The sequence below is a fragment of the Paraburkholderia kururiensis JCM 10599 = LMG 19447 genome, from assembly GCF_003986935.1.
GTDB lineage: Bacteria > Pseudomonadota > Gammaproteobacteria > Burkholderiales > Burkholderiaceae > Paraburkholderia > Paraburkholderia kururiensis.
Map to the genome: position 1 here is coordinate 1 of NZ_RJZE01000018.1, position 113,832 is coordinate 113,832.

Consider the following 113,832-nt stretch of genomic DNA (forward strand, 5'->3'; position numbering starts at 1 on the left):
CGATGCTTTGATTGAGATGCTGAGACCGGTCAAGCACTAGCCCGTTATGCGCAGCGCCATCATGCCCAATGCTCGACATGTCCGACGGGCTGGTGACCAACTGCGCATAACCGGCAACACCGCATAAGAACGCTTATGTGGTGCACCACATAAGCGCTCCGGCTTCAACTCGCTGGCCGCGAAGGTGCAGACCGTGCTGGAGAAAGATCCATACAGCGGGCACGTGTTTGTGTTCCGGGGCAAGCGGGGTGACCTGCTGAAGTGCCTGTGGTGGTGCGATGGTGGGCTTTGCCTGCTCTCGAAGCGCCTCGAGAAAGGACGCTTCGCGTGGCCACGTGCCGACGGCGGCATCGTTGCGCTCACAACGGCCCAGCTTGCCCTTCTGCTGGAGGGCTTCGACTGGCGCCAGCCAGTCGAGGCAGCGCGCCCGCACAGCGCTTTGTAAACGGCCTTGTCCGTCGTCAACTGTGTGGAGGATTGGCGCCCGTAAACTGTTGCCATGGAACTTCGCGCGACAGCCCTCCCCGACGACATCGACGCCCTGAAAGCGATGGTGCTCGCCCATGCGGCAACGATGCGCGAACGAGATGCAGAAGTAGCGCGGCTCCGGGAGCAGCTCACGTCGCGGGCACTCGAGATCGAGCACCTGAAGCTGACCATCGCAAAGCTGCGCCGCATGCAGTTCGGCAGCAAGTCGGAGAAGCTGGATCGCCAGATCGAACAGCTCGAGCTGCGGCTGGAGGACCTGCAGGCAGACGAAGGCGCCGCCGACACGGTGGCGGCGCCCATCGCGCGACGCCCGCGCCGTGAAGGTGCAGGACGCAAGCCACTGCCAGACCATCTCGAACGTGAGGAGCGAGTCCATTCGCCCGCGCACGAGAGTTGTCCGGATTGCGGTGGGCGGCTCAAGCCACTGGGCGAAGATGTCGCGGAACAGCTCGAGTACGTGCGGGCGCACTTCCGTGTGATCCGCCATCGTCGTCCGAAGCTGGCCTGCGCGTGCTGTGATCGCATCGTTCAGGCAGCCGCACCCAGCCGCCCGGTGGATCGCGGTATCCCGGGGCCGGCACTGCTCTCGCACATCGCGGTATCGAAGTTCGGCTTCCACATTCCGCTGCATCGCCAGGCCGTCATGTACGCGCGGGATGGCGTCGAGATCGACCCCGGCACGATGGGTTACTGGATGGGCAGCGTCACGCAACTGCTCGCGCCGCTGGTCGATGCCGTGCGTTGCCATGCGCTCGCGGGCACCAAGGTCCACGCGGACGACACACCGCTGCCTGTGCTGGCGCCCGGCAACGGTCGCACGAAGACGGGGCGTCTCTGGGTCTACGTGCGTGATGATCGCCCGGGCGGGTGCGCCGAGCCGCCAGCAGTCTGGTTTGCCTACACGCCCGACCGGCGCGGCGAACACCCCCAGCGACATCTCGCGCACTTCACCGGCGTGCTGCAGGCCGACGCGTTTGCGGGCTACGCCGAGCTTTACCGCAGCGGTCGTATCCAGGAGGCGGCCTGCATGGCGCATGCCCGCCGCAAGATCCACGATCTGCATGCTGTTCGTCCCAACGCAGTGACGGAGGAAGCGCTACGCCGGATTGGCATGCTTTACGCCATCGAAGAGCAGATCCGCGGCAAGCCACCCGACGAGCGCCGGCGCGTACGCCAGGCGAAGACTGTGCCACTGCTCGCCGACATGAAGCGGTGGTTCGAGGCAACACTCACGACACTCTCGGCGAAATCGGACACGACCAAAGCGATTCAGTACGCACTGAACCGCTGGCCGGCGCTAGTCTTCTATTGCGACGACGGACGTGCGGAAATCGATAACCTTATCGCCGAGCGGGCGCTGCGTGGCGTCGCCCTGGGTCGCCGCAATTATCTGTTCGCCGGCGCCGACAGCGGCGGTGAACGGGCCGCAGCCATGTACAGCCTGATCGGTACGGCGCGCCTGAATGGCCTCGATCCCGAGGCCTATCTCTCCTACGTGCTGGAGCATATCGCTGATCATCCCGTCACCCGCATCGACGAACTGCTGCCGTGGAACGTGGCACCGTCACTGCCTTCTACCGCTCACGTCGAGCCCATCCGGTAGCATCGCGAACCTCCCTCGTCAACGACTCACGCTACGGTATTGCCTGGGTGCTTACGTTTCGTTTCGGGTTCGACAGGGACATCCTGCACGAGATGGACCGGCTGCATGAAAGCGCGGGCGGCTTCGCATGGCGCGAAACGTTGCAGGACGTGTCGACGTGGGACTCAATACGTGCTCGCCGCGTAGTGGACCGGGCGCTGGGCCTGATCGATGTGGTGAGCGCGGAGGACACGCGGTGCGATGAGGTGGCGCTGTTCGACCCGGAGTTCCAGCAGTGGCACTTCGTGCCGGGGCCAGCTGTCGATGTGCCGTCCACCGGAGACCTGTGACTGCCGCAGGGCGGTGGGCGTGTTACCGGGGCGAACGCTGGTGCCGGCTGGCCGCGTTAAGCATGGCGCTGCCGATGCGCTTCCATGTGACGCGGGCTTCGCTGTCTGCGGGCGTTGCCGCGAGTTGCAGCAGCGCACCGAGCAGTTCTGCCCGATCCCATACCGGCTCACCCGTTCGGCTGTCGAGCAGGCCTGCGAGTACGAGCAGTTCCGCTGGACGGGAGAGTTGGTGCTCGCGATCCACGGGAGGGGCGGCGTTGTTGACGACGTCTTCGGGAGATTTGCGCCGTGCATCTTCCGCAGCCCTTTCGGCACTGGCCAGCGCAGTGAACTCGTGCTCCTCCTCGATGGTACGGTTCACCTTGTCGGCGAGGACCATGAAACGCTTCTGCTGGTCGCTCAGGTTCTTGCGGCCGCGCAGGCCTGCGATGTGATCGGAGAGCCAGAAGTCGGCACGGGCAGCGGGACGTAGAGCAGGAACGGAATCGTCGGCTTTACCGCGTGACTCGTTGCCAGAGGACTGTGGGGAAGATGCCATACGCTTGCTCGGGGCTGGCGGTGAGATGACGGTCGCTATTATTGCGCAGCGAATTTTATCGTGGGGCGGACGACATCACGGTCCGCAAAGGCGTCCCCACGTCGCTAGTTCTATCTCGATCGTGCTCGGTCGCACCACGCACGATGCGACCGGGTATCGGAAATGAGGCCACGCTTGTGGCCTCATGAGTCAGCCTCGAGCAGCGTAAACTCGATCTTCGCTTGCTCCAGCATCCATGCTTCGATTCTATCGTGCCATTCCCTTAGTTCGTCGAGTGTGCGGTGCGTATAGTGCTTTTCCTGAACCGCAGATGGCTTATGGCCTTGAATCTGTGCTACGACGCCGGCGGGAGCGTCCAGCCACTTGGCCGTAGCCAGGCTGGCGAATGAGCGACGAAGACCATGAATGGTCACGTGCGGCAATCCTGCGGCCTCGAGTGCGCGCTTATGCGCGCTACGTGGCTCGGAAATATGCCCGGACTCTGATGTCAAGCTCGCGAATACCCAAGGAGACGGTTCCCACGCCCGGCTTTTCGCGGCTAAAGATTTAGATCGTCGCGTCGACGGTGGTGTTTCGTTGAGCCGCTTTAATTCGCGTAGAAGGCTTCCGAAATAGGGGGCCAGCGGAATAGTTCTGCCTTCTGCTTCAACCTTGTCTTTTAGGTGTAGGCTGCCCCAACGAAAATCTACATCCGACCAGCGCAACATTTCGAGCTCGCCCCGGCGAGGACCGTTCAGCACTAGACCCTGCAAGTAGACCGACTGGATAAACGGCAGCTGACGAACCGCTGCAAACCACGGAGCAAGATGACTGCGTTCAAGACGATCCCTGCGCTCGCCGACGCGTGGCACCGCATCTGTCACGACCTTGGCTGCATACACGTCAGAGGAAACGATGCCGTGGTACGCATCCTGACTGTCGCACCATCGGATGAACGCCCGAAGCATCCTGTATCCGTAGGCAGCGGCAGTAGGGCGGATTTTCGCTTCGATTTCCATCAGATCGGCAACGCGTGCGCGCGTCAGTTGCTCAAGTCGGAGCGGCATTAGCGATGCAAGGACGCCTGCCCGGGTCGTGCCCTTGCCACGCTTCTTTAAATCGCCGCCCGGCGAGGCATACGCCTCATGCTCGTCGATGTAGCGATTAGAGCGTGGCTTCTTCGATTTGGCGGCGATCTTGGTGCGAAGGTAGCGGATGTACTCCTTCCATGCCTCCGAAACCAACACTTCTTTGCGGCGAATTTCCGCTTTCCGCGCTTCACGAGCGGCGTGTTGCTCCGCAGCGTGCTCACGAGGATCGATGCCGCTATCCAGCATCGTTTGCAGGCGGCGAGCCTCTTCTTGAGCCCGGTCTATTGCCCAACTGCGAGGATCGCCGATAGTGATCCGGATGGTTTCCTTGTGAAGCTTGCCTTGGAACACGTAGGCCTTGGCACCTGCTTGGGTCGCTCGTAGGCCCAGTCCAGGCGATTTGCTGTCCCATAAAAACGATTGTGCTTTGCCCTGCTGACACTTGAACTCGTTCACGCGAGCCGCCGTGAAGTTGACCTTTGCCATTGAACGATCTCCGTCTACGTTGCAGGGTTTCATGTAACCACGGTGTAACCCGATTATGCGGAAATCGATCTTCCTCAGTCAACAATCGCTTGAACAAGTTTTGGCTTAAACGTTTGATAATAAAGAGAAAAATAAATGGGAAGTATTTTGATCAATGTGGATCAACTATAGAAACCTCTGATTTGGGATCAGAGGGTCGTAGGTTCGAATCCTATCGCTCCGACCAGCAACACCAAGGGGTTACCCGCCTTCCGGCCGGTAACCCCTTTCTGTTTTGTCCACCTGAATTTCACTGCTCACGAAGAAGCCTTACGCCTTCAGCTTCTTCACTCCCAGCCAATCCAGCACCATGCGTTCATAGGCCGGTTCCGTTCCGCCCGTGCGCATGCGGTGCATGAAGTACTTCTCGAAGCCGATCTTGGCCACGTGCACCCACTTTCCCTCGCTCGACCAGTTGAGGTTGCGCGGCGGAATCTGCGGGAGGGCGACGAAGGCGACGCCCCGGTCGCCGAAGTCGGCGAGGCACACGGCATTCCATGTGGCGCGTGTCGACGGTTCGCGTCCGTCGAGCACCGCGCGGATGTTTTCCGCCGTCGCGCTCACCATCGACTCGATCATGAATCCCGTTTTCGGCACGCCGGTGGGCACGGGCGTGGTCTCGATCGGCGCAATGGCCACGCACACGCCCACGGCGTAGACGTTGGCATACGTGGGATTGCGCTGGAACTCGTCGATCACGACAAAGCCGCGCGGATTGGTGAGCTTCTCGATGCCGGCTACGGCGTCCACGCCCTTGAACGCGGGCAGCATCATGGCGTAGCGGAACGGCAGTTCATGGCTGCGCCGCTCGTGACCCAGGTCGTCGTACTCGGTGACGAACATTTTGTCCGCTTCCACGCGCGTGGTCTTTGCGTTGCAGATCCACTTGATGTCGTGCTCGCGCATGGCCGACTCCAGCATGCCCTTGGAGTCCCCGACGCCGCCCAGGCCGAGGTGCCCGACGTACGGCTCGGCCGTGACGAACGTCATCGGCACGCGGTCGCGGATTTTGCGTCGGCGCAGGTCGGCGTCCATGATCATCGCGTACTCGTACGCCGGGCCGTAACACGACGCGCCCTGGACCGCGCCCACCACGATCGGCCCCGGGTTGGCGACGAACGCGTCCCACTGGCTCGCGGCCTGTTCGGCGTGATCGACATGGCAGATGGACGCCGTATGCCCTTGCGGCCCCAGGCCTTCCACCTCTTCGAACGCCAGTTTCGGACCCGTCGCAATGACGAGGTAGTCGTAAGAGAGCAGCCTGCCGTCCGTCAGTTCGATTTCGTTGCGTTCGGGGTGCACGCGCTTCGCGCCCGAAGCGTCGAAGCCGATGCCTTTGCGATCGAGCACGGGGCGCAGTTCGACGTCGACATCCTCGCGCTTGCGCCATCGCACGGCCACCCACGGATTCGACGGCACGAAATGGAAATGCGTGTCGTCCGAGACGACGGTCACGCGATCGTCGTGACGTGCCGCCTTGCGCATTGCGTAGGCCATCGACAGGCCGCCGAGGCCCGCCCCCAGAATCACGATATGAGCCATGGTGTCTCCTCCTTGGGTGCGCCACGTGGCGCAGGGAATCTCTTTCTGTCGCCCGCCTTCTTCTCCATGGAGCGGTACGGTCAGCGCGATCCGCGCGATGGCTGCGATCAGTGCAGCATCGCGTTGATTTGTGCGAGCTGCTCCTCGTCGAGTTCACCGGCTGCCGCAGCAAGCCGCAGCCGGTTCAGCGCAATCTGATAGCGCGCCGCCGCGAGGTCGCGCCGTGTCGCGAACAACGCCTGCGCCGCGTTGAGGACATCGATCGACGGGCGATCACCTGCCTCGAAGCCCGTGCGGTTCGCGTCCAGCTGCAATTCGGCCGAGTGCAGCGCCTGCGTGAGCGCCGTGACCTGGACCTTCGAACTCTGCAAGCCGAGGAACGCCTGCCGCACCTCGCGCGCAACGGCGACGCGCGCGGCGTCTTCATCCAGCCCCGCGCGGTTGAGGAGCGCTGCGCTTTCTTCTGCCTTCGCGCTGCGCAGGCCGCCCGTGTAGAGCGGAATGGTGACCATGATGCCGACCACGGCGCTGTTGCTGCGCATCGAGCTGTTGCCGCCGTAGCCCGCACCGTTCATGCGATCGCCGATGTACGAGGCGAACGCGTCGACCGTCGTGCCGGCGCCGGGCCGGTAGCGCGACGTCTCCGCCTGCGCGTTGTCCACGCCAAGCCGGCGCAGTTCGATCAGCGGATTGCCGGTCATGGCGCGCGACTGCCAGTCGGCGAAGTCGCCCGCCTGGACGGACTCCAGCGCAGACTTCACGGCCGCCGTGTTGCCGGGGCGGCGCAGCGCCGTGTCGGGATTGCCGGTGAGGTCGCGCAGTTCGGCGCGCTTGAGGTCGAGCGCCGTTTGCGCGGCCAGCATCTGTGCCTCGGCGAGATCGGCGCGCGCCTTGGCGTCGTTGACGTCGGTGATCGCGGCGTCGCCCGCTTCGAAGCGGCCCTGGGCGATGCGGCTCGCCTCGAGCGCCGCTTCGCGCGTGGACTTCAGCGCGGCGACATCGTCTTCGGCGGCGAGCACGGCGAAGTACGCCTGGGCAACCTGGAGCAGCAGCGTTTGCCGCGCGAGCCGCAGCGAGGCGTCGCCCGCGTCCGCTGCATTGTTCATCTGTCGGGCGTCGGCGTTCTTTGCTGCGCTGTAGAGGTTCTCTTTGATGGTCACGGCCCAGCCCGCACCCGTGGCGCCTGCTGCACGCGTATCGAACGCGATGCCGTTGCTCGACCCGAAGCCGCCGCCGGCGAAGTGCGCGCCGGTCGTTTCCTGATCGACGGTTCCGTAGCGTACGTTGCCGGTCGCAAAGACCTGGGGCAGGAAGCCCGCGCGGCCCTGCTTGCGCCGCGTTGCGTCGGCCTGGTTCTGGGCCACGGCGGCGGCATAAACCGGATCGTGCGCGAGCGCATCGTGGGCAGCGGCGAGCAGGTCGGTCTCGGCATGTGCCACTGAACTGACCGCCGCGAGCGCGAGCGCCCATGCAGACAGGCTGAATCTCATGGCAACCACCGTTCGGTACGCGACATCATCGGCCCCCGCGCTTCATGCACCGCCGCGCACGCCGAGCTTGCGCAGGAAGATTTCCATCGGACACCACTGCGTCAAGCCGCTTTGCAGCAGGTTGGCGCCCACGAACACCGTGACCCAGAGCCACCAACTGCTCATGAAAAGCGGACTGGCCGGCGCACCGAGCGCCAGCGTGACGAGGATGACGATGCCCGCGAAGACGCGCGTGATTTGCCAGGAGGTCATGATGGGCTCCTTAGGAGTGGGAAGGAGAGGACGGAGAGGACGACACGGCCGCGAAACGCCGCCGGTACGCCGTGTAGTAGAGCAGCGGGATTACGACGAGCGTGAGCAGCGTCGAGACCAGCACGCCGAAGATGAGCGAGACGGCGAGGCCGTTGAAGATCGGGTCGTCGAGGATGAAGAGCGCGCCGATCATCGCCGCCACCGCCGTAAGCAGAATGGGCTGCGCGCGCGTGGCGGCCGACTGCACGACCGCGTCGCGGAACGGCACGCCGGCCGCCACCTGCAGATTGATGAAGTCCACCAGCAGGATCGAATTGCGCACGATGATGCCGGCGAGCGCGATCATGCCGATCATCGACGTCGCCGTGAACTGCGCGCCGAGCAGCGCGTGCCCCGGCATCACGCCGATGATCGTGAGCGGGATGGGCGCCATGATGATGAGCGGCGTGAGGTACGAGCCGAACTCCGCGACCACGAGCAGATAGATGAGCACGAGGCCCACCGCGTAGGCAATGCCCATGTCGCGGAACGTTTCGTAGGTGACCTGCCATTCGCCGTCCCACTTGATGGAGAAGCCGCGATACGGGTCGTCGGGCTGGCTCACGAACCATTCCCCAAGCGTGCCGCCGCCCGGCACGGGCAGCTTCGCAAGACGGCCGCGCATCTCGAACATGCCGTAGAGCGGACTGTCCACCTTGCCGGCCATGTCGCCCACCACATAGGTAACGGGCAGCAGATCCTTGTGATAGATGGGCTGCTCGATGTGGGTGTCGCGCTGCCGCACCAGTTCAGAGAGCGGTACGAGCTGACCCTCGCTGCCACGCACGGTCAACGCGAGCAGGGCCGAGGCGTCGCCGCCCAGTGTGGCCGGCAACACGAGACGGACCGGCGCGGGGTACTTGCTGCCGTCGCGAACATAGGTGACGTCGTCCCCGGTGAGACCTGTGCGCAGCGTCTGCGCGACGTCCTGCTGCGATACGCCGACGAGGCCCGCCTTGCGCCGGTCGAGTTCGAAGTCGCGCTGGGCCGCGGCCACCACCGTGCTGTCGTCGATATCGACCACGCCCGGCGTCGCGGCGAACACGCCACGCACCGCGTGCGCGACGGCATTGCGCTGCGGCGCGCCTGCGCCGTACACCTCGGCCACGATGGGCGCAAGCACCGGCGGCCCGGGCGGCACTTCCACCACTTTCACGCGCGCACCGTTGCGCTGTGCGATGCGCTCCAGCGCGGGTCGCACCGACGTCGCGATGGCATGGCTTTGCCGGTGGCGCTTCGACTGCTCGACGAGATTGACCTGAATGTCGCCCACGTTGCCGCCCGCGCGCAGGTAGTACTGACGCACGAGTCCGTTGAAGTTGATGGGTGCACTGAGCCCGGCGTAAGCCTGCCAGGTCGCCGTCTCCGGCACCGTGGCGAGGTAGGCGCCCATCTCGTTCAACACGCCGGCGGTCCGTTCGAGCGGCGTGCCCTCGGGCATGTCGACCACCACCTGGAACTCCGATTTGTTGTCGAAGGGCAGCATCTTCAGCACGACGAGCTGAAGCACGGGCAGCACGAGCGACAGCGCAATGGCGCCCGCCACGCCGAGCCACAGCAGCTTGCGGTTGCGCGAGCCGCGCGTTTCGTCGAGAAACGGCGCGAACACGCGGGCAAAGAACGGCTGGAGCTTCGCGCGCAACTTGCCCTGGGCACCTTCGCCGCTAGTGCTGTCTGTGCCGTGATGGCTATGCGCAAGCCACATGCGCGAGAGCCACGGCGTGACGATGAATGCGACGGACAGCGAGATGGCCATGCCCATGCTCGCGTTGATCGGAATGGGGCTCATGTACGGCCCCATCAGGCCCGTGACGAACGCCATGGGAAGCAGCGCTGCAATCACCGTGAGCGTGGCGAGAATGGTGGGGCCGCCCACCTCGTCCACGGCGCGCGGAATCACGGACGCGAGCGGCGCATGAGGCTCCAGTTGCCGGTGGCGATGAATGTTCTCGACGACCACGATCGCGTCGTCCACGAGAATGCCGATGGAGAGAATCAACGCGAACAGCGACACGCGATTCAGCGTGAAGCCCCAGGCCCATGATGCGAAGAGCGTCGCGGTGAGCGTGAGGATCACGGCCACGCCGACCACCGACGCCTCGCGCCAGCCGAGCGCGAAGAGCACGAGCACCACGACCGAGGTGGTGGCGAACGCGAGCTTCTCGATCAGCTTCATTGCCTTCGCGTTGGCCGTGACGCCGTAGTCGCGTGCCACTTCGACTTTCACGTCGGCGGGAATCACGGTGTTGCGCAGCGTGTCGACGCGCTGTAGCACGTTCTTCGCGACCGTGACGGCGTTTTCACCGGCCTTCTTGGTGACCGTGACGGAGACGGCCGGATACTGCGCGGGATGCGCGCCGGCAATGCCTTCCCACACATAGTGTGTCGGGGCGGGCGGACCTTCCACCACGGCCGCCACGTCGGAGACGAAGACGGGATGACCGCTGTGGACCGCGACGATGACGTCGCCCACGTCGCGCGCGTTGTCCAGCACCGGGCCGCTCTCGATGTGGATGCTGCTGTTCTCGCGCACGAGGTCACCCACCGTGGCGCTCGCGTTGGCGGTAACGAGCACGCGCCGCAGGTCGTCTACCGTGACGCCCGCCGCGCGCATGCGGCCGGGATCGAGCAGTACGTTGACGGCACGTTGCGGGCCGCCAAGGGTGGTCACTTCGCGCGTGCCAGGCACACGCTTCAGTTCCGCCTCGATGGAATGGCCCACGCGCTCCAGGTCGTATGCGTTGCCGCCCGGGCGCATGGAGTACAGCGTGAGCACGACGATGGGCACATCGTCGATGCCTTTGGGTTTGATGAGCGGCGGCAGCACGCCGAGGTTTTTCGGCAGCCAGTCCTGGTTGGAGAACACGGTGTCGTAGAGCCGCACGAGCGCTTCCGTGCGCGGCACGCCCACCTTGAACTGCACCGTCAGCACGGCAAGCCCCGGGCGCGACACGGACATGACGTGCTCGATGCCGCTGATCTGCGCGAGCACCTGTTCGGCCGGCCCCGCCACCATGCGCTCCACGTCGCGCGCGCTGGCGCCGGGGAAGGGCACGAGCACGTTCGCCATCGTGACGTTGATCTGCGGCTCTTCTTCGCGCGGCGTCATCACCATCGCGAAGAGACCGAGCAGCAGGGCGACGAGCGCAATGAGCGGCGTGATGCGGTTCTCGAGAAAGAATGCAGCGACGCGGCCGGAAATGCCGAGCTTCGGCGTGTCCATCGTCATGACGTGGCCTCGCCCTTCAATGCTTTGCGGCCGCGAGCGGATCGAGCGCGATGCGCTCGCCGGCCGACAGTCCCGCGAGAATTTCGACCTGGTCGGCGCGCGTTTCGCCGGGGCGCACCTGGCGCAGCGACGCGCTGCCGTCGTTCGCGACGACGTAGACCGCCGTGACTTCGGTGCGACGCACCACGGCGGCAAGCGGGACCATCAGGCGCGGGCGCGGTGAGCCGACGAGGAAATGGGCGCGCGCGAACATGCCGGGGCGGGCCGCATCGCCGGCCGAGGCCGGCAACGCGAGCCGCACCTTGACCGAGTCGCTCAGCGGGTCGGTGACCGGCAGCACCGTGACCGACGCCGCGGTTTGCCAGTGCTGTGCGCCCGGCACGTCGGGCAATTCGATGCGCACCGGCAGATCCGTGCGCAGTGCCGTGGCGCGCGATTGCGGCACGGTCGCGACGGCGCGCAGCGCAGCGGGATCGAAGAGGGCGACGAGCGGCATGCCTGGCATGGCCATCGAACCCAGCTCCACGTCTACGCTCGCAATGGTGGCGGCGTAGGGCGCCGCGATGTTGTGCAGGCTGGGGCCCACAGCGGCGGCACCGGCGTCGGCCTGTCTTGCCGCCGTCATGGAAGACGCCGACTGGTAACGGGCTTTCGCGCGGTCCAGTGCAGCCTGGCTCACGTATTTGCGGTCGAACAGGAATTGCGTGCGTTCCAGCTCGCGTCGTGCGACATCGAGTTCCGCTTGCGCGGCGGCAGCCTGGGCGCGGACCGCCGCCAGTTGCTGGTCGGCCGCGCGCTGGTCGACGGCGAGCAGCTTTTGGCCTGCGCTCACGTGGTCGCCGGCCTTGACGAAGAGCCCCGTGATACGGCCGGAGACCTGGGCGGCGATGTTGGTCTGGCGCGCCGATTCCACGACCGCGTCTGTGACGATCTCGTCTGCAACCGGCGTGGGTTCGACCACGAGCGTGGCCAGTTTTTCGGCGTGAGCAGCCGGCACGGCGATGCCTAGTGCTGCGGCCAGCGCCCACCTCCGCAACCACGGAGCCGCTCCGTGGCGGGGACGGTCTCCTTGCGTCAGAACGCTGCGCTGCGCGGGCAGGGTGCACGTTGCCTGCGCAGGCCTTCCCATTGGTCTCGACGCTTGTTCTTGATGTTCATTGTTCATGGTGTGGCAACCATCGATGATGCAGATGCTGGTTTGCAGCCGATGCGCACACGGGCGCCATCTGCTGCACGTTCAATCTTCGGCCTGCGTTTCCTGCTGCTTTTGACTCACGTCAACGCCGGGTTCGTGTCAGTGCTTTCCCGATACGCTTGCCGTACGCCCGCGCAGCAAGCTTTCCGGCTGACGGTACAATGCCGGCGCACTGCCGCCTGCAAAGGCGCATCGGGCCGAACCCTTGTCAGGGTGGGCGACGGAGCGGGTTGTTGCAGCGATGAAATCGAAGAAGGGCGCCACCCTGGACTCCATCCGGGCGCCTTTCGATATACATAAAACTAATATATATTTTTGTATATTGTTAGTCAATGATGACCGGACGGGACGTCATGAAAAAGATGCCAGCCTCCATACCGACACAGGCGCTCACCGGACTGCGCAAGTCCGCGGCGCAATGCAGTGCGCTTCTCAAGGCCATGGCGCACGAAGACCGTCTGCTGCTTCTTTGCCAGTTGACGGAGGGCGAGTTCAACGTCGGAGAACTCGAAGAGCGGGTTGGTCTGCATCAGCCCAGTCTCTCGCAGCAACTGGGCGTGCTGCGCGAGGAAGGGCTGATCGCGGCGCGACGCGACGGGAAGTACATGTACTACAGCCTCGCCAACCCGGCAGTCGTCTCCATCATGGAAACGCTTGCGGAGTTGTACTGCGGCCGCGCAGCACGCAAAACGGGCGCGGGCTCACGGAGCTAGCCGCGCCGCAGCCGGGCGTTTCGCGCGCATTCACGGCGCTCGACTGGCTCATTCGGGCGGCCCACCCAGCCGGCTTATTTGCCGGTTTACTCGCCGGCTTACTCGCCTGCGGCCTCATGCCGTTATGCCGTCATGCCGGCTCCGCGGCCATGCTCACCAGCCGAGCTCTTCCTGCTGGTTTTCGAACGTGCGAAGCTTGTCGAGCTGCGCTTTGGTCAGCACCGCCTGCATGCGCTTGTGAGCGTCTGCCGACGAGTCGATCATCTTCTGACGGATGCCGTCGATCGCTTTGTACGCGTCGTCGATCGCAGCGGCGTCGCGTTTGGGCGCGTCGTAAAGGTCCCGCAGCTTCGCCTGCTGATCCATCATGCTGCCCATCAGCGCCCAGTGGGTTTTGCGCGTTTCGTCCTGTATCTGGTGGATCTTTCCGCGCTGTTCGTCGGTGAGGTTCAGGCCGCCCGTCCACGCGTCGGACATCATCATTCCCGGGCCCATGCCGTAACCGTAGCCGCGCATCATGCCGCGGCCCGCGCCGTAGCCCATCATGCCGCCGCCATAGCCCGGCCCGGCCCCGCCCATCATGCCGGGCCCCCATCCGTAGCCGCCTCTGCCGCATGGCGTCTGCGGCGTGCCATCCTGTCGCGAGGGGGATTGGGCAAGCGCGCTCGCTCCCAGGCTTGCCGCGACGACGACGCCGGCAAGACAGAGCGCAACGCGTTTCGGGTACGAAGCAGTAGACATGGCCATCTCCATTTGATCGGTCGGCTGCAAGGGCAAAGAGAACATCTGCACCGAGTCTAGAAAGAGAGGCGGTGCGCCCATTGACTCACGTCAACCGGTGTCCGCGCAGGGGGCGTCGAGGCATGCCGGGTTGACCGAAGGATTGACCAAAAAACGGTGAGCCGGGCCGTAGCGCCCGGTGAGCAAACGTGCCGTTTCCCCCTGCCACGCAGGAGACCCCGCATCGCTGCCGGCTTATCCTTGCGCTATGCTTGGCGAATGAGTTCCAGCGCCCATTCGCCCGCCGCACGGCGCCGGGAAGCTGGAGCAGATCTCACCTGACACGCGCGGGGCTCCATGGAAAACATCGGACATGAGACGCCCGAAGGGCAGGGTGCCGTGTTGCCCGTGGACGCGGCGCGCCTCGCGCAGACGGCCGCCAGTCCGCAGGCCCTGCTGCATCTGTTGAGCGTTGTGCTCAACCTCGTTCGCGAGGCGGCCTATCTGATCGACGAGGACGCGCGTTTTCTCTACGTCAACGACGAAGCCTGCCGCTCGCTCGGATACGACCGCGACGAGGCGCTGACCTTGCGCGTCATGGACATCGATCCCGAGTGGACCGACACGCGCTGGCGCGAGGCCTGGGACGAGTTGCGCGCGAAGGGCTCGCTCCTTGTCGAATCGACCCATCGGCGCAAAGACGGTCTGACCGTGCCCGTCGAGATCACGGCGAGTTATTTCGAGCACGGCGGGCGTGCCTACAACCTCGCGCTCGTGCGCGACATCACGGAACGCAGGCGAGCCGAAGGGCTGGCACTGGCGCAGTTCGAACTCGAGGCGCAGTTCCGGCGGCTTGCCGAAAGCACGCCCGACATCATCTGCCGCTACGACCGGCAATGCCGGCTCGTCTACGCGAACCCGGGCCTCGCCGCGATCATCGGCCGGCCCGTGCAGGACATGCTGGGCGCGACGCCCACCGGGCACACCGACGATCCGCAATTTGCCGCATACGAGGCCGCCATTGCGGCCACGCTTGCAACCGGCGAGTCGCGCACGCTCGAACTCGTGTTCGGCGCACACGGGTGCGATCTGCGCTATCACCACGTTCGCATCACCGCGGAGCGCGGGCCGCACGAGGAGATCACGGGCGTGCTCGCGATCGGCCGCGACATCACCGAACGCCGCAACGCGGAAGAGCGGCTCTATGCGAGCGAGCAGGCGTTTCGCGCGCTCGTCGAGCATTCGCCCGATTACATCGCGCGCTACGACCTCGCGTTCCGGCGCGTCTACGCCAACCCGGCGCTGCTTGCGCTGCTCGCGCCCGCCGAGGTTCGTACGAGGGGCGTGGCGGCCATCGAGACGTCGCCCATCACGGACATTCCCGGCTACGTGGACCGGCTGCGGCACGTCGTCGAAACCGGCGCGGAATGGGTGGACGAAGTGCGGTTTCGCAACCGCCAGGGCGAGCTGCGCTGGGGCCATATGCGGATGGTTCCGGAGTTCGCGCCGGACGGACGCGTGGCTACCGTGCTCGCCATCTGCCGCGACATCGATGGACTCAAGCGCAGCGAGGAGCGCTTTCGCACGCTGGCCGAAAACTTCCCCGATCCGCTCGTCCGTTTCGATAGCGAATGCCGTTATCTCTACGTGAACCCGCGCGTGTCCGCGACGAGCGGCGTTTCGCAGGACGCGTTCGTCGGCAGGCGGATCGGCGAGATGAGCGCGGGCGTCAACGGCGTCCAGACGCGCATGCTGGAAGACGGCATTCGCGAAGTGTTCGCCACCGGCGAGGCCCGCGGGCTCGAAACGCACTGGGCCACGAACGGGGTCGGGCGAATCTACGAAGCGCGCCACATTCCCGAAAAGGACGCCGAGGGCAAGGTGGTGAGCGTGCTCACCGTGGCGCGCGACATCACGCCGCTGAGAACGGCCGAACTCGCCGCGCGCGCGAGCGAGGCCGCGTTTCGCACGCTGGCCGAAAACGCGCCGGAGATGATCGTGCGTTACGACCGCAGCGGCCGGCATGCTTACGTGAACCCGCGGTTCGAAGCGGTGTGCGGCGTCGCCGCCGAGGACGCGCTCGGCAAGACACCCGCTGAACTGCCGGGCACGGCGATGCCCGAACTGCCGGCCATCACGATGACGCTCGAAGAGGTCATGGCAAGCGGCGTCGGCACGCGGTTCGACCTCACGTGGCAGCGCGACGGCAAGCCGGTCGGCTGGCACGTGAGCGCCGTGCCCGAGCGCGATGCGGGCGGCGAGATACGCGGGGCGCTCACCATCTGGACCGACATCACGGAACGGTTGCATGCCGAGCATCAGCTGCGCGATTCGTATGCCTTGCTGCAGGAACTCACGTCGCGGCGCGAAACGGCCCGCGAGGAAGAGCGCAAGCGCATTGCCCGCGAGCTGCACGACGAACTGGGACAACACCTGACCGCGTTGCGCATGGGCGTGTCGGCGCTGCGGCTCGAATTTGCGCCGCACCATCCCGTGCTGGCCGAGCGTTGCCAATACCTGCTCGGACTCGCCGACGACACCATCGGCGTGGTGCGCAACGTCGTGGCTTCACTGCGGCCCGCGGCGCTCGACGCGGGCATTGTCGCGGCGCTCGAATGGCTCGCGGCCGAGCTTGCGCGCGATGGCCGCATCCAGTGCCGTCTGCGCGTGCCCGACGACAGCCTCGTTCTCGACGAGGCGCTGGCCGTCGCGCTCTTTCGCATCGTGCAGGAGGCGCTGACGAACGTCGTGCGGCACGCGTCGGCGGAGCAGGTCACGATCTCGCTTGCCCAGGCGAACGACGACTGGGTGCTCGAAGTGCGCGACGACGGGCGCGGCTTCGATTCCACGACCGTGCGCGAGAAGTCGTTCGGCCTTGTCGGCATGCGCGAGCGCGCGCTGATGCTGGGCGGCGAGATCTCGATTGCGAGCGCGCGGGGTTGCGGCACCTCCGTTGCCGTACGCATTCCGATGAATGGCGCACAGCGCATACGGCGCACGGACTGAACGCGTCGCGCGGGTGAGCTGGGGTGGGCATGGCCGGCGTGCGTCGGCTGGCGCCGTTAAACTGACGAAATCGCTTACGTCCTGCCGCAAGCTTTCGTCTTGAATCCTTCTGCCGACCTGATCGTTGCGCGCCCCGAAGGTTTGTATTGTCCGGCGGGCGATTTTTATATCGATCCGTGGCGTCCCGTGGAGCGGGCCGTGATCACTCACGCGCACGCCGATCACGCGCGGGCGGGGCACGGCCGTTACCTTGCGTCGGCGGCCGGTGCCGGCGTGCTGCTCGCGCGACTGCCCGGCATCAGCCTGCAAGCCGTGGCGTATGGCGAGCGGCTCACCCTCAACGGCGTGACGGTATCGCTGCATCCCGCAGGCCACGTGCTCGGCTCGGCCCAGGTGCGGCTCGAACATCGCGGTCGCGTGTGGGTGGTCTCCGGCGACTACAAGCTCGAAGCGGATCCCACCTGCGATGCTTTCGAGCCGGTGCGGTGCGACACCTTCATCACCGAATCCACTTTCGGCCTGCCCGTGTACCGATGGGAACCCGCGCACAGCGTGTTCGAAGGCATCGACTCGTGGTGGCGCCACAACGCGGCGCAGGCGCGCGCGTCGGTGCTGTTCTGCTATTCGTTCGGCAAGGCGCAGCGCATTCTGGCGGGCGTCGATGCCGCCATCGGCCCGATCTTCTGCCACGGCGCGGTCGAGCCGCTCAACCGCGCGTATCGCGCGGCGGGCGTGGCCTTGCCCGAGACGCGGCTCACGGCCGACATGCCGCCGAAGGCGCGCGACGTGTTCAAGGGCGCGCTCATTGTTGCGCCGCCTTCCGCGCAGGGCAGCGCGTGGCTGCGCCGCTTCGGCAATTACGGCGACGCCTTCGCGTCGGGCTGGATGCGGCTGCGCGGCACGCGTCGCCGGCGCGGCGTGGACCGCGGCTTCGTGCTTTCCGATCACGCGGACTGGCCCGGGCTTCTGAGCGCGATTGCCGCGACGAAGGCTGAACGCGTCATCGTCACGCACGGGCATGTCGAGCCGCTCGTGCGCTGGCTGCGCGAGACAGGGCTCGAAGCCGAAGCGTTCGCCACCGAGTACGGCGGCGACGCGGTGGAAGCGGACGCGGCGGCGCAGTCGCTTGATGCCGCGGCGGCGGGTGGATCGCCCGAATCGCCTGCATCGCCCGCATCGCCCGCATCGCTCGAATCGCTCGAATCGCTCGAATCGCTCGAATCGCTCGAATCGCTCGAATCGCTCGCGCGAAAGCAGTCGGCATCGCGGCACGATGCCAACGCCGGCGACCACGCGGAGGACAGCGAACGCGCGGACGCAGGCGAGAACCCGGGCACCGCTGCAGACGCTTCCGGAGACACCCCGTCATGAGGCGTTTCGCTGCGCTCTACGCGGCGCTGGACGCCACCACGTCCACGCGCGACAAGCTCGACGCGCTCATCGCGTACTTCCGCGCGGTGCCGCCCGAAGACGCGGCGTGGGCCTCGTACTTTCTCGCGGGCGGCAAGCCGCGGCAGTCGGTGCCCACGCGTTTGCTTGTCGAGATCGCGCGCGAGCGCGCAGGCTTGCCCGAGTGGCTCTTCGACGAGTCGTACGAGGCCGTGGGCGATCTCGCGGAAACCATCGCGCACATCCTGCCGCCCGCGGCGCGCACGACGGAACTTGGTCTCGCGCAATGGATCGAGGACCGGTTGCTGCTCCTGCGCGGCGCCGCGCCCGAGACGCTGCGCGAGCGGCTCACTGCGTGGTGGGACGAACTGGACTGGGGCGGCCGTTTTCTGCTCATCAAGCTGATTGGCGGCGGCTTCCGGGTGGGCGTGGCGCGGCAGCTCGTGGTGCGTGCGCTGGCCGATGTAGCGGGCGTCGATCACAAGCTCGTCGCCCAGCGCATGGTCGGCTGGACGGATTCGCGTCAGACGCCGGACGCCGCGCGCTATCTGCGTCTCGTCGCCCCCGCGTGGCAGGAGAGCGCCCGCGACGGCGACGCGCAGACCGGACAGCAGCCGTTGCGCGCGGACCTCGCGACGCAGGTGCATGCGGGCGACGCCGGGCTGCCGTATCCGTTCTTTCTCGCGCATCCGTTGCAGGACGAGCCGGCGTCGCTCGGCGCGCGAAGCGACTGGCTCGTGGAATGGAAGTGGGACGGCATTCGTGCGCAACTCGTCAAGCGCGCGGGATGCGTGTGGCTGTGGTCGCGCGGCGAGGACCTGATCACCGACCGCTTTCCCGAGATCGAAGCGCTTGGCCGCGCGCTGCCGGACGGTTACGTGATCGACGGCGAAATCCTCGCGTGGGCGCCCGGCGCCGCCGTGCCGCTGCCGTTCGCGCAACTGCAGCCGCGCATTACGCGCAAGACGCTCACGAAGAAGGTGCTGGCCGACTATCCGGCCACCTTCGTGGCCTACGACCTGCTCGAAGCGCAAGGCGAAGATCTGCGGACCACGCCGCTCGAAGTGCGTCGCGCGCGGCTTGAAAAACTTGGCTCGCCTGGCATGCCGGGCGAGCCTGCGGCCGAGGTTGCCGCGCCGCCGCTGCGTCTGTCGCCGCTCGTCACGGCGGCCGAGGCACCGGACTGGGCCGCGCTCGCCGCGCTGCGCGAAGAAAGCCGCGCGCGCGGCGTGGAAGGCCTGATGCTGAAGGGGCGCGAGTCGCTGTACGGCGTGGGTCGCACGAAGACGGCGGGCGCGTGGTGGAAATGGAAGATCGATCCCTACGCGGTGGATGCAGTGCTGCTCTACGCGCAGCCCGGACACGGCCGGCGCGCGAGCCTCTACACGGACTTCACCTTCGCCGTGTGGGACGAGGCCGGCGGCGTGCGCACGCTGGTGCCCTTCGCCAAGGCCTATTCGGGGCTCACGGATGCAGAGATGCGCGAGGTGGATGCGATCGTGCGCAAGACGACGGTCGAGAAGTTCGGCCCGGTGCGCAGCCTGCGGCCCACGCTCGTGTTCGAAATCGGCTTCGAGGGCATTCAGGCGAGCGGGCGGCACAAGTCGGGCGTGGCCGTGCGCTTTCCGCGCATGCTGCGCTGGCGTACGGACAAAAGCATTGAAGACGCCGATACGCTCGCCATGCTGAGGGGCTTTATCAAGGGCTAGAACATCGCCTGGTGTGTCCCCTTGCGGGCATCGTTACGTGTCCTTTTTGTGCAGGCGGCGCGTTCGCCATTCCTTATCGAAACCTCTTCCCGTTCCTTCTTTGATACTGTATAAATATACAGGTATCGGCGCGCGTTTCGGTATCCGGTTCGCGCGTTCGGCGACGGTTCCGCCTTGCCCGGCTTGTGTCGGGAGGGCGGCGTATCCCCTTTTGAAAGAGCATCAGCACGAATCATGGCTGCAGCACTCCATGCCACGAGCGCTTTGCCGTCCCGGCTGCGCAGCCAGGTATGGCAAGGGGATCAGCTTGCCGGCGCGACGGCGGGCGTCGTGCCGAGCGGGTATGCCGCTCTCGACGCACTGTTGCCCGGCAAGGGCTGGCCAGCCGGCAGCCTGACCGAACTGCTGGTGGAGCACGGCGGCATCGGCGAAATGCGGCTCGTGGCACCGGCGTTGAAGTCCCTCACGGCGCGCGACGGTAAGCACGTCGTGTTCGTGGCGCCGCCCTGGCAGCCCTATGCGTGTGCGCTAAAGGTGTGGGGCATCGCGCTCGAACGGGTGGTCTGGGTACGCGCTCGCGAAGAGGAAGCCCCCTGGGCCGCTGAGCAGGCATTGAAGCAGGAAGGCATGGGCGCCGTACTGGTGTGGCTCGCGAAAGCGCGTCCGGATGCGGTGCGTCGGCTGCAGGTCGTGGCGCAGGATTCGCGCGCGCTCGCTTTTCTCGTGCGGCCGGCGCACGCGCGCAGCCAGTCTTCGGCGGCGCCGCTGCGCATCGCATGCGAGCCGATGCTGCCGCCCGATGCCGAGACCATCGACCGGCATCGCTGGCTTCAGGAAGCGTTGTTGTCGGTGGACGTTTTCAAGCGGCGCGGGCCGCCTCCCGCCCGGCCGCTTTTCGTCACGTTGCCGTTGCAGGCCGGATTGCTGCCACCGCCGCAGTCCCAGTCCGGCCATCAACGTCAATGGCACGAGAGCAATCATGTTGTGGATCGCAGTTACCTTGCCCCTGTTGCCGCTGGAGGCGGTGAAGCCGCCTCTGGCTCTCCCGCGGCAGCCCGAAAACCCGGACGCTCCGCACAGCCGGCATGAGGCCGGCGCCGCGCACGTCGCAAGCGGTGCGGTGGACGGCGCCGCGAACGTGCGCTGCCATGCGCTCGCCGATCATGTGCGCATCCTGATTCCCGATCTGGATGCGCTCCGTCTCGGCGTGCGCGCGGGCAACACGCGCTCGCATGCGCTCGCGCTCGCGCCGCAGATCGTGATGCTCACGCCCGATCCGGCGCGTGAAAAAGCGGCGCTCGAAGCACTGGCGCTGGCGTTGCTCGCCTTTACGCCGAACGTGGCGTTTGCCGAAGGCAATACGCTGCTGCTGGAGGTGGGTGCGGGGCTGCGTCTTTTCGGCGGCCTGCGCGCGCTGCTCTCGCGGGTCGCCTCGACCGTGGGGATGCTGGGGCACACCGCGCGCTTCGCCTGTGCCCCCACGGCGTGGGGCGCATGGCTGCTGGCCGCGGCGTGTGCCGAGCGAGCGGAGAGGGCGGGGCGGCGCTGGCGTGTGGTCAAGCAGGCTACGCTTGCGCGCACGCTCGATACGCTGCCCGTTTCGCTCTTGCCCTTCGCCGCCGAACATGGCGATGTGTTCGAGCAGATCGGCTGCACGACCCTTGCCGATCTGCGCCGGCTGCCGCGCGAGGGCATCGTGCGCCGCTTCGGCGACGGCGTGCTCACGCTGCTTGCGCAGGCCTTCGGCGAGCATCCCGATCCGCGCGAATACTTTCAGGCGCCGGCCTCGTTTCACGCGCAGCTGGAATTGCAGGCGCGAGTCGATAGCGCCGAAGCCTTGCTGTTCGCGGCGCGCCGGCTCGTCGTGCAACTGGCCGGCTGGCTGGGCGCCCATCACGCGGCTTTGCGCAAGTTCGAACTGCGGCTCGAGCACGAACTCGCCTCGCGCCACGCGCCGCGCACGTCGTCGTTGAAGCTCGGCTGGGCGGTGCCGTCGCGCGATGCCGATCACCTGATCTGGCTGCTGCGCGAAAAGCTCAATCAGACGGAGCTGGCCGCGCCGGTGATCGGGCTGAAACTCGTCGCCGACGAAGTGAGCGAGTACGCGGCGCCCACCGGCACGCTCTTTCCCATGCCCGAGGCGTCGGACGAATCCATGGCGCGGCTGATGGAGCGGCTCGGCGCGCGCCTGGGCGCACAGAACGTGCTGCAGCTTTCGGCTCACGAAGACCACCGCCCCGAGCGCGCGATGCAGACCGCCGCTTATCGCGAGCCCGCAGCGGGGCGCCGCAAGCCGGCGCGTGCGAAGAAGCCCGCTGCCCAGCCGACAGGCGATGCGTACCCGCCGCCGCATCAGGCCGTGCTCGATCTGCCCGAGAGCCCGTTGCCCTCGCAGCCGCGTCCGGTGTGGATGCTCGAACGGCCGCTGCGGCTCGTGGTGCGCGACGAGCGTCCGGTCTACCGGCGTCCGTTGAAAACGCTTACGCGCACCGAACGCATCGAGGCAGGGTGGTGGGATGGCGAAGGCGTGGAGCGCGATTACTACGTGGCCGGCGACGATCAGGGCCGCATGTTCTGGGTGTATCGCGAGCGTCTGAGCGGGCAGTGGTTCCTGCAGGGCCTCTTTGGCTGAGCGCCATGTCGAGAGTCGATACAGCGTCCCGTGACGGGAAAGGCGCCGTGCCCCCGATGCCGCAATTGCCGGCGTATGCCGAGCTGCATTGCCTCACCAACTTCACGTTCCTGCGCGGCGCGTCGCGTCCCGGTGAACTCGTCGAGCGGGCCATCCAGTGCGGCTACAGCGCGCTCGCGATTACCGACGAGTGCTCGCTCGCCGGCGTAGTTCGTGCCCACAGCGCGCTCAAAATCATCGAAGCGGAACGCGAGAAGGAACGGAAGGCATGCAGTGAAGGAGAAAAGGAAGCACAACCCGACCCGCCGCTGCATCTGCTGATCGGCAGCGAACTCAATCTCACCGATGAAGCCGGTGCACCGTTCTGCACGCTCGTAGCCATCGCGATGAATCGCGATGGCTACGGCAATCTCTCCGAACTGATCACGCTGGGACGCTCGCGCGCGGCGAAGGGTAGCTATCGGCTGCATCCTGCTGACTTCACCCACCCGCCGCCCGAGCTTGCGCATCTGCGCCATTTGCCCGACTGCGTCCTGCTGCTCGTGCCGCAGCAGGCGGCAACGCTCGCGCAGACGCTGCGCTGCGCGCACTGGCTTGCGGGCATCGCTCCGGACCGCGCCTGGCTCGCGCTCGAACTATGGCAAACCGGCAACGACGAAGTGCGCATCAACGCAATGCGGACCATCGCGCAGCAAAGCGGGCTGCCGCTCGTGGCCGCGGGCGGCGCGTTGATGCATGCGCGTTCGCGCAAGCCGCTGCAGGACACGTTGACGGCCATCGGTCTCGGCCAGCCGCTTGCTCGATGCGGCCACGCGCTCGAACCCAACGCAGAGCGGCATCTGCGTTCGCGGGTGCGGCTCGGTGCGCTGTATCCCGCGGATACGCTCGCCGAAACGCTGCGCGTGGCGAGCCGCTGCACGTTCTCGCTCGACGAATTGGCCTACGAATATCCCGAAGAACTCGTGCCGCCCGGCGAAACGCCGGCCAGCTGGCTGCGCAAGCTCGTGATGGAGGGCGCACGCGCGCGCTGGGCGGGCAGCTTGAGCGAGCGGCAGCGTGATCAGATCGACAAGGAACTCGACCTGATCGCGGACCTGCGCTACGAGAAGTACTTCCTTACCGTGCACGACATCGTGCGTTTCGCGCGCGAGCAGGGCATCTTGTGCCAGGGGCGCGGGTCGGCGGCCAACTCGGTGATCTGCTATTGCCTCTATGTGACCGAGATCGACCCTGTGGACATGAACATGCTGGTCGAGCGGTTCATTTCGCGCGCGCGCAACGAGCCGCCTGACATCGACGTCGACTTCGAGCATCAGCGCCGCGAAGAGGTGATCCAGTACGTCTACGGCAAGTACGGCAGGCGCCGCGCGGCGCTCGCGGCCACGGTGATCTCGTATCGCACGCGCAGCGCGCTGAAGGACGTTGGCAAGGCGCTCGGCCTCGAACCTGCGCTGATCGAACGCATCAGCAGCGCCCAGCAATGGTGGGATGGTCCCGAGGCCGTGGCGCGGTATCTGGCCGAAGCCGGCTTCGATCCCGAGTCGCACGTCACGCAGCATCTGATCCGGCTCACGCGCGAGCTGCGCAATTTTCCGCGCCACCTGTCGCAGCACGTGGGCGGCTTCGTGATTGCGAAAGACAAACTCTCGCGGCTCGTGCCCATCGAGAACGCGGCGATGAAAGACCGCTGCGTGATCGAATGGGACAAGGACGACATCGATGCGCTGAAGCTCTTGAAGGTGGACGTGCTGGCGCTCGGCATGCTCTCGGCGATCCGGCGCGCGCTGGAATTCGTCGCGCTGCGGCGCGGGTTGCCGGCGTATCGCATGCAGGACATCAAGCGCGCCGACCCGGCCGTCTACGAAATGTGCTGCCACGCGGACACGGTGGGCGTGTTCCAGATCGAGTCGCGTGCGCAGCAGAGCATGCTGCCGCGGTTGAGGCCGCGGAAGTACTACGACCTCGTGATTCAGGTGGCGATCGTGCGCCCGGGGCCGATCCAGGGCGGCATGGTGCATCCGTATCTGCGGCGCAGGCAGAAGCTCGAAGCCGTCGAATACGAGAAAGACGATTTGAAGCCGGTGCTCGAACGCACGCTTGGCGTGCCGATCTTCCAGGAGCAGGTGATGCACCTTGCGATGGTCGCAGCCGGCTACAGCGCGGAAGAGGCCGACCGCCTGCGCCGCGCCATGGCGGCGTGGCGGCGCGACGGCGACCTGCGGCCCTATCAGGACGACCTCACGAACCGGATGCTGGCGAGGAAATACACGCGGGAATTCGCGGACCGCATCTGCAAGCAGATCGAGGGCTTCGGCGATTACGGTTTTCCGGAGAGCCACGCGGCGAGCTTCGCGCTGCTCGTCTACGTGAGCGCGTGGCTGAAGCGCTACGAGCCCGCGGCGTTTCTCGCGGGCTTGCTGAACAGCCAGCCGCTCGGCTTCTATTCGCCGTCGCAGCTCGTGCAGGACGCGAAGCGGCACGGCGTGACGGTGCTCGCGCCCGACGTTTCGGTGAGCGACTGGGAATCGGTGCTGGAGGTGCGCGGCCGGCCCGGCGCGCGGTTGGCGGCCGACGAGGCGGCGGCGCGGCGTGCCGATGCGCCTCGCTATGAGCGGTTACTGCGTGCCGTTGCGGTGCCGAAGCACTGTTTTGCTCGCACTGTCCGGCGTGCTGTGAGAGCTTGGGTCAAGCTGCCGGCGCGCGCCTATGGGCGGCGCGGGCCGGCGGTGCGGCTCGGGCTGCGGCTCGTGAAGGGGCTGCCCGAGGAGGCGGCGCATCGCGTGATGGAGGCGCGCCGCGAGGCGCCTTTTACCGACGTCGATGATCTCGCGCGCCGTGCGGCGCTGACGCGGCGAGACCTCCAGGCACTGGCCGCGGCGAATGCGCTCGCAAGCATTGCGGGACACCGGCGTGAGGCGTGGTGGGCCGTCACCGCCCAGCATGCCGTGCCGAAGCTGCTGCGCGACGCGCCGATTGCCGAGGCGCCGCTCGCGTTGCCGCGCGCAACGGAAGGCCGCGAGATCGTCGCCGATTATTCGAGCCTCGGGCTGACGCTGAACCGGCATCCGCTCGCGCTGCTGCGACCGGGGCTCGCGAAGCAGCGCTTTCGCACTGCCGCGCAGTTCGCCCTGTGCCGGCACGGCACGCTGGTGCGCGCATGCGGCATCGTGACGGTGCGGCAGCGGCCGGGCACGGCGAGCGGCACCATTTTCGTGTCGATCGAGGACGAGACCGGCGCGATCAACGTGATCGTGTGGCCGTCGGTGGTGGAGACGCAGCGCCAGGCGCTGTTGAGTTCATCGCTGCTGGCGGTGTCGGGCGTCGTGCAGCGCGAAGGCGAGGTGGTGCATCTGGTCGCACACCGGCTGGAGGATCACAGCCGTTTGCTGGGGCGACTGGCTACGGCGAGCCGCGACTTTCACTGAAGGCGGGCGCGGTTTCGTCGTTCATCGCCTTGTGGCTGACTGCACGCCGCCGGGCCGCCACGGAAAGGCGCGCAGCACGTCGCGAATGCCGGTGTCGAACGGCGTGCGCCGTCCTATGCCCAAGGCTTCGAGACGGCTCGAATCGAGATGGCAGTTGTAGGGGCGTGGCGTGGCGTCCGTGGGCGTGGTCTGCGGCACGAGCGCGGCATCTACCTCCAGCGCTGTGGCGAGGCGCTGCGCGATCTCGTATTTCGTCATCGGTTCGTCGCCCGACCACTGGGCGATGCCGCAAAGCGGCGCTCCGTCGGCATGCCGTTCGAGCAGTTGCCGCACGACGTAAGCGACGTCCGGCGTGAAGGTGGGGTAGCGAATCGCCCAGGCGTCCATGACGGCGGGTTTGGCGGTTTGCGCTTGACGGTCGTCTTGCGTGAAAGCGTTTCGCGCCGATGCCGCAATGGCCGGCACGAGGCTCGTCACGGCGGATTCCTGCCAGTCCAAGATCGGCCCGTAGAGCAGCGGCAGACGCAGCACGAGACCGAGATCCGTGGCGTCGAGCAGCGCGTGCTCGCCTTCGAGCTTGCTGCGCCCGTAGGCGTTGATGGGCGAGGGAGGGTCGTCGGCGTGATACGGCGGGCGCGTGCCGTCGAACACGTAGTCGGTTGAAATCGACAGCACCCACGCGCCGCGCCGCTTCGCTGCACGCGCAATCGCCGCCACTGCTTCGACGTTGAGCGCGCGGGCCAGCGCGGGGTCACGTTCGCAAATGTCGGGCCGCCGCTCGGCGGCTGCGATCACGATGGCCTGGGGCGCTTCGCGTTCCATGAATTGCTCGACCGCGTGCGGGTCGCGGATGTCGAGCGAAAGCTGGCCCAGCCCAGGGCGACTAAACGCCGTCTCAATCACCTGCCACGGCTCGGCTGCCGTGGGGTCCCCGGGGGGCTCATGTTGCGTGTGTTGCCGCAGCTCGGCCGCAATGGCGCGCCCCAGCAGCCCGGACGCCCCGAGCAGGCCAACCTTGAACATGCGTCGCTCCTTTGCCTCGAACGCGTGATTACTGCGCCGGGGACGATGCGCCAACCACCGTGTAACCGGCTTCGTCGATCGCAGCCTTGAGCACGTCCTGAGGCTGGTTCGACTCCACCAGAACGCGGCCCGCGGGGAGATCGACCTGCACGCTGGCGGTGGCATCGTGTTCGTGAATGGCCCGCGTCACGGCGGCGACGCAATGCTGGCAGCTCATGCCTTCTACCTGGAACTGGATCATGGTGTGGACTTCCTTTCGAACTGGAGTGAAACAACGGTTGAATTATGCCCGTGGAAATACATCTACCGTGCTGACCTTCCCATCATGGGAAGCTGTACGATCGACGGACATTGTGAAACTTGCTGCCGCACGCTGCCTGCCGCCTTGCTGCGACGGCGCAGGCAGCGACAAGAGGAGAAGCGCATGAAAACGGTGGGTTTGACCCTCGACATGCCGGCCGGGAAGGGCGGGAAAAGAATGAGCGTTGCGACGGACATCGCCGCGAACGTCACGCTGAGCAGCGCGATGAACATCGGCGAAGCGGCGCGCGCGTCGGGCGTTACGGCGAAGATGATCCGCTACTACGAGAGCGTCGGACTGCTTGCGGCCAGGTCGCGCACCGCAGCGGGCTATCGCGTCTACGGGCCCGAGGAGGTGCATTCTCTGCGATTCATTCGCCAGGCTCGACGGCTCGGTTTTCTCGTGGAGGACATCCGCCGTCTGCTGGCCCTCTGGCACGACCGCTCGCGCGCCAGCGCGGACGTCAAGGCGATTGCGCTCGAGCACGTTGGCGAACTGGACCGCCGCATCGCCGAATTGACCCAGATGCGCGATACGCTGGTCCATCTGGCTGCTCACTGCCACGGCGACGCACGGCCGGATTGCCCGATCATCGAGCGGCTGGCCGACGCCGAGGGAACGACCGAGTCTTGCGCCGGGTGCCACGATGTATGAGTGCAAGGGCGCGGCGAGCTTGCTGCAGGGAGGGCGCGGCAAAATGGCACTGAGTTGGTGCTTTTTGCGCCCGACGAGCGTGCAAAAAGGGATGCATCAAAATAAAAACTTTGAAAATTCAGTAGCTTGAACCAATTTCGTGCATGCACCATTCCAAAACGGAATGCACGCCATTCGGGCATTTCACTACCGCGCTCACGTTGTCTCGCTATAATTCGGGTTAACCCTTTTAAGGGAAATCCCTGACATTTGATCCACCGGGGATTCATTCCTGATCCTTGGAGAACATCATGTTTGCGTACATCCTCGACAAGTTGAGCACCTGGTTCGAAACCGCTGAACGTAACCGCCGCGAGGCCTACCTCGCGCAGTCCACGGACATCGTCCAGCTCGAACAGCGCCTGCGCTCGCTCGAATCCAACGGCTACTCGCTGTAAATCGCGACAGGCCGCGTTCACCGCGGTCGCATTGCCTTGCGGTTTCGGCCAAAGCCCCGCCTCGCGGGGCTTTGGCGCATCTGGAGCGGGAGTTCTTGCGTCGGCGGGCCCTGCACGGGACGCGGGCAATGGCACAGCAAGTCGTACGGGCTAGTCTGAAGCCTGCCATCGCGGTAAGGTAAAGCGTTTCTTGCGCGGGCTCCGGCATCGGGCTGCTGCCCGGCTGCTTACCGGCTCGCGCACCGATCCTTTACAACAACGATCTCGCCGAACGGGGGCTGTTCATGGTCGCACTTCGTTATCTACGCGTCGCCGCGTTGTCGATCCTGCCGGTGGTGGGAGCGCTCTCGATGTTCGCCGCATCTGCGGCGCAGGCTGCTTCGGGCGGACAGCCGCTAATTCTGGATACGCAGCGGGGCATCAGCGACGGCCAGAGCGGCACGGTGCTGCAGACGGCGCCACTCGTGAAGGCACCCATCGTGGAGGCGCAGCCCATTGCGGAACCTGCGCAGCTTGTGCCGTCCAATCAATCCATTCCGTTGTACGTTGCGCCGTACATCTCCGTGGGCGGGCCACAGCAGCAAACGGTCACGCCGGGATCCACGACTCCCGCGACTCCCACGAGCCCGTCTCACCCGGTGCATATCAAGCCGGGACCGCCTCGCATCGTGCCGCAGCAGTAGGCGCATCGCACGCCTAGTTCATGCGGTGTTCGAGTTTGAACTGCGCGTTGTCGTCTTGACCGAGGGCTTTGACGAGCCACGGCAGCGTCTCTTTCATCGTGGCCGCGAGCGTATACGGCGGGTTCAGGACGAACATGCCACTGCCGTACAGGCCGAAACCGTCTTCCGGCGGCCGGCTCACGGTGAGCGTGGCGTGCAGCCAGTTGGTGCTCTGTAGCCGCTTGAGCTGCTCGGGAAAGCGTTGCGATTCGGGCCGTGTGACCTGCGGATACCAGATCGCATAGGTACCGGTGGCGAAGCGCTTCAGGCATTCTTCGACGCAGTTCAGCGTGCGCGCGTAGTCGCGTTTGTCTTCGAACGACGGGTCCACCAGCACGAGTGCCCGGCGCGGGGGCGGAGGCAGAAGCGCCTTGATGCCTTCGAAGCCATCCCCCGCAAACATCATCACGCGACGGCCGGCTTCGCGAAAGTTGTGGCGCAGCACTTCGATTTCCGTGCTGTGCAGTTCGAACAGACGCATGCGGTCCTGCTCGCGCATCAGACGCCACGCGAGATACGGCGACCCGGGGTAATAGCGCAGTTCGCCGTCCGCATTGAGCGCGGCGACTTCGCTCACGTAATCCGCCAGCGCTTCCGGCAGATCGCGCCGGTTCCACAGCTTTGCGATGCCGGTTTCGTACTCGGCTGTCTTCGTCGCGTAGCCCTCCTGCAGTGAATATGCACCGGCACCGGCGTGCGTATCGATGTACCAGTAGGCCTTGTCCTTCTTGCCGAGGTAGCGCAGCAATTGCACGACAACGGTGTGCTTGAGGACGTCGGCGTGATTGCCGGCGTGGAAAGCGTGGCGGTAGCTGAGCATGATAGCGGGCGACGATGTGAGGCGACGAAACGAAGCGCTGAAACGAAACGATGAATTCGGCGAGGGCGAAGACGCGGGACGTGCAGCAGCGGCGCTTTGCATGGATGTGAGCGCTACGCGCAGTGGCAGCCGTGCGGTGCGGTCGCGTATTGTACGCGAGCCTCGCGCATGGCCCGCCGCTCTTTGCGTTGCATCCCGCGGCGGTTGCGTCGTCAGTCGTAGGCGTCGCCTACGATTGCCTCGATGTCCCGCTTGATCTCAGGCGTGATCTTTGCCGCGATTTCCTGCGCTTTCATGTTCTCCGCGATCTGCTCGATGCGGGAGGCGCCCGTAATCACTGTGCTCACGTTGGGATTCTTCAATATCCACGCGATGGCCAGTTGCCCGATCGTGCATCCCAGTTCATTTGCAACGGTGCCGAATTTTCCGACGATCGCGTTCCTGTCTGTGTCGACGAGCCGTTCGCGCAGCCAGTCGTAACCCTGCAATTGCGCACGGCTGCCTTGCGGCACGCCTTCGCGGTACTTGCCCGTTAGAAGGCCTGACGCGAGCGGACTCCACGTGGTCAATCCCAGTCCGATGTCCTCGTAAAGCCGTCGGTATTCGTCTTCCACGCGCCGACGATGAAAGAGGTTGTACTGGGGCTGTTCCATGACAGGCTTGTGAAGGTGATGGCGTTCGGCGATCTCCCAGGCGCAGCGAATTTCGTCCGCACTCCACTCGGACGTTCCCCAGTACAGGGCCTTACCCTGCGTAATCATGTCGCTCATCGCCCAGACCGTTTCTTCGATCGGCGTGTTCGGGTCGGGGCGATGGCAGAACACGAGGTCGACGTAATCGAGCTGCAACCGTGCAAGCGAACCGTCGATTGCGTTGAGCAGATATTTGCGATTGAGCGTGTGGTACTGGTTCGGTGCTTCCTGTAGTCCCCAGAAAAATTTCGTGGACACCACGTAGCTCACACGCGGCCAGCCGAGTTCCTTCAGCGCGTGCCCCATGATCTCTTCGGATTTACCGCCCGCGTAGACTTCGGCGTTGTCGAAGAAATTGACGCCGGCGTCGCGCGCGGCGGCGAGCGATTCGCGTGCAGCGCGGCGGTCCACCTGATTGCCATAGGTGACCCAGGAGCCAATGGACAACTCGCTGACCTGCAAGCCGGAGCGGCCGAGCCTTCGATAGTTCATGAATTCCTCCGTGGAAAAAAGTTGGCGCAACCGGCAGCTTAGTCCTGTCCGGTTTTATTCGCCGCGTGCTCTGCTTCATGCACAATAGCGTGGTTGGCCGCGGCGCAGTATCTTCCGCCTGGCATAGGCCATCCGGACGAGTGTGCGCCACCTGCGCGCCGTGGTTTCATTTCATCTACTGCATGGAGGTGCTGGATGTCTACAGTGAATACGAGGCTCGATGGCAAGGTCGCCGTTGTCACCGGCGCAGCGAGCGGAATCGGCAAGCAGATCGCGCTTTCGTTTGCCGAGGCGGGTGCGGCCGTGGCCATCGCCGACTTGAATCCGGAAGGCGCGAACGCCGTGGCGGACGAGATTCGGGCAGCGGGTGGCAAGGCGCTTGGCGTTGCGATGGATGTCACGAACGAAGACGCGGTGAACCAGGGTATCGACAAGGTCGCCGCCGAGTTCGGTTCGGTGGATATTCTCGTTTCGAACGCCGGCATCCAGATCGTCAATCCGATTGAAAACTACGCGTACGCCGACTGGAAGAAAATGCAGGCCATTCACGTGGACGGCGCATTCCTCACGACGAAGGCTGCACTCAAGCACATGTACAAGGACGACCGTGGCGGTGTGATCATCTACATGGGGTCCGTGCACTCGCACGAGGCCTCGCCGCTGAAGTCCGCCTACGTAGCCGCCAAGCATGCGCTACTGGGCCTTGCACGCGTGCTCGCCAAGGAAGGCGCAAAGCATAACGTGCGCTCGCATGTGGTGTGTCCGGGCTTCGTGCGTACGCCGCTGGTGGACAAGCAGATTCCCGAGCAGGCGAAAGAACTCGGCATCAGCGAAGAGGACGTGATCAAGCGCGTCATGCTGGGCGGTACGGTGGACGGCGTGTTCACGACCGTCGACGACGTCGCTCAAATGACGCTCTTCCTCGCCGCCTACCCCACGGCCGCGCTGACGGGGCAGTCGTTCATCGTCAGCCACGGCTGGTACATGCAATAACGGCAGGGAGCGCGGCCATGGCGCAACCGAAGGTGAAACGGGCCCGGGCCGGCACAGCCGGCGACGCCGCCGGCGAGCGCGCCGGCGCCGCGTCCCGGGTTCGGGCGGACGGCCCTGTCAAGCTGCCGCCGTATGAGTGCATTGCACTGATGCTGCAAGGCGGCGGCGCACTAGGTGCCTATCAGGCGGGCGTCTTTCAGGGCCTCGACGAAGCGGGCATTGTGCCGAACTGGTTATGCGGTATTTCGATCGGCGCGCTCAATACCGCCATCATCGCCGGCAATGAGCCTGGGCATCGCGTCGAGCGCTTGCGACAGTTCTGGGAAACCATCTGCCAGCCCGCATTCGGGCCGCCGCTGCCGCCTGTCCTCGAGCACGCGCTCTTCAATTCCGGCGACGTGTTGCGCAAGACGTTCACGGCGATGCAGGCGGTCGGGGCAGTCGTGGAGGGGCAGAAGGGCTTCTTCGTGCCGCGGTTCCCGCCGCCCATGCCGGCCGGCGCCGGTGCGCCACAGGCCGCAAGCTACTACGACACCGCGCCACTGAAGGCGACACTCGAGCGCCTGTGCGATTTCGATCGCATCAATTCGGGCGAGATTCGCGTGTCGGTCGGCGCGGTGAATGTCGCCACAGGCAACTTCGCGTATTTCGACAACCGGCACCAGCATCTCAAGGCCGAGCACTTCATGGCGTCCGGCGCGCTCCCGCCGGGCTTTGCGGCTGTGGAAATCGACGGCGAGTATTACTGGGACGGCGGTCTCATGTCCAACACGCCGCTCTACGAGGTCATTCAGACAACGCCGCGTCACGACACGCTCGCGTTCCAGGTGGATCTTTGGAGTGCACGCGGCCCCGTGCCCGACAACATCACCGACGTGCAAGGACGTGTGAAGGACATCCAGTATTCAAGTCGCACGCGCCTTGTCACCGACATGATGCAGCGCTCGCAACGTTTCAGGCACGTGCTGCGCGAGGTGCTCGAACGTGTCACGCCGGAGGAGCGCGACGATCCCTGGTGTCAACTCGCGGACGAACTTTCGTGCTCGAAGAAGTACAACGTGTTCCATCTGATCTACCGCCAGAAGGAATACGAAGGGCACTACAAGGACTACCAGTTCGGGCTCTCAACGATGCGCGCGCATTGGGAAAGCGGTCTGCAGGACATTCGGGCGTCGCTTGCCCAGCCCGGGTGGCTCGACATGCCGGACAACGACGCGGGCTTCGTCACGCACGACATCCATCGCGATCTGCGCTAACCCGCGCAGAAACAAAAACGGCGCTCCATGAGGGAGCGCCGTCAGATGTCCGGTGGAAGCAATACGCTGCGGTAAGACCGGCGACGTCCGCAGTCGTATCGCCGCCCCTGCAATTACTTCAGTACTTGCGCGATCGCATTGGCCACCACGTCGAGGTTGCGCGTGTTGAGCGCAGCCACGCAGATGCGGCCGGTGCTCACCGCGTAGATGCCGAACTCTTCGCGCAGACGGTCGACCTGAGCGGCCGTCAGGCCCGAGTACGAGAACATGCCACGCTGTGCGTTGACGAAGCTGAAGTCGCGCTGCACGCCGGCTGCCTTCAGGCGTTCCACGAGCCCGTTGCGCATGGCGCGGATGCGATCGCGCATTTCGCCGAGTTCCGCTTCCCACGTCGCGCGCAGTTCCGGCGAGCCGAGCACGGCCGCCACGATCGAGCCGCCGTGCGTCGGCGGATTCGAATAGTTCGTGCGAATCACGCGCTTCAACTGCGAGAGCACGCGCGCGGCTTCTTCCTTGCTGCCCGTCACGATCGACAGCGCGCCGACGCGTTCGCCATACAGCGAGAAGGACTTCGAGAACGACGACGAGACGAACACGTTCAGCTCAGCCGCTGCGAAGAGGCGCACAGCCGCTGCGTCCGCATCGATGCCGTCGCCGAAACCCTGGTACGCGATGTCGAGGAACGGCACCAGCTCGCGCGCCTTCACGACTTCGACGATCTGCTGCCATTGCGCCGGGCTCAGGTCGACGCCGGTCGGGTTGTGGCAGCACGCGTGCAGCACGACGATCGTACCGGCCGGGTAGCCGTTGAGTGCTGCCAGCATGCCTTCGAAGTTCACGCCATGAGTGGCTGCGTCGTAGTACGGATAGGCGACCACTTCGAAGCCGGCGCCTTCGAACAGCGCGCGGTGGTTTTCCCAGCTGGGGTCGCTGATCGCGACCTTCGCCGTGGGGTTCAGGCGCTTGAGGAAGTCCGCCCCAATCTTCAGTGCGCCGGTGCCGCCCAGCGCCTGGGCCGTCACGACGCGGCCAGCGGCGATCAGCGGCGAATCGTTGCCGAGCAGCAGCTTTTGTACGGAAGCGTCGTAGGCCGCAATGCCCTCGATGGGCAGATAGCCGCGCGGCAGCGCCGCTTCGACACGCGCCTTCTCCGCCTCGCGCACTGCACGAAGCAGCGGAATCTTGCCTTCTTCGTTCGTGTAGACGCCGACGCCGAGGTTCACCTTGGTGGTACGGGTGTCGGCGTTGTAGGCCTCGTTCAGGCCGAGGATGGGGTCGCGCGGGGCAAGTTCGACAGCGGAAAAGAGGGACATGATGGTTCGACAGTAGTCAAGGAAGGAATGCTGGTGTCGTGGGCGGCGGCGAGCGGAAGGCTTGCCGGCCCGGCGCCTCGCTCGGGGCGGGCGACACGGCCGCAGCCACGCATAACAGCGAGGCTCATCGGCACGCGCAACGCGACATTGTAACGAATCCGGGCGTCGTTTTTGACCCGGCAGCGGCGTTTTTGCCCATAAAGGCGGCACGCGGGATGGTTTCGCCGCCTTTGCGAGCGCCGGCCACGCGGCTTGCGTGCGGCCCGGTGCGGGCGCTTGCCGCGCCGTCGGCTCTGCGACGCGATGCAACGCGACGAGCCGCCGTCCCGCCACCCCGGGCAGCACCCGCCGCCGGCCACCTCGCCGCTCATGCCGCTCACGCCGCTCACGCGAAACGCCGCTGGATCAGGCCCCCGCCCGCCCTTTTGCAAAACGCTAGAATAGTCGTTTGCTTGCGGCTGAGGATCCTGCTCCCATGTCCGAACACCACCTGGCCGAAGTCGACGGCACGCTTGACGAATCGAAGTTCGTCTCTTTCGAAGGTTCTCCTTTCCAGCTGTACCAGCCTTATCCGCCCGCCGGCGATCAGCCGGACGCGATCAACACGCTCGTCGAAGGCGTCGAGGACGGGCTCGCGTTCCAGACGCTGCTCGGCGTGACCGGTTCCGGCAAGACGTTCACGATGGCCAACACGATTGCGCGGCTGGGCCGTCCGGCGATCGTGTTCGCGCCCAACAAGACGCTTGCGGCGCAGCTTTATTCGGAATTCCGCGAGTTCTTTCCGCGCAACGCCGTCGAGTACTTCGTCTCGTACTACGACTACTACCAGCCGGAAGCCTATGTGCCGCAGCGCGACCTGTTCATCGAAAAAGACTCGTCGATCAACGAGCACATCGAGCAGATGCGCCTGTCGGCCACCAAGAGCCTGATGGAGCGCCGCGACGTGGTGATCGTCGCGACGGTGTCGGCCATTTACGGTATCGGCAATCCGACCGAGTACCACCAGATGATTCTCACGCTGCGCACGGGCGACAAGCTCGGCCAGCGCGACATCATCGCCCGGCTCATCGCGATGCAGTACAACCGCAACGAAGCCGATTTCCAGCGCGGCACGTTCCGCGTGCGCGGCGACACCATCGACATCTTCCCGGCCGAGCATGCCGAGATGGCGCTGCGCGTCGAACTCTTCGACGATGAGGTCGAAACGTTGCAGCTCTTCGATCCGCTCACGGGCCGCGTGCGGCAGAAGATCGTGCGCTTCACCGTGTATCCGTCGTCGCACTACGTGACGCCGCGCGAAACGGTGCTGCGCGCCGTGGAGACGATCAAGGCGGAACTGCGCGAGCGGCTCGAATTCTTCAACCGCGACGGCAAGCTCGTGGAGGCACAGCGGCTCGAGCAGCGCACCCGCTTCGACCTGGAGATGCTCCAGGAACTGGGTTTCTGCAAGGGCATCGAGAACTACTCGCGGCACTTTTCCGGCGCGGCGCCGGGCGAGCCGCCTCCCACGCTCGTCGATTACTTGCCGTCGGACGCGCTGATGCTGCTCGACGAGTCGCACGTGCTGATTGGCCAGCTGAACGGCATGTACAACGGTGACCGTGCGCGCAAGGAGAACCTCGTTGACTACGGGTTCCGGCTGCCGTCCGCACTGGACAACCGGCCGCTCAAGTTCGCCGAGTTCGAGCGCAAGATGCGCCAGGTGGTTTTCGTCTCCGCGACGCCCGCCGACTACGAGCAGAAGAAGGCCGGGCAGGTGGCCGAGCAGGTGGTGCGGCCCACAGGGCTCGTGGATCCGCAGATCGAAGTGCGGCCGGCGTCGACCCAGGTGGACGACGTGCTCTCCGAGATCAACGAACGCGTGAAAGCCGGCGACCGTGTGCTCGTCACGACGCTCACGAAGCGCATGGCCGAGCAGCTCACCGAGTTCCTCACCGACCATGGCGTCAAGGTGCGCTATCTGCATAGCGACATCGACACGGTGGAGCGCGTCGAGATCATCCGCGACCTGCGGCTCGGCACGTTCGACGTGCTGGTCGGCATCAACCTGCTGCGCGAAGGGTTGGATATACCGGAAGTCTCGCTGGTGGCGATTCTCGACGCCGACAAGGAAGGCTTCCTGCGCGCCGAACGTTCGCTGATCCAGACCATCGGCCGCGCGGCGCGCAACGTGAACGGCAAGGCGATCCTGTACGCGGACCGCATCACCGACTCCATGCGCCGCGCCATCGACGAAACGGAGCGGCGGCGCGCGAAGCAGATCGCCTACAACGAACGCATGGGCATTACGCCGCGCGGCGTGGTGAAGCGCATCAAGGACATCATCGACGGGGTCTACAACGCCGACGAGGCGCGTGCGGAACTGCGCGAGGAGCAGGAGCGCGCGCGGTTCGAAGACATGTCCGAGAAGCAGATTGCGAAGGAGATCAAGCGTATCGAGAAGCAGATGATGGAGTACGCGAAGAATCTCGAGTTCGAGAAGGCCGCCCAGGCGCGCGACCAGCTTGCGCTGCTGCGCCAGCGCGTGTTCGGCGCGAATGTCGGCGATCACGTGGCCGGGGCGGGTTGAGCGACGGAGCTGAGCCGACGCTTATGCCATGGCGCCGGCTGCCATCACCTGCCTTTCACTGTTGAGCCCGGGCTGTCTTGCCACCGCCTGATGTGTCCCGCGCGCTCGGGCATTGCTGCCGCCCGGGCTGTCTCGCCCGTCTCCCTTTCCAGAATGCTCGCTACTGCCACGCCGAAAAACGCGCGGCGGCTAGCGGGAAACCCTCCTGCCGTAAGGCTTTCATGACATTTCGATTTGTTGATGGCGGGGAACGGTGATACACTCGCGCATGTATTGAGAATTGTTCGCATTAGCGTTCTTGCATTAATGTGTTTTGTCTCAGCCTCGTAGATGCAGCCTCATGAAGGCAGCTTCATAAAAACAAGGAGTTTCGATGCAGGTCTCATTTTTCGTGCGCGGCGGTGTCGCCGTTGCGGCAGCGGCTGCGCTTGCAACGGCCGTCACGGCCCAAGCGGCCGAATACCCGATCGGCAAGCAGCAGATCCAGGGCGGTATGGAAATCGGCGCGGTCTATCTGCAACCAATCACGATGGAACCCGAAGGCATGATGCGCAAGGCGTCGGATTCGGACGTCCATCTGGAAGCCGATATCCATGCCGTGAAGAACAACCCGACGGGTTTTGCCGAAGGCGACTGGATGCCGTACCTGCAGGTGCGCTACGAGCTCACGAAACCCGGCTCGGCCTACGCGCAGAAGGGCGACCTGATGCCGATGGTGGCGAGCGACGGTCCGCACTATGGCGACAACGTCAAGCTGGCGGGCCCGGGCAAGTACCACCTGACGATCTACGTCGAACCGCCGATGCAGTCCGGCCACATGGCGTTCGGCCGCCACGTCGACAAGGAAACGGGTGTCGGCCCGTGGTTCAAGCCTTTCACGCTCCAGTACGACTTCACGTACGCGGGCATCGGGAAGAAGGGCGGTTACTGATTGGATGGCAGCATCCGGGCGAGTTCGCTTAACCGCGGCCTCGCCCGGCAAGAGTCGTTCGCGCGTCACGCTTTGCTCAGGAAAAGTCGATGGGAATCAACAGAAAGATCGTTTGGGTCGCGCTGGCGGCGATGATGGCGGGCACTGCCTATGCGGAAGATCTGCCCACCTTCAAGCTGGAAATGGCGGACGGCAAGCTGAACCCCGCGCGCATCGAGGTGCCGGCGGGCAAGCGCATCAAGATCGAGGTGCGTAACACGGGCAAGGGCGCCGCCGAGTTCGAGAGCGTGCAACTGCGCAAGGAAAAGGTGCTGGCTCCCGGCGCCGATTCGTTCGTCGTGATCGCGCCGCTGTCGCCCGGCGAATACAAGTTTTTCGACGACTTTCATCAGCAGGCGCAGGGCGTGATCGTCGCGAAGTAATCGCGCGGTTGCAGCGAAGCAAAGCAGCAGGAGAATTTTCGATGGGTCAGATTCTGTTCGTCGTGTGGCGGGAGAGCGTCGAGGCGCTGCTCGTCGTGGGCATTCTCTATGCGTGGCTGAAAAACGGCGACGAAGACGCGCAGCGCGGCATCCCGTATCTGTGGACGGGCGTCGGTCTGGGCGTGCTAGCGGCCGTGGCGCTCGGCGCGGCGCTCGTGGGCTTCACGGAGGTGCTCTCCGGCGACGCGCAGGACTATTTCCAGACCGCGATGGTGCTCATTGCGTGCGTGCTGATCGTGCAGATGGTGCTCTGGATGAAAAAGCACGGCCGCACGCTCAAGCGCGACATGGAACAGTCGCTGGCACTGAGCGCGCGCGACTCGAACTGGTGGGGCGTCGCGGCGCTCGTGGCGCTCGCCATTGCACGCGAGGGTAGCGAGACCGTGATCTTCCTGTATGGCATTGGCTTCGGGCAGTCGGGTCACGTGGACGCGAGCCAGATTCTCGCGGTCGTGATTGGACTTGGGCTGGCGTTCCTCACGTTCTATCTGCTGCAACTGGGCGGCAAGGTGTTCTCGTGGCGCCACTTCTTCCGTGTCACCGAAATCATGCTGCTGTTCCTCGGTGCGGGTCTGTTCCAGACCGGCGTCGACAAGTTGATCGACAAGGAACTGCTGCCCACGCTCGTGGACCAGGTCTGGAACACCTCGGCGTTGCTCGATGATTCGAGCACCTTCGGTTCGCTCGTCGCCACGCTGACCGGTTATCGCGCGCATCCCGCATTGATGAACCTGATCGCTTATGCCGTCTACTGGGGCGTGGTGTGGCTGCTCGTGCGCCGCGCGAGCCGTCAACCGCTCCAGACAGCGGGACGGCCGGCATGAGCTGCGTTCCTGCCGGCACGACGCGCAGCGCTCGCGGCGGTCGGCTTGCTGCCGTCGGTCATTGGATGCAGCTCCACGGCGCGTTGATTCGCGGCATCCAGTGGGTCGTGGTGGCGGTCTACGCGTTCCTGATTCTCGTGCCGGCCTTCACGCCGCTACCCGACGACACGGCGCATCTGTGGAACAACCTCACGCTCGCGGCGCAATTCGTGTTCTGGGGCATCTGGTGGCCGTTCGTGCTGCTCTCGATGGTGCTGCTCGGCCGCGTGTGGTGCGGCGTGCTGTGTCCCGAAGGCGCGCTCTCCGAATTCGCGAGCCGCTTCGGCCGCGGCCGCGCCATTCCGCACTGGATGCGCTGGGGCGGCTGGCCGTTCGTCGCCTTCGGGCTCACTACCATCTACGGGCAGATGGTGAGCGTCTATCAGTATCCGAAAGCCGTGCTGCTCGTGCTGGGCGGATCGACGGTGGGCGCCATGGTGATCGGCGTGCTCTACGGACGCGAGAAGCGGGTGTGGTGCAAGTACCTGTGTCCGGTCAATGGTGTGTTCTCGCTGCTCGCGCGGCTGGCACCGTTTCACTACAAGGTCGACGAAGACGCGTGGCGACGCTCGTACAAGGCCGGCGAGCATGGGCACCGCGTGATTCCCGTGAATTGCGCGCCGCTTGTGCCGCTGCGCAACATGAAGGGGGCCGCCGCGTGTCACATGTGCGGTCGCTGCAGCGGGCACCGCGATGCGATCGAATTGACGTGGCGTTCGCCGTCGAACGAAATCGTGCAGCTTGGCGACCGGCAGGCGAGTGCATGGGACACGGCGCTCGTACTGTACGGTCTGCTTGGCATTGCGATTGGCGCGTTTCACTGGACGGCATCGACGTGGTTCGTCGATCTCAAGCAGTTCTTTGCGACGTGGCTGGTCGATCGCGACATCACATGGCCGCTCGAAACCAACGCGCCGTGGTTCCTGTTCACGCATTACCCCGAGCAGAACGATGTGTTCTCGTGGCTCGACGGCACGATGGTGATCGGCTATATCCTCGCGACGGGGTTGGTCTACGGCACGGCGCTGCTCGCGTTGCTGTCGGCGGGGACGCGCATGCTCGGTCGTTTCCAGGCCACACGTCTTCATCACCTGGTGCAGGCGTTGATTCCGCTCGCGGGCGCGGGCGTGTTCCTCGGCCTCTCGGCAACGACGCTTTCGCTGCTGCGCGCCGAGCACGTACCGCTCTGGTGGGCGTCGGATCTGCGCATCGCGATTCTTGCCGTCTCCAACGCCTGGAGCGCGTGGCTGGCCTGGCTCGTGACGCGCCGCTACAGCGCAAACCTCTTGCAGCGTGGCGCTGCCATGCTGTGGTTCATCGCGGCGCTCGCCGTCGTCGACAGCGCGTGGTGGCTGATGTTCTGGGGCTGGGCGCGGTGATGGAGCGGAGCGCGTAGGGCGCTAGAGACGCTGTCCGCGCTCAGGGCAACTCGCTGGCATTGCCAGGATTGCATCGCTCGGCTTCGAACCCTTTCGACGGACCGTGGGCGCGCGAACAACGTGGCGCTGAAGAAGTTCAGAAAGAGCCGCAGGAAGGTACGTACCTCCTGCGGCTTTTTGCCGATTGAATGGTTGTTGCCATGTCCAACCGTCGAGCGCCTTGATGGCTCGACGGCGACGCAGAGGGAACCAAAAAAGCGGCCTGGCTGGCTGCGACGGTTGATGTGTGTTTGCGCGAAGGGGTCTGGTATCCGTGCAAAACCGTCGTGACTGGCTAATGCCTAACACCTCTCGAGGAGGTGGTCCCCACAATACCCTGTGCTATTCCGTGACTATTTGGTGACTATTTCGTGAGAATCAGCTTGCCGAGACGCGTGGCGCGCAGCTGGTACGTCTCGCCGTTGTGCGTGATGCTGACGTGGCTGCGTCCCTGCAATAGCGTTTCGCTGCTCACGACGCGGTCGCTTGCGGCCGCCCGGCCTTTCGTTTCTGCGGGGCCATTTGCCGCCGTCGTGATGGCCTTCTGACGGTCCCCGGCGAGCGTGCTCGCCGTGATGGTGGGACGGCGCGGGCCGCTGGTGGAAGAGCGCGTCATGTCATTCATTGCGTCACCGCGTGTTGATTTGTTGAGTTGATTCTAAATGATAATGGTTCGCATTTCCTAGTCTAATGAATTGATTGAAACCGAATGTCGATAGGCATGGTTCATCGTGATGGGCGCCCGCATGACGCCCCGCCCAGTCCGCTCGTTTAGTGCACCGAATCCGGTTCGCCGCCGCCCAGCATGTACTGGCGGATCAGCCGTACCGTATCGATGTCCGATTCCCGATACGCCGACTTCACGATCTCCTCCGTCTGCCGCGAATCCGCGTCGAGCGCGGCGGGGAGGGTGGTGCGGTACTCGAAGCGCAGGAACAGTTGCAGCTCGTCGGGCTGCTCGATGGTCATGGTGAGCGAGCCGCCCACGTGCGCTTCCGTTGCGAGGATGTCGTAACGGACGCTCTCGTTGGGCACGAGCGTGACACGGTCGCGCACCGTGGCGTGCCCGTAGTGCAGTTCGCGTTCCAGCGTGCTTTCGGTGCGCGACAGGATGGTGCAGCTGTCCAGTCCGAGCACGAACAGTTGCGGTTGTTCGGCACGCAGCACCAGACCGTCCCATAACTGTTCGCGCGTCATCGTATCGACGAACGGGTTCAGCGGGTCGTTTACCTGGATCAGATGTTCGAAGTTCAAAACTGCGGTTTCCTCTAAAGACACGCGGCGTAAAGCGGATTCATGCGACCTCGTGCAGCCTTACGCGGCTTTACGCGGCTTTACGCGCGGCGCTAAAAAAGGCCTCAAGCCGCGGCGAGTCCCGTGCGGATCGCGATCGGCCGGCTGAGCACCTTGTGCACCGGACAGGCATTGGCGATCTGCAACAGCCGTTCCCGCTGCTCGTCGGACAGATTGCCTTCAAGGACGATCTGCCGGTCGATGGTCGAGCCACTGTCGCCGGTTTCGAGCGAGAGCTTTACACGCACGTTTTCGAGCGGCCAGCCCTTGCGTTCGGCGTACATCTTCAACGTGATCGACGTGCAGGCACCGAGGCTCGATAGCAGCAGCGCGAAAGGCGCGGGGCCGCGGTCGCCGCCGCCCGCCGATGCGGGTTCATCGGCGAGCCACGTGTGCGTGCCGTCGTCGAAGAAAACCTGAAAGGGCTCCGGGCCGGTGTGGGCGGTGACTACAGTGTCTGCCATGCGCGTTTTCCTGAAAACGGTAACGGGGCGCGCCGCGGGCGCGGCGAGCCCCTATTGTGACGGAAAGTGCTGCGGCTTGCGGCGCTCGCGCACGGCGCTCAGTGTGCGATCTGCCCCATGCGGCCGGCCTGGTAGTCGAATACTGCCTGGCGGATTTCATCTTCGGTGTTCATCACGAAGGGACCGTAGCGCACCACCGGCTCGTTGAGCGGCACGCCGCCGATCAGCAGCACATCGAGCGGTTCGTCGCCTGCGGCGAGCGTCACCGCGTCGCCGTCGTTGCCGAAGATCACCATCTGCTGCGCGCCGATTTCCTGACCGTCGGCGCCGTAGCGCCCCATTCCCGACAGCGCGTAGGCGAACACGCGATACTCGCGCGGCACCGGCTGCTCGATGCGCGCGCCTGGCTGCAGCGTGTAGTGCTGGTACAGGATCGGCGTGCGCGTTTCGATGGCCGCCTTCACGCCGAGCGCCTCGCCCGCAATCACCCGCACGCGCACTTTGCCGTCCGCGGAGGTCGCCACGGGAATGCGCGCCGACGGAATCTCCTGGTAGCGCGGCGCGATCATCTTGTCTGTGCGCGGCAGGTTCACCCAAAGCTGCAGCCCGTGCACGCGCCCGCCGCGGCGCGTGAATTCCTCACCCGGCATCTCGCTGTGCACGACGCCCGCGCCTGCGGTCATCCATTGCACGTCGCCGGGCCGTAGCGTGCCCGAATGCCCGGCCGAATCCTTGTGGCCGAATTCGCCTTCGAGCATGTAGGTCACGGTTTCGAAGCCACGATGCGGATGGTCCGGCGCGCCACGGGCTTCGCCCGGCGCGTAGTCGACCGGTCCCATTTCGTCGAGCAGCAGGAACGGGTCGAAGTCCATCAACATGCGTGTGGGAAACGGGCGGTGGACGATGAAGCCGCCGCCCTCGGTCGTGCGAACAGCGGGATGCGTGCGTTCGATCGTGCGTGTCGTGGTCATCGATATGTCACCTCAAAAAAGGGGGAATAGCGTTATTTCTGAAACACCCGGCTATTATAGGAACGGTCTTTACGGCCTTCAGCCGCCCTGCGCGCAATGGATTGTCCTGCTCATGGAACAATGAGATGAAGATCGATTCCCATAACCTGAATGACCTGATGTACTTCTCGCAGGTCGTGGAGCACGGCGGCTTTTCCGCGGCGGAACGCGTGCTCGGCATTTCGAAGTCGCGGCTCTCGCGCCGGCTTTCCGAACTGGAGGCGTCGCTCGGCGTGCGCCTCTTGCAGCGCTCTACGCGCAAGCTCGCGTTGACCGAGGCCGGGCAATTGTTCTACGGACACTGCCAGGCCATGCTGAGCGAGGCGCAGGCGGCCGTGAACGTGGTGCAGTCGCTGCGTGCCTCGCCGCGCGGGACGGTGCGGGTGAGCGTGCCGGTCACGCTTTCGCAGACCATTCTGTCGCGCGCCATTCCGGACTTCATGATTCGTTATCCGGAAGTGCGCGTGGTGATGCGCGTGACCAATCGCGTGGTCGATCTCTTCGAAGACTCGGTCGACGTCGCGTTGCGCGTGCGCTCGGACCCTCCTGAGAACGCCAACATCGTCGTGCGGCCGCTGTGGCGAACCGAGCAGATGCTGGTGGGCGCGCCGAGTCTCTTGAGCCAGAACGCGCCGCCGCTCACGCCTGCGGATCTCTCGCGTTTCGACACGCTCGACACGCCGACCACCGATGGCCGTCACATGTTCCAGCTCATCGCACCGGACGGCACGCGCCACACTCACGAGCACGAACCGCGCCTCATCACGGCGGATCTGTCGACCATCCGCGAAGCGGCGCTCTCGGGTCTTGGCATCGCTGCGTTGCCGGAGATGATGTACGGCGCGGCGCTGCGAACAGGCAAGCTTTCGCCGGTGATGCCGGGCTGGACCCTGCCGACGCCGCAGCTCTACGCTGTCTTCCTCTCGCGCCAGGGGATGGTGCCTGCGGTACGCGCGTTCGTCGATTACCTCGTCGAAGTGCTCGGCACGAGCGATGCCCACGGCGAGTGTCCTCTGCACGAGGACGTGATGGCTGCGGCCGCGGCGAACGCGGCGGCCAGTCGGGACAGTGCGCGTGCGGCGGCGGGTGAACATGCAAGCGCGAAGCCTAAGACCGAGGTGGCATAACGCCACAGCTGCACGCTGCATGCGCAGCCGTCAATGTCGCGAGGCCACGCGCAGCAGGCCTTTTCGCCGGCGCTCATTTCTTTTGTCATTTAAGCGTCGCCGGCAATCACTTCTTTCAATTGCTCGATGCTTGAATGCGCGCGGCACGAGGCCTATATTGAGGGTGCCTTTCGCCAAGCCTGTTGCTTGAGCGGGAGTTGATGGCAGCTATCATAGCGAGCCTTCTAGGGCAGAGCACAACCGTGGCAATCACGGCACGTTGCATGCGTTCGCGCCAGCCACGTCAATGGCTGACGAGTCCGCCGCCCGAATGCGCCGCGTGCGCACGAAAAAAGGCCTTCATCTGACGATGAGGGCCTTTTACTTTCTGTGGGCTCGTTACGTGTTGAGCAGATGTATCGCTTCGATTCAGTGTGCGTTTAGCGCGCGTTCGGATCCGTCACGAAACCGATCTTCGTCAACCCGCCCGCCTGCGCGGCGGACATCACCTGCGCCACTTTCTCGTAGGGCACCTTGCGGTCGGCGTTCAGATGCAGTTCGGGCTGCGGCTGCTGTTGGGCCGCGGCCGCGATCTTCGCGCGTAACGTGTCGAGATCCACCGGCGTCTTGTCCCACACGATCGTGCCGTCGGCCTGCACCGACACACTCACTTGCGCAGGCTTCGTCTCTTCTTTCTGGCTGCTCGCATGCGGCAGGTCGATCTTCACGGCGTGACGGATCACGGGAATGGTGACCATGAAGACGATCAGGAGAACCAACATGACGTCGACGAGCGGCGTCATGTTGATCTCGTTCATCAGGCCGTCGTCATCGTCGGCGGCGAAGGGGCTCATTGCCATGGGATGCCTCGCCTCTCGTTACTGACCGCGTGCGGCGAGCCGCAGATTGTTCTTCGACGACGACAGCTGCGTGCCCGTCACGAAGAACGCATGCAGACCGTGCGCGAAACGCTTCAGCTTGCTCACGACCGCCTTGTTGGCGCGCGTGAGCGCGTTGTAGCCGAGCACCGCCGGAATCGCGACGAAGAGGCCGAACGCGGTCATGATGAGCGCTTCGCCCACGGGGCCGGCCACCTGGTCGATGGACGTCTGTCCCGTCGCGCCGATGGTGAGCAGCGCGTGATAGATGCCCCACACCGTGCCGAACAGACCCACGAACGGCGCCGTGCTGCCCACGGAGGCGAGCACCGCAAGCCCGCTTTGCATGCGCGAGATGGATTCGTCCATCGTGTCGTTGAGGCACCGGGTGATCCAGTCCGATACGTCCATGCGATCGTGCAGATGCGGCTGCGTCTGATGATGATGCTCCGAGGCTTCCTGGCCCGCGAGCGCCAGCGCGAGGAACGGATTGTCGGCGCGTGTGCCGCTGCCGAGCTTGCGCACGCCGTCGGCGAAATCGCCGGAATGCCAGAACGCCTGTTCGGCGTGCTTCGTGAGTCGCTTCAGACGCATCACGTTCCAGCCCTTCAGCGCGATCACGCTCCACGACAGCACCGACATCACGGTGAGCGCGATGGCAATACCACGCGTCACGAAATCCCCTTGCGCCCAGACGTGGGCGATACCGTAGTTCTGCATTTCGATCCTCTTGTTTTGCGTGCCGGTGTCGGCAAAAGCGGCTTCAGTCGTGGAGGCTGAAGTCGAAAGGCTGGGTGTAGGCGGCACGCACCGGTTCGCCGTTTTCCAGGTACGGCTTGCAGGTGCTGTCGCGCATGGCGTCGAGCGCGGCGTCGTCGAGCCGGCTGTAGCCGCTGCTTTTCTTCAGCTCGACGTTCTCGATCGAGCCCGTGAGGCCTACTACGAAGCGCACGTAGGCGATGCCTGTCTCGCCGCGGCGCTTCGAGAGGGCGGGGTAGTCGGGCTGGGCAATGCGGCAATCCAGATGCGAGACGTTGCGAGGCGCGTTCAGGGCCATGGCCGGCCTGGCCGGCGCCGACGGTGCGGCGGCGGGGCTTGAGGGCGCCGCAGGCGTGGTCGCAGGAGCCGGCGTGGCGTCCTGAGCCGAAGGCGCCGCTGTTTGCGGCAACGGCGTCGGTGCAGGCTTGGGCACCACCTTCTGCTGAGGCTTGGGCGGCGTTTTGGTTTTTTCGCGTACGACGGGCGGCGCAGGCCTCGGCTCCGGCGTCGACTGGATCGCGGCCGGGGCCGCCGCCGCTTCGGGCCGCAGCAACTCGGCAGTAATGGTGTGCGACTCGAGCGCGAGCGGCTGGGCGTTCTCGTTGCGCACGCGCAGCGCGACGGCCAGCAGCGCGGCATGGATGGCGGCCACAGCCGCGACCGCAACGACAACGCGGGGCTTCATGCGAAAGGAGGGAGCCGGGTTCATGCCGGCATGGAGACTGAAAACCTGCATGTTAGCGTGGTCGCGTGGCCGGGCGCTCGACGAAAAGGCGGCTTTTCGCAAAGTGCGGCGTCATTTGTGGAAGATCAGCAGAGAAATGCACAGCGTCATGACGAAACCCATCAGCAATTCCATCCCGGACTCCTCGTCGAGAATGAGCGTCAGCTGGCTGGTTTCGGAACTGGCTTGCTGTCGGTGGTGAAGAGAAGCGCGAAGCGGTGCGTACGGTGGGTACGTCACGCGCCTGGGAGCGGCGCTTCAGTGAAACGTGTACCTCAGCGCTCGTGGCGCAACGCGATGCTCACGTTGAATCCGCGGGGCCGGCTGTCCCGGCGCGCGCTGCATTGCCGGGTGGGGCGCCGAAGCCGTGTCATGCAGCTTTGCGTCCGTAGAACGTAACTGCGGCCGTGACGGGCTGCGCGGCCGGACGACCGTGTGCTACGCCGCACTGGCTCGCGCAGACACCGCTCTCGGCCATGATCTGGCGGACGGTTTCCTCGCACTTGCCGCAGCACGTCGCCACGCCAAGCTCGAACTGGAGCTCCTCGAACGTGTCGACGCCTTCCGCAATGGATGCGCGAATCTTCCGGTCGGAAACAGACTTGCAGACGCAGACGATCATGGCTTGAGTGATAGCTAACGTTAATGCGAATTATTATCATTATGTTAGATGCATTTGGCAAGCCCCGGCCCTCTCCCCAGAAGGGATTTTTGTAACAAAACCAGTCACATGCGAGTGGATGGGGCGAGAGTGGGGCGACAGCGGCCTGCTGAGTGAGGCTGCTGAGGCGCCTGTGGGCGTGTCGGTCGAAGGGGTTGCGGGGGCCTTCTGGCCCCTCGGTGGCCCAGCGGCGGCGTGCCTTGCGGGCCGCGGGCGCTGTGAGCGGGTCGGTTGTGTCCGCCGGGAAGCGGAAGCTCTCAGGCCGCTTGCGGCGCCGTCGCGGTTCGTCGCGACGGAATATCGACGCTTTCCACCGGTGCGTCGATTTGTAGCAGCGTGAGTGCCAACTGACGCAGATGGGCCCCGTCGCCCGTCGAGCAGAACCGCGGCGGCAATGGTGCGGCGGCGGATTCGGTCAGCAAATCGTGCTGGGCGAGCACGCGTTCAAGCTGGCGCGCAATGGCCACGCTCGTGTCGATGAGCGTCATGCGTTCGCCCACGATGTCGCGGATGGTGGCATCGAGAAACGGATAGTGCGTACAGCCCAGCACGAGCGTGTCCGCGCCGGCCTCGAGCATCGGCGCGAGGTAGCCCTCGAGCCGCGCCCGCATCTCGGGCGAGCCGACGTCGCAGCGTTCGATGGCTTCCACGAGCCCGTGCCCGGGCTGGCACAGAAAGCGGCAGTCGGCGCCGTGGCGCTCGAGCAGTGCCTGAAAGCGTGCGCTTGCCAGCGTGACCTGGGTCGCGAGCACACCTACCACGCGCGACTTCGACTGCTGCACGGCAGGCTTGATACCGGGTTCCACGCCGACGAGCGGCACGGAAAGCTTCTCGCGCACCAGTGCGATCGACTCCGCCGTCGCCGTGTTGCAGGCCACCACGAGCGCCTTCGCGCCTTGCGCCACGAGCCACGAGCAGATGGCGAGCGTGCGGTCGGCGATGAAGTCGGCGTCGCGTGCGCCGTAAGGGGCGTAGCGGGAGTCAGCGGCGTAGATGATCGATTCGCCGGGCAGCATCGCGCGCACCGCGCGCAAGACGGAGAGGCCGCCCAGCCCCGAATCGAAGATGCCGACCGGTGCCTGGCGAAGCAGGGACGGGCCGGACGTGACGGCGGGCGCGAGCGCGCCCAGGTTCGGGCTCATATCGGATTCGGCGGATCAGGACTCGGCGGAACCCATGGCGGACTGCTGGTAGTTCTGAATGCCGACCTTGTCGATGAGATCGAGCTGGGTTTCGAGCCAGTCGATGTGTTCTTCGGTGTCGTCGAGAATCTTCACGAAGATTTCGCGCGAGACGAAATCGCGCACCGACTCGCAATACGCGATGGCTTCCTTGCAGGTGGCCTGCGAGCCCTGTTCGAGCTTCAGGTCGCACTCGAGGATTTCCTTCGTTTCCTCGCCCACGAGCAGCTTGTGCAGGTCTTGCAGGTTCGGCAGCCCGTCGAGCATGAAGATACGTTCGATCAGCCAGTCGGCGTGCTTCATCTCGCCGATCGACTCGTCGTACTCGTGCTTGCCGAGTTTCTCGAGGCCCCAATGCTTGTACATCCGTGCATGCAGGAAATACTGATTGATCGCGGTGAGCTCGTTCTTCAACTGCGCATTCAGATATTCGAGGACTTTCTTGTCGCCTTGCATGGTGATGTTCCTTGTGTCTTTTAGGGGCTTCGGCAAGATTTCAGCCGGGGTTTCGACCGAGGTTCTCAACGATAAACGCTGGAACCGCAAAAGCCAAGGCCGGCGGCCTTACTGGCCATTCCCGAACGCACCAGGGCCAGCCGCTACGGCTAGCCCTGGTGCGTTGCAGGCGCTCTTGCGGGCGCCGCGTTCAGACACGTTCAGACCGGGTTCAAACCAGGATTCAGGCCGTGGCGACCGGAATCTTGCCGATCTTCGCCTGCCATTCCTTCGGACCCGTCTGGTGTACCGACGTGCCGGTCGAATCGACGGCCACGGTCACGGGCATGTCCTGCACGTCGAACTCGTAGATCGCTTCCATGCCGAGGTCTTCGAACGCGAGTACCTTCGCGCCGCGGATCGCCTTCGACACGAGGTACGCCGCGCCGCCCACGGCCATCAGGTAAGCGGCCTTGTGCTTACGAATTGCCTCGATGGCCACCGGGCCGCGCTCGGCCTTGCCGATCATCGAGATGAGGCCCGTTTGCGCGAGCATCATTTCCGTGAACTTGTCCATGCGCGTCGCCGTGGTGGGGCCGGCCGGGCCGACCACTTCGTCGCGTACCGGATCGACCGGACCGACGTAATAGATCACGCGGTTCGTGAAGTCCACGGGCAGCTTCTCGCCCTTCGCAAGCATGTCGGCGATGCGCTTGTGCGCGGCGTCGCGGCCCGTGAGCATCTTGCCCGAGAGCAGCAGCGTCTGGCCCGGCTTCCAGCCCGCGACTTCCTCGGGCGTGAGCGTGTTGAGGTCCACGCGCTTGCTCGTTTCCGTGTTCGGCTGCCACTGGACCTTCGGCCAGGCGTCGAGCGAGGGCGGTTCGAGTTTCGCGACGCCGGAGCCGTCGAGCGTGAAGTGCGCGTGACGCGTAGCCGCGCAGTTCGGGATGATGGCGATCGGCTTGGACGCGGCGTGCGTCGGCGCAGCCATGATCTTCACGTCGAGCACGGTAGCGAGGCCGCCCAGGCCCTGAGCGCCGATGCCGAGCGCGTTGACCTTCTCGTGCAGTTCCACGCGCAGTTCCTCGATCCAGTCCTGCGGGCCGCGGGCAATGATCTCCTGAATGTCGATCGGGTCCATCAGCGATTCCTTGGCCATCAGCATCGCCTTCTCTGCGGTGCCGCCGATGCCGATGCCGAGCATGCCCGGCGGGCACCAGCCCGCGCCCATCGTGGGCACGGTCTTGAGCACCCAGTCGACGATCGAATCCGACGGGTTGAGCATGGCGAACTTCGACTTGTTTTCCGAGCCGCCGCCCTTGGCCGCCACCTGCACGTCGACCTTGTCGCCCGGCACGATCTCGTAGTGGATCACGGCGGGCGTGTTGTCCTTCGTGTTCTTGCGGGCGCCCTCGGGCGGATTCACGATCGAGGCGCGCAGCACGTTGTCGGGATGCGTGTAACCGCGGCGCACGCCTTCGTTGATCATGTCGGTGACGCTCATGGTGGCGCCGTCCCACCGCACGTCCATGCCGACCTTCACGAACACCGTCACGATGCCCGTGTCCTGGCAGATCGGGCGGTGGCCTTCGGCGCACATGCGGCTGTTGGTGAGGATCTGCGCAATGGCGTCCTTCGCCGCGGGGCTCTGTTCGAGCTCATAGGCGCGGCCGAGCGCCTGGATGTAGTCGAGCGGATGGTAGTAGCTGATGTACTGCAGAGAATCCGCAATGCTCTGGATCAGGTCTTCCTGTTTGATGACGGTCATGACTAGGCTCAGTGGGGACGGGGACAACGTTGTGCCGGCAGGGCACGGCGTTGTTCGCCGTGCCCTGCCGGCGAATTCAGTGTTGTGTATCGATGGCGGCGGGGGCCGCAGCAGCGGGCTGACGCGCCGCGAGTTCGTGAAAGTGCTCGGGATGCGTGCTCGTGGTCAACCGGTCGATCCACGCCATCACGAGCGCCGACACGAGGAACGCGCCGTGGATGATGACCTGCCACATCACCGTATGCGTGGAGTGCTTGTCGGGATCGATGAACGTCTTGAGCAGATGGATCGACGAGATGCTGATGAGCGCCATGGCGAGCTTCACCTTGAGCACGCCGGCGTTCACGTGGTCGAGCCATTCGGGCTCGTCGGGATGCCCTTCCACGCCGAGCCGCGACACGAAGGTCTCATAGCCGCCGATGATCACCATGACGAGCAGGTTCGAGATCATCACCACGTCGATCAGGCCGAGCACGATCAGCATGATGCTGGTCTCGTCGAGCGACATGGAGGCCGTCACCAGATGCCAGACCTCTTTGAGGAAGAGGACCACGTACACGCCTTGCGCGACGATGAGGCCGAGATAGAGCGGCACCTGCAGCCAGCGGCTCATGAAAATCAGCCTGGGGAGCGGACGCATGGGCCGGCGGGCGCCGGTTCGCGGGTCGGGACGTGCAGCGGACATAGACAGTGACGGTATAGGCAGGTGGCGCTGGCGGGTCGGCAACGGGCCGGTTAATGGGCCCGTTAATGGGCCGGTCAGCGGACCGTTGCGCCGCAATTCGCGGTACGGGCCGGCGGCGCACATGAAGGGCGCTGCGCGGCGGGCGCGTTATTGTACAGCGTGGCGGACATCGACCGCCGCGGCGCGGGCGACGCGCGCCGTGTTTGCGCGTCATGTCTCGCTGTCGTCGATGCGGCCGCTCAGGTGCCGCGGTCATTCACGACCATTCAAGAGGTCACAGGCGGCACCCGCCTGCTCTTGAGGCTCGCGAGCGCGATGCCCGCCACCACGCAGGCAAGCGCTACACCGTGCGCGAGCGTGGGGCGCTCGCCGAGAAACACGATGCCGTAGGCCGCCGCGGCCACCGGCAATACCGCGCTGAACACGCCGGCCAGACTGCCCGGCACATGCCGGATTCCCTTCATCCACAGCCAGAACGAAAAGATGCTGGCTGACAGCGCGTACCAGAGCGCGAGCGCCCAGATGCCGGCCGGCACGGAGGCGAAATGGAACTGTGCGAGCGGCGCGATGCCGAAGGGCAGCATGAGCAACAGACCGAAGAAATGCGTGTAGGCGCAGATGTCGATGGGCGCGAGGGTCTGGGTAAGGCGCCGCGACAGGATCACGTAAAGCGACTCGCAGCACACGGCGCCGAGCACCATCAGGTTGCCGGCCACGGAAGATGCCGCCTCGCCGCTGGCTGCGTCACTGGCGTGGGCAAGGTTGATGACCACGACGCCCACCACGGCGAGCGCAATGGAAGCGAGTGCGCGGCCGTCGGGCCGCTCGCGCAGGAAGAGCCACGAAAACAGCGCGACGACGGCTGGAATGGTGCTCGTGATCACGCCGGCCGCGACCGCGCTCGTGCGATGCACGCCGTTGAGCATGAGCAGCGTAAACCCGAATGTACCGAACAGCGCCTGAAGGAACAGATTGAACCATTCGCCCCGTTTCACCTGTTTCATCTTCGACAGGCGCAAGAGCGGCCACAGCACGGCCATGGCGATCACGAAACGCAGGAGCGCAAAGAAGGGGACGGGAACAAAGGCGACGATCGATTTGCCGATGCCGACGTTGCTGCCCACGAGCAGCATGGCGGCGATGAGAAACAGCGCGTATCGGTTCAAGCTTCAATCCGGTGGGCAGGTCAGTTAGCATTGTAAGAGCCTGCTTACGAGGGCGCATAGCGCGATCTCGCGCTTACCGAAGCGAGGGCGTTCGGCGCGCCGCGGCTCACGCGTAAGTGCTCGGTAAGTTACCGCGCTTATCGTTGCAGGCGGACGGGGCGGTGGCCGCCGCGGTTCTGCCATGGTGCAGCGCCGCATGCGGTGCCGCATGTAGTACCGTTTCGCGGCGCATCGGCCGGTCTGCTTACAGCGGGATCACGGACGCCATGCGCGAGGGTTGGAGACAGATACGGACGGTCCGCCATGAGCGGCGCCGCCAAAGATACGGTGCGCAGCATGCGTACCACAACGGTTTCACGTTTCATCTTCACCAAGGGGTAGTCGATGTCTGCGATTGAATCGGTTCTTCAGGAACGCCGTGTGTTTCCGCCGCCCGCCGCCATGACGGCGAGCGCATCCGTGCCCGGCATGGATGCCTACCTCGCACTCGTAGCGGAGGCGGAGCGCGATTACGAAGGTTTCTGGGCGCGTCTTGCACGCGAGACGCTCACGTGGAAGAAGCCTTTCACGAAGGTACTCGACGAGTCGAATGCGCCGTTCTACACGTGGTTCGAGGACGGCGAACTCAACGCGTCGTACAACAGCCTCGACCGCCACGTCGAAGCGGGCAACGGCGAGCGCGTCGCCGTGATCTTCGAGGCTGACGACGGCACGGTCACTCCGGTCACCTATAGCGATCTGCTTGGGCGCGTGTGCCGCTTCGCCAATGCGCTCAAGAAGCGCGGCATCAAGAAGGGCGACCGTGTGGTGATCTACATGCCGATGTCGATCGAAGGCATCGTCGCCATGCAGGCCTGCGCGCGCATCGGCGCCACGCACTCGGTCGTGTTCGGCGGGTTCTCGTCGAAGTCGCTCAACGAGCGACTCGTCGACGTGGGCGCCACCGCGCTCGTGACTTCCGACGAGCAGATGCGCGGGGGCAAGGCCCTGCCGCTCAAGAACATTGCCGACGAAGCGCTCGCCATGGGCGGCTGCGAGGCCGTGAAGAGCGTGATCGTCTATCGCCGCACCGGCGGCAAGGTGGCCTGGGACGAAGGCCGCGATCTCTGGATGCACGAGGTCGTCGCCAACGAGTCCGACACCTGCGCGCCCGAATGGGTAGGCGCCGAGCATCCGCTCTTCATCCTCTATACGTCGGGCTCCACGGGCAAGCCGAAGGGCGTGCAGCACAGCACGGGCGGCTTCCTGCTGTGGGCGGCCCAGACCATGAAGTGGACCTTCGACTGGAAGCCCAACGACATCTTCTGGTGCACGGCCGACATCGGCTGGATCACGGGCCACAGCTACATCACGTACGGCCCGCTCGCCATGGGCGGCACGCAGGTCGTGTTCGAAGGCGTGCCGACCTACCCGAACGCCGGCCGCTTCTGGGACATGATCGCCAGGCACAAGGTGAACGTGTTCTACACGGCGCCTACGGCGATCCGCTCGCTCATCAAGGCCGCGGAAGCGGATGCGAAGGTGCATCCGAAGAGCTACGACCTGTCGAGCCTGCGCATTCTCGGCACCGTGGGCGAGCCGATCAATCCGGAAGCCTGGGTCTGGTACCACGAGAACGTGGGCGGCGCGCGCTGCCCGATCGTGGACACGTGGTGGCAAACCGAGACGGGCGGCCACATGATCACGCCGCTGCCGGGCGCAACGCCGCTCGTGCCGGGCTCGTGCACGCTGCCGCTGCCGGGCATCACGGCCGCGATCGTCGACGAAACGGGCCAGGACGTACCGAACGGGCAGGGCGGCATCCTCGTGGTCAAGCGGCCGTGGCCTTCCATGATCCGCACCATCTGGGGCGACCCGGAGCGCTTCAAGAAGAGCTATTACCCCGAGGAACTGGGCGGCAAGCTCTATCTCGCAGGCGACGGCAGCGTGCGCGACAAGGAGACCGGCTACTTCACGATCATGGGCCGCATCGACGACGTGCTGAACGTTTCCGGCCACCGCCTCGGCACCATGGAGATCGAGTCCGCGCTCGTCGCGAACCCGCTCGTGGCGGAAGCAGCTGTGGTGGGCCGTCCCGACGACACGACCGGCGAGGCCGTGGTCGCGTTCGTGGTGTTGAAGCGCGCACGTCCTGAGGGCGAGGAAGCCGTGAAGCTTGCCAACGAACTGCGCGCCTGGGTCGGCAAGGAGATCGGGCCGATCGCCAAGCCTAAGGACATCCGCTTCGGCGAGAACCTGCCCAAGACGCGCTCGGGCAAGATCATGCGACGCCTGCTGCGCTCCCTCGCAAAGGGCGAAGCGATTACGCAGGACGTGTCGACGCTCGAGAACCCGGCGATTCTCGAACAGCTGGGCGAGTCGGCGTGAAGTAACGATCTGAGGCACCAGCCTGATCCACCGGCCTGACGCAAAGAGCAGGCCAAAAAAACGCGCTGCGCGGACAATCCCGATTGCCTGCGCAGCGCGTTTTTGCTACATAGGCGCATGACCGCGCCGCACCTCTCTTCCCGAACCCCGATCAATCCCTTGCCCGAGCCGCCTGTGGTCACGCAGGCCATGGCGCGCGCGCATCGCCGTTACTGGCGCTTCAACGTCGCGCTGATCGCGGTGCTGATGACGATCGGTTTTCTCGTCTCTTTCGTCGTGCCGCTCGTGGCGCCCCGTGTTGCCGATGTGCGTTTTGCGGGCTTCAGCCTGCCGTTCTATCTGGGGGCGCAGGGTGCCATTCTCGTGTACCTGGCGCTCATCGCCATCTACATCGTGTTGATGCAGCGCGCGGACCGCGTGCTGCTGACCACCCTCAACGAAGAGGCCGCTGCGCTGGCCGGTCAACGCCAGCCCAGCGCATGAAGCTCGTCCATCGACTCATTCGCTCCTACGCGCTCTATACGGTCGGCTTTCTCGCCTTCATCTACGCGCTGTGGCGCGTCGAGTTGACGACCGGGCCCGGCATGTGGATCGGCTACGTGTTCCTGTTCGTGCCGATTGCCGTCTATGCCGTGATCGGTCTGCTGTCGCGCACGTCGGACCTCGTCGAGTACTACGTCGCAGGGCGGCGCGTGCCGTCCGTGTTCAACGGCATGGCCACGGCGGCCGACTGGCTGTCGGCGGCGTCGTTTATCGGCCTTGCGGGATCGATCTACGCCACCGGCTACGACGGCCTCGCGTACATGATGGGCTGGACCGGCGGCTACTGCCTCGTGGCCTTTCTGCTGGCGCCCTACGTGCGCAAGCTGGCGCGCTACACGATTCCCGACTTTCTCGGCACGCGCTTTTCCAGCAACCTCGTGCGCGGGCTCGCCGCGGCAGCCGCGATTCTGTGCTCGTTCGTCTATCTCGTCGCGCAGATCCAGGGCGTAGGACTCATCGCGACGCGCTTCATCGGCGTGGACTTCGCGATCGGCATCTTCTGCGGGCTCGCGGGCATTCTGGTGTGTTCGTTTCTGGGCGGCATGCGCGCGGTGACGTGGACGCAGGTCGCGCAGTACATCATTTTGATCGCTGCGATCCTCATTCCTGTCTCGCTGATTGCCCACAAGGACGGGCTCGGCTGGGTCCCGCAGTTCAACTACGGGCGGCTCATGGCACGTGTGGAAGGCCTCGAGCAGAACGTGCGCGATGCGCGCGGCGAAGAGAGCGTGCGCGAACAGTACCGGCTCGACGCGCAGCAATGGCAGACGAAGCTCGACACGCTGCCGCAGTCGTACGTGAAAGAGCGTGGCCGGATCGTCGATGAACTCAACGACCTGCGCCGCCACAACGGACCGCTGCGGCAGATCGATGCCCGCGAGCGCGCGCTCGCGGCGTTCCCACGCGACGCCGACGCCGCACGCGTCGTGTGGACCCGCAATCGCGACGACCTGCTCGCGCGGGCCGCGGCCCCCGTGCCGATGCGCGAGCCGTTTCCCGCCGCCACCGACGAAGAGCGCCGCACGCACGAGCGCAATTTCCTCGCGCTGCTGCTGTGCCTGTCGCTCGGCACCGCGAGCCTGCCGCACATTCTCACGCGTTACAACACGACCACGTCGGTGGCATCGGCGCGCCGCTCGGTGGGCTGGACGCTCGTGTTCGTCGCGCTTTTCTATCTGACGGTGCCGGTGCTGGCCGTGCTGATCAAGTACGAGATCTTGACCAGTCTTGTCGGTCATCGATTCGCGGATCTGCCGCGCTGGGTGATCGAATGGCATCGCGTGGAGCCATATCTGATCAGCGTGATCGACGTGAACGGCGACGGCTTCGTGCGATGGAGCGAGATCCATATGCAGCCCGACATGGTGGTGCTCGCGGCGCCCGAGATCGCGGGGTTGCCGTACGTGATGTCGGGACTCATTGCGGCGGGCGCGCTGGCCGCCGCGCTTTCGACCGCGGACGGCCTGCTGCTCACGATCGCGAACGCGCTTTCGCACGATGTCTACTACCACATGGTGGCGCCGCGTGCGTCGAGCCAGCGGCGCGTGACGATATCGAAGATCCTGCTGCTCGGCGTGGCGCTGTTCGCGTCGTGGGTGGCCTCGCTCAACACGGGCAACATTCTGTTTCTCGTGGGGGCGGCGTTTTCGCTCGCGGCGTCGAGCCTCTTTCCCGTGCTCGTGCTGGGCGTGTTCTGGAAGCGCACGACCCGGCTGGGCGCAGTGGCGGGCATGGTGGCGGGGCTCGCCGTCTGCGTCTACTACATCGTTGCGACCTATCCGTTCTTCACTCAACTGACGGGGTTCGTGGGGGCACGATGGTTCGGCATCGAGCCGATCAGCTCTGGCGTATTCGGCGTGCCGGCCGGCTTCCTCGTGGCCATCGCGGTGAGCCTGCTGGACCGCAAACCAGACGCTTACACGGTGGCGCTGGTGGACTACATCCGGCATCCGTGAAGGGCGCGCGACGCCCTTTGTGCCGGGCGCCAGGACTCTGCTATAATTCGCCTCCCGCCGGAGAGATGGATGAGCGGTTTAAGTCGCACGCCTGGAAAGCGTGTATAGGTTAATAGCCTATCGGGGGTTCGAATCCCCCTCTCTCCGCCAGAATTTGGCGGAAAACCCCGCAAAGTCAAAATGACTTGCGGGGTTTTTTGTTTTGTGACCCATCATCGAGCCCGGATTCGCCTCCCGGCTGAATGTCGCACCTGCGGTCGTTGGTAGGGACAGATTGCAGTTGGGGCTGGTGGTCACTCAGGATCGTCTCGGCAATGAACCACGGCCCCCGTGCCATCGCCCATTAGATATCCGCGTAGGCCGGTAGCAAGTCCTGAGCGACCAACGGGATTTCAATGCGGTTCGCCACCTCGACATGCTCAGGTCTGTCCACGGAAAACAGAGCGTCCGTCACGCTGACGATGATCGTCCCAATTTGCTTCCCGTCCTCGCCCTTCACAGGAATTAGCGCTCGCGCCTCCGGAACCTGCTGAATGGTGATTTTCCGAGGCAGGTAGATCATCCAGCCGACACCGGGCTTGTCATCAAACACCTGTCTCGGTGAATACTTGCGCGGTGCAGCTGTTACGTACGCGGGTGCATAGCTGACCACTACAGCTTGCCAGTTGAGGGTTCGACATCGTCGTGACCATGCCCAGGCCATCCACGCGAAAGCGTAGCCGTTGATCCACCAGAAAAGCTGTCATATTTGGAAATCCGAAAGCGAAACGTTGTGCGCCTACGATGGATCGATAGGGTTCGATGCCTTGGAACATATTGAACATCAGCAGGATGGTGTTCGCACGGCTTGCGGATAGTGCCGGCCGTAGCGGCGCGAGTTGGCGTTCGGGACCGGTGACGATTGCTAGATCGTAGGGTGTAGTCGAATCGAGCAAGGACACGACCTCGATCGGAGCGCGTCGCCCGTCGATGGTTATGATTGCGCCGTCGCGAGCCAGGGCGTCAAAGCGCGCACCGCGTGCCAAGACAGTGAGATCATGGCCGGCTTGGGCAAGGCAGAAGGCCACGGTGCTTCCGATCCGCCCCGCGCCAATCACGATGATTTTCACGAGTGTTGATTTCCACAAGCAAATCGCGCGTCACAGGCGCGCGCCCGAAATGTACTTCGCGCGCGGGCGCAGTAGAAACGCCTGCGAGCGTTGTTCGAGCACATGCGCCACCCATCCGGCCGTGCGGCTGACGATCCACAGGGCGGTCGCGGTGCCGTCCGGCAAGCCGAGCGCACGCGCCAGCGTCACGAGCGCGATCGCGACGCCGGGATGCATGCCGAGCTTCTGCTTCACGAGATCGAGAAAATCGAGCGTCGGCCGGGTCGCTGGCGTCGCGTGGCGCAGCGCGCGCACCTGTTCGAGAATCAGATTGGCGCGCGCGTCGCCGTCGGGATAGAGTGGGTGGTTGAAGCCGAACAGGCTCGCGCCGTACTCGCGCACGAGTTGCAGACGCGCGGCAACCTCGCCTGCAGCGATGTCGCGCAGCAGCAGCGTTTCGACTTTTTCGGTGGCGGTGCCCGTCGAAAAGCCGACGTGCGAGCCGATCGCCGCAGCGAGGCAGTTGAACAGGTCCGCATGCGTCGAAGCCGCCACGCGCGCGGCGAACGTGGCGGGCGCCAGTTCGTTGTCAGCGAGCACGGTGAGCGCGCCGTTGATCGCGAACAGTGCGTCCGGTGTGCGCTTTCCGCCCGCCGCGCGCAGCAGATGCGCGGCGAGACTTTCGCCCGGATCGCGCGCGATGAAGGCTCGCTTACGGCTCAGAAAACCAAGGCATCCGGCCATGGTCTGCATCGACAGACGCGCGCACTGAACCGCGCTGCCGTCGGAGATTTCGGCCGCGCCGCGTCCTTGCATCGCGAGCGCGAGCGGCACCATGCCGAGCAGATTCGCGATGTCTCCGGCACGCAGTTTTCCGGCATACGCATGAAAGAGCGGCAGCACGTCTGACGGCGTGTCGAGCGTGCTCCATGCGGTGACGCCGTCCTGCCAGATGCCCGTCATCAGCAATTGCGACACGGATTCGAACGACGCGCCCGCCTTCGCCAGGTCAACAGCCGAACGGTTGCGATACGCCGGGCCTTCCGGCGTGATATGCGTGACGGCCGACGCGAGCACCGGCTCACCCCAGCGCATCGTCGATTCGGCCGACACCGCGCGCGGCGTGCGCCCGCGCTTGCGGCTCCCGACCCGCTCGACGTCCGCGCGCACGTACAGGCTCCGCCGCCCGTCGTCGTGCGGCGCCGTGCCTATCAGCCCACGGCTTACGTACGAATACAGCGTGCCCGGCTTGATCCGCAAGCGGTCGAGCACTTCTTCCCGGGTCATCAAATCTCTGGGCGCCATCGATCAATCTAATCAACATAAATAGGGATTCCCGAATCTTAGCCGACGCGGCGGGCTTTTGAAGCGGAATCGTGACCGGCCTGGTGGCCTAAGCCAGCCGGCCGGGCTACCAGTTGCAGCATCGCGTCGATTTTATATTGATTTGAAATATCAATCTTGATCGCCAAAATCGGTGAGGGTAATTTTCGACTCGAAATCAACTGTTGCGCGCAACACGACGATGCGCGCGGCGCTTTGAGGAGACTGCACGATGCATGAACTGAGACGCGAATTCGCGCCCGCGCAAGCAAGTTTTGTCGATCAGACGGGACAGCGCGCACGCGAAAACCACTACTGGGCGCCCGTGATCATGAGCCGCGAACAGATCGACGCGGAAGTTGAACGCCTCGCGTCGCTGCCGAAGCCCGCCGACGGCCACCGCCAATCACTGATCGTGCACCCGTCGGCACGTGAGGGATCGTTGGGTCTTGCGCCGGGCATTCGGGTGTCGCTTCAGGTGCTGTTGCCGGGCGAGTCGACCGAGCCTATGCGCCACAACGCGACGGAAGTGAACTTCTGCATCCGCGGCGGCGGCTCGACGCGCGTCGCTGGCCGCACGATCGGCTTCAAACAGTACGACGTTTGGAACCACCCGGCTTTCGTTGCGTATTCGCATACCAACGACACGAGTGACGTGCAGGTGCGCCTCGTCTATTCGAACATTCCGCTGCTGCAGCACATGGAAGTCTACGTGTGCGAGTTCGGCGTCGAACTCGAAGCGCCGCCCGAAACCATGACGATGCATGCGAGCGACGATCCCAAGCACCGCAATCCGTTCGGCACTTTTCCAATCGGCGAGGACGGCGGTCTGTTGATGCCGTATGAAACGTTGATCAATCCGCAAGTCGTTGAATCCACACCGCTGCATTTTCCGTGGCAGCAAGTGAAAGCCGAACTCGACAAGCTCGAAGCACTCGGCGCGGACTACGTCGGACGGCGTCTGTACATGATGTACAACCCCGTCACCGGCCGCACCAACGGCATCACGCCGAACTTCTTCGCAACGATGACCATCCGCCCGCCGAAGATCGCCGATCGTCCGCATCGGCATGTGTCTGCGGCGATCAACTATTACTTCTCCGGCAGCGGCTACAGCATGGTTGTGGGCAATCGCTACGAGTGGAAAGCGGGCGATCTGATGCTCTCCGCGCCCGGCTGGGCCGTGCACAACCACGCGTCCTACGACGACTACGTGTACGAACTGACGATTCAGGATCAGCCGCTCAACATCTACATGCAGTCGCTGTTGTGGCAGGAAAGCCTGAAGGAACCGCCCGCGCTGCTCGGCACGCAAACGGGGTTTTCGACCAACCGCTCCAGCGCGAAAGCGGCCTGATTTCATTGTCGAGGAAAGCAAAATCATGCGTGAGCTCTCATGGCTGAAGGGATCGATTACGCCGATCGTCACGCCGTTCCAGAAGGATCAGGTCGATTACGACACGTACGCGAAACTGATCGACTGGCAGATCGTCAATGGCGGGCACGGCGTGCTCGTCAACGGCACGACGGCCGAACCGAGCGTGTTGAGCGTCGAAGAACGCAATCGCCTCGTCGACGTCGCGATCGAAGCAGCGCAGGGTCGCGTGCCCGTGCTCGCTGCGACGGGCTCGCAATCGCATGCGGAAACCGTCGCACTCACCGAACACGCGGATAAAGCGGGTGTCGACGGCATGCTGGTGGTGACGCCGTACTACATCCGTCCGCCACAGCGCGGACTCGTCGAGTATTACGTCGATATCGGCAGGCGCACCGACAAGCCGCTGCTGATCTATCACATTCCGGGCCGCGCGGCCGTCAATATGGAACTCGCCACCGTAAAGGCGATCCGCGAGCGTGTGCCGAATCTCGTCGGCATGAAGCACGCGGTCAACGACATGGGCTTCGTTACGCATATGCTCGACGCGTTCGGTGACGATTGGCGCGTGTTCGTCGGGCTCGAAGAGTTGAGCTTTCCGATGCTAGCGGTGGGCGCGTGCGGGCTGATGAACGCGGTCGGCAACCTCGCGCCGCGCAAGGTCGCCGATCTCGTCGAAGCGGTCGAGCGCAACGATTACGCGACCGCGCGCAAGCTGCATTTCGCGCTGTTCGAGCTGAACCAGTCGGTGTTCTACGACACGAACCCGATCCCGATCAAATACATGATGAAGCGCATGGGTCTGCTGCGCGAGAATGATCATCGTCTGCCGATGATGCCCGCGACCCGCGAACTCGAAGCGCGTCTCGACGGCGTGCTCGATCGCGCCGGTCTGATCTGATGGAGACGACGATGAGCGAGCGAATTCCCCGCCTGGAAATGTCCGACATGCGCGCCGATCTCGCCGCGTATCTGACGCCGCGCGTCGAGCGTTTGCGTTATCTCGGCGAACTGTTCAAGTGCGCGGGCAACGCGCCCGACGTCACGCTGACCTTCATGCATTTCACCGATGCGCTGAAGGATGCGCTGCCGGATCGCCTGACCGAACTCGGTGCGCTGACGGTTGCGAGTTTCATGGAGAACCGCTATGAGCGGCATCAACACGAACGGTTAAGCGAGAAACTCGGTTTCGCGCGCGAGTGGATTGCGGAGATCAAGCGGCTCGAGCCATCGACATCGACGGCGTTGAATGACATTGATCGAGCCGCGCAAGCGTATGCGCTCAAGGCGCTGCGCACGCGTGGGCTCGACGCGCAGGTTGAATTCGACGCATTTGCCGCGCTCGTCACGCCCGCCGAGGCGATGGCGTTCGTGTTGCTGATCGGCCGTTACGTCACGCATGCGATCGCGGTCAATACGCTGGGTCTGCAGCCGCCCGTGCCGTCGATTTTCGACAAGGAAAGCTGATATGTCAGAACCGGTCTGGATTTCGGAGCAACAGGTTGTCGCGATGATGAACCTGTCTGGCGCGATCGCGGCGCTGGAAACGGGCCTCGCGCAACAGGCGAGCGGTGCGGCGACCAACATGAGCAAGACGCATGTTGCGTGGGGACACAGCAATCTTCACGCGATTGGTGCGGCGTTTCCGCGGGCGCGCATGATCGGCACGAAGACCTGGGCGCACACGGACGGCGGCGCGTGTCCGCTGCTGGTTCTCTTCGATAGTGAAAACGGTCAGTTGCGCGCGATCGTCGAAGCGTTCGCGCTCGGACAGATGCGCACGGGCGGCATTTCAGGTGTCGCGACGAAATGGCTCGCGCAGCCGGACGCCGATGTGTTTGCGTTGATCGGTACGGGCAAGCAGGCGATCTCGCAGCTTGCGGCCGTCGCGGCGGTGCGGAAGCTGAAACTCGCGCGTGTGTTCAGTCCTACGGCCGACAAGCGGCGCGCGTTTGTCGACAAGGCGCGCGCGAAGTTTACGAGCATCGAAATCGTCGAGGCGAAGTCTGTGGAAGAGGCCGTCGCCAATGCACCGATCGTTACTACGGTCACGCGCGCGACGGAAGCGTTTCTGTCCGCGTCGGCGCTAGCGCGTGGGACGCACGTGAACGCGGTCGGTGCGATCACGAGCGACCGCGTCGAGCTCGCCGACGACGTGTTCGCGCGTTGCACGAAAGCGGTCGTCGACGACGCCGGCACGGCGCGGCGTCTGTCAACGGAATACATTCGCGCGTTTTCCACGGGGAAAAACGAAGCCGACGGCTGGAGCCGTGTGCTGCCGCTGTGCGACGTCGTCGCGAAACGAATCGCGCGCGATGCGGACGATGATCTGACGATCTTCAAGGCGATGGGAATGGGTGTTTCCGATCTGGCGCTCGGCATGCGGCTCGTCGAACTGGCGCGCGACCGTGGACTCGGCGAGCCGCTGCCGCAACCTCGCCGCGAAGCACCGCGGCTCGATTGAGTGGCCGATTCAGCGGTCGTAGAGGCGCTGCATCAGCTTGCCAAGCAGGGCGACTTCGGCTTCGGTGAGATTCGCGGTCCATGCGGCTTCGTACGCCTCCAGTTCCGCGTCGAGCCGCGCGAGCGCTTCGCGGCCCGCTTTCGTCAGCACGAGGAACTGATTGCGTTTGTCCGATTCGTCGGTGGCGCGCCCGACATAATTGAGGCCTTCGAGGCGTGACATGCTGCGCACCAGGTTGGTCCGCTGCACGTGCAGGGTATCGGCGATGGCGGTCTGCGTGACGCCGTCGTTCGTTTCGAGCAGCGCGAGGATGCAGTAATCGACGGGACGAATGCCGTGCTGGTCGAACACGGGTTCGAGTAGCGCGTTCTTGAAGTTTTCTATCTGGCGGATGTGATAGCCGAGGCGGCGCTGCAGGAATCGCTGATCGAGCGTGGCACTGCTCCAGCCGCCTGGAGTCAGCGCTTTGGTATTCAGCGTGACGTCGAGGTTGTCGTCGGAAGGCATGGGTGAGTCTGTCCTGAAGCGGTCGATAGAAGTAGTGGGGCAGTCTAAGTAGAACTACCCATGGAGTGCAAGCAAACGCGTATCTAAGATACGTATCAATGATACATGATCAACGATACCCGTTACCCGGAGAAAACATGAACTACGAAACCTTGCGCGTCGACATCGATAACCGTATCGCCACGATTACGCTGAATCGTCCGAACAAGCGCAATTGTATGAGCCCGCAACTGCATCGCGAGATGACGGATTTGCTGGAGAAGCTGCGCTACGACGACAACGTCGCGGTGCTGGTGTTCACGGGCGCGGGCGAAGCCTTTTGCGCGGGGATGGACCTGAAGGAGTTCTTCTTCGAAACGAAAGATTCGCCCGCGCGCTTCGACGAAATCTTCCGCACCGCGTGCGAATGGCGCGGCCGCACGCTGCGCTACTACCCGAAGACGACGATCGCGATGATCAACGGCTTCTGTTTCGGCGGCGCGTTTTCGATCGTCGAAGGTTGCGATCTCGCGGTCGCTGCGAATAACGCGACGTTCGGCTTGTCCGAAGTGAACTTCAAGCTGTTTCCGGGCGGCACGGTGTCGAAGTCGCTCGCCAATCTGCTGCGTCCGCGCGAAGCACTCTTTTATGCGCTGACGGGCCGTCCGTTCGACGGCACGGAAGCGGCGCGCATCGGCCTGATCAACTACGCGGTGCCCGCGAGCGAATTGCGCACCTTCACGATGGACATCGCGCAGGAGATCGCGCAGAAGGATCTCACTGCGTTGCGCGCAACAAAGGACGGCTATCGCTACGCGCTCGAAATGAGCTGGGACGCGTCGATCAACTACACGCTCGCCAAGCAGGTCGAACTGAAATCCCTGCAGGCGAGCATGGAAAGCGGCGACTGGGTCGAAGCCGGCATCAACGATTTCCTGAAGGGCGAATACAAGCCGGGCCTCGAAACGCATGGCCAGAGCGCGCAGCGCCGTTCGTAACGTCATCGCACGATCACGGAACCGCACGCATGCACCCGACCACCGCCGCCTTCGATGCGCTCACGATCGGTCAGCGCTTTCGCAGCGCAGGCCGCACGCTCACGCCAACGGATCTGTCGTTCAGCTGCATGTTGAGCGGCGACTGGCACCCGATTCACGCGGACTTCGAATATTGCCGCGCCGAAACGGGCGGCGAGCGGCTGCTGCACGGCTCGTTCGGCATCATGCTCGCGATGGGCATGGCCACCATGCTGCCGATGTTCGCCGAACGCGTGATTGGTGCGACGGGGCTGCACGAGTGGCGTTTCGGCAAACCGCTGCGCGTCGGCGACACCGTGCATATCGACGTAATCGTTCATGACAAGCGGATCACGTCGGACGGCGCGCGCGCGATCGTCGAGCGCCGTCTGATTCTGCGCAACCAGCGCGACGACGTGATTCAGGAAGGGACTATCGGCACGATGATCCAACTGGGGACACAGGATGAATCTCGGTCAACTGATCGAACGTAATGCGCGTCTGTTCGGCGCGCAGCCTGCGATCGTCTTCGAAGGCCGCGCGACCACGCATCGCGAGTTTCGCGATCGCGTCGTGCGGCTGATCAATGCGCTCGTTGCGCTCGGCGCGAAGCATCAGGACCGCATCGCGATCCTGTCGCAAAATCGCACCGAATATCTCGAGTGCTACGGCGCGGCGGAACTCGGCGGTTTCGTTGCCGTCGGCGTGAACTACCGGCTGTCGGCGGCCGAACAGCTCGCAGTGCTCGGCGATTGCCAGCCCGCCGTGCTGGTGTTCGAGGCGCAGTATCGCGAGCGCGTCGAAGCGTTTCGCGGCATGCTGCCGGACGTGCGCTTCGTTTGCCTCGACGACGCACCCGCCTGGGCGCAAGCGTACGGAGACCTGCTCGCCGGTGCCGATGCGCATGCACCCGCAACGCGTGCCACCGACGACGACATCGTCTATCTGATGTACACGAGCGGCAGCACGGGCAAACCCAAAGGCGTGATGCTGTCGAACGGCGGGCAGTATCTGCAGGCGGCGAAGCTGGCGCTCGCGCATGCGTCGCAAACCGACGACCGGATGGAAGTGGTGATGCCGCTTTATCACATCGGCGGTCTCACCGAACAGCACGCGTACGCGCTGGTCGGCGCGGTCACGTATTTGCATCGCGCGTTCGACCCACTCGCCGTGCTCATGTCGATCCGCGAGCATCAGTCGACAGCCGCGCATCTCGCGCCGATCATGATCCACCGCATGCTCGATGCAATGGAAACGACGTCGCACGACGTCGCGTCGCTGCGCACGGTCGTGTATGCGTCGGCACCGATGTCGGTGAGTCTGCTGCGGCGCGCGATCGACCGCTTCGGCGCGGTGTTCACGCAGGTCTACGGGATGACGGAAGTGACGATCAGTTCGCTGCTCGCGTGCCAGCACGATCCCTACGGCGGCGAGCTCGCGGCCCAGCGGCTCGCGTCGGGCGGACAGCCGTGTCACGGCGTCGAGGTCCGCATCGTCGATGGCGACGGCAAGGACGCAGCGCCGGGCGAGATCGGCGAAATCTGCATCCGCTCCGATGCGATGTTCAAGGGCTACTGGAACGCGCCGGAAGCCACGCGCTGCGCGTTTTCCGGCGACTGGTTCCATACGGGCGACGTCGGTTATCTCGACGACGACGCGTTCGTGTTTATCGTCGACCGCAAGAAAGACATGATCGTGTCGGGTGGCGAAAACATCTATTCGCGCGAAGTCGAGGAAGCGATCATGCGCCATCCGCAGGTCGCAGAAGCGGCCGTGGTCGGCGTGCCTGACGACGTGTGGGGCGAGTGCGTGAAGGCGTTTGTCGTGTGTCGCGCGAACCAGACGCTCACCGAAGCCGACATTCTCGCGCATTGCCGCACGCTGATCGCGAGCTACAAGAAACCGCGCAGCGTCGAATTCATCGCCGCGCTGCCGCGCAAGCCATCGACCGACAAGGTCGACAAGATGGCGCTGCGCGAAGCGTACTGGCGCGGCCAGGCGCGGCTGGTGTCGTAGCACGGCGAAAGAAGACAGCAGCGAACAACGAGACAGGACGAGACGGACCGGCACGCCTGCGCGCCGGATAGGCAGGCCGAACGAGACCGGCGCTGCGCTTGGCGCGCACACGCCGGCCAACAGGAGACGGACATGGCTTCACGCGACACCCCGATCGACGTTTCGCGGCTGATCAATCAGCACGCGATTTCGAAGTTGCAATACTGGATTTTCGCGGCCTGCTTTCTGGTCGCGGTGCTCGACGGTTTCGATTCGATGGCGATGGGCATCGGCGCGCCGTGGATCGCCGCCGCGCTCAAGCTCGATCACCGGCTGCTCGGACCGGTCTTCTCGGCGTCGCAGGGGGGCTTCGTGATCGGCGCGATGGTGCTCGGGCTGATCGCGGATCGCTGGGGACGCAAGCGCACGCTGGTGCTGTCCGTGGCGATCTTTTCGGTGTTCTCGTTCGTGACCGCGTCGGCGGGATCGTTCGAGGCGTTGTTCGCGTATCGGCTGCTGGTGGGCGTGGGGGTGGGCGGCGCGGCGCCGTGCTTCGTCGGGCTTGCGTGCGAATACGCGCCGGCGAAGACGCGCTCGAACGTGATCGCGTGGATGTGGACGGGCATTCCCGTTGGCGGCATCGCGGGCGGTCTATTCGCCGCCAACGTGATGCCGCTGATGGGTTGGCAGTCACTCTTCATCGTCGGTGGCGTGGTGCCTGGCGCGCTCGCGGTATTGATCGCGCTGACGGTGCCGGAATCGTACACGCGGCTCGCCCGTACGCTGCATTCGACGGAGGCCGTTGGCAAGCTGCGCGGCATCGTCGAACGGCTGGTACCGGGCATCGCGCTGCCGGCCGACGCGCGTTTCGTCGCGGCGCAGGACGCACGCGAGAAAGTGCCCCTCAGCATGCTGTTCTCGCACGGCAACGGTCGCCGCACGGCCGCACTGTGGACCGCGTGCTTCTTCGTCTGGCTCACGCTGACGGCGATGACCGCGTGGTCGCCGTCGCTGCTTAAGATGGCGGGGATGACGCCCGCTCAGACGGGCGTCGCGATGACCATGAGCATGGTCGGCGCGACGCTCGGCACTGTGTTCATGGGCAAGCTGATGCAGTGGCTCGGCGCGTACGCGGCGATCGTCGGATCGCTGGTCGTGGCGGCACTGTCGTCGTCGGCAATCGGCCTCTTCACCGGCGGGTACTGGTTGACGATGATGTTTGTGCTGGTCTTTGGTCTCGCGATCGCCGCAGCCGTCGCCGGACTCGTCGCGATCGCGGCGATGACGTACCCACCGGAACTGCGCTCGACGTCGGTAGGCTCGGCGGTCGGCGTCGGACGCATCGGCTCGTTCATCGGCCCGCTCCTGATCGGCGGCGCGATCGCGATGCAGCGGGGCGCGCGGAGCTCGTTCGTGGCTATGGGGATGACCTCGCTGATCGGCGCCGCCTGCGTCGCGGTGCTCAGCGCCGCGACGCGCCGTGGCCGCAGCGAACCCGCCGCGCCCGCCGACGCGCTCCCGCAATGATTCGACGGTTCCCGAACCTCATGATCCCTGGAGAATCCACATGACGTCCGCTTTCGGCACGCCGCCTGTCCACGATCTCTCGTCGCGTGTCGCGTCGCTCGTCCCTGCGTCGAAGGGGCTGTATTGGGGCGGCGAGTGGCATACACCCGCCGGCGCGCGCATGTTCGACACGATCAATCCATCGACGGGCGCGCGCCTCGGTGCGGCGTTCGAAGCGACTCCGCACGACGTCGATGCCGCAGTCGCTGCCGCGCGCACCGCCTTTCCCGCGTGGGCTGCAACACCGCCGCTCGAGCGCGCGCGTCGCCTGCGCGAAGCCGCTGCGCGCATCCGCGCGAACGCGCTCGATCTCGCGCTGCTCGACGCCGCCAATTGCGGCAATCCGGTCGGCGCGATGCGCGCGGACGCCGAGATTGCCGCGACGCAGCTCGAATACTTCGCTGGTCTCGTGCTGGAAGTGAAAGGCGAAACCTTGCCAACGGGCAACGGCTCGCTGAACTACACGGTGCGTGAGCCGCTCGGCGTCATCGCGCGAATCTTCCCGTTCAATCATCCGTTTATGTTCGCGGCGGGCAAGATCGCGGCGCCGCTCGCGGCGGGCAACACGGTGATCGTCAAGCCTCCCGAGCAGGCGCCGCTGTCCACCGTGCGTCTGATGGAACTACTCGCCGATCTGTTCCCGCCCGGCGTGCTCAACTGTGTGACGGGCGGCCGCGACACGGGCGCGGCGCTTGCCGCGCACCCCGGCATAGCCGCAATTGCATTGATCGGCAGCGTGCCGGCAGGCAAGGCCGTGCTGCACGCTGCCGCTGACACGATGAAGCACGCGCTGCTCGAACTCGGCGGAAAGAACGCGATGATCGTGTTCCCCGACGCCGACTTCGACAAGGCCGTCGCGGGCGCGGCGCGCGGCATGAATTTCACGTGGTGTGGGCAGTCGTGCGGATCGACGAGCCGGTTGTTCGTGGAGGATTCGATTCACGACCGCTTCGTCGAAGCCCTCGCAGTGCGCGTCAAGGACAGTTACGTGCCCGGTCCCGCGACCGATCTGCGCACAACGATGGGCGCGCTCGCGAGCAAAGCACAGTTCGACCGCACGATGCGCTACATCCGCGCGGGCGTCGAAGAGGGTGCGCGGCTCGTGTGCGGCGGCAAACGGCCGGACGACCCGCGGCTCGAGGGCGGCCTGTTCGTTGAGCCGACGATCTTCGCGGATGTGGACGCGTCGATGTCGATCGCGCGCGAGGAAATCTTCGGGCCGGTGCTGTCGGTGATGCGCTGGCGCGATGAAGCGCAGCTGTTCGACGCGGTCAACGCGCTCGAACTTGGCCTGACGGCATCGATCTGGACGACGAGCCTGAAGACCGCGCATCGCGGCGCGGCGCGCGTCGAAGCCGGCTATGTGTGGATCAACGACTGCTCGATCCATATTCCGGGCGCGCCGTTCGGCGGCTACAAGCAATCGGGCATCGGGCGCGAAGAGTCGAAGGAAGAACTGTACGAATTCACGCGCCTGAAGAACGTCAACGTCGCGCTGGCCGACTAGCGGTTTTATCAATGTAGCGAAGCAGTGGTCGGAAAGTCATCAGAGTATTTTTGTTATTTAGTATACCTAATAATATAAAGCAAAAATTATTAAGGAGACGCACAATGAAAAAGATCGTCGCCGCCACAGCCGGCATCCTGTTCTGCCAGCTCGCCGCCGCGCAGAGCAGCGTCACGCTCTACGGGCTGATGTCGGTTGGAATCGAATACGTCGGTGCGGAGAAAGGACACTCGAACATCAAGATGCTGTCGGGTACGATGCAGAACTCGCGCTGGGGCCTGAAAATCCGAGAAGATCTGGGGGGCGGCTACGCGGCGATCGCGCAGCTCGAAAACGGCTTCGATATCACCAGCGGCGCGTTCCAGCAGGGTGGCCGCATGTTCGGGCGGCAGGCCTTCATCGGCTTGTCGTCGAACCAGTTCGGTTCGATCACGTTCGGCCGGCAGTACGACCTGTTTTGGGACGACCTGCAGCAGTTCGAAGCGGCTACTGCGTCCCACAGTCTCGCTGTGCATATCGGCGACAACGACAATGCGTTCGGTGGCTTTCGCTATAACAACTCGGTCAAATATGTGAGCCCTGAGGTTCACGGACTGTCGGTGCAAGGTCTGTATGCGTTCAGCAATCAGGCCGGTTCGTTCGGCGCGAACCGCGCGACCAGCTTCGGCATCAGCTACCAACAGACGAGCTTCCGCGCCGCCGCCGCGTATCTCGACATCGACCGACCGGGCAACGCGATTCCGACAGGCGCCGTCACCGACGACTACGTCGGTGCGCCATTCATCCTGTTCCACACCAGCCCACTTAGTACGGCCATCGGCGTCGAGCGGCAGCGCGAGTTCGGAGCCGGCGGCGCGTACATGTTCGGCCCGGTGACGTGGAACGTGCTGTTCTCGGACGTCCGCTTTCGATATCTCGATCAGACGTCGCTGCACCTCGACAACTACGACACCTCGCTGACATGGCAGGTCACGCCGTCGATCCTGCTCGGTGCATCCTACATCTACACGAACGGCAACTACGGCGGCGTGCCGTCGAACGCCCCGATGCACTGGCAGACCGGCTCGCTGAGTGTGACGTATTCGCTGTCGAAACGCACCGACATCTACGTCTTCAGCGATGCCGTGTGGGCGTACGGCGCGCGGGCGACTGCAGTCACGTGGCTTAATTCGCCGTCGAGAACGAAGCAACAGGTCAACGTAATCGCAGGGATTCGTCAACGTTTTTAAGAAAGTTGGTGTAACCGGGCAATTTTTTTTTGAGAAAGGAATTACTGGTATGCGAAGGCGTTTCATGTTCCTGCTTACGCTCATCGCGCTCCCTTTTGCGTCAGCGGCGGCAGACTTGCATCGGCGCACGATCGCAACAGGCGATGGCGCGATTGAATATCTGGATTGGGGCAGCGGCCCATCGATAGTAATGGTTGCCTCGCTGGGGCGCGGCGCAGAGGATTTTGGGGAAATCGCCTCCGAACTCGCCGACCGAGGTTTTCGCGTGATTGCGCCTCAACCTCGCGGCATCGGGCAGAGCACAAGCCCATCAAATCCGATGACTCTGCACGACTATGCCGCGGACGTCGCGGCGGTAATCGAGCAGACTGGAACAGGGCCTGCTGTGGTTCTCGGCCATGCTTACGGCAACACGGTTGCACGAATGTTAGCTGCGGACCGGCCAGACCTGGTTAGCGGTGTAATTCTCGTCGCCGCATCTGGACGAGCGCCCCTCGACAAAGATGTTCGTGCAGCTATTGCGAAGGCCTCTGATCTATCAGTGCCCGCTGCGCAGCGGCTGCAAAGCCTGGAGGTTGCGTATTTCGCGAAAGGCAACGACGCCAGGGTTTGGCTAGACGGGTGGTATCCGGATCTTCAAAAGCGCCAGTGGAAAGCGTTTAATGCTAGCGAGCCTGATGAATACATCACGGCCGGAGGACGTGTTCCCATTCTCGACATCCAGGGCGAAGAGGATGCGGTGATACCGGGTAGATACTCGCAAGACGTGCGTCGTGAGTTGGGTGAGCGCGTGTCGGTGGTAGTGATTCCACACGCGGGCCATGCGCTGATTCCCGAACAGCCGACTGCGGTAATTAATGCAATTGCCGATTGGCTTCGTTTGCTGCAGCGTTCGTCTAGACCCTGACGACATTCGGCTTGTCGGCAGATGACGTTGAGCGGTGGCGGACCTCGCTCATATCCATCTCATTCAATATTCGGACTCGATAATCTACCGGCAGCGAGATTCGGGCGTGACGGTAGAAATTTTTCCAGAAAGCCAGGCGTGGTGCGGGTTTGCAGGCACATTGAGGGCTCGTGGTTGGTGACGGTAAAGTTGTACCAACCAGGAGAACGAGAATCGATGCTCACGGAGTTTGCACTTCGCAACCTCAAACCCCGCACAGCCTTGTACAAGATCGCCGACCGTGACGGCATGTACGTCGCAGTCTCTCCGGTGGGCACCCTTTCTTTTCGATACGACTACCGCGTTAATGGGCGATGGGAAACGCTGACAATCGACCGCTATGGTCAATCCGCATCGCTCTCTAACTGTGGTCCGAATTAAAACTGGGGAGGGGCAGAATTGCTATGCGATTGCCCGGGCATTTGCGGCGCGTAGGGGCAAAACCTCACTCGCGCACACAGCGAACGGGCGGCTTCGCAGAATCTCGTCGGATACCTTGAATACATCAACCGCATGTTTGAGAAGGCGTGCCTGTTCGTTCATCGCCTCTGAGGCTGCCGATGTCTGCTCAACCAGAGCCGCATTTTGTTGCGTGACTTCATCGAGCCGCACCACCGCCGAATTCACTTGCTCAATACCCTTGTGCTGCTCGGCCGAGGCAGCAGCGATCTCTCCCATCAACTCCGCCACATGGCGTACGGCGGACACCACTTCGTTAATCATACGACCGGCTTCGTCGACCTGTTCCATGCCGGCCGCCACGCGATTCACTGATTCTCCGATCAGCTCTTTGATTTCCTTCGCCGCTGTTGCCGCACGCTGGGCCAAACTGCGCACTTCGCTCGCGACCACTGCGAAGCCGCGTCCCTGTTCACCAGCGCGTGCTGCTTCTACGGCTGCGTTCAGCGCGAGAATATTCGTCTGGAACGCGATGCTTTCGATTGTGCCGGTGATGTTGGCGACTTTCGCGGAACTGCTTGATATGTCGCGCATCGTATGAACCACGCGCCCGACTACTTCGCCGCCGTGCGCAGCGACCTTGCATGCACGCGATGCGAGCACGGTGCCTTGTGTCGCGCTTTCGGTGTTATGACGCACCGTTGCGGTTAGCTGCTCCATGCTCGCCGCGCTTTCCTGCAGTGACGCGGCTTGTTCTTCCGTGCGCGAACTCAGATCGGCGTTGCCTGCCGCAATTTGCCCTGAAGCGCTGGCAATGGTCTGGGCGCCAGTTCGAATCCGGGAAACCATACCAGCAAGGTTACTGTTCATCGCCTTGAGTGATTGCAGCAACTGGCCCGTCTCGTCGACAGTGGTTACCTCGATGCGGCTGGTGAGATCCCCGTCAGCCACGCGGTTCGCTAAGGCAAGGGCACGAGCGAGAGGCCCCGTAATGCGCCGTACCACGATACTGGACAGTCCGATTGCGACGAGAAGCATCAGGATCAGTAGGCCTGACTGGATCAGCATCGCTCGATTCTCGCGGTTTAAGCGCGCGTCCAGTCGGGCCTGAAGACTGTCCAGCGCTCGGGCATTGAGTTCAAAGAGGGGGTCGATTGCAGCCGTGAACGTTTTGACGTAGTCGATTGCCGCGTAGTGCACGGCGCCGGCATTGACGATCTCTCGACTGGCCAGATCCAGCGCCTTGCTGATCGGTGCGTTCGCACGATCCCGCGCCGCTGCGAGTGCGGTCTGGAGTTCGGGCTTCGCCCGGAAGACTTTGTCGAAAGCCTTGCGAAGATCTTCCATCTGGTCCGAGGCTATCTGCGACAGCGAGGCCAGCATGGCCCGATCCGTCGGGCTGGCCTCTCCTCTTGTCAGAATGCCGGCGCCCCTCGACCTTGTCTGGCTCAGCGTTTCGGTGAGCTTCGGCAAGCTCACGAGTGCCGCCCTCACGAGATAGTGCGTTCCCCCCTCGGAATCGAGCGCCAGTCCAGTGTCGTCAAGCAGGAGATCAACGACCGATAGATACTGGCCAATAACGGCCATGTGCCGCACGGCGGATTCCCTGTCGCTGAGCCTGCGCGCATCGACCGCCGCAGCAAGCTCACGCCATTGAGAGGCAGCGCTTTCCCATGCGCGCGCCATATCGGGGGGCAGTCCTTGTGCTTTCAGACGGAGGTCGATCTTGACGAGGGCCTGGTCCACTGCTACCCGTGTCTCTTCGCGAGCCGCGAGGACAGAGTTGTCTCCGCCAAGCATGGTTGCGGATAACGCCCGGTGCCGCAGTGTCAATTGAATCAGCGATAGGAGTCCGCGTGCCGACTCCAGCCCAGCTTGTTCGGTATTGGCGGCGCTGACGGCGTTCAACGATGACATGAACTGGAGGTATGTCGGTACCGCTATGACGGGAAGAATCGCAATTCCCAACACGAGAAGCTTTCGGGCGATAGGCAGGCGATCAATAAACGATGTCATCGATTTCATGATTGCTTCACTTCGGGATTGACTCACGACCTGTTGTTACGCGTCGAAGGCCTGTGCGTTGCCGACGTGGGCGACGCTGGTCCGTTGCATTCTCGCAGTGCTTCTCCGGGCGATTTCAAGGCCGTGAGTAAGGACGCGCCGGGCGTGCCGCGCGTGACGATGTGGGAAGCTCACGGCCGGGACGGTTCAATCCTTGCCGGCATACGTGTAACCGAGCGCGGGCGGCAGGGGCCCCTTGATACGGCCGCCTTGCTGCTTTTGCTCCCACGCGTGCGCAAGGATGCCAACCGAGCGCGAGAGGATGAAGAGCCCTCGCGCGAGCGCCGGTTCAAAGCCGAGCTCGCCGTAGATGACCGCGGTCGCGCCGTCGATGTTCATCGGAAGTTTCCTGCCGGTGCGCTGCTCGAGCGTGCGTTCAATCAGGCGTCCCACTGCGGCGTGACGGCCCGCAATCACGCCGCGTTGCTGCGCATCGTCGGTGAGTGCAAGCAGCCTTACCGAGCGCGGATCGACCGGGTGAAACCGGTGGCCAAAGCCGGGAATCATCTTTCCATGCGCCATCGTGAATTCCGCGAGCGCTTCTTCCAGCGCCCGCTCGAGCGGCTGCGCGACGGCCTTCGCAAGGGCGCTTTCATAGAGTTGCAGACACTGTTCGCCGGCACCGCCATGCACGCCGTCGAGCACGTTGATGGCCGACGCCATCGCGGCATTGAGCGGCACGCCGCACGTTACGCTCATTCGCGAAATCGAGATAGACGGAGCCTGAGGGCCATGGTCCACAGCTGCCACCAGCGCGGCTTCCAGCAATGCGAGCTGCGCGGGCGTCGGCTCGTCGTCACGCAGCATCAGCCAGACCATCTGCGCGTAGCTGACGTTGCCGATCAGCGTCTCGATAGGCATGCCCTTGATACGGATGACGCCCGGCCGGATGTCGATGATGCGCGTGGTCCACCAGGTCTTCACCTGCGATAACAGGTCGATGGCTCTCTCATAAGGGATGTTCATGTCGTCTCACCCTATATCGTTCCATTGGCATGCCATAGCGCGATCTCATCCGTCGTGAAGCCTGCTTCAAGAAGGATTTCATCACTGTGCTGTCCGAGGGTCGGCGGCCCCTGTTCGACCGACTGCGGTGCGCCGTCAACCTGGAATCCGCAGCGCGTGACTGCGATGCTGTCCCGCTCGGGATCGTTGATCGGCAACGTCATCGTTAGCTCGCGATGGGCCACCTGAGGTTGCGCGAGCGCCTGCGATACGTCCAGCACCTGCCCGGCGGGAACGCCCGCGTCATTCAGGCGCTTTTCCCACCATGACGCGTCATGCGCGGCGAGATACCCCTCGAGCGCCTCGGTGAGCTGCGCCCGGTTCAGCTTGCGTGCCTCGCGTTCAGCAAAGCGCGGGTCGGAAACAAGCTCCGGCGCGCCGAGCAGCCGGCACAGCGTTTCGAACTGCTCCTGCTTGTTCGCGGCAATGTTAAGAAGTCCTTCCCGGGTTCTGAACGTACCTGACGGACTCGCGGTGAAGTTGTCGTTTCCCATCGGCATCGGACTGCGTCCGGCGATTAGCTGGTTCGACACGATCCAGCCCATCGTGACGATGGCGGAATCGAGCATCGACACGTCGATAAAGCCGCCAATACCATCGCGTTCGCGGCGCACGAGCGCACTTGCGATGGCAAATGCCGCGGTAATGCCGCCGATCGTGTCGCACACTGGATAGCCGACGCGCAGTGGGGCCGAGTCTGCGTCACCGGTTACGCTCATTACGCCGGCGCGCCCCTGGATGATCTGGTCGTACGCAGGTGCGGAGGCGAGCGGCCCGCTCTGGCCGAAGCCGGAGATCGCGCAGTAGACAAGCTCGGGACGCACCTCCCTGAGGGCGTCGTAGCTGAGGCCTAACCGGTCCATTACGCCGGGCCGGAAGTTTTCCAGCAAGACGTCCGCGCTGGCCGCGAGCCGTCGGAAAACAGTCTTGCCGTCCTCGCTTTTCAGGTTGAGCGACAGTGAACGCTTGCCGGCGTTCTGCGCCAGGAAGGATGTGCCCATGCCGCGCCGGTTCAGTCCGGCATCGGCTCCCAGTTGACGTGCGAGGTCGCCGGTATCCGGTGTTTCGATCTTGATAACGTCGGCGCCCAGCAACGCGAGCTGATAGCCGGCGAACGGGCCGGCCAGCACGTTGGTCAGGTCGAGCACCCGGACGCCCGCCAGTAGTTTGCTGCTCATGGATGCCCTGACTGGATTTCGACCGTATTCGCGTTGTACGAATAGAGCCAGTCGTAGCGCTCGGCTATTGGCGCGGCACTCCATTCCCGTTCCAGGTACAGGGCCGCCGACGCCTCAGTGGCGAGTTCCGGGCTGTGAAAGCGCTCCGTGTTGTCCGTCGCACCTCGGACCATCCGGCTGGTGCGCCCGATTCGCGCATGTTCGTAACGCAACAGCGCCCGCGGGACGCCTGATGGCTCCTCGCCCGCAAGGCAACGTGCCAGCACCGTGCCGTCTTCGATAGCGTGGACTGCACCCTGCGCGAGAAACGGTAACGTCACATGTGCAGCATCGCCGAGCAGCGAAATGCGCGCCTGCGTCCATTGCGGAATGGGCTCGCGTTTCATCAGAGCCCACTTCAGCAGGGTCGGCGCCAGCCGGATCATGGTCTGCACGTCCTCATGCCATCCCCTGAAATCATCGAGGCACTCATCAACGGTGCCCTGCTCGAAGCTGGCTTTGGCGGTCCAGCTCTTGCCTTCGATAGTGGCGGCGAAGTTCATGATTTCGCCGCCACGCAGCGGATAGTTGACAGCATGGCCGCCAGGTCCGATCCACGTCGATCCGACCGACTGGCGCATATGCTCCGGCAAGCTCTTCATCGGGATCAACGCGCGCCACGTCACCATGCCGGAGAACGCTGCGTCGGTATCGGGCCACAATGCATTGCGGACCACCGAACGCAAGCCATCGGCGCCTATCAACGCGTCTGCGGTGATGCGCTGGCCGTTTTGCAGGATCAGGGTGGCGCCGCTGTCATGCTGCCCGCAGCCGGTTACGGCGCTGTCCAGATGAATTGCGTCGGCCTTGAGCGCGCGTACGCGATCAGCCAGTGTCTGATGTAGATCGGGCCGGTAAACGGTCAGGTAAGGATAGCCATAGCGCTCGATGACGGACTTGCCCAGGCTGAACATCGGCCAGGGCTTGCCCGTGTTCCACAGGCGGAATTCCTTGCGCGCCGGGTCACAGGAGAGAGCCCTTAGCTGCTCGAATACGCCAAGCGAATCGAGTACCGCATTGCCATTCGGACTGATCTGGATGCCGGCACCTACCTCCCGCAACTCGGACGCCCGTTCGTAGACATCGACGTCGATCCCCCGCTGCAGCAACGCGGCTGCTGCGGCAAGACCGCCAATTCCACCACCCGCTATCAGGATATGCATGAAGTTTCCTCTTGTATCTGGTGCTACACGGCGGCCGCGACTTCGTCGCGCAGAAGGCCCAGGGCGCGCATGACGGGCTCATCGCTGACACGCACGAGATGCGTGTCGCGGTCCACCTCATGCTGATAGGTACGCCATGCCGGCATGGCGATCATGTCGCCTTTCGCCCACCGCATTTCGGAGTTGCCACAACGCGTCGTACCGCGGCCTTCGATAACAGTGAAGATTGCGTTGGCGGTGGTGCGGTATCGTGGCGAAACGAATCCCGCTGGCATGCGTTGCACGTGGACGGCCGTGCTCTTCAGCGCTGGCGCGCCGAGTTCGATCTCGCGCTGCGCCATGCCGTTTGTGGGTGCTGTCGCCTTGTCGAGCGCCGCGAGCGACGCCTCCCACCTGAACGCAATCGGGGACTGCGCAACGCTCACGACGTTCTGCTCCAGCCTGTCAGGGTGGCGCTCGAAGAACATCGGCTCGAGCAGGTGGACGAGCGGCACGTCGAGTACGTCTACCCAGAAGCACTCGTCCGGGCCTGCATTCGCGTGCGAATGCCAGCACCAGCCGGGCGTCAGGAGAACGTCTCCCGGCCGCATTTCAACCCGCACACCGTCAACAACCGTGTAGGTGCCTTGTCCTTCGAGAATGATCCGCAGCGCGTTGGGTGTATGGCGGTGCGCGTCGGCGACCTCGCCCGGTTTGATCGACTGGTATGCGCCGACAAGCGTGCGTACCGTCGCATACAGGTTCCCTTCCACGGGGTTCCGGAGTGTGAGGTTGCGGCGGTCTGCCATGCGGTGATCCACCAGGTGGCCGGCACGTTCGAGAATCGGTTTGACGTCGGCGTATCGCCAGAGCATGGGCAGAAAGTTTTCGCGCGGTTCGCTCCACAGTGATGGGGTCTTGCGATGCCATCCGCCCTCCAGGTTGAGGGCGTCGATTGCAGCATAAAGTTCTTCGAGGTCGCTCATTTTTGCTTGATGATGTCAGGAGTGTAGGGCTGCGCAAACACCTCGGTTGCGCCACCTGTGCCGGCCACGACGTCAACGGTCATTTCGCCGACCCGCTCGATCCGGATGCGCACCTTGTCGCCGTCGCCGACTTTCCCGACACCTGCGGGTGTGCCGGTGGCCACGATGTCGCCGGGATACAACGTCATGACCGCAGATGCCATCTCGATCATCCCGGGGATGTCGAGCACCAGGTCGTGCGTATTGGCGTGTTGCCTGAGTTCGCCATTGACCCACAGCTTCATCTCGAGATCGGCGGGGTCGCCAACCTCATCGGCCGTGACGATCCACGGGCCAACGGGGCAGAACGTGTCGTAAGCCTTGCGAAATACGCGTTCTTCCCGTCCGCGCACAACCATGTCCAGCAGGCAGGCGTAGCCGAACACGTACTGCTGCCAGTCGTCACGCGCAATGTCACGACCCTGCCTGCCGATGATGACTGCAAGCTCAGACTCGTGATGAACCTCGCGGGTGGGAACATTCGGCAGGACGACAGGTTCGTCGGCACCGGACAGCGAGGAGTTCGGCTTCAGAAAAAAGCCCTGGTGCGTGGCCCGATAGCTGGCCTGCATTTCTCGCCCGTGGTCGTGGTAGTTCACCGGAAAGGCGATGACCTTGTTCGGCCAGGGCACTGGCGTGAGCAGCGTCACATCCTTGAGAGGGACGCGCGGGAGCTGGCCCATCGCAGCCTCGATGGACGGCTTCAGTTGTTCGAAGTTTGCGATGAGGCGCGTGGCGCCGATGGGAGGCCACATGGCCGGGTCCTCACCGACGGTACTCGTGACGTCGACGATGTAATGACTGTCGACGACGATACCGAGTTGTCCTTCATTAAATCGCGCAATTTTCATGGCAGTCGAAAGAGAGGTGGGTAAGCGCCGATGGGGACCGCGGGTCGTCCGGCGTGACTTGATCCGGCATCGGTCTTGTCGGACGGCGGGAAATCACGCGCTCGGGCTGGTTTGCAGGCTGTATTGCCGTTCGGCGTCTTTAAGACTCGCGTATTTCCTGCCTGCCAACCCGTAGTGGATGGCAGCCCAGAGGAGGATCGGGGTGGCGCTCAGCAGCGCATACTGGAGGCCTGAGGCGCTGGCGGAAGTACACAACGCAGCGATGTTCGCTGGCACGTCGGCCGCCGCGTGGACGCCAGCCGACGCGCCATGTCCCGCAACCACGCAAAGATGTGAAAAGTCGGGACGATCGAAAATGCGCCTCGCGAAAAAGTCGCTGAGAAAGCCAAGATACCCGGGACCAAGTCCCTGTCCGACCAGCGCCATGGCGGAGAGAGTCAACGCAGACGCGGTGGCACGCATACGGGGCTCAAGCAGTGAGAGAATCACTGCAAACGCAGGGCCGTTCCAGAAGTTCATGCCAACTGCAAAGCCGACCAGAAGTGCCACACCTGTGGCAGCAACGGGCTGCAGGAATGAGATGCCGGCAAGCACTGCGGCGGCGACGCATCCCAGCGCCGGGATATAACCGTTCCACGCGGCGTTTCGCTTTCCGAGCCTGTCCGAGAGATAGCCGCTCAGGAGATTTCCCGTGAGACCGCCCGCACCGCCGATTATTCCGAAGGCGAGACCTGCCTGCCCGAAATTCATGCCGTAGACACGTACGAAATAGAGCGGCAGGAAGAGAAAGATTGCAGACATGGCGAACATGCCAAGCATGACGGCGAAAAGCATATGGCGCGAGGCGACGTTGCCCAGCATCCTGCGGATGACCTCGGTGAGCGGCGGCACGCCGACGCCACTCTCTGAGGCAGCGCTATTGCCGCGCACCGGTTCCTTGACCGTCAGGTATGCGAGTGCACCTACCAGCACGCCAGGAATGCCGACGTAGAAAAACGCATGCTGCCATCCATAGTTCCTGATAAGCGGTGCGCCGATGAATGAGGCCATCAGTACTCCGATTGGCACACCCGCGGCGTAGACCGCAAATATCAACGAACGCCTTTTGCCTGAAAAATAGTCGGCGAGTAGCGAGTAGGCGGCAGGGGCCGATCCCGCCTCGCCAATACCTACGCCGAGACGGAAGGCTGACAACCCGGCATACGTCGTCGCCGTTCCGCATCCGATTGTCATGACCGACCAGAGAACAATGGTGAGGGAGATGATGACCACGCGGCTGAAACGCTCGGCGAGTCGCGCAATCGGAATGCCAAGAATGGTGTAGAACAGGGCAAACGCCAGACCAATCAACAGGCCAAGCTGGCCGTCGGTCAAATGCATTTCTGCTTTCAGGGCTGGTGCGGCAATCGACATCAATACGCGATCCATGAAGCTGAACGCGTAGATCAATGTGGTAATCGCCAGCACCCATAGTGCGTACGGTCTGGAAACGCCGGCATGTGAGTTCACGTGCGGGGCGGCAGTGGCTTCGGTGAGCTTACGGGGCAACATGGTGTGCTCCAGGGGCATGGGCAGATCATTTACGGAACGGCCACGCTTCCCGGCCTCGACGCATCCGTCCGGCCAATCGTGGACGGGGTACGCAGCCGTTGTGGTTCAGGCGGTGAAGCGGGGCACAACGAGACAAAGGGTCGCTCTAGAAGAGGTGACGGATTCCCGCCACGACGACTGTCTGCGTCGCATTGCTCGAAGGGGCGAGCAGATAGGTGTCGGCAGTCGCCCCCGTCGCATGCTGATAGTTGCCAAAAACGTAGACGTTCGTGCGCTTCGAGAACAGGTAGTTCACGCTCAGCTGCCCCATGTTCCAGTGCGGAGCCGCATTGAATCCGCCGCCGTACTGCCCCTTCGTGTAGACATAGGCCGCACCCAGAATGATGTAGGGCGTGATGGAGTACGAAGCGTTGACATCGAAGTTGTCGAGATGCAGCGAGGTATTGTCGAGATAGTCGTAACGGACGTCAGTGATCATTCCATTCACGCGTACCTGCCCCAGCAAGTACTGCGCCGCGCCGCCGAACTCGCGCTGACGGCGCACGCCCACATTCCTGTGAATGGGACTTGTATGGAAAAGCAGGAACGGTGCCCCGGCGTAATCGTCGGTGACCGCGCCGCTGGAGTTCTGCGTGGTGCCCGGGTAGTCGGTATTCAATGCAGCCACCGCCAGCTTTAACGGACCGTTCTCGTAGGCAGCACCCGCGCTCACCGAGCGATTGACACCCCACTGGCCAGGCGCATTGCTCATCGCATACATCACGGAGCCACGCAGGCCATTCACTGTAGGCGACTGGTACTTGATCGAATTGTTATAGCGGTAGCTGCCGAACAGATTGTCGTTATCTCCAATGTGTGTTGCAAAGCCGAGTGCGGCAACCGGGGCTTCGAAACGGTCGAGATAATCGAACGGGATGTCGTACTGGCGACCTAGCGTCACCGTGCCCCATGAATTACTGCCCAGGCCGACGTAAGCCTGGCGCCCGAACATGCGGCCGCCTTGCTGGAATTTGCCGTTGGTACTGTCGAAGCCGTTTTCGAGCACGAAAAGAGCTGAGAGACCGCCTCCAAGATCTTCAACACCACGCAGGCCCCAGCGATTGTTCTGCATCGTGCCGGGAATCATCTGCACGGCCGCATGCCCACCCACGTTACTGGTCCAGGCGACGCCTGTGGACAGAATGCCATAGAGCGAAACCGAACTCTGCGCGTGCGCGGTCGAGCCGCCCGAGAGCAGGGCGGCCAAAGAAGCCAGTGCTGCGCTGCGGCGTAGCGCCGTATTGCGTAATGCGGTCTTCATCTGTGTCTCCATTGCGTCGTTATAAGAGTGGATACAAAACCAGCAGGGGCCCGCCCGAAGGCGATGGCACCGTGTACTACGCTCTCCATAGCTCAGGAAGTCGGACCGGGAGAACTCCAGAAGCAAGCCCTTTTCACGGCGCCCTGCGAGTCCCGGTCCTCAGGACGGCCGCGGGTTATCAGCTGGTGAGGCCGAAAACCTTGCGTGCGTTGTCTTCGAAGATGAGTTGCCTGTCGCTCTGGCCAAGCCAGTCAAACCCGGCGATGGTCGGCGCGATATGGTCGTGTGGCCGCCCGGTGGCATGGTCGATGGTCGAGCCGACACCTGGGCATTCAGAACCGAAGAGGCAACGGTCAGCACCCACGGTCTTGATGAGCAGGCGCAGCGCTTCTTCGGAATAAAGCACCGTGTCGTAGTAGAGATTGCGCATCCCATCAAGGAAATTGATGCCGCGGCGGCCCGCGCTCGACTGGAAGCGGCCGATCTGATAGGGAATCGCGCCGCCGCCATGCGAGCAGATCACCTTCAGCGAGGGAAAGTCCTTGAAGACGTTCGAATGCACGAGTCCGTAGACCGCTATCGACTCTTCATTGACAAAGTGCAGGGTATAGGGGGAGCGCTCCGAATGTGAACCCGTGGCGTGAATATGCATCGGAATGTCGAGTTCGCAGAGCTTCTCGTAGAGCGGGTACCAGTAGCGGTCGCCGAGCGGTGGCGCTTCGGTGCCGGTGTTCTCGTATGGATCCGGGTTGAACAGCACACCGCGAAAGCCCATCTTCACGCAGCGCTCGAGCTCCGGCAGCGTCTGGGTAACGGGTTCGCCCGCGACCTGGGGCAGGCCAGCCACCGGCACGAATCTGCCAGGAATCAGGGCGATGGTTCGCGCGATGATGTTGTTGGTCTCTTCCGTGAACCAGTGCACGAGCTTGCCCGGCCTGGCACTGTGCATCATCTGGAAGGGGCGGGGCGAGAGCATTTGCAGGTCGGTACCGATACGGTCCAGTGCTTCGACATGGCCACACGGGCCCATTTCCTTGCGATTCATCGCCTCGATGATCTGTGCGTCGCTCACTTCCGGCATGCGGCGTCCGTGCGCGCCAAGATGCGAAAGCAGATTGGCTTTGTAGACCCAAAGTTCGGCTGGGGCGCTGACGTGGCCGTGGCAATCGATAATCATGACTGTGTCGTGTAGAAAGTGATGTTGTCAGTAGTCGGTGGTCCGTCTGGCGTCACTGCCAGACCGCGAACCCGAGGCCGATACCGGTGCCGGCACGTGTGCGGTAGACCGGAATGTAATGGTCGTAGACACACTCGAGTTCGCCGAGAGCCCCGGCCATCGTGATCCAGTTGCGGATTTCGGACGATCCCGAGCAAAGCGATTCCTGCGCAATGCTGGTCAGCGTGTCCTTGTCGCGGTTCTTGATGGCGTCGATGATCTTCCGGTCGAACGCCGCTTCGCACAGAAAGTGACTCAGTCCACCGGAGGCGATGATTGCCACCTTGGCATCGATGGGGGACGCGGCCAACGCTTCGGCAATACAGCCGCCGATGTAATGGCAACGCGCCGAGGTCGGGTTGTTGGGTGGGAAGTAGGTGTTAATGAGCACGGGCAACATCGGAACACGAAGGTTCTTCATGAGCCGTTGATAGACGAAACCATAGGCGTGACCAAACGCACGGCGCTGCGGGTCGGGCACATCGTTGCTCGTCGCCACGTCGACGCCGCGGGCGATGAGCCCGCGAATCAGATCCTCGGCCAGCTTCGGCGCGCCCGGAAAACGGCGAGGCAGATCCATTGCGTAGCCTGCCCAGAACGCCTTGTCGCTCCAGGTCAGCTTCGGGTGGGGCAGCTCCGTTTCTTTCATCACCACTTCTTCGCCGCGGTAGACCGAGATGGCGGGCAGGTTGTCGTAGCCGAAGAGTTCATCCTGGTCGTCGCCGATTACGAGTACGACGTCGGGACGCGCCGCGTGCAGGTAGGCCTCGACGCGGTCGAGGGCTGCTTCGGCCTCGCGGGCTAGCCTGGGGAAGGCGCCTGGATCGCTCTCACTCGCGTACGGCGTGCCGCGCTCGGCAACGAGCTCGTCGTAGGTGAGCTTGCGGCCGTCGAGCGTGTAGAGCGCCCGACTGCGAAGATCGTCTTCAGCGCGTCGCTGCCAGTGATCGCCTGGCAGGACGAGAATCGGACTGTGGGACGTGCCGACAGCGAGAGTAATGCTGGCCATATGATGTATTCCCCAGGCGCAGACGCATGGTCCGGCTTCAGAAGTTGTAGAGTTCCAGCGTGCGCTCGCCTGAGCGCAGGCGTTGCATCACTGTGGTTTCCCTGGCTTCGCGCGCCGCGGCGCTGGATATTGCCTCCGCCGCGCGGGCGCGCGGGACGGACACGACTCCATCGCGATCGCCGACGATGAGATCGCCCGGCTGGACGACGACATCACCCAGTCGCACCGGATAGTTGATCCAGCCGCGTGCACCCGCGTCCTTGCCGGTGCCCCGAATGCAGAGCCCCGCCGCGAACACGGGAAAGCCGAGCGCTTCGAGCTGGTCCGCGTCGCGCACGCAGCCGTCGATAACGAGTCCGCCCAGGCCGCGTTCGCGCGCGGCAGTAGACATGATTTCTCCCCAGTACCCGAAGTCGGGCTTACCGCTGACGTGAACGACGAGAACATCGCCTGGACCGGCAATGTAGAGCGCGCGATGCAGCCACAGATTGTCACCACCCGGGGAATGGACGACGACGGCAGGTCCGCAGACCCGCATGTTTGCGGCAACCGGTTTGATGGCTGACGGCAGTGCGCCGATGCGCCCAAGCGCCTCGTGCAGCGTAGATGACGCCATGCGCGATGCCTGCGCAACGATATGAGTTTCGGGTCGCTCGATCGTGTCGCGCACGGTCGGGAACTGTCCGGGTGCGCATGTGAAGGGTGCACTCATGATTCCACCCGCGTCTGCAGGTGATGGTAACGATGCAGCTCTCTTGCCTCGCGCAGGCTCATGCCCAGACGTACGGCGGAACGGATGGCGTTTTCCGCGGACTCGATGGCCTCGGCCATGTCCAGTACCCGGGCCTCGTGCTCCTGGGGAATCACTACGACACCATCGGCGTCGCCGCGCACGAGATCGCCAGGCGCAACGCGGACCCCGCCGATATTGACCGGAACCTGGGTCGCTTCTACCTGAACCCGGTCCTTGCCGGTGCGCATGTAGTTCCCGAGGCTGTAGACCGGATAGCCGAGTTCGCGGCAGAGCGCGACGTCGCGATTGACGCCATCGATGAGCGTGCCCGCGAGTCCACGGCGATGGGCGACTTCGGTCAGAATGTCGCCCCACACCGTCGCATCGTCACGGCCGCCGTTATCGAGAACAATGATGCAGTCGTCCGGCACGTCGTCGATGTAGTCGCCAACCGTGCCAGCTGGCTTGCCTGCCGGGCCGTAGCGAAGTGTCCAGGCGCGGCCCGCCATACGGAAATCGGGCGAAGATGGCTTGATGTGGTAGCACTGACCGTTGATACCGCATCGATCCAGTGCATCGCTCAATGTCGCCGTGTCGAGCCGGCCCGTTCGCTCCACATTGGTGTCACTCATGATTCATCCTTGTATTGCGTCGCCAAGCAGCATGTGCTCGTAGTCTTTTCCCATCACCTCGGTGACCGGGCGTCCTGCCAGCAGATCCTTCGTCATGGCCGCTTCCCGTGCCGCAATCTGCTCCGCCATGGCAATGACTGCCGCCGCGCCGTCCGCTGGCACGAAGACGACGGCGCTACCGTCTGCGATGACCAGGTCGCCAGGCCGTACGACCACGCCCCCCACGCAAACCGTCGCGTTGACCGAGTCTTCCTCAACCCGCCCGCGTGCCGTCCTTGCGGTGAGCGCCCTGCAAAACACGGGCAGGTTGTGTTCGTGCGCTTCATCGATGTCCCGCACGGGACCATCTGCGATAACGCCACCGATTCCCTTGAGCGCCGCAGCGAGCGAAAGAATGCCGCCCCAGCAACCCGCATCAATACCGGTGCGCTGTTCGACGACGATGATGTCTCCCGCACCGGCGAGTTCGATGGCTGTCGTGCCAAGGTGGCGAACCGGCCCGTCGCGGCGCACCGCTGCACCCGCGGGCACGAGCCGGAACGTCACGACCGCGCCCGCGATCTTCTGGTTCGATGTCCGTCGTGGCAGATCTGTCGTGACCTGTCCTGCAATTCCGAGGCGATCCAGCGCGTCGGAGACCGAGCATGTATCAAGCCGTTTCAGGCGCTGAATGAGATCGTTGTTCATAAGTAACGCTCGTTAAACCGGGGGCATGCGGCGTGCCATCTTCGGGACGTGCGGCAGTCATCAGGCTGACCGCCATGGCATGTGCACGGCCGCTTCGTCGAGGTGATCTGGATGCCTGTCAGAGCAGGGCCCGCCATTCAACCTCGTCCCTGAATACGCCGGAGATCGGACCGGTGCTGGGGTAGTCGATTTCCTCATGGCGCGCCAGGGTCGGCACAGAGTTGTCCATGAATTCGCGCAGAGCCTTTAGCAGGCAGCGTCTTACCGCCAGGATCGCGCCGTCACCGGCGCCGAGATATTCCTTCGACCGGTCCACGATCGGCCCCATGCTCACCATGACGGCAAAGTCTTCCGTGCCGAGCATCTGCGTAAAGCCCGTAAAGTGTCCCTGCTTCATTGCGTCCCGGTCCTGCCCCCAGTTGTCCTCGGGCGGCCCCGGCGGCAGCGGCGGCCACGAATCGGGATCTTCGTACGCGTGGGTCTTGTTGGGCACCAGCTTCTCGTTGACGCGATAGGTCATCTGCCAGTAGTAGATGTTCTCGTCGTCAATGGGCACGGAGAAGAAGATGCTGCCGCCCTGGATGTCGGCACGGTTCGGCGAAACGATCCCAAACCACGGCAGGACGAACGAGTTGGTGCGAACGTAGGCGCGGCCGTCCTTGAGCGCGCGTACGGCTGCATAGCGGAAGCCGAACGGCTTTTGCGCGATGTGGTACACGGGCGCCATGTTTTCCGACGAGAATTCGATGTCGCCGAAACCGACGAGCCAGCTCTGGTGGAGCACGCCGAGATGGGCCGAGTCCATGGTGGTCTCGACGCCCTGCAGCCAGTTTGAGTGGACCTTCTGCCGGAACACGACGAAGTTCTCGCGCGGCAGGCCGACGAACGGCAGTTCGGGGAATCTGGGCGGCGTATCGCCCTCGCCCAGCCACACCCAGACAATCCCGGCTTCCTCCCGCACCGGGTAGTGTCTGAGCGGGACGTGTTTGCAGTACTCGGCTTCGTTATTCGGCTGGGTCGGCACCGCCACGGTCACACCGTCGACGTTGAACTTCCATCCGTGGAAAATGCAGCGCAGCGCGTTGTCTTCGTTGCGCCCCAGCGCGAGCGACGCGCGCCGGTGCGGGCAGGCTTCATCGAAGAATCCGACCTTGCCACTGGTTGCACGAAATGCAACGTACTGCTCTCCGAACAGCTGCACCCGAAGTGGCTTGCCGTCGGCCTCCAGCTTGTCCGACAGCGCCGCAGGAATCCACCAGTTTTGCCTGATCATCTGTCCCATAGGCGCGCCGTTACTTACGCGGGTCAGCAGATCATTTTCTTCCCTGGTCAGCATTTAGAACTCCTCATGATGAGATCCGGTTTAACAGATATCCGAAAGACGTACGTTCCGTCAGGCGGCGGGGGGCGGCGTCTGGCTGCGGCGTGCGTCGAAGAATTCGGCAATCCGTTTCGCGACGTCCGTGTTGGCGGAGCGCGTCATGGACGTGATCATGGTTTCCGCGAACAGTCCTTCACCGACCGGCATCTCCGAGATCCGGCTGATGCCGTTGATGATTGCGTAATTCGTGGCCGCCGCGTTGCCGGCAATGCGCTTTGCCAGTTCGCGTGCTTTTGTGAGACCCGCTCCGTCGTCGGTGACGTAGTGCGCGAGGCCAATCTGGTACGCGTCGTTCACATTGAGCACACTGCCTGTGAGCATCATTTCGGTGACCCGCGAGGCACCAATGAGTCTCGGGATGCGCACGGAGCCGCTGCCTCCGAGGAAAATACCGCGCTGCCCTTCGGGCAGCTGAAAGAACGCCGACCGCTCGACGACACGAACGTGTGTCGCCGCGGCAAGCTCGAAGCCGCCGCCGATAACGCCGCCGGTCAGAACGCTGATGACCGGCAGCTCGCCGTACTGGATGAGGTCGAAGGTACGGTGCCATGCCCGGGAGCGACGCATGCCGGCGAGCACGTCGGGGCTGCGCTTGCTCATGAGCTCGAAAAGATCCAGGCCAGCGCAGAAGTGTTCGCCCTCGCCATGCAGAATGACAACACGCGCGCCTTCCAGACCGGTGGAGAAGACGGACTCGAGTTCGTCAAGCAACGCGTCGTTGATGGCGTTGCGCTTGTCTGCACGATTCAGTTTGACGAGCGCGACCTCATCTTCGCGTTGGACGTCAATCAGTGGCACAGCTGCTGTGGACATATCGGTAGTCATGGATCTTTACAGGAAAAGGAATCTCTTCTCGACGCTACGCTTCGATTATTACGACGTTGGCGTCGGGTTTATCGGCGTAGAGCGCTTCTACGTCGCCCGCGCGCCGCGCAAGCACGGCACGCTGATTGATATAGCCCTTGTCGGTGATCTCGCCGCCATCGCTCGATGGCGGGTCGTTCAGCAGCATCACGCGCCGGATGCGCATGCTGCTACCGGAGTGGCGTTCGTTATGGCGCAGCAGTGATTCGCGCAGCGCGTCGTGCAATGGCGCGTGGCAGGCAAGCTGCCGCTCGTCGCGCAGGCCGAAACGTTCGTGGCACGCGTCCGGGTTCGGCCACGCGAGAAGCGCTACATAGGGCAGGTCCGCGCCTGTCACGACTACGTCGCGCAGCAGGGGAGCGGTGCTGCTGATCACCTCGACGCGCAGCGTCCCGACACGCACGAAGATGCCGGACTGCAGCTTGAATTCTTCGGCAACCCGACCGGCAAAGGCGAGTCCTTCCTCCGGTCTTGCCGGATCGACGAAGGTCATGGCGTCGCCCAGACGGTAGTAGCCCTCCTCGTCGAAGGCGAGACGTGTCAACTCCGGTTGTTCCAGATAGCCCGCCATGACAGAAGGGCCACGGGCGCGGATTTCGTATCGTTCTTCGTCTAGCGGCACCAGCTTCAGTTCGACGCCGGGCTGCGGAAGACCGACCAGTCCCGCCTGCCCGGTTGGCCAATGCACCACCGTGGTCGCGGCACACGTCTCGGTCGAGCCATAGCTGGACACAAACGGAATGCGGTGCCCGAGATGGCGCACGGCCTGGGCTTGCAGGCGCTGGTAGAGACTGTCGGGCAGCTTCGCGCCTGACGAGGTCAGCCGGCGCAGGCGCACGAAGAACTGCCGGCCGAGCATCTCGTCGGCTTCCAGCGCGTCCGCGAGCATGGCGTAGCCCGCCGGTACGCTGCTGAAGCGGGTGGGCGAAACCTCCCGGAGGTTGCGCAGCGTCCTGGCGAACTCGCCCGGTACGGGACGTCCGTCGTCGATGTACATCGTTCCGCCATCGTTCAGGATGCTGTTGAAGATGGCGGTGCCGCCAGCGACGTGGCTCCACGGCAGCCATTCGAGCAGCACGGATTCCGGTGCGACGGGATCGTGGCCCACGGTCTGCGCGTGCATGGCCATCGATACGCAAAGCATGCGCTGCGTGACCGGCACGACCTTGGGCTCTCCAGTCGAGCCCGAGGTGAAGAGGTATTTGCCCACCGTATCGTGCGTAATGCTGTCGAGGGATGCCTGCACCTGCGGGCTCACGGGCGTCTCGAGAACCGTGTGCCACGCCGTACCGTGGATGTCATCGGCTGGATCGGCGACATATACGACGCGCGCATCATGTGGGGCGATGGCGTGCAGTGCTGCGCGGAACTGCTGCGCACTCTGCACGAAGATCACTGCGGGCCTGATCAACGCGACCATCGCCCTGAGTTTCGCGTAATCGGTGCTCAGCAGGGAATAGGCGGGGGTCACCGGTACATAGGGCAGGCGCGCCTGCATGGCGGCGAGCTCGATGACGGCGTGTTCCAGGGTGTTGCCGCTCAGCACCATCACGCTGCGCCCGTCGAGCCGTTGTGACAGCAACCATTGGGTCACGGCATCGACCTGGTGGCCGGCCGCGCCGTAGCTGAGTGTGCGCCAGTCGCCCGTCTGCGCACAGCGTTGTTTCAGCCATGGCCGCGCGGGACGTTCGAGCGCACGACGTCTCAGCACGGCGGGCAGATGCACCTCGACCGGACCCAGCGGCACCTTGCTGCGCATCAGGACTGCGCCGTCGGCCCGCTCGACAACGTCGAGGTTCCGCTCAAGGAACGGGAGATTGATGAAAGGGAACTGGGAAGTCATGTTCAGCGGGCCATCTTCGAAATCGTGCAACGGCACGACCAGGTCACGTAGTAAGGCTACCTTATATAAAGTTTGCCGGCGAATCCACATGGTACAAACCCTATCGGCGCATTCTTGGAATTGTCGGGCAACACATGATATAAGGTAACCTTACTATTTGGGGTGTATGGCACCTCAAGGCGCGGCGTGCAGCTTCCCGTTCACCCGTTGCCGCGCACCAACCACGGAGGGGTCAGTCAACATGAGTATCAAGGGCGCCGCATATATCGCCGGCATCTACGAGCATCCCGTACGCCGGGCCGAGGGTTTGACCACTGCGCAGATGCACGCGGACGTCGCGCTTGGTGCGCTGGAGGATGCAGGGCTGGGTCTTGATGACGTGGACGGCTACTTTTGCGGCGCGGATGCGCCTGGCCTCGGCGCCCTCACGATGGCCGAATACATTGGCCTGCGCAACCTGCGCCATGTCGACACGACCGAATCGGGCGGTTCGGCGTATCTGTTGCACGTCGCGCACGCTGTGGAGGCGATTTCGTCGGGCCACTGCAATGTGGCGCTGATCACGATGGCGGATCGCCCGCTCGCGGCTGGCGCGGGCACAAGGCTCGCCGGGGTCGATCGCGACACGATGCCAAACCTGCCGTTCCAGGCCGCCGTGCCACCTCATCCGATGTACGGGTACGCGATGGTGGCGCGGCGCCATATGCATGAATTCGGCACGACGCCCGAGCAGCTCGCCTGGGTGCGGGTCGCCGCCTCGCATCATGCCCGGCACAACCCGAGCGCCGTGCATCGCGAAGTCGTAACCGTACGCGATGTGCTCGATTCGCCTCTGGTTGCCGATCCGCTGCATCGCCTTGATTGTTGTGTCGTGACGGATGGCGGGGGTGCCGTGGTTGTCGCGCGCCCGGAAATCGCGAAGCAGCTGAGGCGTCCCAGGGTCAAGGTCATCGGGACTGGCGCGGCGGTGAAGCACCCTGACGGAGGACGTATCGATCTGCTGGTCTCGGCCGGCGCGCGTTCCGGCGCTGCGGCATTTGCGGGGGCAGGCATTACTCCAGGGGACATCGGTTATGCGTCGCTGTACGACAGCTTCACCATCACGGTAATCGTGCAGCTTGAAGATCTCGGATTTTGCGCGAAGGGGAAGGGCGGCCCGTTCGTTGCGGACGGCAACCTGATTGCAGGCGAGGGCCGCCTGCCATTCAACACAGATGGCGGCGGCCTGTGCAACAACCATCCAGGCAATAAAGGCGGGATGACGAAGATTCTCGAGGCCGTTCGCCAGTGCCGGGGTGAGGCGCATCCGGCCGTCCAGGTCGCTCGCCGTGAGTTTGTGCTGGCGCACGGCACGGGCGGCAATCTGGCCGGCGCGCATGCGGCCGGTACCTTAATTCTGCAAGCGGAGTAAAACCATATGAAACCGGATCAGGGATATCCGCCGGCACCGGTCGTGTTTCCCGGCGACGAGCCGTTCTGGGAGGCGACGCGTTCGGGACAACTGCTCGCGAAGCACTGCGGCGCCTGCGACACGCTGCACTACTACCCGAGGGTGCGTTGCCCGTTCTGTGGCAGCCAGGCGACATCGTGGCGGCATTTGTCGGGGCGCGGTGAGATTCATTCGTACTCGATTGTGGAACGCAGTGCCCGACCCACGGCCCCTGCGATTATCGAGCTGGAGGAAGGGTTGCGTATCAGCTCCGCGATCCTCGACGCTGACGTGCGTGCGCTGAATATCGGGGACCCGGTAACGTTGTATGTCGTGCCGGCGCACGACGGACAACACGTGCCCGCCTTCACCACACTTGCCGCGGAGGCCGCCAGAGCGTACTCAGAGGCCGCGCGGGCGGCGCTGGAAATGCCGCAGCCGCCGGGCGGGCGCGTATTCCGACACGCCGCGGTAATCGGCGCCGGCAACATGGGCGTAGGCATTGCAATGGCCATGCTGTCGGGTGGCCTTTCGGTGCACCTCATTGACCAGTCCGAGGCTTTGCTTGCCGTTGCGACGGATCGTATCGCCGGGTCGTACAGCCGTGATGTAGCGCGTGGACGTCTTACCGGGACTGAGCGTGACGTCAGACTCGCACGCCTTTCGTGGGGTCAGGACATGGCGGACATTGCAACCGCCGACGTGGTAATCGAGGCGGTCTGGGAAGATCTTGCGCTCAAGCAGCAGCTGTTTGCCCAGATCGATCGACACGCCGCGTCCGGAGCGCTGCTTGCGACCAACACGTCCACGCTGGACGTCAACCTGATTGCGGCCGCGACGCAACGTCCGCATTCCGTTGTGGGTCTTCATTTCTTTAATCCTGCAAACGTAATGCGGCTCATCGAGGTGGTTCGCACATCGTCGACGTCGCCTGAAGCGCTCGAAGCTGCGCGCAGTCTCGCTTCGTCGGTCGGCAAGGTGGCGATCGTGGTGGGTGTATGCGACGGTTTCGTGGGCAACCGCATGATGATCGCCCGCGAGCGGCAGGCCGCGCGCCTTCTGCTCGAAGGGGCGCTGCCGGAACAGGTTGACCGTGTGCTGCGCAAGCTCGGCCTGCCGATGGGAACGTTCGAGCTGCAGGACATGGCGGGAGGGATAGAACTGACATACCGCGCCCGACAGCGGGCGGGGCAAAGAGACTGGCTGATCGAACAGCTCCATGCGCGTGGCCGTGCCGGACAACGCGCCGGGCGCGGCTATTACCGCTATGAGCCCGGCAAGCGGCGCGCGCTCGTGGACCCGGAGGTGACGGCATTGATCGAGGAAGCTTCACGGCTGGAAGGTATCGAGCGACGTGTGCTTCCCGATGAAGAAGTACACGACCGTCTCGTGCTCCTGATGATCAACGAGGGCGCGAGGCTCCTCGCCGAACGCGTTGTCGAGCGCGCCAGCGACATCGATCTGGTGTGGCAGCTCGGCTACGGATGGCCGGACTGGAAAGGCGGCCCCATGTATTACGCGGACATGCTCGGACTGCCTTCAGTCGTCACGAGACTTACAGCACTTTGCGCCCGACATGGCGAGCAGTTCCGGCCTGCGGAATTGCTCGTACAGCTCGCCGAAGCTTCAGGCCGCATCAGCAACATCAAGATATCAAGATAACCCCATGCCAACCTATCGCGCGCCAGTCAGGGACTGGCTCTTCATTCTTCACGATTATCTGCGGGTGGAGGAACGCAAGGACCTTCCCGGCTTTAACGAACTCACTGCCGATCTGACTTCGGCCGTTCTCGAAGCCGCAGCCCAGTTTCATGAGGAAGTCCTGCACCCGCTCAATCAGGCTGGTGATGGCGAGGGAGCCCATTTTCTCGATGGTCGGGTCCGCACGCCTGGCGGCTTCAAGGCTGCCTGGGACGCCTATCGCGAGGCCGGCTGGCACCGCCTCAGTCTCCCACAGGAACTGGGCGGCGCCGGACTTCCGCCGGTCATGGCGGTGCCGGTGTCGGAGATGCGCGCGTCCACTGGCCATTCGTTTTCGATGTACAGCAGTTTCTGCGCACCCGCGGCCAGCATGCTTGCAGCGCTGGCCCCTGAATGGATCAGACGCCATGTCGTACCTCGTCTCTCGGACGGTGACTGGACCGCGACGATGTGCATGACGGAGCCGCAGGCCGGTACCGACCTGCGCCAGATTTCGACGCGCGCGATATGCCAGCCGGACGGGACGTGGCGCATTCACGGACGCAAGATTTTCATCTCCGGCGGTGATCACGACCTGACTGACAACATCATTCACATCGTGCTTGCCAAGGTACCCGATGCGCAGGGACGCGTGACGGCGGACCTCTCATCGGTGCACGTGTTTCTGGTGGCGAGGAACATGATTGATCCTCATACCGGCGCACAAGGCGAACTGAACAACGTCTTCGCACGCTCCATTGAGCACAAGATGGGGATCGAGGGCAGTGCAACCTGTGCACTCGATTTCGAAGGCGCGGTGGCGTGGCGCATTGGCGATACGGGCGGGGGAGGTACCGCCGCCAACATGGCGCCAATGTTCCATCTGATGAATTACGCCCGCGTAGGCACCGCCCTGTCCGGGGTTGGATACGCTGAGATCGCCCGGCAGAACGCGGCGGACTACGCGCGCGAACGCCGCTCGGGACGGGCGGGTTCAAAGCTGCGCGACACGGCGCAGGCGGCGGACCCCATCATCGCGCACGCAGATGTGCGGCGCCTCCTGCTCGAAGCGCGGTCTTTTGCTGAGGGTGCGCGTGCAGGCGCCATGCGCGCGGCGATGTGGCAGTCGATTGCCCGGTCGGCACCCGACCTGCAGGAGCGACAGGCGGCCGCCGACATGCTCGATATCCTGACGCCTGTGATGAAGGCATTCTTTACGGACCGTGGCTTCGATGCTGCAGTCGCGTGCCAGCAGGTGTTCGGTGGACACGGCTACATCAAGGATTACGGCATCGAACAGTTCGTACGCAATGCCAGGGTCGGTCAGCTATACGAAGGCGCAAACGGAATTCAGGCCACTGATCTCGTACACCGCAAGCTGTTCGCGCACGAAGGTCGCCCCTGGAAACACTTTGCGCGAGCGATTTCCGGTTTCGTCGACCGTCATTCAGATGATGTGCAACTCAAGCCATACACGGTCCCGCTGCGCGATGGGCTGCAACGCCTTGGCGCGTCCATCACGTGGCTGAACACAGACGGCCGCGCGAGCTATGGCCTTGCCGATGCCGCGTCATACGACGTTCTCACTGCAATGGGCATCCTGTACGTCGGCTGGATCTGGAGCGAAATCGCCGCGGTAGTACTCGACGGTTCGGGATGCCGGTTCGTCGACGAGACCACACGCCTGACCAAGCTGGCATTGGCAAAGACGTGGATGCAAAGACAGATGCCGCTGCTCGAGGCTATCTGCCGTCGCATTGAATGTGGCAACGACAGCCTTCTGTCCATGCCCGACGAGTGGATTTGACAAGACCGTCTGCGTGCGCCCGTGAAGCCGGCTCCGGTCAGGGCAATGAGGGTGGACTGCGCGCGCGGGTCTTTGGCTCGATGATTTTGTTAATCCCATGAACGGATCAGGAATTTTATGAGCGAATTACCGCTGACCAAGGTCCGCGTCAAGTCCATGACACTGCTTGCGGATAGCGTTGTTGGCCTCGTACTGGAGGCGCTGGACGGTCGCGACCTGCCCGCCGCAGGCGCTGGCTCGCATGTTGATGTCAACCTGACCGCAAAGCTCTCCCGAAGTTACTCCGTCGTGCGCTGGGATGGCTCGCCAAAGCGTTATGAAATCGCGGTCGCCAGAGACGCCAGCAGTCGTGGCGGGTCGAGGCACATTCACGAAACGCTGCGCGTGGGCGATGTCCTGCAGATCGGTGAGCCTCGCAATCTGTTTGCGCTGGTAGAGAACGCGAGCTTGAGTGTGCTGTTCGCTGGCGGCATTGGAATTACGCCGCTCTGGTCCATGGTGCAGCGACTCGAAGCACTCGGACGTCCCTGGGTACTGCACTACGCGGCGCGTGACCGTGGCCGGGCTGCGTACATGTCGGATATCGAACAGCTATCTGCGGCTTCGGACAGCGGCAAACTGCACGTCTATTTCGACAACGAGCCAGGCGGACAACGGCTGGATATTGCGACGGTTCTTCGCGAAACCCCGAGCGATGCGCATGCATACTGCTGCGGCCCCCAGTCGATGCTTGACGCGTTCGAAGCGGCAGCGGCGGGCCGGCCTGCGGAGACGGTACATCTGGAGCGGTTTGCACCCGCGCAACAACAGGGTGCCAGCCGGGACTTCACGGTTGTACTGGCGAAATCGGGGCAGTCATTCGAAGTTCCGCATGATCAGTCGATTCTTGACGTGCTGCTCGAAAACGGCGTCGACGTTCCGTATGGCTGCATGCAGGGGGCCTGTGGGCTTTGCGAGACGCGCGTCCTGGGTGGGACGCCTGATCATCGGGACAGCGTGTTGTCTGCGGAGGCCCGGGCTGCCGGGCAAAGCATGCTCATCTGCTGCTCGCGAAGCGCGACCCCCCTGCTGATGCTGGACGTGTGATTTTCTTTTCGCATCGTCCAGCCTGTCGAGGACGTTGGCAGCCGCCTGCGCGTCGACAGCGTGCAGGAGGTGAACTGCCAGCTTCAAGGTGTGGCCGGGTCGAGTTCCACAGCCTGCCTGGCGAGTTGGGCACTGCGCACCCGGCTCATCAGGATGCGCAGACTGGCGACATCTTCACCACTGAGGCAACTAAAGAAGTCACGTTCGGCTTCGTCGATCCGGGATTCGCACCGGACCAGAACCTTGCGTCCCGCTGCAGTGGACGAGATCAGCATGGTGCGCTTGTTGAGCTGGGTCGATTTCCGTTCGACGAGTTTCTTGGCCTCAAGCGCGCGGATGAACTCGCCCATGGACTGTGCCGTCATCATCGTCTTGCGTGCCAGGTCGGCCGACGATACGGGCTCGTGGTGCGCAATCAGGTTGAGGACCATGTATTGACCAGCCGTGATGTCGATCGCCAGCAGACATTCGTCGAGCCTGCGACGAATGAGTTGCTCGACTTGCTGGATATAGAAGAAGGTGCGAGCGCTAACGGACATCGGATCCCACTTGTTGTCTTGGGGCTCGGGCCCATTCCGAGCGTTGGATCAGAAGAGTATACCGCCATTCCGGATAACGAAAATGGTCCGTTAGGTAGAGAAAAGCCGGAACCGTTCGGCGAGGTAAGGGCTGATGGGCCATTGGGCGCCGCGGTGACGCTGGAGTCCGGCGGCAGCACACCGGGCGGGCAGAAGAAGCCTGTTACCAGTATTTCCTGAATCAGCAGAACGGGCGCACAAATGACTCGAATCCTGGCGCCGCTTACGCGGAAGAATTCCGAGGGGCTTCAGACCAGTCAGCGGACTGGCGCCGGTCCCCTGACGACAAACAAGGAACGGATATGAGGGTGTTAGTCGCAGTCAAGAGAGTGGTCGACTACAACGTGAAGGTCCGCGTGAAGACGGACGGCACGGGCGTCGACATTGCAAACGTGAAGATGTCGATGAACCCGTTCGACGAAATTGCCGTCGAGGAAGCCGTGCGCCTGAAGGAAGCGGGCGTGGCGACCGAGGTGATCGCGGTGTCGGCGGGCGTGGCGCAGGCGCAGGAGACGTTGCGCACGGCGCTGGCCATCGGCGCGGACCGGGCCATCCTGATCGAATCGAACGAAGACCTGCAGCCGCTCGCTGTGGCGAAGCTGCTCAAGGCCCTGGTCGACAAGGAACAGCCGCAGCTGGTCATCCTGGGCAAGCAGGCCATCGACGACGACTCCAACCAGACCGGCCAGATGCTTGCCGCACTCGCGAACCTGCCGCAGGCGACGTTCGCCTCGAAGGTGACGGTTGCAGACGAGGGTGGGCAACTGCGGGCCACGGTGATGCGCGAAGTGGACGGCGGTGCCGAAACGCTCTCGCTGAAGCTGCCCGCCGTGGTCACGACCGACCTGCGCCTGAACGAGCCGCGCTACGTGACGCTGCCCAACATCATGAAGGCGAAGAAGAAGCCGCTCGAAACCATCAAGCCCGAGGACCTCGGCGTGGATGTGACGCCGCGCCTGAAGACGCTGAAGGTTGCCGAGCCGCCGAAGCGCTCGGCCGGCGTGAAGGTGCCGGACGTGAAGACGCTGGTGGAGAAGCTGTCGGCCTCAGTTAGTGCTTTAGCACTTACTGGGGCCCCATGCAGGGCGAAGACCGAAGCGAAGGTGCTGTAAGGGAGCGACGACAAATGACGATTCTGGTAATTGCGGAACACGACAACGCGACCGTGAAGGGCGCGACGCTGAACACGGTGGCGGCTGCGACGAAGATCGGTGGCGACGTGCACGTGCTGGTAGCCGGCCACAATGCGCAGGGCGCGGCCGAAGCCGCAGCGAAGATTGCGGGCGTATCGAAGGTCCTGCTCGCCGATGCGCCGCAGCTCGAAGCGGGCCTCGCGGAGAACGTCGAGGCGACGGTACTGAACATCGCGAAGGACTACTCGCACATCCTCGCGCCGGCCACGGCCGCGGGCAAGAACGTGACGCCGCGCATCGCGGCGAAGCTCGACGTGGCGCAGATCAGCGACATCACGGCCGTGGTCAGCGCCGACACGTTCGAGCGTCCTATCTATGCGGGCAATGCGATTGCAACGGTGCAGTCGGCGGACCCGATCAAGGTCATCACGGTGCGCACCACGGGCTTCGACGCCGTGGCAGCCGAAGGCGGCAGCGCGTCCATCGAGAAGATCGAGGCAGCGCCGGACGCCGGCATCTCGCAGTTCGTGAGCCGCGAAGTGACGAAGCTTGACCGTCCCGAGCTGACGAGCGCGAACATCATCGTCTCGGGCGGCCGGGGTCTCGGCAGCGGCGAGAACTACACGAAGGTGCTGGAGCCGCTCGCCGACAAGCTGGGTGCAGCGCTGGGCGCCTCGCGCGCGGCGGTGGACGCGGGCTACGTGCCCAACGACTACCAGGTGGGCCAGACGGGCAAGATCGTGGCGCCGCAGTTGTACGTGGCGGTGGGCATCTCGGGTGCGATCCAGCATCTGGCCGGCATGAAGGACTCGAAGGTGATTGTCGCGATCAACAAGGACCCCGAAGCACCGATCTTCAGCGTGGCCGACTACGGCCTCGTCGGTGATCTGTTTGCGCTCGTGCCCGAACTCGTCGCCACGGCCTCGTAAGCGGCAAGGAACAAGCGGACGCCCGTCACCGCAGCGTCCACCTGTTTGCACGGCGATGAAAACTGATGTGCTGGCCCGATTGCTGCCCATGTTGGTCTCCGCTGCCCTTGTCCTGGGCCGGGGGGGGGGCTGCTCCTGCCGCGACCGGCTAGCGAAACGCGCTCATTTGCGACGAGATCATCTGCAGCATCTTGTTCGACGCAACGGACAACGTGCGTCCCACACGCGTCACGAGATGCGCTTCGGCGTTCTGAAGGATCGGGTGTTCAATGGGAATGGCCTTCAGTTGCCCAGCCTTGAGTTCGCCGACAACAGCAAAAGCCGGTAGCACCAGGATCCCGAGTTCGGAAAGGGCGAACTGCTTCATGATGTTGATGGAGTTGGTCGTGACCCCGCAACGCTATTTGGACGTTCTATCGAGATAACGTTGAGCCGCGCGGATCACGTGCCGCTCCGCGAGCAGCGCAGCGAGTGCCGCGTCGCCGGACTGGACGGCGCGCAGAATCGCCGCGTGCTCTTCCCAGGTCTGCCGTATTTCGTCTTCCGCCGCATTCACGAACAGCATTCGCGTGCGATCGCGCAGCGTTCGCATGAGGTCGGCGAGCATGGTGTTTGCACCCGCTGCATAGAGAAGATCGTGAAAGCGGGCATTGAGGTCGAGCAGTTTCGCCGTTTCTCCAGATGCCATCTTGGCATTGCCTTCGGCCAGAACGTCGGCGACCTTGCTGGCGAGTTCGGGGGTGCAATGCTCCGCGGCCAGTCGGGCGTTTAGCCCCTCGAGGGTAGCCCGGATCTGCACCATTTCGCGCGCGGAAGCGGGGTCAAGCGATGCAACGATTGCTCCGTGGCGGGGCCTGACTTCGACCAGCCCCTCCGCAGCCAGCGCACGCAAGGCCTCGCGAACGGGTACACGCGAGACGTTCAGTTCTTCCGCGATGCGCCCTTCGATGAGACGCGTGCCCGGCGCATAGGACCCTGAGGTAATGGACTCCCTGATCCGCGCGGTGACCAGTTCGGACAGCTGGCGGTGAAGAATCGGAGCGGAACCGGGCCGCTCCCGATTGTCTGCCGGATTGCCTGCCGTTGTCGCTGCGATATCCGACGGTGTGTTCATTGGGCGTTCACGCTCGTTAATGCGGCCGGATTGCCGACTATACAAAATCAATCGCCAATTCTAGCGCACTCCCGGTTTTTTGTAGACAGTACACTCGCGCGGACCATTGACCGACGCGACAGGCAAGCCGGCCGGCGCAGCGCCGGCCGGCTTGCCTGAGCGGCGCTCGCCCACCGAGGGCATTACCCCGCGTGCACGCGGCTCGCAGCCACACGGCCCAATAGCGGAACGATGATTGCCGCCGCAATGCACGTCAGCGCGCTAACGGTGGCGAGACTCAAGCCCGGAATCAATGGGAGCAGCCCGCGCAACACGCCGCGAGCCGTGGGGTCCGCCAGCACCAGTTCGCCAGCGATCCAGCCGAGGAGGCCCGCGCCAGCGTATACAAGTGCCGGCACGCGCTCGAGCACCGCAAGGATAAGCCGGCTGCCGAACGCAATGACGGGGGCGCCCATTGCCAGACCCACGAATGTGACGACGAGCTGAGACTTCTCCGGTAGCGACTGGGCCACCGCGGCCGTGGCCAGCGCGTTGTCCAGGCTCATCGCGAGATCGGCCCACATGATGGTTGTCACCGCTCGCCACAACGCGGTGGTCTGGCTGACAGATGCACCGTCCTCGCCCGGTCGTACGAGCTGCACGCCAATCCACATCAACAGCGCTGCGGCGATCAGATGCATGAAGGGGATGGCGAGCAGCTTGCCGATCACCCCGATCAGCACGACCCGGAGCACGATGCCAAGCCCGGTGCCGAGCAGGATCCCGAGACGCTGCTGCCTTGCGGGGAGGGAGCGGCAGGCCATTGCGATGGCGATGGCGTTATCCCCCCCTAGCAGCACGTTGACGAAGACAATCTGGATAGCCGCCCAGCCGTCATGCGCCAGCGTTTCCGAAACGAACAGGGTCATGGAAGGTACCGTTCAACTGATCGCCACGGCGAAAAGGGTGGCGGCGATCAGGCCGCAGACCACGGGCACGAAAAGGGCACGCACCGCGTCCAGCACCGGCACGCGCGCGAAGCCCGTGACGGCGATGAGCGAGGACCAGGCAACGAGCGTCCCGCCTCCGGTCCACACGGCGCCCATCTGGCCGATGGCGGCGAGCGTGGAAGCCGGCATGTGAGCCATCGGAGCCAGCGCGCCCGACAGCGAGCCAGTCAGCGGAAGACCGGCGAAGCCGGAACCGTCGATGCCGGTGATCATCCCCGTCAACAGCACGCCGAACGACACGAGTATCGGGCTGTGCGGAATGAACTGACTGCACGCCTGGACCAGTTCGAAGAGCAGCGATGGGACGTGGGCGCCGGACTCGATGCCGAGGATCGGACCCGCGGTGCTGCTGTCGCCGACGAAGAAGAACCCGGCAATCGGCAGCACGGCGCCCATGGCCTTGAACGCGAACACGAAGCCATCGATGATGTGCGACGCTGTGCGGTCGAGGAAGCCTTTGCGTCCGTAGGAAAGCGTCGTCAGCATCATCAGGACTGCTGCCATTCCGCCGATCAGCGAAGCCGCATCGCCGCCGCGAATGACGGACGCTCCGACGAGATCCGGCCGGGTCATCACGATCACCACCGCAAGGAACGTAAGCGGCGTGATGATGGAGAACACCTTCGACCACATTCCCCTTCTTGGCGGGAACACGGTATCCACCATCGACGGCAGCGTGAGCACTGCCGCCCCGGAGGAAAGGTCCGGCACGGCTTCGCCGACATCTGTGGTGTCGTCGTGTGCCCCGCTCGTGCTGCGTGCGAGTTCGGCTTTTGCAAAGCTGCCTTGATGAGCCTCGGGCTCGCTGCCCGGGTACAGCTCGCCCGAGAATTCCCATTCGGTCAGATTTTTCGCGCCGGCTTCCTTGACGTTCTTGCGCACCGTGAAGTACCAGCAGAGACCAAGTGCAACAGCGCCCGCAACGATGGACAGCAGCAGCGCGGTGTTCGCTACGGGCAGCATGTCGGTTCCCGCCGCCTTGGCGCTGATACCGGGCGCAACCTTGATCACGTAATCCGACGACAGGGCCATCCCCTGGCCGGCAATGGCAATGGCGACCGCGGCGCCCAGTGGAGGAAGTCCTGCATAGATCGCTGCTGGAATAAGAATCGCGCCGACCAGCGGCACCGCCGGCGTTGGCCAGAAGAACAGCGAAATCAGGTAAGTGATCAACGCGAGAATGAAGAAGGCCGCGTGACCGTTGACCATGATCTTTCTGAATGGCCGCACCATCCTCACGTCGGCGCCGATTTCTCGCAGCCCGTTGAGCAGGGCCGTCATCAATGCGATGACCAGAAAAATGTTGAAGAGCTCGTGAGCGGCGGTCAGGCTGCCCATGAAGATGGCCTGCAACGCGGTGAGTACCTTGCCCGAGTACGCGAGCGCCACAGCGAAGGTGGCGAGAATGGCGGGAACGACAACGTTCGCGCGGAAAATCATGGTGACGACAATGGCCACTACGCCGACCAGATAACAGAAGTGGGCCGGCGTGAGGGCAGTGAGAGGGTGCATGAGGAACCTCGGCTCGGATAGTGGGGTGTGCAGACAACGTGGTTTTGTGGGGCGGCCTCTTTCGAGGACCGTCGGACGCACTTCGGTGCCGCTATACCGTTAGAAGCTGTGCCGCAGACCGACGCCTATCGAGGCCTGTTTCTGGTTGCTCGACGGTTCGATGAACTGCGTGACCTGGGCGACCGCGGCATCGCCCATCGCGCGCTGGAACGTGGCGAACGCATAGAGATCCGTACGCTTTGACAGGCTGTAGGTCGCCGTCGCGTTGTACTGGAGGTAGCGGGGGTCGCCATCGTTGGCGTCGATCTTGCCATCGGTATACGTGACGCCGAGTCCGGCGGAGAACGCCGGGGTAAAGAAGTAGACGCCGTTGACTTCGTAGTTCATGAAGTTGACGTTCTGGCCTTCGAAGCCGGCCTTGTAGGTCGTGCTCGTGATGTCGCCGCCCAGCTTGACCGGGCCGAACCGGTAGGCCGCGCCGCCGCCGACCGTCAGGAACGAATGCGCGACCGTCACGAACTGGCCGATGGCGGAGTTCGTGGCTTTCCAGAACGTCCCGGCCGACCGGTCTCCGGGCTGCCGCGCGTAGGTCATGCCGAAGCCGACATATAACGGACCGTCGTCGTAGCTGCCGCCGATGCTCCACATGCTGTCCTTGCCGAAGCTTCCGGCCTGGCCGCCGAAGCTGTACAGCGCGCTGCCGGTGAACGCCCCGTAGGTTTTCGTGTATTTCACGGAATTGTCGACGCGTACGCCGCGGTTCGTCAGATCCATGTCGCCCGGGTGCTCCATGTAGACGGACCAGTCCGCGGCGGTGAGATGAGCAACGTAATCCACCATCGATTCGTATTGACGGCCGAAGGTCAACGCACCCCAGCGGTCGTTCTGGATCCCGACGTAGGCCTGACGGCCGAACATCAGGCCACCCTGGCCGAGCGATCCGTCCGTGACGTCAAAGCCGTTCTCGAGCCGGAAAATTGCCTGCGTTCCGCCGCCCAGGTCTTCCCTGCCGAGCAGCCCGAAACGGCTGCCGCGCGTCGTGCCGCTGCTCATTGCCCATGTTTTCCCGCCCCCCTGGTTGGTTGTGTACTGAATCGAGGCGTCAATCAGACCATATAACGTGACACTTCCCTGTGCATGCGCGGCGGCGGCGGTGCACGAAAGTACGGCAGCGGTACAGAGCGTCTTGTTCATCGATATTCCTGTCTTGAGAGTGGGTGCATGAAGCTCGGGAATGGGAATCGCCAAGAGGAAATTCTGTACAAAGTATGTCGTATACAAAAAAGTCGAGCGCAAATTTTGATTCGGGTGTACCCCTGGTAGCAGTCGAGCGGATTGCGGAAATTGTTTTGGCGTGCGTCGGAACGGCGTGCTGGCGGCGCACTGTCCATAAAAGCAGCGCGAGTCAGCAGGGACGACGGAATGACCGGTGTAAGAAGGTAAGCCCGGATCTCTTCAGCACTGATCTGTTTTTAAGTACATCGTATACCGTGAGCGGCGCCATGAACTTTGGCGCGTCGACGCTAAGTCACGTCAGGGCTCGGGCGAGCGCGTTCGCCCACGTGGCCGTTCCCTTTGCGTAGTCGCTTCCGTTGCTGGTGCGCCAGCAGTCAGCGGTTTTCTGGCTGGCCTGCGCTGACGGTTTGCCGTGCTCGAAAATCAATGGCGATTTTTGCCGGAATCCTGAGACATGGATTTCTCATGCCGCACGATCACGAAGCTCGGCAAAGCGCGGGCGCGTATCGAATGGTTTTCGCCGATCTCGATCCGGCCGCCGTCACCCATCGCCGGCGACGCCGAGCGTCGTCAAGCTGCTGAACCGCCGATCGCGCAGGCCAGCTGCGAACGGGCGGCAAACGGGTTGCAAACGGGCTGCAAACGGGCTGCAGTCATACGCGTCAACCACGGGAGTGCCGCTATACGGCGACGGCGGGATTTCCCACGTTGCCAATGAAATGCAGGATCTCCCGCCCGAGGTATTCTTCGCCGGAATTGAAATGCGCGACGATCGACGTATGGTTGTGCCCGCGCAATTGAATCAGGCGTGGCGGGACGCCGCGATGGCGTAGCGCTTCCAGAAAGAACTGCACGCCATACTCGTCGAGATACGGGTTCTCGAATTCGGCCACCGCGATCATCAGCGGGACGGTGGATCGCGCGATATGCGTGAGCGGCGAGCGCTCGTGGTAGCGCGTCTCGTCGTCGCCGAAATAGGCGCGTACGGGTTTCGCGTTCGGATTGCCCGGGCGGGTGTCTGCGACCAGCCGCGCGCTGATCAGCACGAGGCCGGCAACGGGCGGCGGCGGAGTTTTGTCCGTGACGGCCGGGTCGAACAGGCAGGTTGCGGCGTGGGCGCCGCCTGCCGAATGGCCGATAACGAAGACCCGGTCCGGATCGATGTTCAGCCTGGCGGCATGCCGATGAACGTAGGCCAGCGCGTCGGCCACGTCCTGCGCTCCTTCGGGGTAAGGCGCTGCGTCGGCGAGCCTGTATTCGACGTTGATCGCGGCAAGCCCCTGCGATGCGAACCAGTAGCAAACGTTGTCGTATATCTCGCCATTGACGCTTTTGTTGCCCCGAACAAACGCGCCGCCATGCACGAATACCACTGCGTCCAGCTTTCCATCGTCGGTGCGGCGGCCGCTTTCCGCGTGACGGGCGGCCGGCAGAAACGTATCGAGCGTGTGTCGCTCGTGGGGGCCGTAGCGCACGTCGCGTTCGACCACGATGCCGTCCCTGGGCGCAGCCGCAACGAGCGGCGTATAGCATTGGATGACGGTCTGGCGATGGCCGAGGATGTCGTGTCCCCAGCGCGGGCCGATGTCCAGCAGCAGGCGGCGCTGGTCGTCGGGCAGGGAGCCCAGCGGCTCGAGGGTCGATCGTCGGGTCACCATGATATGTACACATCCCCGTTCACGAATGTCTGGCAGGCCATGCGGTAGCCTGCCGCGATTTCGGCCGTGCTCAGGTGCCGTCTTTCCTTGTCTTTCACGGCGTCGGTATTTTCAAGACCCCGTTCGACCTTGCACTTGCACGTCCCGCAAAGGCCGCCGCCGCACTTGAAAGGGATTCCGCCTTTTTCGCGCAGGGAAACGCGAAGCAGATTGCTGTTGGGCGGAGCGCTCACGCACTTGTTGTCGTTGCTGAGGAAAGTAATCTGGATCATGCAGAAAGCCTGTTCTGTTCACGTGGCGGGATCGAAACGAAGACGTCACGCGGCGGACACATCGGTTCGCCGCACCAGCCGTGCATTGGAATTGCGCGTGCCGACCAGTACCTGGAGGGCGCTGAACGCGGTGTCGCGGTGGGAGAATTTTTCGAGGAACCGGATCGGCATGTCATTGACCGTCGCGTCGCCCGACTCATCGACGATGCGGATTCTGGCCTCGCCGTACACCGCCGCGATCACGAATGTCGCGAGATGGCGCCCGCAATACAGGTAATCCCATGCCTCGGCAGGCGCCAGTTTGCCGATGGCTTCGGTCCGGTACTGCCCCGGCTTGCTGGTGAGAATTACGTAGGCGACGGGGCTGATTGCCGTGCCGTTCACGTCGTCTCCCGGTCGGTTTGTTCGAGCTCGATGTCGTGCTCGATCCACAGCTGGCAGGCGAGACGGTAGCCCTGCTCCAACCGCTCACCGAGCTGTTTCCTTTCCTTCCAGTTGGGCGGCGGAAGATGTTCGCCGCCGGCATGGACGACACACGCGCATCGGGAGCACTTTCCCATGCCGCACTCGTAACGAAGATGCGGGTAGGGGAACTGCTTGATTCCGGCGCGAACCACCAGATTGGTGTGTTCCTTGACTTCGTCCCGGTAGGTCTGTCCGTCCCGGTGAAATGTGACCATCGGCATTACCGTCCTTCCTCTGCGTCGGATGGGGTGCGATCTGGCGTCGACCAGTCTTGCAGCGAATTGTATCAATCCAATGGAACATTGTATACTTTGTTCGAATCGATCAAGATGGCCGATATGGGCAACCGCGTCATCTCTTCCGTGGTTTGGGTGATAAGCCTTTACCACGGGCGCTTCGACACCTGAATGAGATACCGCTCCCCTGCGCATCTCAACTTTAAAGTATACAGTATTCTTTTGTTCATCTATTCTATCCCCGCTGTCTGCTGTTCGGGCCGCAAGGTCGCGTTCTGCAGACGTCGTTCCCACCAGGATAAGGAGCAAAGAGATGGCCGAATTGATGAATCGAGACGAATTCCGCAAGGCGCTTGAAGAAGCCATCAAGGGCAAGAGCGCCAACAAGGCGCCGTTCAGCGTTGCGTGGGCGAGCGGCAAGCTCAGCCGCGCGCACCTCGCCCGCTGGGCCGAGAATCACTACCACTATGTCGGCCCGTTCGCCGACTACCTCGGTTACCTGTACGCCCGCACGCCCGACCATATGACCGAGGCGAAGGACTTCCTGCTGGCCAACATGTACGAGGAGGAGATCGGCGGCGACCGTCATACCGACCTGCTCATCCGTTTTGCCGAAGCGTGCGGCACGACGCGCGAGCGTGTGATCGACCCCGACAACATGTCGCCGACAACGCGCGGCCTGCAGGCCTGGTGCTACTCGGTGGCCATGCGCGAGGATCCCGTCGTCGCCGTCGCCGCGCTCGTGGTCGGGCTCGAATCGCAGGTGCCCTCGATCTATCGCAAACAGACGCCGACGCTGCGGGAAAAGTACAAGTTCACGGACGAAGAGGTCGAGTTCTTCGACCTGCATATCGTGTCTGACGAGATCCACGGCGAGCGCGGCTACCAGATCGTGCTCGAAAACGCGACTACGCCAGATCTCCAGCAACGTTGTCTGAAGATCTGCGAAATCGGCGCGCAGATGCGCCTGCTCTATACGACGGCGCTCTATTACGACTATGTCGAAAAGGAAATTCCGCTGCCGGAGCTGGGGCTCGCCGCCTGAGTCCGTCCGGGTCGGGCGTTACGGCTCGGCCGTTCTGTTCGTGTAGCGGCGGCCAGGTGAGCGCCGCATAAAAAGGGAAGTGGTGTGATGAGCGAATCCGCAACCGTATTCAAGAACCTGATCGCGGGGGAGTGGACCGACAGCGTCAGCGGGAAGACTTTCGCGAATATCAATCCCGCCGATACCCGCGACGTCGTGGGTCATTTCCAGTCGTCAGTGACAGCGGATGCACGGGCGGCGATCCACGCAGCGTCGGCTGCATTCGCCCCGTGGCGCCGCACGCCGGTCTCCGCGCGGGCCCGAATCGTCAACAAGGCGGCCGACTGGCTCGAGGCCCGAGCGGATGCATTTGCCGTGGAGTTGACGCGCGAAGAAGGCAAGCCGCTCGCGCAGAGCCGGGATGAAATACTCCGGTCGGCTCAGGTACTGCGTTTCTACGCGGTCGAAGCACAGACGTTCACCGGTGAGACGTTTCCGGGCGACGATCCCGACCAGCAGGTGTTCACACAGCGCGAGCCGCTCGGCGTGGTCACCGTCATCACGCCGTGGAATTTTCCGATCTCGATTCCGGCGCGCAAGATTGCCCCGGCGTTGATGGCCGGGAACACGGTGATTTTCAAGCCGTCGTCGGACGCGCCGCTCATCGGCTACCGGCTCGCGGAGGCGTTCGCGCAGGCCGGCATTCCCGCCGGTGTGCTCAATTACGTCACGGGGCGCGCGTCGGACGTCGGCGCGGCGATTACCGAATCGCCGGCCGTGCGGGCGATCTCGTTTACGGGGTCGACTTCGGCGGGCGAGCACATTCATCGGTCGGTGCCGATGACGACGCGCACGCAGATGGAACTGGGCGGGAAGAATCCGCTGATCGTCATGGAGGACGCGGATCTCGACCGCGCGGTGGATCTCGCGATCAAGGGCGGGCTGTCGCTGAGCGGGCAGGCCTGCACGGGCACGAGCCGGCTCCTCGTGATGGAGCCGGTGCGCCGCACATTCACGGAAAAGCTGGTGGCCCGGGTCAAGAGCCTCAAGATCGGCAGCGGCGTCACGCCGGGCATGGACCTCGGTCCACTGGCGAATCGCAGCCAGCTCGACACGGTGCTCGACTACGTGGCGTCGGGCAAGGCGCAGTCGACGCACTTGATCGGCGGGGATCGACTGACGACCGATGGCTTCGAGCATGGCTATTACGTGACGCCCGCGGTATTCACGGACGTTCCGGAAAGCGCGCGCATCTATCGCGAGGAAATCTTCGGGCCCGTGCTCGCCATCGTTGCCGTGACGAGTTACGACGACGCGATCGCCAGGGCGAACGACACCGAATATGGTTTGTCGGCCGCCATTGCCACGTCGAATCCGCGCTACATGCACCGGTTCGCCGACGACATCGAGGCGGGCACCGTCAAGATCAACCGCACGACGACCGGCAACGTGATCAATGCGCCGTTCGGTGGGTTGAAGCGCTCCAGCACCTCGACGTTCCGCGAATCGGGCCGCGCAGGGCTCGAGTTCTACACGCAGATCAAGACGGTCTACCGCGGCCTGTAACGCGAACATGTGCCAACCGTTGCGCGCGGTTCGCGACAACGACATCCCATTCAATCGGAAACGCATCATGAAGAGTTCTCTCAAACTTGAACTGGCCGAGGCGCGTGTGATGGCCTGGGCCGCGCTGGAGCGAGCGCAGGCCATCAACGTACCGGAGTCGGTCTGCATCGTCGACGACGGCGGCTATCCGCTCGTGCTGGAACGGATGGACGACGCACGCATCACCGGGCCACAGATCGCATGGAACAAGGCGTTCACCGCGGCGGGCCACAAGCGCTCCACGCATCTGTTCACGAAGGCACCCAATGGTCCCGCGTTGCCGGGCAACGAAGCGTTCGGCATTCAACTGAGCTTCGAGGGGCGCTTTGCCGCCTTCGTCGGCGGCTTTCCGATCGTCGTCGACGATCAGGTGATTGGCGGCGTCGGACTTAGCGGCGGAAACGGTGAGCAAGACACGCAGTGCGCCGTGGCGGCGCTGCAGGCGCTGCACGACCTGCTTGGCGCGAGCGGTCATCGCGTCGTCGTGGAAGCCGACATCAAGAAGTGACGCTGCCTGCCGCCTGGTAGCAGGCCGGTCCATTGTTTCGTTAGAGATGCGATATGGTCTATCAGATAGAAATGGCGGGAACCGGCGAGCGATTTGAGGCCCGCGCCGACGAGTCGCTGCTCAAGGCCGCGACCACGGCGGGAGTCGCGATTCCCCACGATTGCCAGTTGGGCGGATGCGGGACGTGCCGTGTGAAGGTGGTGAGTGGCGCGCACGAGTACGACGAATTTCCGTTCGGCCTCTCGCAGGAGGAGGCGGATGCGGGTTTCGTGCTCGCCTGCCAGGCACGTGCGCGCAGCAACATGGTGATCGCTGCTGCACAGGCGGGTGCAGACGTGTCGGCGCCGATGCGGATCGAGTCCCGCGTCGTCGACATTAGCCCGCTCGGGCCGGATGTCCGGCGCCTCGCAATTGCGCTGCCGGAGCAGGTGGACCTGAAATTCAATCCCGGACAGTACATGAACGTGCTGCTGGGCGATGGCGAACGTCGGAGTTTTTCGATGGCCTCGTTCGCCGGTTTGCCTGTACTGGATTTCCATATCAAGCGGGTGCCGGGCGGGCGGTTCACCGATGATGGGCTGTCGTCGCTGAAGCCGGGGGACCGCCTCGCTGTCGAACTGCCGCTGGGCAGTTTCCGTTTCCACGCGGAGGACTATCGTCCGCTGCTGATGGTCGTGACCGGGACCGGGCTGGCGCCGGTCAAGGCCATTCTCGAATCGCTCATGGACGATCCCGACTGCCCGCCGGTATGGCTCTACTGGGGGGCGCGCAGCGAAGCGGATCTGTATCTGCACGACGAGATCCAGCAATGGGGCGCGCGTCTCTACGAGTTCGCGTATGTGCCGGTGCTTTCGCGCCCGGGCGCGGGATGGACCCGAAGACGGGGTTACGTGCAGCACGCGGTGTGCGAAGACTTCGCGGACCTCTCCGAATACTCGATCTATCTGTGCGGGTCCCCCGCCATGATCGACGACGCGCGGCGGCATTTCCTGGAGAAAGGCGCGAGCATCGATCACCTCTACGCAGACAGCTTCACTTTTCAGCACGACGCAAAAGCGCTGGCAAACAGCAGCCTGTGAGCGTTGCTTATGGCCCGGCAGGGCGCGTGTTCGTCGTGCCGGGCCCAATCCACCATGCAGTGGTGGGTGGACTGCATTTTTCCGGCACTCCTATTCTGGTTGAGAAAGGGCGATTCCATGATTCATTTTACGGATGCGCAGATCGACGAACTGATCGATATCGACGACGCCATCCCGGCGCTCGAACGGGGATTCCGCGATCTGGCGAACGGCCGCGCGGCCGTCCAGCCGCGCATACGTACGGAGGCGGGCGGCGTGAAGCTCTCGACGTTGGGGGCCGTGCTGCCTGAGCAGGGTGTTGCCGGCGCGAAGGTCTATTCGACCATTGGCGGGCGCTTCAATTTTTCGATCGTGCTGTTTTCCACCGTCGACGGCCGCCTTCTCGCCACGCTGGACGCCAACACGATCACGCGTATCCGTACGGCTGCAACGACGGTTTTGGCGGTACGCGCGCTGGCGGCAAAGCACGCAAAGACGGCGGCCATTTTCGGCACCGGCGTGCAGGGCAGGGCGCATGCGCTGGCGCTGGCCGGGCATACGGGGCTCCGATCATTTCGCATTGTTGGTCTGGAGGCGATGCACGAACTGGCTGCTGAGGTCGAAGCCGCGGGCGCGTCGCGAGGCGTGGAGGCCGTGGTGTGCGCCGCTGCGGACGCGGTTCGTGGTGCAGACGTTATCGTGACGGCGACCCGCGCCACGGGCGCGCTGTTCGACGGCACGACCGTGGCGCCGGGCACGGTCGTGGCGGCCATCGGTTCCAGCCTGCCCACGACGCGTGAACTCGACGACGCGCTGATCGCGCGCGCGTCACGGATCGTGGTCGAGTTGCGGCAGCAGGCGCGTGAGGAGGCGGGCGATCTTCTGCTCGCGCAGCCCGGAACGTTCCGATGGGCGGACACCGTCGAGCTTGGTGACGTCCTGGTGGGAAACGCGAAGGGCCGCGTACAGGACGACGACGTGATCGTTTACAAGGCGGTGGGCATCGGGTTGCAGGACATCGTTCTCGCCGGCATTGCGTGGGAGAAGCATCTCAGACGGCCGGGGTGCTCGCTCGTATACGCGCGGTAATTCGCTTCGGTTCGGGCGGGCGCCGGCAGCAGCCCTGTCTTTTCGTAGAAGCGGATAGTTTCGACCCTTCGTGTCCGTCGCACGCGCGAGTTGTCCGATCGCCAGCGGCTCGTGTGGCATGCCCTTGACCCTGGAGTGACGACAGGGTCTATCGTAGTGACCGTGATGAAAACTGCCGTGATGAAAACTGTCGAGGTCGAAACGGTGAACGCTCCTCTTGCGCTGAAACTGCGGATTGAAGGCATGGACTGCGCGTCGTGCGCGCTGAAGATCGAGAACGCGATGAAACGGCTGCCCGGCGTGTCTGACATCAGTGTCAGCTTCGGTCAGGAAAGCCTGAGCCTGAAGTTCGAAGAGGGCCGTACGTCAATTGCCGCGATCGAGAACGTGGTTCGCACACTCGGCTTTACGCCAGTCGGCGGTCGCGGAGGCGAGCCGGCTGGCGCCGGGCGCTCCAGTGGATCCGGCCGTTCGCCCTGGTGGCGCACGCGCAAGGCCAGGCTTGTTGCCGCTATCGGCGTACTGTTCATTGCCGCGGCATGGACGGCGCACCTCACGCCGACCGTCGCGCGGTGGGCATGGACGGTCGCGGCTGTCGTCGCGATGGCGCCGTTCGTGCGGCGCGCGTATGCCGGCATGGTGTCCGGTACGCCG

100 protein-coding genes, 1 tRNA gene and 5 pseudogenes (1 of these 106 only partly in view) are annotated in these 113,832 nt (G+C 64.0%); 49 read left to right on the forward strand and 57 right to left on the reverse strand.

Annotated elements, in window-relative coordinates; all coding sequences use genetic code 11:
* Window positions 1–166: 166 nt before the first annotated feature.
* The 3 genes and pseudogenes from tnpB to PKKP23_RS21225 all read left to right on the forward strand — a co-directional run.
* A pseudogene (tnpB, locus tag PKKP23_RS21215) lies at window positions 167–445 on the forward strand (IS66 family insertion sequence element accessory protein TnpB); the annotation flags it as partial.
* 54 nt (window positions 446–499) lie between these two features.
* On the forward strand, window positions 500–2,092 hold the full coding sequence (tnpC, locus tag PKKP23_RS21220) for an IS66 family transposase (RefSeq protein WP_126878315.1): 1,593 nt from the start codon (window positions 500–502) through the stop codon (window positions 2,090–2,092).
* A 47-nt stretch (window positions 2,093–2,139) separates the two neighbouring features.
* Complete coding sequence (locus PKKP23_RS21225; RefSeq protein ID WP_126878316.1) at window positions 2,140–2,421, forward strand: hypothetical protein; 282 nt, start codon at window positions 2,140–2,142, stop codon at window positions 2,419–2,421.
* A gap of 22 nt (window positions 2,422–2,443) precedes the next feature.
* On the opposite strand, the gene traD is transcribed toward PKKP23_RS21225, so the two are convergent.
* The 7 genes from traD to PKKP23_RS21260 form a co-directional block, all read right to left on the reverse strand.
* On the reverse strand, window positions 2,444–2,959 hold the full coding sequence (gene traD / locus PKKP23_RS21230; RefSeq protein ID WP_126878317.1) for a conjugal transfer protein TraD: 516 nt from the start codon (window positions 2,957–2,959) through the stop codon (window positions 2,444–2,446).
* A 182-nt stretch (window positions 2,960–3,141) separates the two neighbouring features.
* On the reverse strand, window positions 3,142–4,515 hold the full coding sequence (locus tag PKKP23_RS21235) for a tyrosine-type recombinase/integrase (RefSeq protein ID WP_126878318.1): 1,374 nt from the start codon (window positions 4,513–4,515) through the stop codon (window positions 3,142–3,144).
* Between the two features lie 309 nt (window positions 4,516–4,824).
* Window positions 4,825–6,096 (reverse strand): NAD(P)/FAD-dependent oxidoreductase, encoded by a 1,272-nt coding sequence (locus tag PKKP23_RS21240; protein WP_126878319.1) that lies wholly within the window; start codon window positions 6,094–6,096, stop codon window positions 4,825–4,827.
* Between the two features lie 107 nt (window positions 6,097–6,203).
* A complete protein-coding gene (locus PKKP23_RS21245) occupies window positions 6,204–7,586 on the reverse strand; it encodes a TolC family protein (protein ID WP_126878320.1) in 1,383 nt (460 codons plus the stop codon).
* Between the two features lie 42 nt (window positions 7,587–7,628).
* The gene (locus PKKP23_RS21250) at window positions 7,629–7,838 is read right to left on the reverse strand and encodes a YgaP family membrane protein (RefSeq protein ID WP_017776196.1); all 210 of its coding nucleotides are present in this window, start codon (window positions 7,836–7,838) and stop codon (window positions 7,629–7,631) included.
* A 10-nt stretch (window positions 7,839–7,848) separates the two neighbouring features.
* Window positions 7,849–11,100, reverse strand: a complete 3,252-nt coding sequence (locus PKKP23_RS21255; protein ID WP_126878421.1) for an efflux RND transporter permease subunit — start codon at window positions 11,098–11,100, stop codon at window positions 7,849–7,851.
* 22 nt (window positions 11,101–11,122) lie between these two features.
* On the reverse strand, window positions 11,123–12,142 hold the full coding sequence (locus PKKP23_RS21260) for an efflux RND transporter periplasmic adaptor subunit (protein ID WP_017776198.1): 1,020 nt from the start codon (window positions 12,140–12,142) through the stop codon (window positions 11,123–11,125).
* A 512-nt stretch (window positions 12,143–12,654) separates the two neighbouring features.
* Here PKKP23_RS21260 and PKKP23_RS21265 point away from each other — a divergent pair.
* A complete protein-coding gene (locus PKKP23_RS21265; protein WP_017776199.1) occupies window positions 12,655–13,014 on the forward strand; it encodes an ArsR/SmtB family transcription factor in 360 nt (119 codons plus the stop codon).
* Window positions 13,015–13,167: 153 nt separating this feature from the next.
* On the opposite strand, the gene PKKP23_RS21270 is transcribed toward PKKP23_RS21265, so the two are convergent.
* Window positions 13,168–13,836 carry a Spy/CpxP family protein refolding chaperone gene (locus PKKP23_RS21270; protein ID WP_338120169.1) on the reverse strand — a complete coding sequence of 223 codons (669 nt, stop codon included), beginning with the start codon at window positions 13,834–13,836 and terminating at the stop codon, window positions 13,168–13,170.
* 255 nt (window positions 13,837–14,091) lie between these two features.
* Here PKKP23_RS21270 and PKKP23_RS21275 point away from each other — a divergent pair, with 255 nt between their 5' ends.
* The 6 genes from PKKP23_RS21275 to PKKP23_RS21300 all read left to right on the forward strand — a co-directional run bounded on the left by PKKP23_RS21275 (window position 14,092) and on the right by PKKP23_RS21300 (window position 25,895).
* Window positions 14,092–16,740 (forward strand): PAS domain-containing sensor histidine kinase, encoded by a 2,649-nt coding sequence (locus PKKP23_RS21275; protein ID WP_126878322.1) that lies wholly within the window; start codon window positions 14,092–14,094, stop codon window positions 16,738–16,740.
* A 99-nt stretch (window positions 16,741–16,839) separates the two neighbouring features.
* Window positions 16,840–18,111 carry a ligase-associated DNA damage response exonuclease gene (locus PKKP23_RS21280; protein WP_126878323.1) on the forward strand — a complete coding sequence of 424 codons (1,272 nt, stop codon included), beginning with the start codon at window positions 16,840–16,842 and terminating at the stop codon, window positions 18,109–18,111.
* Window positions 18,108–19,838, forward strand: coding sequence for an ATP-dependent DNA ligase (locus tag PKKP23_RS21285; protein ID WP_126878324.1), 1,731 nt, complete (start codon window positions 18,108–18,110; stop codon window positions 19,836–19,838). The genes PKKP23_RS21280 and PKKP23_RS21285 overlap by 4 nt, the downstream gene beginning before the upstream one ends.
* Before the next feature lie 234 nt (window positions 19,839–20,072).
* The gene (gene imuA / locus PKKP23_RS21290) at window positions 20,073–20,927 is read left to right on the forward strand and encodes a translesion DNA synthesis-associated protein ImuA (protein WP_126878325.1); all 855 of its coding nucleotides are present in this window, start codon (window positions 20,073–20,075) and stop codon (window positions 20,925–20,927) included.
* Window positions 20,818–22,470, forward strand: coding sequence for a Y-family DNA polymerase (locus PKKP23_RS21295; RefSeq protein WP_168724585.1), 1,653 nt, complete (start codon window positions 20,818–20,820; stop codon window positions 22,468–22,470). The genes imuA and PKKP23_RS21295 overlap by 110 nt, the downstream gene beginning before the upstream one ends.
* Window positions 22,471–22,526: 56 nt before the next feature.
* Entirely contained in the window at window positions 22,527–25,895 is a 3,369-nt protein-coding gene (locus PKKP23_RS21300) for an error-prone DNA polymerase (RefSeq protein ID WP_126878424.1), read from the forward strand.
* Window positions 25,896–25,916: 21 nt separating this feature from the next.
* On the opposite strand, the gene PKKP23_RS21305 is transcribed toward PKKP23_RS21300, so the two are convergent.
* Entirely contained in the window at window positions 25,917–26,918 is a 1,002-nt protein-coding gene (locus tag PKKP23_RS21305) for a dTDP-4-dehydrorhamnose reductase family protein (protein WP_126878326.1), read from the reverse strand.
* A 28-nt stretch (window positions 26,919–26,946) separates the two neighbouring features.
* Complete coding sequence (locus PKKP23_RS21310) at window positions 26,947–27,159, reverse strand: heavy-metal-associated domain-containing protein (RefSeq protein ID WP_017776208.1); 213 nt, start codon at window positions 27,157–27,159, stop codon at window positions 26,947–26,949.
* Window positions 27,160–27,444: 285 nt separating this feature from the next.
* Between PKKP23_RS21310 and cueR the strand changes: the two genes are divergently transcribed.
* The 3 genes from cueR to PKKP23_RS33790 all read left to right on the forward strand — a co-directional run bounded on the left by cueR (window position 27,445) and on the right by PKKP23_RS33790 (window position 28,993).
* Window positions 27,445–27,873: a Cu(I)-responsive transcriptional regulator gene (gene cueR / locus PKKP23_RS21315; RefSeq protein WP_126878425.1), complete on the forward strand. Its 429-nt coding sequence runs from the start codon at window positions 27,445–27,447 to the stop codon at window positions 27,871–27,873.
* Window positions 27,874–28,163: 290 nt separating this feature from the next.
* On the forward strand, window positions 28,164–28,310 hold the full coding sequence (locus tag PKKP23_RS21320; protein WP_017776210.1) for a DUF3563 family protein: 147 nt from the start codon (window positions 28,164–28,166) through the stop codon (window positions 28,308–28,310).
* A gap of 284 nt (window positions 28,311–28,594) precedes the next feature.
* On the forward strand, window positions 28,595–28,993 hold the full coding sequence (locus tag PKKP23_RS33790; protein WP_161978126.1) for a hypothetical protein: 399 nt from the start codon (window positions 28,595–28,597) through the stop codon (window positions 28,991–28,993).
* 13 nt (window positions 28,994–29,006) lie between these two features.
* Here PKKP23_RS33790 and PKKP23_RS21330 read toward each other — a convergent pair whose 3' ends face one another.
* A complete protein-coding gene (locus PKKP23_RS21330) occupies window positions 29,007–29,852 on the reverse strand; it encodes a 23S rRNA (adenine(2030)-N(6))-methyltransferase RlmJ (RefSeq protein ID WP_126878328.1) in 846 nt (281 codons plus the stop codon).
* A 212-nt stretch (window positions 29,853–30,064) separates the two neighbouring features.
* On the reverse strand, window positions 30,065–31,036 hold the full coding sequence (locus PKKP23_RS21335) for a potassium channel beta subunit family protein (protein ID WP_126878329.1): 972 nt from the start codon (window positions 31,034–31,036) through the stop codon (window positions 30,065–30,067).
* A gap of 195 nt (window positions 31,037–31,231) precedes the next feature.
* Here PKKP23_RS21335 and PKKP23_RS21340 point away from each other — a divergent pair, with 195 nt between their 5' ends.
* Together PKKP23_RS21340 and PKKP23_RS21345 are read left to right on the forward strand one after the other, a co-directional pair.
* Window positions 31,232–32,029, forward strand: coding sequence for a 3-hydroxybutyrate dehydrogenase (locus PKKP23_RS21340; RefSeq protein ID WP_126878330.1), 798 nt, complete (start codon window positions 31,232–31,234; stop codon window positions 32,027–32,029).
* 17 nt (window positions 32,030–32,046) lie between these two features.
* Window positions 32,047–33,285 carry a DUF3734 domain-containing protein gene (locus PKKP23_RS21345; protein WP_126878331.1) on the forward strand — a complete coding sequence of 413 codons (1,239 nt, stop codon included), beginning with the start codon at window positions 32,047–32,049 and terminating at the stop codon, window positions 33,283–33,285.
* 113 nt (window positions 33,286–33,398) lie between these two features.
* Here the strand turns inward: PKKP23_RS21345 and PKKP23_RS21350 are convergent, their stop codons facing one another.
* Window positions 33,399–34,598, reverse strand: a complete 1,200-nt coding sequence (locus PKKP23_RS21350; protein WP_017776216.1) for an amino acid aminotransferase — start codon at window positions 34,596–34,598, stop codon at window positions 33,399–33,401.
* Between the two features lie 475 nt (window positions 34,599–35,073).
* On the opposite strand from PKKP23_RS21350, the gene uvrB reads away from it, so the two are divergent.
* The 5 genes from uvrB (at window position 35,074) to PKKP23_RS21375 (ending at window position 40,822) form a co-directional block, all read left to right on the forward strand.
* Window positions 35,074–37,167, forward strand: a complete 2,094-nt coding sequence (gene uvrB, locus PKKP23_RS21355; RefSeq protein ID WP_126878332.1) for an excinuclease ABC subunit UvrB — start codon at window positions 35,074–35,076, stop codon at window positions 37,165–37,167.
* 373 nt (window positions 37,168–37,540) lie between these two features.
* Window positions 37,541–38,098, forward strand: a complete 558-nt coding sequence (locus PKKP23_RS21360; protein ID WP_017776218.1) for an iron transporter — start codon at window positions 37,541–37,543, stop codon at window positions 38,096–38,098.
* Between the two features lie 89 nt (window positions 38,099–38,187).
* The gene (locus PKKP23_RS21365; protein WP_042299795.1) at window positions 38,188–38,520 is read left to right on the forward strand and encodes a cupredoxin domain-containing protein; all 333 of its coding nucleotides are present in this window, start codon (window positions 38,188–38,190) and stop codon (window positions 38,518–38,520) included.
* Between the two features lie 41 nt (window positions 38,521–38,561).
* A complete protein-coding gene (locus PKKP23_RS21370) occupies window positions 38,562–39,404 on the forward strand; it encodes an FTR1 family iron permease (RefSeq protein WP_017776220.1) in 843 nt (280 codons plus the stop codon).
* Window positions 39,401–40,822: a 4Fe-4S binding protein gene (locus PKKP23_RS21375; RefSeq protein ID WP_126878333.1), complete on the forward strand. Its 1,422-nt coding sequence runs from the start codon at window positions 39,401–39,403 to the stop codon at window positions 40,820–40,822. The genes PKKP23_RS21370 and PKKP23_RS21375 overlap by 4 nt, the downstream gene beginning before the upstream one ends.
* A gap of 403 nt (window positions 40,823–41,225) precedes the next feature.
* Here PKKP23_RS21375 and hemP read toward each other — a convergent pair whose 3' ends face one another.
* From hemP to PKKP23_RS21395, 4 genes are all read right to left on the reverse strand, one after another.
* Complete coding sequence (hemP, locus tag PKKP23_RS21380; protein WP_026121743.1) at window positions 41,226–41,486, reverse strand: hemin uptake protein HemP; 261 nt, start codon at window positions 41,484–41,486, stop codon at window positions 41,226–41,228.
* Between the two features lie 146 nt (window positions 41,487–41,632).
* On the reverse strand, window positions 41,633–42,115 hold the full coding sequence (locus PKKP23_RS21385; protein ID WP_017776223.1) for an SRPBCC family protein: 483 nt from the start codon (window positions 42,113–42,115) through the stop codon (window positions 41,633–41,635).
* A 104-nt stretch (window positions 42,116–42,219) separates the two neighbouring features.
* Window positions 42,220–42,618, reverse strand: coding sequence for an OsmC family protein (locus PKKP23_RS21390; protein WP_017776224.1), 399 nt, complete (start codon window positions 42,616–42,618; stop codon window positions 42,220–42,222).
* Between the two features lie 98 nt (window positions 42,619–42,716).
* On the reverse strand, window positions 42,717–43,589 hold the full coding sequence (locus PKKP23_RS21395; RefSeq protein ID WP_126878334.1) for a pirin family protein: 873 nt from the start codon (window positions 43,587–43,589) through the stop codon (window positions 42,717–42,719).
* A 125-nt stretch (window positions 43,590–43,714) separates the two neighbouring features.
* On the opposite strand from PKKP23_RS21395, the gene PKKP23_RS21400 reads away from it, so the two are divergent.
* Window positions 43,715–44,755 carry a LysR family transcriptional regulator gene (locus PKKP23_RS21400; protein ID WP_126878335.1) on the forward strand — a complete coding sequence of 347 codons (1,041 nt, stop codon included), beginning with the start codon at window positions 43,715–43,717 and terminating at the stop codon, window positions 44,753–44,755.
* A gap of 419 nt (window positions 44,756–45,174) precedes the next feature.
* Here the strand turns inward: PKKP23_RS21400 and PKKP23_RS21405 are convergent, their stop codons facing one another.
* The 9 genes from PKKP23_RS21405 to PKKP23_RS21445 form a co-directional block, all read right to left on the reverse strand.
* On the reverse strand, window positions 45,175–45,594 hold the full coding sequence (locus PKKP23_RS21405; protein WP_017776227.1) for an ExbD/TolR family protein: 420 nt from the start codon (window positions 45,592–45,594) through the stop codon (window positions 45,175–45,177).
* A gap of 18 nt (window positions 45,595–45,612) precedes the next feature.
* Entirely contained in the window at window positions 45,613–46,332 is a 720-nt protein-coding gene (locus PKKP23_RS21410; protein ID WP_126878336.1) for a MotA/TolQ/ExbB proton channel family protein, read from the reverse strand.
* A gap of 43 nt (window positions 46,333–46,375) precedes the next feature.
* Window positions 46,376–47,107: an energy transducer TonB gene (locus tag PKKP23_RS21415; RefSeq protein WP_126878337.1), complete on the reverse strand. Its 732-nt coding sequence runs from the start codon at window positions 47,105–47,107 to the stop codon at window positions 46,376–46,378.
* Between the two features lie 358 nt (window positions 47,108–47,465).
* Window positions 47,466–47,717 carry a (2Fe-2S)-binding protein gene (locus tag PKKP23_RS21420; protein WP_017776231.1) on the reverse strand — a complete coding sequence of 84 codons (252 nt, stop codon included), beginning with the start codon at window positions 47,715–47,717 and terminating at the stop codon, window positions 47,466–47,468.
* 296 nt (window positions 47,718–48,013) lie between these two features.
* On the reverse strand, window positions 48,014–48,898 hold the full coding sequence (murI, locus tag PKKP23_RS21425) for a glutamate racemase (protein WP_126878338.1): 885 nt from the start codon (window positions 48,896–48,898) through the stop codon (window positions 48,014–48,016).
* A 15-nt stretch (window positions 48,899–48,913) separates the two neighbouring features.
* Entirely contained in the window at window positions 48,914–49,393 is a 480-nt protein-coding gene (gene bfr, locus PKKP23_RS21430) for a bacterioferritin (RefSeq protein WP_017776233.1), read from the reverse strand.
* A 223-nt stretch (window positions 49,394–49,616) separates the two neighbouring features.
* Window positions 49,617–51,140 (reverse strand): fumarate hydratase, encoded by a 1,524-nt coding sequence (locus tag PKKP23_RS21435; protein ID WP_042299783.1) that lies wholly within the window; start codon window positions 51,138–51,140, stop codon window positions 49,617–49,619.
* A gap of 76 nt (window positions 51,141–51,216) precedes the next feature.
* Window positions 51,217–51,825: a TIGR00645 family protein gene (locus tag PKKP23_RS21440; protein ID WP_126878339.1), complete on the reverse strand. Its 609-nt coding sequence runs from the start codon at window positions 51,823–51,825 to the stop codon at window positions 51,217–51,219.
* Between the two features lie 266 nt (window positions 51,826–52,091).
* The gene (locus tag PKKP23_RS21445) at window positions 52,092–52,991 is read right to left on the reverse strand and encodes a DMT family transporter (RefSeq protein WP_126878340.1); all 900 of its coding nucleotides are present in this window, start codon (window positions 52,989–52,991) and stop codon (window positions 52,092–52,094) included.
* Between the two features lie 384 nt (window positions 52,992–53,375).
* Here PKKP23_RS21445 and acs point away from each other — a divergent pair, with 384 nt between their 5' ends.
* The 4 genes from acs (at window position 53,376) to PKKP23_RS21465 (ending at window position 58,006) form a co-directional block, all read left to right on the forward strand.
* On the forward strand, window positions 53,376–55,358 hold the full coding sequence (acs, locus tag PKKP23_RS21450; RefSeq protein WP_026121746.1) for an acetate--CoA ligase: 1,983 nt from the start codon (window positions 53,376–53,378) through the stop codon (window positions 55,356–55,358).
* 117 nt (window positions 55,359–55,475) lie between these two features.
* Entirely contained in the window at window positions 55,476–55,841 is a 366-nt protein-coding gene (locus PKKP23_RS21455) for a DUF4212 domain-containing protein (protein ID WP_033351366.1), read from the forward strand.
* The gene (locus tag PKKP23_RS21460; protein WP_017776239.1) at window positions 55,838–57,856 is read left to right on the forward strand and encodes a sodium:solute symporter family protein; all 2,019 of its coding nucleotides are present in this window, start codon (window positions 55,838–55,840) and stop codon (window positions 57,854–57,856) included. Before PKKP23_RS21455 ends, PKKP23_RS21460 begins: the two co-directional genes overlap by 4 nt.
* A gap of 59 nt (window positions 57,857–57,915) precedes the next feature.
* Window positions 57,916–58,006 (forward strand) — tRNA-Ser (locus PKKP23_RS21465).
* A 193-nt stretch (window positions 58,007–58,199) separates the two neighbouring features.
* Here the strand turns inward: PKKP23_RS21465 and PKKP23_RS21470 are convergent.
* The 3 genes and pseudogenes from PKKP23_RS21470 to PKKP23_RS21480 all read right to left on the reverse strand — a co-directional run.
* Window positions 58,200–58,511 (reverse strand): annotated as a pseudogene (locus tag PKKP23_RS21470) (immunity 52 family protein); the annotation flags it as partial.
* Window positions 58,441–58,965, reverse strand: a complete 525-nt coding sequence (locus PKKP23_RS21475; protein ID WP_161978127.1) for a ketopantoate reductase family protein — start codon at window positions 58,963–58,965, stop codon at window positions 58,441–58,443. The pseudogene PKKP23_RS21470 and the gene PKKP23_RS21475, both read right to left, overlap by 71 nt.
* A gap of 30 nt (window positions 58,966–58,995) precedes the next feature.
* Window positions 58,996–60,231, reverse strand: coding sequence for a citrate/2-methylcitrate synthase (locus PKKP23_RS21480; RefSeq protein ID WP_126878343.1), 1,236 nt, complete (start codon window positions 60,229–60,231; stop codon window positions 58,996–58,998).
* A 268-nt stretch (window positions 60,232–60,499) separates the two neighbouring features.
* Here PKKP23_RS21480 and PKKP23_RS21485 point away from each other — a divergent pair, with 268 nt between their 5' ends.
* From PKKP23_RS21485 to PKKP23_RS21500, 4 genes are read left to right on the forward strand one after another with little or no spacing between them, the layout of a single operon-like run.
* Window positions 60,500–61,624 carry a cupin domain-containing protein gene (locus PKKP23_RS21485; protein WP_126878344.1) on the forward strand — a complete coding sequence of 375 codons (1,125 nt, stop codon included), beginning with the start codon at window positions 60,500–60,502 and terminating at the stop codon, window positions 61,622–61,624.
* 25 nt (window positions 61,625–61,649) lie between these two features.
* A complete protein-coding gene (gene dapA, locus PKKP23_RS21490; RefSeq protein ID WP_126878345.1) occupies window positions 61,650–62,543 on the forward strand; it encodes a 4-hydroxy-tetrahydrodipicolinate synthase in 894 nt (297 codons plus the stop codon).
* Window positions 62,544–62,554: 11 nt separating this feature from the next.
* Window positions 62,555–63,109, forward strand: coding sequence for a carboxymuconolactone decarboxylase family protein (locus PKKP23_RS21495; RefSeq protein WP_126878346.1), 555 nt, complete (start codon window positions 62,555–62,557; stop codon window positions 63,107–63,109).
* A 1-nt stretch (window position 63,110) separates the two neighbouring features.
* A complete protein-coding gene (locus PKKP23_RS21500; RefSeq protein WP_126878347.1) occupies window positions 63,111–64,106 on the forward strand; it encodes an ornithine cyclodeaminase family protein in 996 nt (331 codons plus the stop codon).
* A gap of 9 nt (window positions 64,107–64,115) precedes the next feature.
* Here the strand turns inward: PKKP23_RS21500 and PKKP23_RS21505 are convergent, their stop codons facing one another.
* Window positions 64,116–64,613, reverse strand: a complete 498-nt coding sequence (locus PKKP23_RS21505; RefSeq protein WP_017776262.1) for a MarR family winged helix-turn-helix transcriptional regulator — start codon at window positions 64,611–64,613, stop codon at window positions 64,116–64,118.
* Between the two features lie 137 nt (window positions 64,614–64,750).
* Between PKKP23_RS21505 and PKKP23_RS21510 the strand changes: the two genes are divergently transcribed.
* The 8 genes and pseudogenes from PKKP23_RS21510 to PKKP23_RS34590 form a co-directional block, all read left to right on the forward strand.
* On the forward strand, window positions 64,751–65,590 hold the full coding sequence (locus PKKP23_RS21510; RefSeq protein ID WP_126878348.1) for a p-hydroxycinnamoyl CoA hydratase/lyase: 840 nt from the start codon (window positions 64,751–64,753) through the stop codon (window positions 65,588–65,590).
* A 29-nt stretch (window positions 65,591–65,619) separates the two neighbouring features.
* Window positions 65,620–66,102, forward strand: coding sequence for a MaoC/PaaZ C-terminal domain-containing protein (locus PKKP23_RS21515; protein WP_126878349.1), 483 nt, complete (start codon window positions 65,620–65,622; stop codon window positions 66,100–66,102).
* Window positions 66,074–67,624 (forward strand): AMP-binding protein, encoded by a 1,551-nt coding sequence (locus tag PKKP23_RS21520; RefSeq protein ID WP_126878350.1) that lies wholly within the window; start codon window positions 66,074–66,076, stop codon window positions 67,622–67,624. The genes PKKP23_RS21515 and PKKP23_RS21520 overlap by 29 nt, the downstream gene beginning before the upstream one ends.
* 132 nt (window positions 67,625–67,756) lie before the next feature.
* Window positions 67,757–69,130 (forward strand): MFS transporter, encoded by a 1,374-nt coding sequence (locus PKKP23_RS21525; RefSeq protein WP_126878351.1) that lies wholly within the window; start codon window positions 67,757–67,759, stop codon window positions 69,128–69,130.
* A 40-nt stretch (window positions 69,131–69,170) separates the two neighbouring features.
* A complete protein-coding gene (locus PKKP23_RS21530; RefSeq protein WP_126878352.1) occupies window positions 69,171–70,676 on the forward strand; it encodes an aldehyde dehydrogenase family protein in 1,506 nt (501 codons plus the stop codon).
* A gap of 104 nt (window positions 70,677–70,780) precedes the next feature.
* Window positions 70,781–71,905, forward strand: a complete 1,125-nt coding sequence (locus PKKP23_RS21535; protein ID WP_126878353.1) for a porin — start codon at window positions 70,781–70,783, stop codon at window positions 71,903–71,905.
* Between the two features lie 64 nt (window positions 71,906–71,969).
* Window positions 71,970–72,812 (forward strand): alpha/beta fold hydrolase, encoded by an 843-nt coding sequence (locus PKKP23_RS21540; RefSeq protein ID WP_240659086.1) that lies wholly within the window; start codon window positions 71,970–71,972, stop codon window positions 72,810–72,812.
* Window positions 72,813–73,028: 216 nt separating this feature from the next.
* Window positions 73,029–73,202: pseudogene (locus tag PKKP23_RS34590) on the forward strand (Arm DNA-binding domain-containing protein); the annotation flags it as partial.
* 51 nt (window positions 73,203–73,253) lie between these two features.
* Here the strand turns inward: PKKP23_RS34590 and PKKP23_RS21550 are convergent.
* The 16 genes from PKKP23_RS21550 to PKKP23_RS21625 all read right to left on the reverse strand — a co-directional run bounded on the left by PKKP23_RS21550 (window position 73,254) and on the right by PKKP23_RS21625 (window position 91,860).
* Entirely contained in the window at window positions 73,254–75,275 is a 2,022-nt protein-coding gene (locus tag PKKP23_RS21550) for a methyl-accepting chemotaxis protein (protein WP_240659087.1), read from the reverse strand.
* Window positions 75,276–75,461: 186 nt separating this feature from the next.
* A complete protein-coding gene (locus PKKP23_RS21555) occupies window positions 75,462–76,280 on the reverse strand; it encodes a citryl-CoA lyase (protein ID WP_126878355.1) in 819 nt (272 codons plus the stop codon).
* Window positions 76,281–76,291: 11 nt separating this feature from the next.
* Window positions 76,292–77,497, reverse strand: a complete 1,206-nt coding sequence (locus PKKP23_RS21560; protein ID WP_126878356.1) for a CaiB/BaiF CoA transferase family protein — start codon at window positions 77,495–77,497, stop codon at window positions 76,292–76,294.
* Window positions 77,494–78,699, reverse strand: coding sequence for an FAD-dependent monooxygenase (locus PKKP23_RS21565; protein ID WP_126878357.1), 1,206 nt, complete (start codon window positions 78,697–78,699; stop codon window positions 77,494–77,496). The genes PKKP23_RS21560 and PKKP23_RS21565 overlap by 4 nt, the downstream gene beginning before the upstream one ends.
* A gap of 23 nt (window positions 78,700–78,722) precedes the next feature.
* Window positions 78,723–79,664, reverse strand: a complete 942-nt coding sequence (locus tag PKKP23_RS21570; protein ID WP_126878358.1) for a cupin domain-containing protein — start codon at window positions 79,662–79,664, stop codon at window positions 78,723–78,725.
* Window positions 79,661–80,554 carry a fumarylacetoacetate hydrolase family protein gene (locus tag PKKP23_RS21575; RefSeq protein WP_168724586.1) on the reverse strand — a complete coding sequence of 298 codons (894 nt, stop codon included), beginning with the start codon at window positions 80,552–80,554 and terminating at the stop codon, window positions 79,661–79,663. Before PKKP23_RS21575 ends, PKKP23_RS21570 begins: the two co-directional genes overlap by 4 nt.
* Before the next feature lie 93 nt (window positions 80,555–80,647).
* Window positions 80,648–82,105: a spinster family MFS transporter gene (locus tag PKKP23_RS21580; protein ID WP_161978129.1), complete on the reverse strand. Its 1,458-nt coding sequence runs from the start codon at window positions 82,103–82,105 to the stop codon at window positions 80,648–80,650.
* A gap of 145 nt (window positions 82,106–82,250) precedes the next feature.
* A complete protein-coding gene (locus tag PKKP23_RS21585; protein WP_126878360.1) occupies window positions 82,251–83,405 on the reverse strand; it encodes a porin in 1,155 nt (384 codons plus the stop codon).
* A gap of 178 nt (window positions 83,406–83,583) precedes the next feature.
* Window positions 83,584–84,582: an amidohydrolase family protein gene (locus tag PKKP23_RS21590; RefSeq protein WP_126878361.1), complete on the reverse strand. Its 999-nt coding sequence runs from the start codon at window positions 84,580–84,582 to the stop codon at window positions 83,584–83,586.
* A 52-nt stretch (window positions 84,583–84,634) separates the two neighbouring features.
* Complete coding sequence (locus tag PKKP23_RS21595) at window positions 84,635–85,630, reverse strand: DODA-type extradiol aromatic ring-opening family dioxygenase (protein ID WP_126878362.1); 996 nt, start codon at window positions 85,628–85,630, stop codon at window positions 84,635–84,637.
* Between the two features lie 37 nt (window positions 85,631–85,667).
* Entirely contained in the window at window positions 85,668–86,342 is a 675-nt protein-coding gene (locus PKKP23_RS21600; RefSeq protein WP_126878363.1) for a 4-carboxy-4-hydroxy-2-oxoadipate aldolase/oxaloacetate decarboxylase, read from the reverse strand.
* Window positions 86,339–86,995 (reverse strand): RraA family protein, encoded by a 657-nt coding sequence (locus tag PKKP23_RS21605; protein ID WP_126878364.1) that lies wholly within the window; start codon window positions 86,993–86,995, stop codon window positions 86,339–86,341. The genes PKKP23_RS21600 and PKKP23_RS21605 overlap by 4 nt, the downstream gene beginning before the upstream one ends.
* A gap of 3 nt (window positions 86,996–86,998) precedes the next feature.
* A complete protein-coding gene (locus PKKP23_RS21610; protein ID WP_126878365.1) occupies window positions 86,999–87,682 on the reverse strand; it encodes an RraA family protein in 684 nt (227 codons plus the stop codon).
* A 118-nt stretch (window positions 87,683–87,800) separates the two neighbouring features.
* Complete coding sequence (locus PKKP23_RS21615) at window positions 87,801–89,018, reverse strand: Rieske 2Fe-2S domain-containing protein (protein ID WP_240659088.1); 1,218 nt, start codon at window positions 89,016–89,018, stop codon at window positions 87,801–87,803.
* A gap of 57 nt (window positions 89,019–89,075) precedes the next feature.
* Window positions 89,076–89,888, reverse strand: coding sequence for a crotonase/enoyl-CoA hydratase family protein (locus tag PKKP23_RS21620; RefSeq protein ID WP_126878366.1), 813 nt, complete (start codon window positions 89,886–89,888; stop codon window positions 89,076–89,078).
* A 34-nt stretch (window positions 89,889–89,922) separates the two neighbouring features.
* Complete coding sequence (locus PKKP23_RS21625) at window positions 89,923–91,860, reverse strand: AMP-binding protein (protein WP_240659089.1); 1,938 nt, start codon at window positions 91,858–91,860, stop codon at window positions 89,923–89,925.
* A gap of 151 nt (window positions 91,861–92,011) precedes the next feature.
* Between PKKP23_RS21625 and PKKP23_RS21630 the strand changes: the two genes are divergently transcribed.
* The 4 genes from PKKP23_RS21630 to PKKP23_RS21645 all read left to right on the forward strand — a co-directional run bounded on the left by PKKP23_RS21630 (window position 92,012) and on the right by PKKP23_RS21645 (window position 97,772).
* Window positions 92,012–93,181, forward strand: coding sequence for a thiolase domain-containing protein (locus PKKP23_RS21630; RefSeq protein ID WP_017776286.1), 1,170 nt, complete (start codon window positions 92,012–92,014; stop codon window positions 93,179–93,181).
* Window positions 93,182–93,187: 6 nt separating this feature from the next.
* On the forward strand, window positions 93,188–94,861 hold the full coding sequence (locus PKKP23_RS21635; RefSeq protein ID WP_126878367.1) for a 3-hydroxyacyl-CoA dehydrogenase NAD-binding domain-containing protein: 1,674 nt from the start codon (window positions 93,188–93,190) through the stop codon (window positions 94,859–94,861).
* A 4-nt stretch (window positions 94,862–94,865) separates the two neighbouring features.
* Entirely contained in the window at window positions 94,866–96,686 is a 1,821-nt protein-coding gene (locus PKKP23_RS21640) for an acyl-CoA dehydrogenase family protein (protein WP_126878368.1), read from the forward strand.
* Window positions 96,687–96,803: 117 nt separating this feature from the next.
* On the forward strand, window positions 96,804–97,772 hold the full coding sequence (locus PKKP23_RS21645; RefSeq protein ID WP_017776289.1) for a PDR/VanB family oxidoreductase: 969 nt from the start codon (window positions 96,804–96,806) through the stop codon (window positions 97,770–97,772).
* Between the two features lie 83 nt (window positions 97,773–97,855).
* Here the strand turns inward: PKKP23_RS21645 and PKKP23_RS21650 are convergent, their stop codons facing one another.
* Complete coding sequence (locus PKKP23_RS21650) at window positions 97,856–98,311, reverse strand: MarR family winged helix-turn-helix transcriptional regulator (protein ID WP_017776290.1); 456 nt, start codon at window positions 98,309–98,311, stop codon at window positions 97,856–97,858.
* A 341-nt stretch (window positions 98,312–98,652) separates the two neighbouring features.
* On the opposite strand from PKKP23_RS21650, the gene PKKP23_RS21655 reads away from it, so the two are divergent.
* On the forward strand, window positions 98,653–99,462 hold the full coding sequence (locus PKKP23_RS21655; RefSeq protein WP_240659090.1) for an electron transfer flavoprotein subunit beta/FixA family protein: 810 nt from the start codon (window positions 98,653–98,655) through the stop codon (window positions 99,460–99,462).
* Window positions 99,463–99,476: 14 nt separating this feature from the next.
* Window positions 99,477–100,412, forward strand: coding sequence for an electron transfer flavoprotein subunit alpha/FixB family protein (locus tag PKKP23_RS21660; protein WP_126878369.1), 936 nt, complete (start codon window positions 99,477–99,479; stop codon window positions 100,410–100,412).
* A 148-nt stretch (window positions 100,413–100,560) separates the two neighbouring features.
* Here PKKP23_RS21660 and PKKP23_RS21665 read toward each other — a convergent pair.
* From PKKP23_RS21665 to PKKP23_RS21705, 9 genes and pseudogenes are all read right to left on the reverse strand, one after another.
* Window positions 100,561–100,803: pseudogene (locus PKKP23_RS21665) on the reverse strand (LysR substrate-binding domain-containing protein); the annotation flags it as partial.
* A gap of 9 nt (window positions 100,804–100,812) precedes the next feature.
* Window positions 100,813–101,526: a GntR family transcriptional regulator gene (locus tag PKKP23_RS21670; protein WP_126878371.1), complete on the reverse strand. Its 714-nt coding sequence runs from the start codon at window positions 101,524–101,526 to the stop codon at window positions 100,813–100,815.
* A 182-nt stretch (window positions 101,527–101,708) separates the two neighbouring features.
* On the reverse strand, window positions 101,709–102,434 hold the full coding sequence (locus PKKP23_RS21675; RefSeq protein ID WP_126878372.1) for a YjbE family putative metal transport protein: 726 nt from the start codon (window positions 102,432–102,434) through the stop codon (window positions 101,709–101,711).
* 12 nt (window positions 102,435–102,446) lie between these two features.
* Window positions 102,447–104,027, reverse strand: a complete 1,581-nt coding sequence (locus tag PKKP23_RS21680) for a hypothetical protein (protein WP_126878373.1) — start codon at window positions 104,025–104,027, stop codon at window positions 102,447–102,449.
* A gap of 99 nt (window positions 104,028–104,126) precedes the next feature.
* Window positions 104,127–105,221 carry a porin gene (locus PKKP23_RS21685; RefSeq protein WP_126878374.1) on the reverse strand — a complete coding sequence of 365 codons (1,095 nt, stop codon included), beginning with the start codon at window positions 105,219–105,221 and terminating at the stop codon, window positions 104,127–104,129.
* Window positions 105,222–105,943: 722 nt separating this feature from the next.
* A complete protein-coding gene (locus tag PKKP23_RS21690) occupies window positions 105,944–106,921 on the reverse strand; it encodes an alpha/beta hydrolase (protein WP_126878375.1) in 978 nt (325 codons plus the stop codon).
* Window positions 106,915–107,193, reverse strand: a complete 279-nt coding sequence (locus PKKP23_RS21695) for a 2Fe-2S iron-sulfur cluster-binding protein (protein ID WP_126878376.1) — start codon at window positions 107,191–107,193, stop codon at window positions 106,915–106,917. The genes PKKP23_RS21690 and PKKP23_RS21695 overlap by 7 nt, the downstream gene beginning before the upstream one ends.
* A gap of 45 nt (window positions 107,194–107,238) precedes the next feature.
* Window positions 107,239–107,577 carry a hypothetical protein gene (locus PKKP23_RS21700; protein WP_126878377.1) on the reverse strand — a complete coding sequence of 113 codons (339 nt, stop codon included), beginning with the start codon at window positions 107,575–107,577 and terminating at the stop codon, window positions 107,239–107,241.
* A complete protein-coding gene (locus PKKP23_RS21705) occupies window positions 107,574–107,879 on the reverse strand; it encodes a 2Fe-2S iron-sulfur cluster-binding protein (protein ID WP_017776302.1) in 306 nt (101 codons plus the stop codon). The genes PKKP23_RS21700 and PKKP23_RS21705 overlap by 4 nt, the downstream gene beginning before the upstream one ends.
* A 328-nt stretch (window positions 107,880–108,207) precedes the next feature.
* Between PKKP23_RS21705 and PKKP23_RS21710 the strand changes: the two genes are divergently transcribed.
* The 5 genes from PKKP23_RS21710 (at window position 108,208) to PKKP23_RS21730 (ending at window position 113,178) form a co-directional block, all read left to right on the forward strand.
* On the forward strand, window positions 108,208–108,939 hold the full coding sequence (locus PKKP23_RS21710; RefSeq protein ID WP_017776303.1) for an iron-containing redox enzyme family protein: 732 nt from the start codon (window positions 108,208–108,210) through the stop codon (window positions 108,937–108,939).
* Between the two features lie 87 nt (window positions 108,940–109,026).
* A complete protein-coding gene (locus PKKP23_RS21715; protein WP_126878378.1) occupies window positions 109,027–110,484 on the forward strand; it encodes an aldehyde dehydrogenase family protein in 1,458 nt (485 codons plus the stop codon).
* Between the two features lie 67 nt (window positions 110,485–110,551).
* Window positions 110,552–111,031: a GlcG/HbpS family heme-binding protein gene (locus PKKP23_RS21720; RefSeq protein ID WP_026121757.1), complete on the forward strand. Its 480-nt coding sequence runs from the start codon at window positions 110,552–110,554 to the stop codon at window positions 111,029–111,031.
* Between the two features lie 53 nt (window positions 111,032–111,084).
* Window positions 111,085–112,110 carry a 2Fe-2S iron-sulfur cluster-binding protein gene (locus tag PKKP23_RS21725; protein WP_126878379.1) on the forward strand — a complete coding sequence of 342 codons (1,026 nt, stop codon included), beginning with the start codon at window positions 111,085–111,087 and terminating at the stop codon, window positions 112,108–112,110.
* 117 nt (window positions 112,111–112,227) lie between these two features.
* Window positions 112,228–113,178 carry an ornithine cyclodeaminase family protein gene (locus PKKP23_RS21730; protein WP_126878432.1) on the forward strand — a complete coding sequence of 317 codons (951 nt, stop codon included), beginning with the start codon at window positions 112,228–112,230 and terminating at the stop codon, window positions 113,176–113,178.
* Here the strand turns inward: PKKP23_RS21730 and PKKP23_RS21735 are convergent.
* Window positions 113,142–113,298 (reverse strand): annotated as a pseudogene (locus PKKP23_RS21735) (MerR family DNA-binding transcriptional regulator); the annotation flags it as partial. The gene PKKP23_RS21730 and the pseudogene PKKP23_RS21735 overlap by 37 nt on opposite strands.
* 60 nt (window positions 113,299–113,358) lie before the next feature.
* Here PKKP23_RS21735 and PKKP23_RS21740 point away from each other — a divergent pair.
* A protein-coding gene (locus tag PKKP23_RS21740) for a heavy metal translocating P-type ATPase (RefSeq protein ID WP_168724587.1) crosses the window boundary here: on the forward strand, window positions 113,359–113,832 show its start. It continues 1,686 nt past the right edge of the window; 474 of the gene's 2,160 nt are visible here — the first part of the coding sequence; the start codon lies at window positions 113,359–113,361; the stop codon falls past the right edge of the window.

Bases quoted from the DNA above. Each gene is read 5' to 3' on its own strand.
- PKKP23_RS21420 (WP_017776231.1), bottom strand. From the start codon at position 47,717: ATGATCGTCTGCGTCTGCAAGTCTGTTTCCGACCGGAAGATTCGCGCA.
- PKKP23_RS21270 (WP_338120169.1), bottom strand. From the start codon at position 13,836: ATGGGCGCACCGCCTCTCTTTCTAGACTCGGTGCAGATGTTCTCTTTG.
- PKKP23_RS21365 (WP_042299795.1), top strand. From the start codon at position 38,188: ATGGGAATCAACAGAAAGATCGTTTGGGTCGCGCTGGCGGCGATGATG.
- PKKP23_RS21605 (WP_126878364.1), bottom strand. From the start codon at position 86,995: ATGAGTGACACCAATGTGGAGCGAACGGGCCGGCTCGACACGGCGACA.
- PKKP23_RS21600 (WP_126878363.1), bottom strand. From the start codon at position 86,342: ATGAGTGCACCCTTCACATGCGCACCCGGACAGTTCCCGACCGTGCGC.
- PKKP23_RS21555 (WP_126878355.1), bottom strand. From the start codon at position 76,280: ATGAACATCCCTTATGAGAGAGCCATCGACCTGTTATCGCAGGTGAAG.
- PKKP23_RS21300 (WP_126878424.1), top strand. From the start codon at position 22,527: ATGCCGCAATTGCCGGCGTATGCCGAGCTGCATTGCCTCACCAACTTC.
- PKKP23_RS21560 (WP_126878356.1), bottom strand. From the start codon at position 77,497: ATGAGCAGCAAACTACTGGCGGGCGTCCGGGTGCTCGACCTGACCAAC.
- PKKP23_RS21415 (WP_126878337.1), bottom strand. From the start codon at position 47,107: ATGCAGGTTTTCAGTCTCCATGCCGGCATGAACCCGGCTCCCTCCTTT.
- PKKP23_RS21590 (WP_126878361.1), bottom strand. From the start codon at position 84,582: ATGATTATCGATTGCCACGGCCACGTCAGCGCCCCAGCCGAACTTTGG.
- PKKP23_RS21495 (WP_126878346.1), top strand. From the start codon at position 62,555: ATGAGCGAGCGAATTCCCCGCCTGGAAATGTCCGACATGCGCGCCGAT.
- acs (WP_026121746.1), top strand. From the start codon at position 53,376: ATGTCTGCGATTGAATCGGTTCTTCAGGAACGCCGTGTGTTTCCGCCG.
- PKKP23_RS21645 (WP_017776289.1), top strand. From the start codon at position 96,804: ATGAGCGAATTACCGCTGACCAAGGTCCGCGTCAAGTCCATGACACTG.
- PKKP23_RS21685 (WP_126878374.1), bottom strand. From the start codon at position 105,221: ATGAACAAGACGCTCTGTACCGCTGCCGTACTTTCGTGCACCGCCGCC.
- PKKP23_RS21640 (WP_126878368.1), top strand. From the start codon at position 94,866: ATGCCAACCTATCGCGCGCCAGTCAGGGACTGGCTCTTCATTCTTCAC.
- PKKP23_RS21730 (WP_126878432.1), top strand. From the start codon at position 112,228: ATGATTCATTTTACGGATGCGCAGATCGACGAACTGATCGATATCGAC.
- PKKP23_RS21515 (WP_126878349.1), top strand. From the start codon at position 65,620: ATGCACCCGACCACCGCCGCCTTCGATGCGCTCACGATCGGTCAGCGC.
- PKKP23_RS21390 (WP_017776224.1), bottom strand. From the start codon at position 42,618: ATGGCAGACACTGTAGTCACCGCCCACACCGGCCCGGAGCCCTTTCAG.
- cueR (WP_126878425.1), top strand. From the start codon at position 27,445: ATGAACATCGGCGAAGCGGCGCGCGCGTCGGGCGTTACGGCGAAGATG.
- PKKP23_RS21680 (WP_126878373.1), bottom strand. From the start codon at position 104,027: ATGCACCCTCTCACTGCCCTCACGCCGGCCCACTTCTGTTATCTGGTC.
- PKKP23_RS21480 (WP_126878343.1), bottom strand. From the start codon at position 60,231: ATGACCCGGGAAGAAGTGCTCGACCGCTTGCGGATCAAGCCGGGCACG.
- PKKP23_RS21395 (WP_126878334.1), bottom strand. From the start codon at position 43,589: ATGACCACGACACGCACGATCGAACGCACGCATCCCGCTGTTCGCACG.
- PKKP23_RS21550 (WP_240659087.1), bottom strand. From the start codon at position 75,275: ATGAAATCGATGACATCGTTTATTGATCGCCTGCCTATCGCCCGAAAG.
- PKKP23_RS21710 (WP_017776303.1), top strand. From the start codon at position 108,208: ATGGCCGAATTGATGAATCGAGACGAATTCCGCAAGGCGCTTGAAGAA.
- PKKP23_RS21360 (WP_017776218.1), top strand. From the start codon at position 37,541: ATGCAGGTCTCATTTTTCGTGCGCGGCGGTGTCGCCGTTGCGGCAGCG.
- PKKP23_RS21370 (WP_017776220.1), top strand. From the start codon at position 38,562: ATGGGTCAGATTCTGTTCGTCGTGTGGCGGGAGAGCGTCGAGGCGCTG.
- PKKP23_RS21405 (WP_017776227.1), bottom strand. From the start codon at position 45,594: ATGGCAATGAGCCCCTTCGCCGCCGACGATGACGACGGCCTGATGAAC.
- PKKP23_RS21500 (WP_126878347.1), top strand. From the start codon at position 63,111: ATGTCAGAACCGGTCTGGATTTCGGAGCAACAGGTTGTCGCGATGATG.
- PKKP23_RS21540 (WP_240659086.1), top strand. From the start codon at position 71,970: ATGTTCCTGCTTACGCTCATCGCGCTCCCTTTTGCGTCAGCGGCGGCA.
- PKKP23_RS21635 (WP_126878367.1), top strand. From the start codon at position 93,188: ATGAAACCGGATCAGGGATATCCGCCGGCACCGGTCGTGTTTCCCGGC.
- PKKP23_RS21275 (WP_126878322.1), top strand. From the start codon at position 14,092: ATGGAAAACATCGGACATGAGACGCCCGAAGGGCAGGGTGCCGTGTTG.
- PKKP23_RS21375 (WP_126878333.1), top strand. From the start codon at position 39,401: ATGAGCTGCGTTCCTGCCGGCACGACGCGCAGCGCTCGCGGCGGTCGG.
- PKKP23_RS21410 (WP_126878336.1), bottom strand. From the start codon at position 46,332: ATGCAGAACTACGGTATCGCCCACGTCTGGGCGCAAGGGGATTTCGTG.
- PKKP23_RS21675 (WP_126878372.1), bottom strand. From the start codon at position 102,434: ATGACCCTGTTCGTTTCGGAAACGCTGGCGCATGACGGCTGGGCGGCT.
- PKKP23_RS21575 (WP_168724586.1), bottom strand. From the start codon at position 80,554: ATGAAAATTGCGCGATTTAATGAAGGACAACTCGGTATCGTCGTCGAC.
- PKKP23_RS21655 (WP_240659090.1), top strand. From the start codon at position 98,653: ATGAGGGTGTTAGTCGCAGTCAAGAGAGTGGTCGACTACAACGTGAAG.
- PKKP23_RS21345 (WP_126878331.1), top strand. From the start codon at position 32,047: ATGGCGCAACCGAAGGTGAAACGGGCCCGGGCCGGCACAGCCGGCGAC.
- dapA (WP_126878345.1), top strand. From the start codon at position 61,650: ATGCGTGAGCTCTCATGGCTGAAGGGATCGATTACGCCGATCGTCACG.
- PKKP23_RS21335 (WP_126878329.1), bottom strand. From the start codon at position 31,036: ATGAACTATCGAAGGCTCGGCCGCTCCGGCTTGCAGGTCAGCGAGTTG.
- PKKP23_RS21305 (WP_126878326.1), bottom strand. From the start codon at position 26,918: ATGTTCAAGGTTGGCCTGCTCGGGGCGTCCGGGCTGCTGGGGCGCGCC.
- PKKP23_RS21330 (WP_126878328.1), bottom strand. From the start codon at position 29,852: ATGCTCAGCTACCGCCACGCTTTCCACGCCGGCAATCACGCCGACGTC.
- PKKP23_RS21620 (WP_126878366.1), bottom strand. From the start codon at position 89,888: ATGACTACCGATATGTCCACAGCAGCTGTGCCACTGATTGACGTCCAA.
- tnpC (WP_126878315.1), top strand. From the start codon at position 500: ATGGAACTTCGCGCGACAGCCCTCCCCGACGACATCGACGCCCTGAAA.
- PKKP23_RS21525 (WP_126878351.1), top strand. From the start codon at position 67,757: ATGGCTTCACGCGACACCCCGATCGACGTTTCGCGGCTGATCAATCAG.
- imuA (WP_126878325.1), top strand. From the start codon at position 20,073: ATGGCTGCAGCACTCCATGCCACGAGCGCTTTGCCGTCCCGGCTGCGC.
- PKKP23_RS21245 (WP_126878320.1), bottom strand. From the start codon at position 7,586: ATGAGATTCAGCCTGTCTGCATGGGCGCTCGCGCTCGCGGCGGTCAGT.
- PKKP23_RS21690 (WP_126878375.1), bottom strand. From the start codon at position 106,921: ATGGTGACCCGACGATCGACCCTCGAGCCGCTGGGCTCCCTGCCCGAC.
- PKKP23_RS21435 (WP_042299783.1), bottom strand. From the start codon at position 51,140: ATGACCGTCATCAAACAGGAAGACCTGATCCAGAGCATTGCGGATTCT.
- PKKP23_RS21705 (WP_017776302.1), bottom strand. From the start codon at position 107,879: ATGCCGATGGTCACATTTCACCGGGACGGACAGACCTACCGGGACGAA.
- PKKP23_RS21460 (WP_017776239.1), top strand. From the start codon at position 55,838: ATGAAGCTCGTCCATCGACTCATTCGCTCCTACGCGCTCTATACGGTC.
- PKKP23_RS21580 (WP_161978129.1), bottom strand. From the start codon at position 82,105: ATGTTGCCCCGTAAGCTCACCGAAGCCACTGCCGCCCCGCACGTGAAC.
- PKKP23_RS21720 (WP_026121757.1), top strand. From the start codon at position 110,552: ATGAAGAGTTCTCTCAAACTTGAACTGGCCGAGGCGCGTGTGATGGCC.
- uvrB (WP_126878332.1), top strand. From the start codon at position 35,074: ATGTCCGAACACCACCTGGCCGAAGTCGACGGCACGCTTGACGAATCG.
- PKKP23_RS33790 (WP_161978126.1), top strand. From the start codon at position 28,595: ATGGTCGCACTTCGTTATCTACGCGTCGCCGCGTTGTCGATCCTGCCG.
- PKKP23_RS21340 (WP_126878330.1), top strand. From the start codon at position 31,232: ATGTCTACAGTGAATACGAGGCTCGATGGCAAGGTCGCCGTTGTCACC.
- PKKP23_RS21440 (WP_126878339.1), bottom strand. From the start codon at position 51,825: ATGTCCGCTGCACGTCCCGACCCGCGAACCGGCGCCCGCCGGCCCATG.
- PKKP23_RS21595 (WP_126878362.1), bottom strand. From the start codon at position 85,630: ATGGCCAGCATTACTCTCGCTGTCGGCACGTCCCACAGTCCGATTCTC.
- traD (WP_126878317.1), bottom strand. From the start codon at position 2,959: ATGGCATCTTCCCCACAGTCCTCTGGCAACGAGTCACGCGGTAAAGCC.
- PKKP23_RS21695 (WP_126878376.1), bottom strand. From the start codon at position 107,193: ATGATCCAGATTACTTTCCTCAGCAACGACAACAAGTGCGTGAGCGCT.
- PKKP23_RS21670 (WP_126878371.1), bottom strand. From the start codon at position 101,526: ATGAACACACCGTCGGATATCGCAGCGACAACGGCAGGCAATCCGGCA.
- PKKP23_RS21625 (WP_240659089.1), bottom strand. From the start codon at position 91,860: ATGTGGATTCGCCGGCAAACTTTATATAAGGTAGCCTTACTACGTGAC.
- PKKP23_RS21350 (WP_017776216.1), bottom strand. From the start codon at position 34,598: ATGTCCCTCTTTTCCGCTGTCGAACTTGCCCCGCGCGACCCCATCCTC.
- PKKP23_RS21715 (WP_126878378.1), top strand. From the start codon at position 109,027: ATGAGCGAATCCGCAACCGTATTCAAGAACCTGATCGCGGGGGAGTGG.
- PKKP23_RS21310 (WP_017776208.1), bottom strand. From the start codon at position 27,159: ATGATCCAGTTCCAGGTAGAAGGCATGAGCTGCCAGCATTGCGTCGCC.
- PKKP23_RS21570 (WP_126878358.1), bottom strand. From the start codon at position 79,664: ATGAGCGACCTCGAAGAACTTTATGCTGCAATCGACGCCCTCAACCTG.
- PKKP23_RS21400 (WP_126878335.1), top strand. From the start codon at position 43,715: ATGAAGATCGATTCCCATAACCTGAATGACCTGATGTACTTCTCGCAG.
- PKKP23_RS21650 (WP_017776290.1), bottom strand. From the start codon at position 98,311: ATGTCCGTTAGCGCTCGCACCTTCTTCTATATCCAGCAAGTCGAGCAA.
- PKKP23_RS21510 (WP_126878348.1), top strand. From the start codon at position 64,751: ATGAACTACGAAACCTTGCGCGTCGACATCGATAACCGTATCGCCACG.
- PKKP23_RS21585 (WP_126878360.1), bottom strand. From the start codon at position 83,405: ATGAAGACCGCATTACGCAATACGGCGCTACGCCGCAGCGCAGCACTG.
- PKKP23_RS21295 (WP_168724585.1), top strand. From the start codon at position 20,818: ATGTTGTGGATCGCAGTTACCTTGCCCCTGTTGCCGCTGGAGGCGGTG.
- PKKP23_RS21610 (WP_126878365.1), bottom strand. From the start codon at position 87,682: ATGAACAACGATCTCATTCAGCGCCTGAAACGGCTTGATACATGCTCG.
- hemP (WP_026121743.1), bottom strand. From the start codon at position 41,486: ATGAATGACATGACGCGCTCTTCCACCAGCGGCCCGCGCCGTCCCACC.
- PKKP23_RS21660 (WP_126878369.1), top strand. From the start codon at position 99,477: ATGACGATTCTGGTAATTGCGGAACACGACAACGCGACCGTGAAGGGC.
- PKKP23_RS21255 (WP_126878421.1), bottom strand. From the start codon at position 11,100: ATGGACACGCCGAAGCTCGGCATTTCCGGCCGCGTCGCTGCATTCTTT.
- PKKP23_RS21455 (WP_033351366.1), top strand. From the start codon at position 55,476: ATGACCGCGCCGCACCTCTCTTCCCGAACCCCGATCAATCCCTTGCCC.
- PKKP23_RS21485 (WP_126878344.1), top strand. From the start codon at position 60,500: ATGCATGAACTGAGACGCGAATTCGCGCCCGCGCAAGCAAGTTTTGTC.
- PKKP23_RS21535 (WP_126878353.1), top strand. From the start codon at position 70,781: ATGAAAAAGATCGTCGCCGCCACAGCCGGCATCCTGTTCTGCCAGCTC.
- PKKP23_RS21725 (WP_126878379.1), top strand. From the start codon at position 111,085: ATGGTCTATCAGATAGAAATGGCGGGAACCGGCGAGCGATTTGAGGCC.
- murI (WP_126878338.1), bottom strand. From the start codon at position 48,898: ATGAGCCCGAACCTGGGCGCGCTCGCGCCCGCCGTCACGTCCGGCCCG.
- PKKP23_RS21565 (WP_126878357.1), bottom strand. From the start codon at position 78,699: ATGCATATCCTGATAGCGGGTGGTGGAATTGGCGGTCTTGCCGCAGCA.
- PKKP23_RS21320 (WP_017776210.1), top strand. From the start codon at position 28,164: ATGTTTGCGTACATCCTCGACAAGTTGAGCACCTGGTTCGAAACCGCT.
- PKKP23_RS21630 (WP_017776286.1), top strand. From the start codon at position 92,012: ATGAGTATCAAGGGCGCCGCATATATCGCCGGCATCTACGAGCATCCC.
- PKKP23_RS21505 (WP_017776262.1), bottom strand. From the start codon at position 64,613: ATGCCTTCCGACGACAACCTCGACGTCACGCTGAATACCAAAGCGCTG.
- PKKP23_RS21520 (WP_126878350.1), top strand. From the start codon at position 66,074: ATGAATCTCGGTCAACTGATCGAACGTAATGCGCGTCTGTTCGGCGCG.
- PKKP23_RS21285 (WP_126878324.1), top strand. From the start codon at position 18,108: ATGAGGCGTTTCGCTGCGCTCTACGCGGCGCTGGACGCCACCACGTCC.
- PKKP23_RS21235 (WP_126878318.1), bottom strand. From the start codon at position 4,515: ATGGCAAAGGTCAACTTCACGGCGGCTCGCGTGAACGAGTTCAAGTGT.
- PKKP23_RS21240 (WP_126878319.1), bottom strand. From the start codon at position 6,096: ATGGCTCATATCGTGATTCTGGGGGCGGGCCTCGGCGGCCTGTCGATG.
- bfr (WP_017776233.1), bottom strand. From the start codon at position 49,393: ATGCAAGGCGACAAGAAAGTCCTCGAATATCTGAATGCGCAGTTGAAG.
- PKKP23_RS21250 (WP_017776196.1), bottom strand. From the start codon at position 7,838: ATGACCTCCTGGCAAATCACGCGCGTCTTCGCGGGCATCGTCATCCTC.
- PKKP23_RS21265 (WP_017776199.1), top strand. From the start codon at position 12,655: ATGAAAAAGATGCCAGCCTCCATACCGACACAGGCGCTCACCGGACTG.
- PKKP23_RS21530 (WP_126878352.1), top strand. From the start codon at position 69,171: ATGACGTCCGCTTTCGGCACGCCGCCTGTCCACGATCTCTCGTCGCGT.
- PKKP23_RS21615 (WP_240659088.1), bottom strand. From the start codon at position 89,018: ATGCTGACCAGGGAAGAAAATGATCTGCTGACCCGCGTAAGTAACGGC.